This is a genomic window from Kitasatospora sp. NPDC097605, from assembly GCF_040302725.1.
Lineage (GTDB): Bacteria > Actinomycetota > Actinomycetes > Streptomycetales > Streptomycetaceae > Kitasatospora.
Window position 1 is genome coordinate 1 of the sequence record NZ_JBEOSF010000034.1, and the last position, 98,077, is coordinate 98,077.

76 protein-coding genes, 3 tRNA genes, 2 pseudogenes and 1 riboswitch are annotated in these 98,077 nt (G+C 74.3%); of the genes and pseudogenes, 24 read left to right on the forward strand and 57 right to left on the reverse strand.

The window, feature by feature from the left end; translation table 11 throughout:
• Both ABTX81_RS29450 and ABTX81_RS29455 read left to right on the forward strand, forming a co-directional pair.
• A partial coding sequence (locus ABTX81_RS29450) for an ABC transporter ATP-binding protein (protein ID WP_350551716.1) occupies positions 1-546 on the forward strand: 546 nt, incomplete at its 5' end.
• 54 nt (positions 547-600) lie between these two features.
• On the forward strand, positions 601-3,159 hold the full coding sequence (locus ABTX81_RS29455; RefSeq protein ID WP_350551718.1) for an ABC transporter permease: 2,559 nt from the start codon (positions 601-603) through the stop codon (positions 3,157-3,159).
• Positions 3,160-3,381: 222 nt separating this feature from the next.
• Here ABTX81_RS29455 and ABTX81_RS29460 read toward each other — a convergent pair whose 3' ends face one another.
• From ABTX81_RS29460 to ABTX81_RS29490, 7 genes are all read right to left on the reverse strand, one after another.
• Positions 3,382-4,755 carry an NAD(P)/FAD-dependent oxidoreductase gene (locus ABTX81_RS29460; protein ID WP_350551721.1) on the reverse strand — a complete coding sequence of 458 codons (1,374 nt, stop codon included), beginning with the start codon at positions 4,753-4,755 and terminating at the stop codon, positions 3,382-3,384.
• 428 nt (positions 4,756-5,183) lie between these two features.
• Positions 5,184-6,125 carry a Ppx/GppA phosphatase family protein gene (locus tag ABTX81_RS29465; RefSeq protein ID WP_350551723.1) on the reverse strand — a complete coding sequence of 314 codons (942 nt, stop codon included), beginning with the start codon at positions 6,123-6,125 and terminating at the stop codon, positions 5,184-5,186.
• On the reverse strand, positions 6,122-6,793 hold the full coding sequence (locus ABTX81_RS29470) for a DUF501 domain-containing protein (protein WP_502892890.1): 672 nt from the start codon (positions 6,791-6,793) through the stop codon (positions 6,122-6,124). The genes ABTX81_RS29465 and ABTX81_RS29470 overlap by 4 nt, the downstream gene beginning before the upstream one ends.
• The gene (locus ABTX81_RS29475) at positions 6,765-7,259 is read right to left on the reverse strand and encodes an FtsB family cell division protein (RefSeq protein WP_350551728.1); all 495 of its coding nucleotides are present in this window, start codon (positions 7,257-7,259) and stop codon (positions 6,765-6,767) included. Before ABTX81_RS29475 ends, ABTX81_RS29470 begins: the two co-directional genes overlap by 29 nt.
• Before the next feature lie 155 nt (positions 7,260-7,414).
• Positions 7,415-8,701, reverse strand: a complete 1,287-nt coding sequence (gene eno, locus ABTX81_RS29480; protein WP_350551731.1) for a phosphopyruvate hydratase — start codon at positions 8,699-8,701, stop codon at positions 7,415-7,417.
• A gap of 242 nt (positions 8,702-8,943) precedes the next feature.
• Positions 8,944-9,876 carry a LysM peptidoglycan-binding domain-containing protein gene (locus ABTX81_RS29485; protein WP_350551734.1) on the reverse strand — a complete coding sequence of 311 codons (933 nt, stop codon included), beginning with the start codon at positions 9,874-9,876 and terminating at the stop codon, positions 8,944-8,946.
• 5 nt (positions 9,877-9,881) lie between these two features.
• A riboswitch (cyclic di-AMP (ydaO/yuaA leader) is annotated at positions 9,882-10,025 on the reverse strand.
• A gap of 215 nt (positions 10,026-10,240) precedes the next feature.
• On the reverse strand, positions 10,241-11,548 hold the full coding sequence (locus tag ABTX81_RS29490) for a cytochrome P450 family protein (protein ID WP_350551736.1): 1,308 nt from the start codon (positions 11,546-11,548) through the stop codon (positions 10,241-10,243).
• A gap of 208 nt (positions 11,549-11,756) precedes the next feature.
• Here ABTX81_RS29490 and ABTX81_RS29495 point away from each other — a divergent pair, with 208 nt between their 5' ends.
• On the forward strand, positions 11,757-12,182 hold the full coding sequence (locus ABTX81_RS29495; protein WP_350551738.1) for an SDR family NAD(P)-dependent oxidoreductase: 426 nt from the start codon (positions 11,757-11,759) through the stop codon (positions 12,180-12,182).
• A gap of 16 nt (positions 12,183-12,198) precedes the next feature.
• On the opposite strand, the gene ABTX81_RS29500 is transcribed toward ABTX81_RS29495, so the two are convergent.
• Positions 12,199-13,236 (reverse strand): nucleoside triphosphate pyrophosphohydrolase, encoded by a 1,038-nt coding sequence (locus ABTX81_RS29500; RefSeq protein ID WP_350551740.1) that lies wholly within the window; start codon positions 13,234-13,236, stop codon positions 12,199-12,201.
• 178 nt (positions 13,237-13,414) lie between these two features.
• Here ABTX81_RS29500 and ABTX81_RS29505 point away from each other — a divergent pair.
• Positions 13,415-14,062: pseudogene (locus ABTX81_RS29505) on the forward strand (phosphatase PAP2 family protein); the annotation flags it as partial.
• A gap of 147 nt (positions 14,063-14,209) precedes the next feature.
• On the opposite strand, the gene ABTX81_RS29510 reads toward ABTX81_RS29505, so the two are convergent.
• From ABTX81_RS29510 to ABTX81_RS29530, 5 genes are all read right to left on the reverse strand, one after another.
• Positions 14,210-14,938 (reverse strand): response regulator, encoded by a 729-nt coding sequence (locus ABTX81_RS29510; RefSeq protein WP_350551743.1) that lies wholly within the window; start codon positions 14,936-14,938, stop codon positions 14,210-14,212.
• Positions 14,939-14,945: 7 nt separating this feature from the next.
• A complete protein-coding gene (locus tag ABTX81_RS29515) occupies positions 14,946-16,349 on the reverse strand; it encodes a sensor histidine kinase (RefSeq protein WP_350551746.1) in 1,404 nt (467 codons plus the stop codon).
• A gap of 480 nt (positions 16,350-16,829) precedes the next feature.
• Positions 16,830-18,437 (reverse strand): protein kinase domain-containing protein, encoded by a 1,608-nt coding sequence (locus ABTX81_RS29520; RefSeq protein WP_350551749.1) that lies wholly within the window; start codon positions 18,435-18,437, stop codon positions 16,830-16,832.
• On the reverse strand, positions 18,434-19,189 hold the full coding sequence (locus tag ABTX81_RS29525) for a hypothetical protein (RefSeq protein ID WP_350551752.1): 756 nt from the start codon (positions 19,187-19,189) through the stop codon (positions 18,434-18,436). Before ABTX81_RS29525 ends, ABTX81_RS29520 begins: the two co-directional genes overlap by 4 nt.
• Before the next feature lie 182 nt (positions 19,190-19,371).
• On the reverse strand, positions 19,372-21,537 hold the full coding sequence (locus ABTX81_RS29530; protein ID WP_350551754.1) for an N-6 DNA methylase: 2,166 nt from the start codon (positions 21,535-21,537) through the stop codon (positions 19,372-19,374).
• Between the two features lie 209 nt (positions 21,538-21,746).
• Between ABTX81_RS29530 and ABTX81_RS29535 the strand changes: the two genes are divergently transcribed.
• On the forward strand, positions 21,747-22,391 hold the full coding sequence (locus ABTX81_RS29535) for a DUF4352 domain-containing protein (protein ID WP_350551756.1): 645 nt from the start codon (positions 21,747-21,749) through the stop codon (positions 22,389-22,391).
• Between the two features lie 132 nt (positions 22,392-22,523).
• On the opposite strand, the gene mfd is transcribed toward ABTX81_RS29535, so the two are convergent.
• Positions 22,524-26,153 carry a transcription-repair coupling factor gene (gene mfd, locus ABTX81_RS29540; protein ID WP_350551758.1) on the reverse strand — a complete coding sequence of 1,210 codons (3,630 nt, stop codon included), beginning with the start codon at positions 26,151-26,153 and terminating at the stop codon, positions 22,524-22,526.
• Positions 26,154-26,773: 620 nt separating this feature from the next.
• On the opposite strand from mfd, the gene ABTX81_RS29545 reads away from it, so the two are divergent.
• Positions 26,774-28,045, forward strand: a complete 1,272-nt coding sequence (locus ABTX81_RS29545) for a nucleotide sugar dehydrogenase (RefSeq protein ID WP_350551760.1) — start codon at positions 26,774-26,776, stop codon at positions 28,043-28,045.
• Positions 28,046-28,143: 98 nt separating this feature from the next.
• Here ABTX81_RS29545 and ABTX81_RS29550 read toward each other — a convergent pair whose 3' ends face one another.
• A complete protein-coding gene (locus ABTX81_RS29550) occupies positions 28,144-28,545 on the reverse strand; it encodes a beta/gamma crystallin domain-containing protein (RefSeq protein ID WP_350551763.1) in 402 nt (133 codons plus the stop codon).
• 341 nt (positions 28,546-28,886) lie between these two features.
• Here ABTX81_RS29550 and ABTX81_RS29555 point away from each other — a divergent pair, with 341 nt between their 5' ends.
• A complete protein-coding gene (locus ABTX81_RS29555; protein WP_350551765.1) occupies positions 28,887-29,624 on the forward strand; it encodes a hypothetical protein in 738 nt (245 codons plus the stop codon).
• Between the two features lie 80 nt (positions 29,625-29,704).
• Here the strand turns inward: ABTX81_RS29555 and ABTX81_RS29560 are convergent, their stop codons facing one another.
• From ABTX81_RS29560 to ABTX81_RS29570, 3 genes are all read right to left on the reverse strand, one after another.
• Entirely contained in the window at positions 29,705-31,090 is a 1,386-nt protein-coding gene (locus tag ABTX81_RS29560) for a coiled-coil domain-containing protein (RefSeq protein WP_350551767.1), read from the reverse strand.
• Between the two features lie 267 nt (positions 31,091-31,357).
• Positions 31,358-34,261 carry an SUKH-4 family immunity protein gene (locus tag ABTX81_RS29565; protein WP_350551770.1) on the reverse strand — a complete coding sequence of 968 codons (2,904 nt, stop codon included), beginning with the start codon at positions 34,259-34,261 and terminating at the stop codon, positions 31,358-31,360.
• 114 nt (positions 34,262-34,375) lie between these two features.
• Positions 34,376-35,377, reverse strand: a complete 1,002-nt coding sequence (locus ABTX81_RS29570; protein ID WP_350551773.1) for an HNH endonuclease — start codon at positions 35,375-35,377, stop codon at positions 34,376-34,378.
• Positions 35,378-35,785: 408 nt separating this feature from the next.
• Here ABTX81_RS29570 and ABTX81_RS29575 point away from each other — a divergent pair, with 408 nt between their 5' ends.
• Both ABTX81_RS29575 and ABTX81_RS29580 read left to right on the forward strand, forming a co-directional pair.
• On the forward strand, positions 35,786-36,250 hold the full coding sequence (locus ABTX81_RS29575) for a YwqJ-related putative deaminase (RefSeq protein WP_350551776.1): 465 nt from the start codon (positions 35,786-35,788) through the stop codon (positions 36,248-36,250).
• Positions 36,251-36,378: 128 nt separating this feature from the next.
• Complete coding sequence (locus ABTX81_RS29580) at positions 36,379-36,870, forward strand: SUKH-3 domain-containing protein (RefSeq protein WP_350551887.1); 492 nt, start codon at positions 36,379-36,381, stop codon at positions 36,868-36,870.
• A 25-nt stretch (positions 36,871-36,895) separates the two neighbouring features.
• Here the strand turns inward: ABTX81_RS29580 and ABTX81_RS29585 are convergent, their stop codons facing one another.
• The gene (locus ABTX81_RS29585; protein WP_350551778.1) at positions 36,896-38,167 is read right to left on the reverse strand and encodes a sensor histidine kinase; all 1,272 of its coding nucleotides are present in this window, start codon (positions 38,165-38,167) and stop codon (positions 36,896-36,898) included.
• Positions 38,168-38,479: 312 nt separating this feature from the next.
• Between ABTX81_RS29585 and ppc the strand changes: the two genes are divergently transcribed.
• Positions 38,480-41,278 (forward strand): phosphoenolpyruvate carboxylase, encoded by a 2,799-nt coding sequence (gene ppc / locus ABTX81_RS29590; RefSeq protein ID WP_350551780.1) that lies wholly within the window; start codon positions 38,480-38,482, stop codon positions 41,276-41,278.
• Positions 41,279-41,647: 369 nt separating this feature from the next.
• On the opposite strand, the gene ABTX81_RS29595 is transcribed toward ppc, so the two are convergent.
• The 6 genes from ABTX81_RS29595 to ABTX81_RS29620 form a co-directional block, all read right to left on the reverse strand.
• The gene (locus ABTX81_RS29595) at positions 41,648-41,920 is read right to left on the reverse strand and encodes a hypothetical protein (RefSeq protein WP_350551782.1); all 273 of its coding nucleotides are present in this window, start codon (positions 41,918-41,920) and stop codon (positions 41,648-41,650) included.
• A 228-nt stretch (positions 41,921-42,148) separates the two neighbouring features.
• On the reverse strand, positions 42,149-42,751 hold the full coding sequence (gene pth / locus ABTX81_RS29600; protein WP_502892889.1) for an aminoacyl-tRNA hydrolase: 603 nt from the start codon (positions 42,749-42,751) through the stop codon (positions 42,149-42,151).
• 87 nt (positions 42,752-42,838) lie between these two features.
• Complete coding sequence (locus ABTX81_RS29605; RefSeq protein WP_350551787.1) at positions 42,839-43,429, reverse strand: 50S ribosomal protein L25/general stress protein Ctc; 591 nt, start codon at positions 43,427-43,429, stop codon at positions 42,839-42,841.
• Between the two features lie 287 nt (positions 43,430-43,716).
• Positions 43,717-44,694, reverse strand: coding sequence for a ribose-phosphate diphosphokinase (locus tag ABTX81_RS29610; RefSeq protein ID WP_350551789.1), 978 nt, complete (start codon positions 44,692-44,694; stop codon positions 43,717-43,719).
• 202 nt (positions 44,695-44,896) lie between these two features.
• Positions 44,897-46,366, reverse strand: a complete 1,470-nt coding sequence (gene glmU, locus ABTX81_RS29615) for a bifunctional UDP-N-acetylglucosamine diphosphorylase/glucosamine-1-phosphate N-acetyltransferase GlmU (RefSeq protein WP_350551792.1) — start codon at positions 46,364-46,366, stop codon at positions 44,897-44,899.
• Positions 46,367-46,538: 172 nt separating this feature from the next.
• Positions 46,539-46,612: transfer RNA gene (locus ABTX81_RS29620), tRNA-Gln, on the reverse strand.
• Positions 46,613-46,854: 242 nt separating this feature from the next.
• Here ABTX81_RS29620 and ABTX81_RS29625 point away from each other — a divergent pair.
• Together ABTX81_RS29625 and ABTX81_RS29630 are read left to right on the forward strand one after the other, a co-directional pair.
• The gene (locus ABTX81_RS29625; RefSeq protein WP_350551794.1) at positions 46,855-47,946 is read left to right on the forward strand and encodes an acyl-CoA desaturase; all 1,092 of its coding nucleotides are present in this window, start codon (positions 46,855-46,857) and stop codon (positions 47,944-47,946) included.
• A gap of 173 nt (positions 47,947-48,119) precedes the next feature.
• Entirely contained in the window at positions 48,120-48,722 is a 603-nt protein-coding gene (locus tag ABTX81_RS29630; protein ID WP_350551889.1) for a TetR family transcriptional regulator, read from the forward strand.
• Positions 48,723-48,760: 38 nt separating this feature from the next.
• Here the strand turns inward: ABTX81_RS29630 and ABTX81_RS29635 are convergent, their stop codons facing one another.
• Entirely contained in the window at positions 48,761-49,555 is a 795-nt protein-coding gene (locus ABTX81_RS29635) for a methyltransferase domain-containing protein (protein WP_350551797.1), read from the reverse strand.
• A gap of 110 nt (positions 49,556-49,665) precedes the next feature.
• Here ABTX81_RS29635 and ABTX81_RS29640 point away from each other — a divergent pair, with 110 nt between their 5' ends.
• Positions 49,666-50,160, forward strand: coding sequence for a MarR family winged helix-turn-helix transcriptional regulator (locus tag ABTX81_RS29640; protein ID WP_320435994.1), 495 nt, complete (start codon positions 49,666-49,668; stop codon positions 50,158-50,160).
• 41 nt (positions 50,161-50,201) lie between these two features.
• Here ABTX81_RS29640 and ABTX81_RS29645 read toward each other — a convergent pair whose 3' ends face one another.
• From ABTX81_RS29645 to ABTX81_RS29680, 8 genes are all read right to left on the reverse strand, one after another.
• On the reverse strand, positions 50,202-51,215 hold the full coding sequence (locus ABTX81_RS29645; RefSeq protein WP_350551799.1) for a LuxR C-terminal-related transcriptional regulator: 1,014 nt from the start codon (positions 51,213-51,215) through the stop codon (positions 50,202-50,204).
• A 308-nt stretch (positions 51,216-51,523) separates the two neighbouring features.
• Entirely contained in the window at positions 51,524-52,486 is a 963-nt protein-coding gene (galE, locus tag ABTX81_RS29650; protein WP_350551801.1) for a UDP-glucose 4-epimerase GalE, read from the reverse strand.
• 182 nt (positions 52,487-52,668) lie between these two features.
• Positions 52,669-53,337, reverse strand: coding sequence for a LuxR C-terminal-related transcriptional regulator (locus ABTX81_RS29655; RefSeq protein WP_350551803.1), 669 nt, complete (start codon positions 53,335-53,337; stop codon positions 52,669-52,671).
• 181 nt (positions 53,338-53,518) lie between these two features.
• Positions 53,519-53,591 (reverse strand) — tRNA-Thr (locus tag ABTX81_RS29660).
• A gap of 66 nt (positions 53,592-53,657) precedes the next feature.
• Positions 53,658-54,992 carry an MFS transporter gene (locus ABTX81_RS29665; protein WP_350551805.1) on the reverse strand — a complete coding sequence of 445 codons (1,335 nt, stop codon included), beginning with the start codon at positions 54,990-54,992 and terminating at the stop codon, positions 53,658-53,660.
• A 114-nt stretch (positions 54,993-55,106) separates the two neighbouring features.
• Positions 55,107-56,411, reverse strand: coding sequence for a type VII secretion-associated serine protease mycosin (mycP, locus tag ABTX81_RS29670; protein WP_350551807.1), 1,305 nt, complete (start codon positions 56,409-56,411; stop codon positions 55,107-55,109).
• A 167-nt stretch (positions 56,412-56,578) separates the two neighbouring features.
• Positions 56,579-58,261 carry a WXG100 family type VII secretion target gene (locus tag ABTX81_RS29675; RefSeq protein ID WP_350551809.1) on the reverse strand — a complete coding sequence of 561 codons (1,683 nt, stop codon included), beginning with the start codon at positions 58,259-58,261 and terminating at the stop codon, positions 56,579-56,581.
• A 43-nt stretch (positions 58,262-58,304) separates the two neighbouring features.
• Positions 58,305-58,838, reverse strand: coding sequence for a DUF2563 family protein (locus tag ABTX81_RS29680; protein ID WP_350551811.1), 534 nt, complete (start codon positions 58,836-58,838; stop codon positions 58,305-58,307).
• 406 nt (positions 58,839-59,244) lie between these two features.
• Between ABTX81_RS29680 and ABTX81_RS29685 the strand changes: the two genes are divergently transcribed.
• On the forward strand, positions 59,245-61,125 hold the full coding sequence (locus tag ABTX81_RS29685) for an FUSC family protein (RefSeq protein ID WP_350551814.1): 1,881 nt from the start codon (positions 59,245-59,247) through the stop codon (positions 61,123-61,125).
• 57 nt (positions 61,126-61,182) lie between these two features.
• Here the strand turns inward: ABTX81_RS29685 and ABTX81_RS29690 are convergent, their stop codons facing one another.
• From ABTX81_RS29690 to rsmI, 7 genes are all read right to left on the reverse strand, one after another.
• Positions 61,183-63,024, reverse strand: coding sequence for an ABC-F family ATP-binding cassette domain-containing protein (locus ABTX81_RS29690; protein ID WP_350551816.1), 1,842 nt, complete (start codon positions 63,022-63,024; stop codon positions 61,183-61,185).
• A gap of 114 nt (positions 63,025-63,138) precedes the next feature.
• On the reverse strand, positions 63,139-64,074 hold the full coding sequence (locus ABTX81_RS29695) for a 4-(cytidine 5'-diphospho)-2-C-methyl-D-erythritol kinase (RefSeq protein ID WP_350551818.1): 936 nt from the start codon (positions 64,072-64,074) through the stop codon (positions 63,139-63,141).
• Positions 64,075-64,084: 10 nt separating this feature from the next.
• A complete protein-coding gene (gene rsmA / locus ABTX81_RS29700) occupies positions 64,085-64,954 on the reverse strand; it encodes a 16S rRNA (adenine(1518)-N(6)/adenine(1519)-N(6))-dimethyltransferase RsmA (RefSeq protein WP_350551820.1) in 870 nt (289 codons plus the stop codon).
• An 88-nt stretch (positions 64,955-65,042) separates the two neighbouring features.
• Entirely contained in the window at positions 65,043-65,921 is an 879-nt protein-coding gene (locus tag ABTX81_RS29705) for a TatD family hydrolase (RefSeq protein WP_350551822.1), read from the reverse strand.
• Between the two features lie 67 nt (positions 65,922-65,988).
• Positions 65,989-67,608 carry a methionine--tRNA ligase gene (metG, locus tag ABTX81_RS29710; RefSeq protein WP_350551824.1) on the reverse strand — a complete coding sequence of 540 codons (1,620 nt, stop codon included), beginning with the start codon at positions 67,606-67,608 and terminating at the stop codon, positions 65,989-65,991.
• Between the two features lie 108 nt (positions 67,609-67,716).
• Positions 67,717-68,166, reverse strand: coding sequence for a hypothetical protein (locus tag ABTX81_RS29715; RefSeq protein WP_350551827.1), 450 nt, complete (start codon positions 68,164-68,166; stop codon positions 67,717-67,719).
• Positions 68,167-68,445: 279 nt separating this feature from the next.
• On the reverse strand, positions 68,446-69,327 hold the full coding sequence (rsmI, locus tag ABTX81_RS29720; protein WP_350551830.1) for a 16S rRNA (cytidine(1402)-2'-O)-methyltransferase: 882 nt from the start codon (positions 69,325-69,327) through the stop codon (positions 68,446-68,448).
• Between the two features lie 106 nt (positions 69,328-69,433).
• Here rsmI and ABTX81_RS29725 point away from each other — a divergent pair, with 106 nt between their 5' ends.
• Positions 69,434-71,314, forward strand: coding sequence for a dolichyl-phosphate-mannose--protein mannosyltransferase (locus ABTX81_RS29725; RefSeq protein ID WP_350551833.1), 1,881 nt, complete (start codon positions 69,434-69,436; stop codon positions 71,312-71,314).
• Between the two features lie 180 nt (positions 71,315-71,494).
• Positions 71,495-73,261: a penicillin-binding transpeptidase domain-containing protein gene (locus tag ABTX81_RS29730; protein WP_350551836.1), complete on the forward strand. Its 1,767-nt coding sequence runs from the start codon at positions 71,495-71,497 to the stop codon at positions 73,259-73,261.
• 70 nt (positions 73,262-73,331) lie between these two features.
• Here ABTX81_RS29730 and ABTX81_RS29735 read toward each other — a convergent pair whose 3' ends face one another.
• The 5 genes from ABTX81_RS29735 to ABTX81_RS29755 form a co-directional block, all read right to left on the reverse strand.
• Complete coding sequence (locus ABTX81_RS29735) at positions 73,332-74,801, reverse strand: glycosyltransferase 87 family protein (RefSeq protein ID WP_350551839.1); 1,470 nt, start codon at positions 74,799-74,801, stop codon at positions 73,332-73,334.
• Between the two features lie 125 nt (positions 74,802-74,926).
• The gene (locus tag ABTX81_RS29740) at positions 74,927-76,414 is read right to left on the reverse strand and encodes an amino acid permease (RefSeq protein WP_350551841.1); all 1,488 of its coding nucleotides are present in this window, start codon (positions 76,412-76,414) and stop codon (positions 74,927-74,929) included.
• A 248-nt stretch (positions 76,415-76,662) separates the two neighbouring features.
• Complete coding sequence (locus tag ABTX81_RS29745; RefSeq protein ID WP_350551892.1) at positions 76,663-78,123, reverse strand: penicillin-binding transpeptidase domain-containing protein; 1,461 nt, start codon at positions 78,121-78,123, stop codon at positions 76,663-76,665.
• Positions 78,124-78,176: 53 nt separating this feature from the next.
• Positions 78,177-79,508, reverse strand: a complete 1,332-nt coding sequence (locus ABTX81_RS29750; RefSeq protein WP_350551844.1) for an FtsW/RodA/SpoVE family cell cycle protein — start codon at positions 79,506-79,508, stop codon at positions 78,177-78,179.
• Between the two features lie 145 nt (positions 79,509-79,653).
• Positions 79,654-80,166, reverse strand: coding sequence for a DUF1269 domain-containing protein (locus ABTX81_RS29755; RefSeq protein WP_350551847.1), 513 nt, complete (start codon positions 80,164-80,166; stop codon positions 79,654-79,656).
• A gap of 296 nt (positions 80,167-80,462) precedes the next feature.
• Between ABTX81_RS29755 and ABTX81_RS29760 the strand changes: the two genes are divergently transcribed.
• Together ABTX81_RS29760 and ABTX81_RS29765 are read left to right on the forward strand one after the other, a co-directional pair.
• Positions 80,463-81,785 carry a VWA domain-containing protein gene (locus tag ABTX81_RS29760; RefSeq protein WP_350551849.1) on the forward strand — a complete coding sequence of 441 codons (1,323 nt, stop codon included), beginning with the start codon at positions 80,463-80,465 and terminating at the stop codon, positions 81,783-81,785.
• A 2-nt stretch (positions 81,786-81,787) separates the two neighbouring features.
• Positions 81,788-82,660: a peptidase gene (locus ABTX81_RS29765; RefSeq protein ID WP_350551852.1), complete on the forward strand. Its 873-nt coding sequence runs from the start codon at positions 81,788-81,790 to the stop codon at positions 82,658-82,660.
• A gap of 188 nt (positions 82,661-82,848) precedes the next feature.
• Here the strand turns inward: ABTX81_RS29765 and ABTX81_RS29770 are convergent.
• The 8 genes from ABTX81_RS29770 to ABTX81_RS29805 all read right to left on the reverse strand — a co-directional run bounded on the left by ABTX81_RS29770 (position 82,849) and on the right by ABTX81_RS29805 (position 89,258).
• A tRNA-Ala gene (locus ABTX81_RS29770) sits at positions 82,849-82,922 on the reverse strand.
• Positions 82,923-83,035: 113 nt separating this feature from the next.
• Positions 83,036-84,082, reverse strand: a complete 1,047-nt coding sequence (gene sepX / locus ABTX81_RS29775) for a divisome protein SepX/GlpR (protein WP_350551854.1) — start codon at positions 84,080-84,082, stop codon at positions 83,036-83,038.
• 150 nt (positions 84,083-84,232) lie between these two features.
• Positions 84,233-84,859, reverse strand: coding sequence for a GNAT family N-acetyltransferase (locus tag ABTX81_RS29780; RefSeq protein WP_350551895.1), 627 nt, complete (start codon positions 84,857-84,859; stop codon positions 84,233-84,235).
• Positions 84,856-85,359, reverse strand: coding sequence for a MogA/MoaB family molybdenum cofactor biosynthesis protein (locus ABTX81_RS29785; RefSeq protein ID WP_350551857.1), 504 nt, complete (start codon positions 85,357-85,359; stop codon positions 84,856-84,858). Before ABTX81_RS29785 ends, ABTX81_RS29780 begins: the two co-directional genes overlap by 4 nt.
• On the reverse strand, positions 85,356-85,796 hold the full coding sequence (moaC, locus tag ABTX81_RS29790) for a cyclic pyranopterin monophosphate synthase MoaC (protein WP_350551897.1): 441 nt from the start codon (positions 85,794-85,796) through the stop codon (positions 85,356-85,358). Before moaC ends, ABTX81_RS29785 begins: the two co-directional genes overlap by 4 nt.
• Positions 85,797-85,983: 187 nt before the next feature.
• Positions 85,984-87,339, reverse strand: coding sequence for a molybdotransferase-like divisome protein Glp (gene glp / locus ABTX81_RS29795; RefSeq protein ID WP_350551860.1), 1,356 nt, complete (start codon positions 87,337-87,339; stop codon positions 85,984-85,986).
• Between the two features lie 26 nt (positions 87,340-87,365).
• Positions 87,366-88,286 (reverse strand): UTP--glucose-1-phosphate uridylyltransferase GalU, encoded by a 921-nt coding sequence (gene galU / locus ABTX81_RS29800; RefSeq protein ID WP_350551863.1) that lies wholly within the window; start codon positions 88,284-88,286, stop codon positions 87,366-87,368.
• A gap of 12 nt (positions 88,287-88,298) precedes the next feature.
• Complete coding sequence (locus tag ABTX81_RS29805) at positions 88,299-89,258, reverse strand: GGDEF domain-containing protein (RefSeq protein WP_350551866.1); 960 nt, start codon at positions 89,256-89,258, stop codon at positions 88,299-88,301.
• Positions 89,259-89,377: 119 nt separating this feature from the next.
• Between ABTX81_RS29805 and ABTX81_RS29810 the strand changes: the two genes are divergently transcribed.
• Positions 89,378-89,953 (forward strand): 5-formyltetrahydrofolate cyclo-ligase, encoded by a 576-nt coding sequence (locus ABTX81_RS29810; protein ID WP_350551869.1) that lies wholly within the window; start codon positions 89,378-89,380, stop codon positions 89,951-89,953.
• A gap of 71 nt (positions 89,954-90,024) precedes the next feature.
• On the opposite strand, the gene ABTX81_RS29815 is transcribed toward ABTX81_RS29810, so the two are convergent.
• Positions 90,025-92,757: a penicillin acylase family protein gene (locus ABTX81_RS29815; RefSeq protein WP_350551872.1), complete on the reverse strand. Its 2,733-nt coding sequence runs from the start codon at positions 92,755-92,757 to the stop codon at positions 90,025-90,027.
• 287 nt (positions 92,758-93,044) lie between these two features.
• Here ABTX81_RS29815 and ABTX81_RS29820 point away from each other — a divergent pair, with 287 nt between their 5' ends.
• From ABTX81_RS29820 to mscL, 5 genes are all read left to right on the forward strand, one after another.
• Positions 93,045-94,535 carry a potassium/proton antiporter gene (locus ABTX81_RS29820; protein WP_350551875.1) on the forward strand — a complete coding sequence of 497 codons (1,491 nt, stop codon included), beginning with the start codon at positions 93,045-93,047 and terminating at the stop codon, positions 94,533-94,535.
• 415 nt (positions 94,536-94,950) lie between these two features.
• Positions 94,951-96,246 carry an MFS transporter gene (locus tag ABTX81_RS29825; RefSeq protein ID WP_350551900.1) on the forward strand — a complete coding sequence of 432 codons (1,296 nt, stop codon included), beginning with the start codon at positions 94,951-94,953 and terminating at the stop codon, positions 96,244-96,246.
• 128 nt (positions 96,247-96,374) lie between these two features.
• On the forward strand, positions 96,375-96,674 hold the full coding sequence (locus ABTX81_RS29830) for an FmdB family zinc ribbon protein (RefSeq protein ID WP_350551878.1): 300 nt from the start codon (positions 96,375-96,377) through the stop codon (positions 96,672-96,674).
• A gap of 188 nt (positions 96,675-96,862) precedes the next feature.
• A complete protein-coding gene (locus tag ABTX81_RS29835; RefSeq protein ID WP_350551880.1) occupies positions 96,863-97,204 on the forward strand; it encodes a hypothetical protein in 342 nt (113 codons plus the stop codon).
• A 29-nt stretch (positions 97,205-97,233) separates the two neighbouring features.
• Entirely contained in the window at positions 97,234-97,653 is a 420-nt protein-coding gene (gene mscL, locus ABTX81_RS29840; protein WP_350551882.1) for a large conductance mechanosensitive channel protein MscL, read from the forward strand.
• A gap of 28 nt (positions 97,654-97,681) precedes the next feature.
• On the opposite strand, the gene ABTX81_RS29845 is transcribed toward mscL, so the two are convergent.
• Positions 97,682-97,912, reverse strand: coding sequence for a hypothetical protein (locus tag ABTX81_RS29845; protein ID WP_350551884.1), 231 nt, complete (start codon positions 97,910-97,912; stop codon positions 97,682-97,684).
• Between the two features lie 71 nt (positions 97,913-97,983).
• Positions 97,984-98,077 (reverse strand): annotated as a pseudogene (locus tag ABTX81_RS29850) (iron-sulfur cluster insertion protein ErpA); the annotation flags it as partial.

The window sequence follows — 98,077 nt, forward strand, 5'->3', positions numbered from 1 at the left end:
ACCATCGGCGACACCGAACTCGTCGGCCTCAAGGACAAGCAGCTCACCCAGCTGCGCCGCGACCACATCGGCTTCATCTTCCAGGCCTTCAACCTCCTCCCCACCCTGACGGCCCTGGAGAACATCACCCTCCCGATGGACATCGCCGGCCGCAAGGCCGACAAGCAGTGGCTCGACCGGGTCGTCGAGACCGTCGGCCTCTCCGGCCGCCTCTCCCACCGCCCCAGCCAGCTCTCCGGCGGCCAGCAGCAGCGCGTCGCCTGCGCCCGCGCCCTCGCCGGCAAGCCCGACATCGTCTTCGCCGACGAACCCACCGGCAACCTCGACTCCCGCTCCGGCGCCGAGATCCTCGCCTTCCTGCGCAACTCCGTACGCGAACTCGGCCAGACCGTCGTCATGGTCACCCACGACCCCGTCGCCGCCTCCTACGCCGACCGCGTCGTCTTCCTCGCCGACGGCCGCATCGTCGACGAACTGACCCACCCGACCGCCGACACCGTCCTGGACCGCATGCGCCGCTTCGACGCCAAGGGCCGCACCAGCTGACGCACCGCGCCAGCCACCCGACCCTTCGCAGACCTCAGGACCCCAGGACACCCCATGTATCGCACCGCACTGCGCAATGTGCTGGCCCACAAGGGCCGACTGCTGATGACGGCGCTGGCCGTCATGCTGGGCACCGCCTTCGTGGCCGGCACCATGGTCTTCTCCGACACCTTCGGCAAGGCCATGCGGGACAACAACTCCAAGAGCTACTCCGATGTGTCGGTCCAGATCGTCGACACCGCCGCCGGTGCCACCGCGACCGCCCGGGAGAAGAGCGAGAAGAGCCCGGTCACCCTGACCGACGCCACTGTCCAGCAGCTCGCCGCGCTGCCCGGCACGGCGAGCGCCCGCGGCGTGGTCAGCGGCTTCACCGGCGTCGCCGACAAGAGCGGCGCCCTGATCGGCCAGCCCTGGACGGCCCGGGGCGCCAACTTCGCCCCCGGCCCGGACGGCAAGGACACCCGCTACCCGATGGCCGAGGGCCAGGGCCCGAAGACCGCCAAGGAGATCGCCCTCGACCGGAAGACCGCCGACAAGGGCGGCTACAAGGTCGGCGACACCGTCCGCGTCGCCATCAACGGCCCGGTCCTGGAGATGAAGCTCACCGGCATCTTCACCACCGACGACCCGGTGGCGAACTCCGGCGGCACGCTCACCCTGTTCGACCGCGCCACCGCCCAGCAGCTGCTGCTGGAGCCCGGCCGCTACAGCGGCATCGTGCTCGCCGCCAAGCCCGGCACCGGCCAGGACGCCCTGCTCTCCGAGGTGAACCAGAAGCTCCACCCGGAGCAGCAGATCGAGGCCCGCACCGGCGCCGACCTGAAGGCCGAGGACGAGCGGCTGATCACCAAGAGCAGCGAGAGCATCCGCACCATGCTGCTCGCCTTCGCCGCGATCTCGCTCTTCGTCGGCATCTTCATCATCGCCAACACCTTCACCATGCTGGTCGCCCAGCGCACCAAGGAGCTGGCCCTGCTCCGCGCGGTCGGCGCCAGCCGCAAGCAGGTCACCCGCTCGGTGCTGATCGAGGCGCTGGCCATCGGCACCGTCTCGGCCGCGGCCGGCCTGGTCGCCGGCCTCGGCGTCGGCGCCGGAATGCAGTCCCTGATCGCCTCGCTGGACGACGGCATGCCGACCGGGTCGCTGGTGATCAAGCCGCTGACCGTGGCGGTCACCCTGGTCGTCGGCATCCTGGTGACCGTGCTCTCCGCGCTGCTGCCGGCCGTCCGCGCCGCGCGGATCGCCCCGGTCGCCGCGATGAGCAGCGGCGACCAGCCGGTCAGCCAGAAGTCCCTGGTGGTCCGCAACGCGATCGGCTCGGTGCTGGCCGCCGCCGGCATCGCCCTGGTCTCCTTCGGCGCCTCGAAGGGCAACTCCGACGGCCGGCTGCCGGTCGCGCTCGGCGCGCTGCTCGCCGTCCTGGGCGTCTTCGTCCTGCTGCCGCTGCTCTCCCGCCCGGTGATCGCCCTGGTCGGCCCGGTGCTCGGCCGGCTGTTCGGCACGCCCGGCAAGCTGGCCCGGCAGAACGCGGTGCGCAACCCGCGCCGCACGGCCGCCACCGCCGCCGCGCTCACCATCGGCCTGACCCTGGTCAGCGGTCTGACCGTGATCGGCGCCTCGGTCGCCGACACCCTGGACCGGACCGTCACCAGCTCGATGAAGGCCGACTACCTGGTCTCCGCGGCCAACGGGATGAGCCTGTCCGACAAGGTCCCGGCCGAGATCGCCAAGGCGCCCGGGGTGGCCGCCTCCTCCCCGCTGACCACCGTCTACTGGGAGCTCGACGGCAAGGACCGGACGATCACCGGCCTGAACGCGGACAGCCTCGACAAGCTGGTCTCGGTGACCATGAAGAGCGGCTCCATGGGCGCCGCCGCCCAGGGGCAGCTGCTGATCGACGAGGACGTCGCCAAGAAGCTCGGCGCCACGACCGGCTCGGTCGTCGAGGTCACCTTCGGCGACGAGACCAAGGGCAACCTGACCGTCGGCGGCGTCTACGAGAAGGGCGGCCTGCTCGGCGGGGCGCTGCTGGCCAACAGCGAGATCGTCAAGCACGAGCCGCAGCCTTACCTGAACAACGTCCTGGTCAAGGGCGCCAACGGGGAGACCGAAGCGCTCAAGAAGGCGCTCAAGGACGCCACCGGCGCCAACCCGGTGATCGAGGTCAAGTCCCGCCAGGACGTCCGGGACGACTTCAGCCAGACCATCACCTTCGCGCTCAACCTGATGTACGGCCTGCTGGCGATGTCGGTGATCGTCGCGATCCTCGGCGTCATCAACACCCTGGCGATGTCGGTCTTCGAGCGCAAGCGCGAGATCGGCATGCTGCGGGCGATCGGCCTGGACCGCTCCGGCATCAAGCGGATGGTCCGTCTGGAGTCCGTGGTGATCTCGGTGTTCGGCGCCGGCATCGGGGTGCTGCTCGGCTGCTTCATGGCCTGGGCGATCAACGGCACCCTGAAGTCCAGCCTGCAGGGCCTGACCACGGTGGTCCCCTTCGGCCAGCTGCTGCTCTTCCTGGCCCTGGCCGGCCTGGTGGGCCTGGTCGCGGCCTTCTGGCCCGCCCGCCGCGCCTCCAAGCTGGACATCCTGGCCAGCATCAAGACGGACTGACCCCCCGTCCCCGCCCCGTCCCCGCCCCGCCCCGGAGGCGAGCGGGCGATCACACAGAAGGCCCCCGCCGGAGGGTTCGGCGGGGGCCTTCTCGTTCACTTCTGTACTCCGCCCGACTCGCACAGCCGGCTGAGCACCACGGAGGTCGTGGTCCGGCAGCACTGCCGGGCGGAGGGCCTCCGACTCATACCCCGGTGCTCCCACACCGGGGTCCGCAGTCGCTTACTTGCTGGCGAGCTCCTTGTCGGCGGCCGGCTTGGCGGCCTCGACGGCGGCGGGCTTGGTGGGGGCCGTGACCTCCTGGATCGGCTGGTACGGCTTCTCCATCTGCGACAGGCCGACCATCTCGCGCTTCAGGAACATGGCGAGGGTCCAGTCGGTGAAGACGCGGACCTTCCGGTTGAAGGTGGGGACCATGGCGCCGTGGTACAGGCGGTGGAACCACCAGGCCGGACGGCCCTTCAGCTTGTACTTGCCGAAGAGGATCGCGACACCCTTGTGCAGGCCGAGGCCGGCGACCGCACCCAGGTTCTTGTGCTTGTACTCCTGCTGCGGGAACCCGCGCATGCCGGAGATCACGTTGTCGCCGAGGACGGCGGCCTGGCGCACGGCGTGCTGCGCGTTCGGCGGGCACCAGGCGCCCTCACCGGCGGCGAGGTCCGGCACCTGGGCGTTGTCGCCGGCGGCCCAGACGTAGTCGAAGCCCTGGACCTGCAGGGTCGGCGCGGTGTCGACGTGGCCGCGCGGGCCCAGCGGCAGGCCGAACTGGGCCAGCACCGGGTTCGGCTTCACGCCGGCCGTCCACACGATGGTGGAGGCGTCCATCTCCATGCCGTTCTTCAGCACGACGTGGCCGTCGACGCAGGAGTCCATCGAGGTCTCGATGTAGACCTCGATGTTGCGCTCCTCGAGCTTCTCCTTGGTCCACAGACCGAGGTCCGGGCCCATCTCGGGGAGGATGCGGTTGGCGGCCTCGACCACGACGAAGCGCATGTCGTCACGGCTGACGGTCTTGTAGATCTTGGAGGCGTCGCGCGCCATGTCCTCGATCTCGGCGATCGTCTCGACGCCGGCGAAGCCGCCGCCGATGATGACGAAGGTCAGCGCCTTGCGGCGGATCGCCTCGTCCGTGGTGGACTCGGCCTTGTCCAGCTGCGCCATGACGTGGTTGCGGAGGGCGATGGCCTCCTCCACGGTCTTCATGCCGATGCCGTTCTCGGCCAGACCCGGGATCGGGAACGTGCGGGAGACCGAACCGGTCGCGACGACCAGGTAGTCGAAGGGCAGCTCGTACGAGTCGCCGGCCGCGGGCTGGATCGTGGCGATCTTGCGCTCGTGGTCCACACCGGTGACCGCACCGGTGAGCACCTCCGCGTTCTTCAGCGCGGTGCGCAGGGGCGCGACGAGGTTGCGGGGCGCGACGTTGCCGCCGGCCGCCTCGGGGAGGAAGGGCAGGTACGTCATGTACGACCGCGGGTCCACGACCGTGACGGTCGCTTCGCCGTAACGCATCTTCTTGAGGATGCGCATCGCGGCATACAGGCCGACGTAACCACCGCCGACAATGAGGATGCGAGGACGCTCCGTGGTGCTCATATCCGAAAGTATCCAGCACCGCTCGGAGCAGTCTTCGTGAGCCCGCTCACAAGCTTATGGACCCCCTCTGCTACACTGCGCGCCCCCGTTTCGACCCCCCACCCGACCCCTGACGGCCCCTGCGGCCCGCCGGTGGACGGGCCCATCGGGACGGCCCCGCTGAGCAGCAACGATCCATGGGGCGGCCCGGTTCCCGCACGGGATTTCGATTTTCAAACCTCAAGCGGGTCGAAACCTGCGATCCAGCGGCCATCACGCCCAGCGAGCCTTCGGTCCCACATATCGGACGGAGCGGGCCGCCCGACGCGACGAAAGGCTGGATCCTCATGTGAAGAAATTCACGAACATTCCCGCGCCGCCCCCGGCGCGCCCCGGCCCCGGAGCCCCAGGGGGGGCTTCCGGAGCCGGTCGGTAAGCCCCGCGCACGGTCAGCGGGCGATACTCCAGGCGATGCCGTCCAGGATGTCGTGCTCGCTGACGACCACCTCGGCGGCGCCCGTCCGCTCCATGATCTCCAGCAGCTCCAGCGCGCCGGCCGCGATCACGTCCACCCGGCCCGGGTGCATCGACGGGATCGCCGCCCGCTCCGCGTGGGTGGCGTGCAGCAGCCGGTCGGCGATCTCGGCGACCCGCTCGCGGGAGATCCGGGAATGGTGGATCGCCTCGGTGTCGTACCGGGGCAGGTCCTGGGCGATCGCCGAGATGGTGGTGACCGTGCCGGCCAGGCCCACCAGGGTGGCCGCGCCGGTCAGCGGGACGGCCTCCTCGGCCCGGTCCAGCTCCGCCCGCACGTGTGCCCGCGCCTCGGCGATCTGCGCGTCCGACGGCAGCTCGGCACCGTCGAAGTGCCGCTCGGTCAGCCGGACGCAGCCGATGTCCACCGAGCGCGCCGCCCGGACGTCCTCGTCCCCGAGCACGAACTCGGTCGAGCCGCCGCCCAGGTCGAAGACCAGGTACGGGGCGGGGAACTGACCACCGGTGAGCTCCTTGGTGGCGCCGACGAAGGACAGGTGCGCCTCCTCCTCGCCGCTGACCACCTCGGGCTCGACGCCCAGGGCCGCCCGCACGCCGTCGACGTACTCGGCGCTGTTCTCGGCGTCCCGGGAGGCACTGGTGGCGACGAAGCGGATCCGCTCGGGGCCCACCCCGAAACCGGAGATCACCCCGGCGTACTCCCGGCAGGCGGCGAAGGTGCGCTCCAGCGCGTCCGGGTGCAGCCGGCCGGTGCGGTCCACGCCCTGGCCCAGCCGGTTGATGATCATCCGCCGGTCGAGGTCGGTGATCTCCCCGGTCTCCGGGTCGAGGTCGGCGACCAGCAGCCGGATCGAGTTGGTGCCGCAGTCGATCGCGGCCACCCGGGTGGTGCTCACGCGTCGGCCTCCCCCGGCTCGTCCGCCTCCTGCGCGGCCCGCTTGGCGGCGCGGTCGGCGGTCTTCTGCTCCTTGGCCGCGATCACGGCCTCGTGGTCCTGCTCCTTGGCCCGGTTGCGGGCCACCCGCTCGCCGGCGGCCGCGACCTCGGCGGCGGAGACGCACGGGCCCTTGGCCCACCAGTCCTCCAGCATGCCGATCGCCTCGTCGCCGAGCGGGTTGACGCCCTCGCCTGCCGCCAGCGAGTGGCCGACCAGCACGTGCAGGCACTTGACCCGGTCCGGCATGCCGCCGGCGCTCGGGAAGCCCTCCAGCACCTCGATGGCGTCCCGGCGGGCGATGTAGTCCTCGTGCGCCTTCTGGTACGCCGCGGCCAGCTCCGGGTCCTCGGCGAGCCGGGCGGTCTGGTCCTTCATCACGCCGTCCGCCTCCAGGGTGCCGATCAGCGAGGCGGCCTTGGGGCAGGTCAGGTAGTACAGCGTCGGGAACGGCGTGCCGTCCGGCAGCCGGGGGGCCGTCTCCACGACGTCCGGGTTGCCGCACGGGCAGCGGTGGGCCACGCCGCGCAGGCCGCGCGGGACCCGGCCGAGCTGTGCGGCGATCGCCGCGACGTCCTCGTCGGAGACGGTGGGGTGGTTCTCAGTGGTCATGGGAGGAGCTGTCTCCAGCGGGGGCGGGGGCGGGTGGTGAGGAAGGGGCGGACTGCCCCGGGGCGGCGGGGGCCGCGGGAGCGGCGGCGGCGTCCACGGAGTCCCAGACGCTGGCGTACCAGGGCCGGGCCGCCTTGGCCGGAGCGGCCGCCGGGCCCGGTGCGGGTGGCGGGGCGCCCAGCGCGGACTTCGCCGCGTCCTGGGCCGCCGGATCCACCGCGATGTACGGGGTCTCCCCCGGCATCGCGTAGTGCAGCCGGGTGCGGGCCTGGGCCTTGACGTACTCCGGGTCCTGCCAGCGGGCCTTCTCCCGGCGCAGCTGCTCGACCTGCTGCCGGGCGTGCTCGGCCCGGGCGCGCTGTGCCGAGATCTCCGAGCGCTGGGAGACGAACTGCCGCGTCGGATAGGCCAGGATCGCCACCAGTGAGCAGAGCACCAGCACGAGGACGGTCGCCCGGCTCGTGAACCGGGGCCGGGCCGCCAAGCCCGGGATCCTCCAGCCTGCCATCTGCGGTGCCCTTCCCCTCCTGGTCGCGACGGTGCCCCGCCGTCCACCCTACGGGGTGAACGGCGGGGCACCTGTCAGGCGTGCGCTACCGGGCGTCCCGGCGATACCGGCCGGGGCGCCGCCGGGCGGGCTCAGCCCTCGTGCTTGAACCGCGGGAAGGCGCCGCGGCCGGCGTACTCGGCGGCGTCGTCGAGGATCTCCTCGATGCGCAGTAGCTGGTTGTACTTGGCGACGCGCTCGGAGCGGGCCGGGGCGCCGGTCTTGATCTGGCCGCAGTTGGTGGCGACGGCCAGGTCGGCGATGGTGACGTCCTCGGTCTCGCCGGAACGGTGCGACATCATGCAGCGGTAGCCGTTGCGCTGGGCCAGCTCGACGGCGTCCAGGGTCTCGGTCAGCGAGCCGATCTGGTTGACCTTCACCAGCAGCGCGTTGGCGGTGCCGGTCTCGATGCCGCGGGCCAGGCGGGCCGGGTTGGTGACGAACAGGTCGTCGCCGACCAGCTGGACCTTGTCGCCCAGCTTCTCGGTCATGGCCTTCCAGCCGTCCCAGTCCGACTCGTCCAGCGGGTCCTCGATGGAGACCAGCGGGTAGGCGGCGACCAGGCCGGCGTAGTACTCGATGAGCTCGGCGGAGGTGAGCGCCTTGCCCTCGAACTGGTAGGCGCCGTCCTCGTAGAACTCGGAGGAGGCGACGTCCAGGGCCAGCGCGACGTCCTTGCCCGGCACGTAGCCGGCCTTCTGGATGGCCTCGACGATGAGGTCCAGGGCCTCGCGGTTGGAGTCCAGGTTCGGGGCGAAGCCGCCCTCGTCGCCCAGGCCGGTCGACAGACCGCGCTCCTTCAGCACGCCCTTGAGGGTGTGGTAGACCTCGACGCCCCAGCGGACGGCCTCGGAGAAGGACTCCGCGCCGATCGGGGCGATCATGAACTCCTGGATGTCGACGTTGGAGTCCGCGTGCGAGCCGCCGTTGAGGATGTTCATCATCGGGACCGGCAGGACGTGCGCGTTCGGGCCGCCCAGGTAGCGGAACAGCGGCAGGTCGCTGGCCTCGGAGGCGGCGTGCGCGACGGCCAGCGAGACGCCCAGGATGGCGTTGGCGCCGAGCGAGGACTTGTCCGGGGTGGCGTCCAGGTCCAGCATGGCCTGGTCGATCAGGCGCTGCTCGGTGGCGTCGTAGCCGACCAGCTCGGGGCCGATCTGCTCGATGACGGCCAGGACGGCCTTCTCCACGCCCTTGCCGAAGTAGCGGTTCTTGTCACCGTCGCGGAGCTCCAGCGCCTCGAAGGCACCGGTGGAGGCACCCGACGGGACGGCGGCACGGCCGGTGCTGCCGTCGTCGAGGCCGACCTCGACCTCGACCGTGGGGTTGCCGCGCGAGTCGAGAATCTCACGGGCGACGACGACATCGATGGACGGCACGAGGCATCTCCTAGCGGAAGCAGGTTCGGCTGACGATGGGTGCTGTCGGCCGGACGATTGCGGAGTCGTTACGACCAGAGCCTAACCGCACGGGCTGTCCGGGCCACGTCGGCCTCGGCTCCGTCTCAGCGTGTGGCCCGGCTACCCACCGGTAGTTCACCTGGTTGCCCGACCGGAGGGGTCCGGATGCGGACGAAGGGGGACCGATCGGCCCCCCTTCGTCACCACGGTCGGACCGGCCGTCAGCCGAGGGTCAGGACCTGGCCCGGGACGATCAGGTTCGGGTCGCCGCCGACGGTGCCGCGGTTGCCGTCGTACAGCGCCTGCCAGCCGCCGGAGACGCCCTGGGCGGTGGCGATCTTGGCGAGCGTGTCACCGGATCGCACGGTGTAGCCCTGGCCGGACGACTGCTGCTGCGCGGCGGGGGCCTGGGCGGCCTGGCCGGCGTACTGCTGGTAGACGTCCTGGTGGCTGGTCCAGTACCAGGCGCCGTTGTTCTGGTACCAGAACACCTTGGCGCCGGCGTCCCAGCCGGCCTTGCCGGAGAAGGCCGGCGACTGCTGCTGCGCCTGCGGGGCCTCCGGCTTGGGGGCGGCGTGCTTCGGCGCGTACTGCTGGGCCTGCGGCTTGGCGGTCGGCTGCTGGGCCTGCGGGGCCTGCTGCTTGGGAGCGGCGTGCTTCGGCGCGGCCTTCGGGGCCTCCTGCTGCGGCTTGGCCTCCTGGGCGGCCTGCGGGGCCTGCGGCTTCGGGGCGGCCGGCTTGGCGGCCGTCGAGGTGTCGACCGCCGCCGGGGCGCCGCCCTTGGTCAGGCCGGCCTTCTTGGAGCAGACCGGCCAGGCGCCCGGGCCCTGCGAGGCGAGGACCTTCTCGGCGACCGATATCTGCTGGGCCTTGGAGGCCTGGTTGGCCTGCGGCGCGTAAGCGGTGCCGCCGTACGCCTTCCACGTGCTGGAGGTGAACTGGAGGCCGCCGTAGAAGCCGTTGCCGGTGTTGATGCTCCAGTTGCCGCCGCTCTCGCACTGGGCGACCGCGTCCCAGGTGGAGACCGGGGCGGCGGAGGCGCCGGTGGCGCTCAGGATCGGCATGGCCAGTCCGACGCCGGCGACACCGGCGACGGCGATGGCCTTCTCGGCCTGGGTACGGCGACGGTGACGACCGGTTCCAACGAACAGCATGAAGGGGTCCCTCTCCGCACGCCTGCGAGGTGAGCTGTCGGGTTCGGACCGGGAGGTGGCCCGGCCGCGCGGAGGCGGCTTCACCCCTAGCCGTGGGAGACGGCGCAAAACCTGGGTCCCCCGCCCCTGCCCAGGGTTCTGGTCGGTTTCCCGGGGCGCGGCGGGCAGGACTCGGCGTTCCGCGCACGGGGCCCGCAGCGGCGGGCTCCACGGAGAGTAGACAGATCTTCAGAGCAATCACAAGCTCATATCGTCGATATCACATGGACATCACGTCATGTGATGGATTGCCTACCAACCGAGGTGGTATGTCCGGATTGAGGGTGGTTCAGACCCCCGGTGAGCGCCGAACGGCGAGCATCCGTCAGCCTGTTGTGCTGGTCCGTCTGCCCTCGGCGCCGGTCTTCGGAGCCTCCCCGGCAGGCGTTTTCTCCGGCGTGAATTCCACCGGAAGTTCACGGAGTCCACGCATGATCAGACCACCGCGCCAGCGCAGCTCCCCGGGGTCCGCGGCGAGCCGCAGGTCCGGCAGCCGGCTCAGCAGGGTGGCCAGCGCGGCCCGCCCCTCCAGCCGCGCCAGCGGCGCGCCGATGCAGTAGTGGATGCCGTGCCCGAACCCCAGGTGCGGGTTGTCCGTCCGGGCCAGGTCCAGGGTGTTCTCGTCGGCGAACCGCGCCGGGTCCCGGTCCGCCGCCGCGAGCACCACCAGCACCGGGTCGCCGACCGGGATCTCCACCCCGCCGATGGTCAGCGGACTGGTCGCGAACCGCCAGGTGGCCAGCTCCACCGGCCCGTCGTAGCGCAGCAGTTCCTCGATCCCGGTCTCCAGCAGCGCGCTCTCGCCGCGCCCGACGGACTCCTGGAGCAGGGCGCGCTGGCCCGGGTTGCGCAGCAGCGCGTAGACGCCGTTGCCGATCAGGTTGACCGTCGTCTCGAAGCCGGCGAACAGGAGGATGAAGGCCATCGCCGCGGCCTCGTTCTCGGTCAGGTGCTCGCCGTGGTCGCCGGCCCGGATCAGCCCCGAGATCAGGTCGTCGCCGAGGTCGGCCCGCTTGCGGTGGATCAGCTCCGCCAGATAGGCCCGCATCCGCTTCACCGCGCGCCCCACGCCGCCGCGCTGCCCGCCGCCGTGGCGGATCATCATCCCGGCCCAGTCCCGGAAGTCGTCCTGGTCCTCGGCCGGCACCCCGAGCAGGTCGCAGATCGCGTAGATGGGGAGCGGGAAGGCGAACTCGTGGATGAGGTCGGCGGACCCGCGCGCCGCGAAGCCGTCGATCAGCCGGTCGGTCAGCTGCTGCACCCGCGGCTCGAAGGCGGCCACCCGGCGCGGCGTGAACGCCTTCGACACCAGGCGGCGCAGCCGGGTGTGGTCCGGCGGGTCGATGTTCAGCAGGTGCGTCATGAGGTCGGCCTGGCGCTCGCCCGGGATGCCGACCCGGCCGGTGCGGTGGGCCTGCGCGCTGTGGTGCACCGGGTTCTTGGAGAGCCGGCCGTCCGCGAGCGCCTGCCGGGCGTCCGCGTACCGGGTGACCAGCCACGCCTCCACCCCGCTCGGCAGGGTGGTCCGGTGCACCGGCTGGTGCTCGCGCAGCCAGGCGTACGCGGGGTACGGATCGGCGGCGAACTCCCAGGTGAACAGGGGCGGACGGGGGGAGGCGGGCTGAGCTGGCATGGGTCGACGGTATCCCGGGCGTGTCCCGGCCACCGCACGGCGTGCGCCCGGGCGGCGGGTCCCCGGGCGACGTCCGTTCCGCACGGCAGGCGTGAGCCTGGTCACCTGAGGGGTAATTCCTGTTGCGGAGGGTCAGGACCTGCCTACGATCCTCCGCAAGATGTCCGTGGGCGCCGGTGCGGAGCCGCCCACAGGGAGGAGCAAGGCCATGCGGGTCAACGGTTCGGTCGTCGTGATCGCCGTCCTCGACGGCGGGTCGGGGGCGGACCTCGCCCGCCGGCTCACCGCGGCGGGAGCCGCCGGCATGCTGATCGCCGACCAGCGGGTCGGGATCGCCGAGGACCTCGCCACCGAGCTCGACCGGCCGGGCTGCCCGGTGGTCGGCGTCTGCGGCGACGTCCGCCGTCCCAGTGACGTCGCCGCGCTGGTCGACACCGCCGAGAAGCACCTGGGCCCGATCGACCTGTTCTGCGTGGCCGGGCCGGACGGGGAGCGGATCGTCTCCCTCGCCGACCTGCCCGACCACCTGGACCTGGAGCGGCTCGCCGAGCTCGTCGCGCTGGTCGGCGAGGCGATCGGCGAGGTCGTCGTGCCGGCGCCGCGCCGTCCGGTGGAGGACATCGCCGCGGTCTGAGATCCGCCCGGCGGGCCTACTCGGCGGGCTTCAGGCCCTCGGCGGCGCGCACCGCGTCCCGGTAGCCGCGGGCCGCGGACCGCAGCGCGGCGTCCACGTCGACCCCGGCGTCGTGCGCGCGCTGCGCCACCGCGAGCAGCAGCCGGCCCGCCGACTCCGCGGTGAGCTCGGCGGGCAGCTCGTACGGCTCGTCGGGCACACCGGTGAAGCCCGCCCGGCGCACCCGCGACACCAGCTTCGCCGCGTACGCGAGCGAGGGCAGCCCGGCCGGCACGCCGTCCAGCACCGACTCGCGCTCCGACTTCTCGGCCGCCTTGAGCGCCTCCCAGCTGGCCTCCACCTCCGCCGCGCCGCTCGCCTCGGCGTCGCCGAACACATGCGGGTGGCGGTACATCAGCTTGTCCACGATGTCGCCCGCGACGTCGTCGATCGAGAAGGCGCCGGTGGGGTGCTCCTCGGCGATCCGGGAGTGGAAGAAGACCTGGAGCAGCACGTCGCCCAGCTCCTCGCGGAGCATGTCGCGGTCGCCCTCCTCGATCGCCTCGACCAGCTCGTAGGCCTCCTCGACCAGGTACTTCACCAGGCTGGCGTGGGTCTGCTCGGCGTCCCACGGGCAGCCGCCCGGCGAGCGGAGCCGGTCCATCACCGAGACCAGGTCCAGCAGCCGCGCGCCCGGCAGGTCGTAGGAGCCGGGGAGCACCTCGATCTCCGGTACCTCGCCGGCGTGCTCGACCGCGAGGCGGGCCAGCGCGTCGGTCAGCCCGGGGTCACCGTCCGGGCTGCCCAGCCAGACCGTCGGGCCGGCGTCGGCGGGCAGGCCGGCCGGGGCCTCGGTCAGCAGCCGGGCCAGCGCGGGGGCGGAACCGGGCGCCACGATCCGGACCTCGACTCCGGCCTGCGCCACGGCGGGCAGCTGCGGGTGGGCGGGGTCGGCGGCGAGCACCCGGCCGGCCGAGCGCAGCGCCTCCCAGGCGGGCCAGGACAGCAGGCCGGGGGCCACCCGGTGGGTGGTGATGAGGAGGATCAGCTTCGCGGCCGGGGTATTCGTCGTCACACCCCCGAACCTACCCGTCCGGTCCGCGTCCCCGCCCCCGGATTCCGGGGCGGGGGCGGGCCGCGCCCGAGGCGTCCGGCACAGCCCGGGCACGGGCGTCAACCCTGACGATCGTCCAGGTCGGCCCCTGTCTTTCGGGTCGGGTGGACCGCCGGCCCCGAGGCCTACCTTCCGTGGCATGACGAACACGCTCAGGAACCGAACGGCCCTCGCGGTGGTGCTGCTGGGGGCGGGAACCGGCGCGGTCGGGTGGCTGGCACCGGGGCGCGCGGGCGGGGACGGGCCGGTCCTGGTGGCCACCGGCTGGTCCGCCGCCGGCTACCGCCGGGTGGCCGACGCCGTCGCCGACGCCCCGTCCCGGCTCGCCGCCCTGCTGGAGCCCGCCACTGAGGCCGGGCTGCTGGTACTGGGCCTGCTGCTGGTGCTGCGCTGGTGGACGGCGCGCGGGCGGCGGGCCGTCGAGACAGTCGCGGGCGTCGCGCTCACCGGCCTCGGCACGGTGCTCGCGTACGGGGCGAGCGAGCTGCTGAAGCTCGTGCTCGACGAGGAGCGGCCCTGCCGGGCCCTGCCCGCCCTGCCGGCCACCGCGCTCGCCGACTGCCCGCCGCCGGGCGACTGGTCGTTCCCCAGCAACCACGCGACGCTGGCCGTCGCGCTGGCCACCGGGCTGGTGCTGCTGCGGCCGCGCCGGGCGGCGTGGGAGGCCTGGGCCTCGTGGGCGGCCATACCCGTCGGCCTGGGGACGGCCGGGCTGCGGGTCGCGGCCGGGGTGCACTACCCGCACGACGTGCTCGCCGGGGCGGTCCTCGGCGGGACGGTCACGGCGGCGGTGGTCGTCGCGCTGCTGCCGTCCGCGACGGCGGCGGTCGGCGCGCTGGGCGGGGTGCGGCTGGTCGGCCCGCTGCTGCTCCGTCCGCTGCCCGTGCCGGTCGCGGCTCGCGTCGCGGCGCCCGTCGGGGTGCCCGCACCGGGGTCAGGCCGACGGGCCCGCCACCAGGCCGGCCTCATGGGCGAGCACGGCGGCGGCCGCCCGGTTGGCCACCCCCAGCCGCGCCAGGACGTTGCTGACGTGCGCCTTCACGGTGCCCTCCACCACCCCGATCCGGCGGGCGATCTGGCCGTTGGACAGCCCCGCGGCGACCAGCGCCAGCACGTCCCGTTCACGGGCGGTCAGCCCGGCCACCCGCTGCTGGGCGGCGGCCCGGCGGTCGGCCGGACCGCCGGCCCCGGTGGCGGCGAGATGGGCCACCACCCGGGCGGCCACCCGGGGTGAGAGGTAGGCCGCGCCGTCCGCCACCGACCGGACCCCGGCGATCAGCTCCTCCGGCTCGCCGGACTTGATCAGGAACCCGTTGGCGCCCCCGCCGAGGGCGCGCAGGATGTAGTCGTCCTCACCGAAGGTGGTCAGCATGACGATCCCAGTCGCCGCCCCGGTCCGGGTGGTCACGGCGCCCCGCCGGATCTCGGCGGCGGCGGCGATGCCGTCCGTGCCGGGCATCCGGATGTCCAGCACGGCGACGTCCGGGCGGTGGCGCCGGACCAGGTCCACCGCCTCCCGCCCGTCCCCGGTCTCGGCGACGATCTCGATCCCCGGGTCGGTGGCGAGCACGGCGCGCACCCCCGCCCGCACCATCGGCTCGTCGTCCGCGATCACCACCCGGATCGGCGTGCGGGTGCCGTGCTGCGGCCCGACGCCGGTCATCGGGCGCTCACTGGATCAGGGCGTCCAGGGAGATCAGCACGTCGTCCCGGAAGCAGAGCCGGTACGCGTCCCCGGACCGGTCGTTGGTGAACGCCTCGGCCGTCATCGCGTAGTACTCGCACGTCACTCCCTCTCCGCCGGGCGGTGAATTGCCCACGGACGGATGGTACGGAAACCGGTGTTCCGGCAGAAATCGCTGCACGGTGGCCCGGTCCTGACCGACCTTCAGCGACGCGTAGTCGGCGGGGTCGAGGACGGAGCGGCCGGCCGCCTGGATCGTCCAGCCCCGCAGCACCGCGGTCAGGACCAGGGCGACGGACAGCGGCGCCAGCACCACCGCCACCATCATCCGGCCCACCCGGCGGCGGGCACGGCGCAGTTCACCGGCGGGCGAGACCGCGACCGGCACCGGCTCGGGGCCGGTCGCCGGCGCACCGGTGCGCGGCAGGTGGGCGCGGACCTCGAAGCCCCCGTCGTCGCCGGGCCCGTGCCGGAAGGTGCCGCCGGCCAGCCGGACCCGCTCGGCCAGGCCGATGAGGCCGCGGCCGCCGGTCACCGGACCGGGTGAGCCTTCCGCGGACGGCCCGTTGACCACCCGGACCCGGGCGCCGTCCGGGGAGTACGCGATCCGCACCTCGACCCGCGCGCCCGGGGCGTGCTTGGCGGCGTTGGTCAACGCCTCCTGGACCACCCGGTACGCGGCGTGCTCGGCCGCCCTCGGCATCCCGTCCGGCTCGCCGGTGACGGTCAGCCGGACGTCCAGGCCCGCCGAGGCCGCCTGCGCCACCAGCTGCGGGACGCCCGCGTCGGCGGGGCCCCGGTCGGCGTGCGCGTCCGCTTCGTCCCGCAGGACGCCGATCACCTCGCCGAGGCGCTCGACGGCGGCCGCCGCACCCGCCCGGATCTCCTGGGCCGCCTCCCGGTGCGGCGGGGCGAGGCCGGGCGCCAGCTTCAGCGCGCCGGCCCGCAGGGCGATCAGACTCAGATCGTGGCCGAGGGCGTCGTGCATGTCCTGGGCGATCCGGGCCCGCTCGCGCAACCGCGCCTGCTCCGCCACCAGCCGCTGCTCACGCTCGGCCCGCTCCGCACGCTCCCAGCCGGCCCGCACCAGCTCCTGCGACTGCCGCCAGAACCGGCCCACCATCCAGGGGGCCATCCCGGCACACACCAGCACCGAGACCACGGACGTCGCCCGCACCGACCAGGCCGGCACCAGCACGGCCACCAGCGCCGTGGCCGTCACCAGGACCGCCAGCAGCACGGCCGCCGCCCGCACCCGCGCCATCCGCACCCCGGCCGCGAACGCCGCCGCGACCCCCGGCAGCACCCACCAGAGGGACACCACACTCAACCCGAGCCCCGCGGCCGCCACCGCCAGCAGCCCCCACTCCACCCACCGCTGTCTCCACACCCACCCGACCCTACGGACCCCACCCATCCACCGGATCTGCCGAAAGTCATACCCGCCACACCCAACCCCCGCCCACCGGTCGGCCCGCCGACGTCCCGACACCGGCGCCAGCCGGCGGGCGGCGACGGTGCGGAGTGGGAAGTCGGACCCGCCGACGTCCCACTCCCCCCACCCAGCCCGCCGGCTCTGCCCCGCCGAGGGAAAGTCGAACCCGCCGGCCTCCCGATGCCCGGGTCCGGGCGCCGGCCGAGGGGTGGTGATGGTGGTGCGGCGGGGTAGTCGAACCCGCCGATTTCCCGGAACCGGGCTCCGGCCCCCCCAATCGGACCCGCCGACGTCCCGGTGCCCGGATGCGGGCCGAGCCGGGTGTCACGGCGTGGGAAGTCGGATCCGCCGACCTTCAGGGCCCGGGTGCGGGCGCGGCGTGGGAGTCGGGGCCGCGGACTGTCCGGGGGCCGGGCCGGGCGGGAGTGGTGGGTTTCAGGGGTAGGGGGTGGAGCTGGTGCGGTGGGGTTGGAGGGTGTCGAGGGTGTGGCGCAGGCGGCGGACGGCGGGGTGGTGGGGGCCCTCGCGGCGTTCGCGGTCGAAGAGGAGCTGGAGCAGCCACGACCAGGCCGCCTCGGTCTCGCCGAGCGCGGCCAGCAGCACGCCGATCCGCTCGCGGAGGTCCAGCAGGCGTTCCGGTTCGGTCTCCGGCCACACCGCGAGCAGGGCCTGGTACTCGGCCAGCGCCTCCGCGCCCCGCCCCAGCTGTTCGAGGCACTCGGCGACCCGGTACCGCGGTTCCAGGGCCCGCCGGCCGTGCGGTCCGCCCTCGGCGGTGGCCGCGAGCAGCCGGTACTCCGCCAGGGCATCGTGGTGGCGCCGCTCCTGGAGCAGGGTGCGGGCGTAGATGGTCCGGACGGTGCGGACCATCGCCGCCCCGTCGCCGAGTTCGGACCGGCCGCGCGCCAGCAGCCGGGCGGCGAGGTCGAGCACCTCGGCGCGCCGGCCCGCGTCGACCAGGTCGGAGAGCCGGGCACACGCCGCCGCGAAGTCCTCCGCCGCCGCCGGCACGGCGACGGGCACGGCGGCCGGCAGGAACGGCGGCGGCTCGGCCCGCGCCGGCGCCACCGGGGCGGCGCCCGCCGGACGGGGCTGCGGCTGGAGCGGGTGCCGGTACGGCCGGGCCGGGTCGGGCAGCGGCCCGTACCGGGGCTGCGGCACCGGAACGGCGGCGGGCAGCAGCGGCAGCAGCCGCCCGTACACCTCCTGGGCGTCGGCCGGGCGGTCCTCGGGCCGCTTGGCGAGCAGGTCGAGCACCAGCCGCTCCAGCTGCGCCGGCACCTCGGGACGCAGGTCGCGCAGCGGCACCGGCGGGTCGTCGACGTGGCGGCGCAGCAGCCCCAGGGCGGTGGGCGCGCGGAACGGCCCCTCGCCGGTCAGCATCTCGTGCAGCAGGCAGCCGAGTGCGTAGAGGTCGCTGCGCGGGTCGACGGTGGCGGAGAGCGCCTGTTCCGGCGCCATGTAGGAGGGGCTGCCGATCGGGACGCCGGTGAGCGTGAGCCGGGTGGCGGCGGGGTCGATCGCGGTGGCGATGCCGAGGTCGAGCAGGACGGTCCGGCCGTCCTCGCGGACCATCACATTGCTGGGCTTGAGGTCCCGGTGGACGACCGGCACCGCGTGGACGGCGGCCAGCGCGGCGCAGAGCTGGGCGGCCACCGAGACCGCGCGCTCGACCGGGAACGGCGCGTCCTCGGCGATGAGGTCGGCCAGGCTGACACCGGACACCCGCTGCATGACGAGGTACAGCTCGCCGCCGTCCTCGCCCGCGTCGAAGACGGTGACCAGCCCCGGGTGGTCGAGCGCGGCGGTGGTGCGGCACTCGCGCAGGAAGCGGTGGCGCAGCTCGTCACCGGGCCGCGGGTGTCCGGCGGTGGCGGGGTCGGCGGCGCCGGTGGCGGCGAGGAGGTGGTCGGTGCGCAGCAGCTTGACCGCGACCGGGCGGGCGAGCCGTTCGTCGCGGCCGGCCCAGACCTGGCCCATGCCGCCGTGGCCGATCTTCTCGGTGAGGTGGTAGCGGCCGCCGATCACCCGGGCGACGGTCACGGGCGGTCCTCGCGGGCCTGCCGGCGCAGCAGTTCGCCGAGTTCGCGCAGTTCGTCGGAGGTGGCGGGACCTGCGGCGGCGGCCCCGGGACCCGCGGCGCGCACGGGCGGGTGGGAGATGGCCGACGGGTGGGAGTCGACGGCCGGGTAGGGCCGGGCGGCCTGCGGGTGGGGGGCGGCGGCCCCGTACGGCTGGGCGGCCGGGTACGGCTGCGCGGGCTGCTGGTACGGCGGGACCGGCGCGGTGGGCGCCGGGTAGCCGTACCCGGCGGGCGGCGGGTAGGCGCCGGCCGGCACGGGCGGCCGCGCCGGCCGGCCCGCCGACCAGACCACCCGTCGGTCCATCAGCAGGAAGTGCACCGGCGGGGTGAACCACAGCACCACCATCATCGTGGTGCCGACCGCGTCGGCGGCCGGGGCCTCGCCCTTGGGGTAGCTGCCGGCGATCCCCATGCAGATGAAGAAGGTGAGGAAGAGCCCGGCGTAGACGACCGCGCCCAGGATGTCGTACGCCCGGCGGCGGCGAACGGCCAGCAGCAGCGAGGGGACCATGCCGAGCAGGCCCACGGTGAGCAGCGGGGCGAGGACCACCAGGACCCGGCCGAGCACGCCGTACGGTCCGGCCTGCCGCCCGGCGCCCTGCGGGGGAACGGCCATGGTCGGGGCGTAGGCCTGCGGCCCGGCGCCGGGTATGCCGCCGGTCGGCGCGCCACCGGGCGGTGGGCCGAACTGCCCGGGGTACTGCCCTGACATGCGCGCTCCTGAGCGGGTGAGGACGACGGCGGTCCCGATCACGGAACCGGCTCCGCACACCGTACCGCCCGTACCCGTCCCGCCGGAGCCCTTCCACCGCACCCCGGCCGCGGGCCGGTCGCCCCGGCTGCCCCGGTCGCCCCGGAGCAGGACGTCGGCGGGGCCGACGTCCTGCTCCGGCGTCAGGGCGCCTGCGGGGGCTCGGCGGTGCCGGCGGCGAGGGCGTCGGTGACGGCCTGGGTGAGGGTGCGGCCGAGGACGGCGGCGCGTTGCAGGGTGGCGTCGAAGGCGGCCAGCCGGGCGAAGGCCGCGCCGATACGGCGCTGTTCGGTGATCGGCAGACGCGGCAGCTCCACCCGGCGGATGTCGAGGCGGGTGGTGGTGGAGGCGTGGCTGGCGGCCCGGCGGGCGGCGGCCGTGGAGCGCAGGTGGCCGGCCAGGAAGTCCGGGTCGAGGGCGGCCGGGTCGGGGCGGAGCAGGTGGAGCTGGCGGCCGAGGGCGGCGCCGGCGGGCGGGCCGTCCGGGCCGACGACGCGGGCGGTGGCGCCACCGAGCGCGGGGACCAGGACGTCGCCGGGCCGGGTCAGCGGCAGGGCGTCGGCCCCGGCGGCGGACCGGTCGAGGACGGCGCCGGGCACGCTGCCGGCGAGCAGGTCCTGGTCGGTGAGGACGGGGGTGCCGGCCGGGTCGGTGCCGGCCGGCCGGGAGGGAGCGCCGGCGCCGGAGGAGTGCACCTCCAGCAGTCCGGAGCGGACCAGCTCGCCCAGCGTGACGACCGCGCCGCCACCGCCGACGCCACCGGCACCACCGCCGCCGGCCCCCGCCTCGCCGACCGGCTCGGGCAGCAGCGCCCCGGGGTCGGCGAGCCCGGCCAGCAGCTCGGTCAGCCGGCCGCTGAGGTGGGACAGCCCGGCCGCGCCGCCGAGCGGGGCGGCCGGCGGGACGTGGCGGGCGGGCGAGAGGTCGGTCTCGTCGTCGAGCAGGTCGATCGCCGCCACGGTCCGGTGCTGGCCGGGGCGGTCCGGAGGCAGCGGCAGGCCCTCGCGGGCGGCGAGGTCGAAGGCGCGCCAGGCGTCCAGGACGGTACGGCGCAGTTCGGGCCAGCGGACCTTGTCGCGGCCGCCCTCGGCAACCTCGGCCGAGGTGGGCGAGGCGGAGGCGGCGTCCAGCATCAGGACCTGGCGGAAGTCGTCGCCGGGGCGGGGGGCGCGCAGCACCCAGAGGTGGAGCGGCACCCCGTACGGGGGCGCGGCGCCGGCCGGGAGCGCGACGACGGCCCGCAGCGCGCCGGAGCGCAGCAGTTCGGCACGGATCCGGCGGCCGGCCCGGCGGGCGGCGACGGTCGGCGGGAGCAGCAGGGCGGCGAGCCCGCCGGGGCGGGTGTGGGCGAGGCAGTGCAGCACCCAGGCGAGCTCGGACTCCCCGCGCGGCGGGACGAGGCCGCCGGGCCAGCGCCGGTCGAACTGCAGCTCGTCGTGACCCCAGTCCCGCTCGTTGTAGGGGGGCTGGCAGAGCACCGCGTCGAAGGTGTGACCGGTGTAGGCGTCGGCGCGCAGGGCGTCGCCGGGGCGCAGGTCGACCGGGAGCGGGAGCGGGTCGGCGGCGGGCGCGTGCAGGGCGAGCCGGAGCCCGGCGAGCGCGGCGGTGACCGGGTCGGCGTCCTGGCCGTAGCGGTCGGTGGTGGACGGCAGGGCGAGCAGCAGCGCGCCGAGGCCGGTGGCGGGGTCGAGCACGGTGGCGGGGACGCCGGCGACGGCGGCGAGCAGGTCGGCGGCCTCCGGCGGGGTGGGGCTGAGCTGGCGGGTGTTGGCCTCGGCGTAGCGGGTGAGCAGCTGTTCGAAGGCGCTGGCCGGGCCGGCCGCGGCGGCGAGTTCGGCGAGCAGGCGGGCGAGGTCCAGCTCGGTGGAGCCGAGCAGGCCGGGCTGGCGCAGGCCGGCGGCGCCGTCCGGGCCGAGCACGGCGCGGGCGGTGTCGGCGAGGGCGCGCGGCAGGCCGGTGGCGAGCCTGGTGTCCGGCTGGTCGGCGAGCGCGGTCCAGCGCTCCGGCGCGCGGTGGTGCAACAGCAGGAGGGTGCCGGCCCGGACCAGGGGGACGGCCGGATGGCCGGCCGGGTCGCGCAGGGTCTCGACGAGCCGCCAGACCCGTTCGAGCAGCGGCAGTTCGGCGATCTTGCCCTGGGCCCGGAGCCAGGACTCCACCTCGGCGAGCGCGAAGGCCGGGCTGCTGTCGGTGCCGCCGACCGGGCGGGGGAAGTCGGGGTGGCGGCGGCGCCAGTTGCTGACGGCGGCGCGACCCACTCCGGCGAGGCGGGCGATCTCGACGGCGGTCACCTCGGGACGGTCCGGCATGGGGGCTCCTTCGGCGGCGGTCGACGGCTGCGGCATCAGTGGGGTGTGACCACACAGCATAGTCAGCACCTCCGGCCAGCACGTTCACACGTGAACGGAGAGGTTCGGCGAATTCCTGTTGACACGGTTCACAGCCCATGGTGTGATCTCTCCTGTCGACAGCGGGTCGACGCAGCAGAGCAGAAGAAGCAAGGAAAGAGGAGACAGCCATGTCCGCCACCCCCCTCCGCACCCGCCGCACCGCCGTCCTGCTGGCCGGCGCCGCGCTCGTCGCCCTCACCGCGACGGCCTGCGACTCCACCGGCGGCCCGTCCGTCTCCACCGAGGCCAAGCAGACCGCCGCCTCGGCCCCGGCGGCCGGCGACTCCGCCGCCCCGGCCGAGCCGGCCGGCACCAAGCCGGCCGACAGCAAGCCCGCCGAGGCGGCCAAGGCCCCGGCCAAGGTCGGCGACACCATCGCCCTCAAGGGCACCCTGGAGAAGGGCAACACGGCGGATGTCACCGCCCTCAAGGTGGTCGACCCGGCGGAGAGCACCAACGAGTACCTCACCGCGGCGGCCGGCAAGCACTACGTCGCCGTGCAGTTCCAGATCAAGGCGACCGGCTCCAAGGCGTACAGCGAGATGCCGTCGAGCAGCGCCAAGGTGATCGACGACCAGGGCCAGGCGTACGGCCCGACGTTCGCCGACACCAAGGCCGGCCCGTCCTTCCAGACCCCGACCAACATCGCCGCCGGTGACACCGGCAAGGGCTTCGTGGTCTTCGAGGTCCCCAACGGCACCAAGCTCGACAAGGTCCAGTTCTCCCTGGACAACGGCTTCGCCGACCAGGTCGGCCAGTGGAAGATCGGCTGACGGCCCTGTTCACAGCCCGCCCACCGGTCCGCCCACCGGTCTGCCTACCCGTCCGCCCACGACGAACGGCGGCCCCGGGCGCCACTGCCCGAGACCGCCGTTCCGCTCTGTCACTCCCCCTGCCGGGGTCCGCTACTTCCTGGCCCCCGCCAGGTCGTCGAACATCGCCGACAGGAACTCCCGGCTCCAGGCCAGCAGCTCCCGCCCGACCAGCGGCTTGCCGCCGATCCGCCCAGTGGACGGCCGCGGCACCAGCAGCTGCTGGGTCGCCGCCTTCACCTGGCTGCGCGGGTAGAGCCGGTTCAGCCGCAGCTGCTGCGACTCCCGCAGCTCGACCGGCCCGAACCGCACATTGGAGCCCTGCAGGGTGATGTCCGAGATGCCGCAGCGCCGCGCGTACAGCCGCAGCGCGGCCACCAGCAGCAGGTTCTCCACCGGCTCGGGCAGCTTGCCGTAGCGGTCGACCAGCTCGTCCCGGACCTGCGTGATGTCCTCCTCCGAGTTGACCGCCGCGATCGAGCGGTAGGCCTGGAGCCGCAGCCGCTCCCCCGGCGCGTAGTCGTGCGGCACATGGGCGTCGACCGGCAGCTCGATCTTCACCTCCAGCGGCTCCTCCTCCGGCTCGCCGCCGCCCGCCAGCGACTCCCGGAACTCGGCCACCGCCTCGCCGACCATCCGCATGTAGAGGTCGAAGCCGACGCCCGCGATGTGCCCGGACTGCTCGCCGCCGAGCAGGTTGCCGGCGCCGCGGATCTCCAGGTCCTTCATCGCCACGTACATGCCGGCGCCCATCTCGGTGTGCTGGGCGATGGTCGCCAGCCGCTCGTGCGCCGTCTCGGTCAGCGGCTTCTCCGGCGGGTACAGCATGTACGCGTACCCGCGCTCCCGCCCGCGGCCGACCCGGCCGCGCAGCTGGTGCAGCTGGGAGAGGCCGAAGGTGTCGCCGCGCTCGACGATGAGGGTGTTGGCGTTGGAGATGTCGATGCCGGACTCCACGATCGTGGTCGACACCAGGACGTCGAACTCCTTCTCCCAGAAGTCGACGACCACCTTCTCCAGCTGGGTCTCGCCCATCTGCCCGTGCGCGGTGGCGATCCGCGCCTCGGGCACCAGGTCCTTCAGCCGGGCGGCCGCCTTGTCGATCGACTCGACCCGGTTGTGGATGTAGAACACCTGGCCCTCGCGCAGGAGTTCACGCCGGATCGCCGCCGAGATCTGCTTCTCGTCGTACGGTCCGACGAAGGTCAGCACCGGGTGCCGCTCCTCCGGCGGGGTGGTGATGGTCGACATCTCGCGGATGCCGGTGACGGCCATCTCCAGGGTGCGCGGGATCGGGGTCGCGGACATGGTGAGCACGTCCACGTTGGCCCGCAGCTTCTTCAGCTGCTCCTTGTGCTCGACGCCGAACCGCTGCTCCTCGTCGACGATGACCAGCCCGAGGTCCTTGAAGCGGGTCTCCGAGGAGAACAGCCGGTGGGTGCCGATGACGACGTCCACCGAGCCCTCGAACAGCCCCTCCAGCACGGCCTTGGCCTCGCTGTCGGTCTGGAACCGGGAGAGCGCCTTCACGGTCACCGGGAAGTTGGCGTACCGCTCGGCGAAGGTCGAGAAGTGCTGCTGCACCAGCAGCGTGGTCGGCACCAGCACCGCCACCTGCTTGCCGTCCTGCACCGCCTTGAAGGCCGCCCGCACCGCGATCTCGGTCTTGCCGTAGCCGACGTCGCCGCAGATCAGCCGGTCCATCGGCACGGACTTCTCCATGTCCGACTTGACCTCGGCGATGGTGGTCAGCTGGTCCGGCGTCTCCGCATAGGGGAAGGCGTCCTCCAGCTCGCGCTGCCACGGGGTGTCCGGGCCGAAGGTGTGGCCGGGCGCGGCCATCCGGGCCGAGTACAGCTTGATGAGGTCGGCGGCGATCTCCTTGACCGCCCTCTTGGCCCGCTGCTTGGTCTTCGCCCAGTCCGCGCCACCGAGCCGGTGCAGCGTCGGGGCCTCGCCGCCGACGTACTTGGTGACCTGGTCGAGCTGGTCGGTCGGCACGAACAGCCGGTCGCCGGGGTGGCCGCGCTTGGCCGGCGCGTACTCCAGTACCAGGTACTCGCGGGTGGCGCCCTGCACGGTGCGCTGCACCATCTCCACGTACCGGCCGACGCCGTGCGCCTCGTGCACCACGTAGTCGCCGGCCACCAGCGCCAGCGGGTCGATCGCGTTGCGGCGCCGGGACGGCATCCGCCGCATGTCCTTGGTGGAGGACTTCTGGCCGGACAGGTCGGTCTCGGTGACCACGGTCAGCTTGAGCGCCTCGTCGACGAAGCCGTGCTCGATCGAGCCGCAGGAGACGTGCACGACGTCCCGGGTCGGCGCCTCGGACAGGTCGGCGACCAGCCGGGCCGGGATGCCCTCGTTGCCGAGCACCTCGGCCAGCCGCGAGGCCGGGCCGTGCCCCTCGGTCACCATGACGACCCGCCAGTCGGCGGCCAGCCGCTCCTTGGCGTCGGCGATCGCCCGCGCGGTGTCGCCCCGGTACGCCTCGACCGCGTGCATGCCGAGGGTCAGCGTGTTGGCGTCGAACTCCAGCAGGCCGTCGACCGAGGCGTCACTGGTCGCGAACGGGCTGACCGACCACCACGGCAGGCCGATCTCGGCGGCGTGCTCGCGCACCTCGGCGAGCGAGCGCAGCGAGGCGGCCGAGACGTCGATCGCCTCCAGGTCGATCGGCCGGTCGCCACCGGCCGCGGCCGCCACCCAGGAGGCGTGCAGGAACTCCTGGCTGGTCGCCACCAGGTCGGCGGCGCGGGTGCGGACCCGCTCGGGGTCGCAGACCACTGCGACCGAGCCGAGCGGCAGCACGTCCAGCAGCAGCTCCATGTCGTCGACCAGGACCGGCGCCAGCGACTCCATGCCCTCGACCGCGATGCCCTCGGCGATCCTGTCCAGGATCTCGGCCAGCCCCGGGTGCTCGGCGGACAGCTCGGCGGCCCGGGCCCGTACCTCGTCGGTCAGCAGCAGCTCGCGACAGGGCGGCGCCCACAGGCCGTGCTCGGCGATCTCCAGCGACCGCTGGTCGGCCACCTTGAAGTACCGGATCTCCTCGACGTCGTCGCCCCAGAACTCCACCCGCAGGGGGTGCTCCTCGGTCGGCGGGAAGACGTCCAGGATGCCGCCGCGCACCGCGAACTCACCGCGCTTCTCGACCAGTTCGACCCGGGAGTAGGCGGCCGCGGCGAGCCGCCGGGCGATCTCCTCCAGGTCGTGCGACTCGCCCCGCCGGACGGCCACCGGCTCCAGCTCGGCCAGCCCCTTCACCTGCGGCTGGAGCACCGAGCGCACCGGCGCCACGATGACCTGCACCGGCCCGGCCGCCGGGTCGTCGGCACGCGGGTGGACGATCCGGCGCAGCACGGCGAGCCGCCGGCCGACCGTGTCGGAGCGCGGCGAGAGCCGCTCGTGCGGCAGGGTCTCCCAGGCCGGGAACTCGGCGACCGCGTCCGGCGGCAGCAGCGAGCGGAGCGAGGCGGCGAGGTCCTCGGCCTCCCGGCCGGTGGCGGTGACGGCCAGCACCGGACGGCCCCGCTCCCCGGCCGCCTGCCCGGCGAGCGCGCGGGCGAGCGCGGCGATCGCGAACGGCCGGGCGGCGGGCGGCCCGACCAGGTCGAGGTGCCGGCGGCCGCCGGCCGCGGCACCGGTGGCGGTCGCGGCCTCGATCGCCTCGGCGAGGGCCGCGTCCCGCGCGACGACATCGAGCAGTCCGGTCAGGCTCATCTGGAGTCTCTTCTTCGTCCCGTGGCTGGTGCTGCCCTGGGGGCCGGAGGCCCGTCCGGGCAACGCGAACGGCCCGGCACGCCGAGCGGCCGGGGGTCTCCAGCCTACGCCGCGAGGCTGACCCGCACCCGGTGCACGGCCGGGGGTGGGACGGGGTGCGATCCGGCGCGGACGAACCACCGGCCGGACGCTTCCGCTCCTCCCGTTGTACGGACTGTTTCCCGGCCGTCGCGATCCGCCACGAACTGGACATACTCCTGTCACTGCCCGTCCATGGAGATCGCGCACCATGGTGAATGTGCCCGCCGCACCCAACCGTGGGGGATGGCTGCGGGGGCACGGTCGCACACCCGATGGGGGTCGGGCGTGCGAGGCCGGGCGGCCCTGGGTGGGGGCGCCCGCCCACGCGCCGGGAACCGTGGCGTCCTTTCCTGGAGGACGCCACGGGTCTCGGCCTCACTCTTCTCCGGCCCGTTTCCGCTCCGCTCCGGGCCGCTGCCGCTTCCGGCGCGATCCCGGGAAAGCCCGCGCGGGTGGTCGCCGCTCCCTACCCTGAGGTGAGAACGGTGGGGGGACGCCCCGAGGGGCCTGGGGGCGTCGCGACGGAGGGGTTCCTCGGCATGCGCGTTGTCATCGTGGGCCAGGGCCGCGTGGGGCTGCCGCTGGCGGTGCGCGCGGCCGAGGTCGGGCACCGGGTGGTCGGCTACGACGCGGACGAGCGCCGGATCAAGCGGCTGACCGTCGGCGAGCCGGACGCCGGGGACGTCCCGGCCGGGCGGCTGCGGCCGCTGCTGGCGGACGGGAGCTACCTGCCGTCCGCCGAGCCGTCCGACCTGACGGGCTTCGACATCGCGGTGATCACCGTGCCGGCGCCGCTGCGCGACGGCGTGCCCGACCTGTCGTCCGTCGAGGCCTCGGCCACCCTGCTCGGCCGGCACCTGCGGCCCGGGGCGAGCGTCGTCCTGGAGTCGACCGGCTACCCCGGCACCACCGAGGAAGTGCTCGCGCCACTGCTGGAGGCGGGGTCCGGGCTGACCGCCGGGCGGGACTTCCACCTCGGCTGCAGCCCCGAGCGGACCGACCCGGGCCACCCGACCTGGCGGCTGGAGAACACCCCGAAGGTGGTCGCCGGGATCGACCCGGCGTCGCTGGCGGCGGTCGAGGGCTTCTACGGCGGGCTGGTCGAGCGGACCGTCCCGGTCTCCTCCTGCAAGGAGGCCGAGCTGGCCAAGCTGCTGGAGAACGCCTTCCGGCAGGTGAACACCGCGCTGGTCAACGAGCTGGCGATGTTCGCGCACGACCTCGGCGTCGACGTCTGGAAGGCCATCGACGCGGCCTCCACCAAGCCGTTCGGCCATCTGCGGTTCACCCCCGGCCCGGGGGTGGGCGGGCCGTGCCCGCCGCTCGACCCGTCCTGCCTGCCCTGGCCGGTGGAGCGGGCGCTCGGCCACTCCTTCCGGCTGGTCGGGCTGGCCAACGAGGTCAACGGCCGGATGCCCGACTACGTGGTCCGCCGGCTCGGCGAGGCGCTGAACGCGCGGCGGCGCCCGGTCAGGGGCTCGCGGGTGCTGCTGCTCGGACCGGCGGACGGGGGGAGTGCCGGGGACGCCCCGGAGAAGCCGGCCGCCCGGGTCGCCGAGCTGCTGGTCCGGATGGGCGCCGAGGTCAGGGCCGCCGGGAACGACCCGCACGGGGACCCGTTCGACCCGTTCGACCCGTTCGACGCGGTCCGCCGGGTGGAGGCCAGTCCGGAGGAGCTGGCGGCGGCGGACGCGGTGGTGCTGCTCGCCGACCACGACGGCTTCGACTACCAGGCGGTCACCACCCACGCCCGGTACGTGCTGGACTGCCGGCGCCGGCCGGCCAGGGGCGCCGCGGTCGAACTGCTCTGACCCGTCGGAGACGGTTGCCGGGCGACCGCACCCGCCCGGCACCGCGGATCAGCGGGCCTGCTCGCCCGCGCGGGCCCGCGGGGCCCGTCCCCCGCGCTCTACCAGCGGGAGAGGTTGATGTCGTACATCATCACCTCGTGGCCGACGTGGCCGTTGAAGTCGTACTGCTCCCAGTTGAAGACGGTCCAGGAGCCCATGCCGCCACCGAGGTACGTGATGACCTTGTTGTTCCCGGCGTCGATCCGGTCGACGTTGTAGATGCGCACCGACATCCACCCGTCGTTCGCGAAACAGAGCGTGCTGCCGTAGCCGTAGTTGTAGACCTTCGCGAAATCGTTGCGGTTTCCGCAGTCGATCCGGTTGACGGCCTCGGCATTCGCGGCCGGCAGCAAGGTGGCGGCCGCCGCGGTGAGCACGGCGAGTGCGCCGATCCGGCGGCTCCGGACATTTCCGGAACGGCGCCCGGAAGAGCGTTCCGAATGATTTGTGCGGCGAATCATATGAACCCTCCGAAGGGGTAGCGGCTGCGACTCCAGAGGCTGACATGACGCCGCACGGCCGAACAGTTCTTTTCCGGCCAAGCCGAATCACCCCGACGCCCGGCGGGCCGCCCCGCACAGGCATGCGCTAGGGTCCGAACAGTCCTGCCGTTCCCGAGGATCGGAGCTTCCGCTTGGCCCGCCCGCCGCATTTCGGACGATTCACCGCCACCGCTGCAGCGGTCGTTTTATCGGCCTTTTTCACAGGCTGCTCCGGACCTTCCGGAGGAGGTTCCGCGGATTCCGCGCTGACCCCGCCGGCGATCGACGCGCCGAAAGCCCCGGAATCCGGCCGGGCCGGAATGACCGGACTTCCGCTTTCCGCTTATCAGGCCGACGACCGGGCCGCCGTCCAGGAGATTCAGGCGCGCAATGCGCTGGTCGTCTCGTGCATGCGCCGGGCCGGTTACACCGGATTCACCGGGGACGGCCTGCAGCAGGCGCGGCCGCCGGACAACGCCACCGCCCTGCCGGCCGGCGCCTGGGGTTATCTCGGGGCCGAGGTCGCGGGCGTCCAGGGGTTCCACCCACCCCGGCGGCCCGCTCCCGGGGCGGTCGGCGGGGCCGCGCCGGCGGCCGGAGCCGGTGAGGCCTACGACACCGCCCGGGTGGACTGCGACCGGCAGGCCGCCGACCGGATCGGCGCGCCGCCGGGGCCGGGGGCCGATCTCCTCGGGCGGCTCTTCGCGGACTCGCTGGCCGCCACCGGGCGGGACGGCCGGGTCACGGCGGCGACCGCGCGGTGGACCGACTGCATGACGGCAGCCGGGTTCCGGGCCGACGACCCGGCGTCCTTCCCGGACCGCTTCCGCGCCGCGCCGGAGACCACCCCGGCCGAACTGGCCGCCGCCCGGGCCGACGCCGACTGCACCACCCGCACCAACCTGGCCGGGATCTGGTTCACCGTGCTGGCGGGCTACCAGCGCCAGCAGATCGACCGCAACGGCCCGGCCCTGAACGCCCACCGCGAGGCCGTCCGGGCCCAGGACGCCAAGCTCGCCCGGCTGCTCGCCGAAGGGGACGCCGGGCCGACCCCGTGAACGCGCCGGGCGACGGCGCGGGAACGCGTCGGACCCCGGACGCCGGAGGGCGTCCGGGGCCCGACGGGGGCCGGAGCGGATCAGCGGCGGTGGTAGCCGACCGTGTTCGGGGTGGCGTAGTCGCTGCCGTCGTCGATGATCACGATCTTCGGGATGATCCGGGTCTCCTCCTCGGCCGGCCGCTCGGCCGGGGCGGGCGCACCCTCGCCGGCGTCCGTCGCCCCCGCCGGCGGGGCGGCCGGCCTCGGCGGCACCGGTCCGGTGGCGACCGCCGCGGCCGGGGCCGGGGCGACCCGCCCCGGGGTGACCCGCAGCACCGCCGTGGCCGCCTCGCCGGCGGGGGCCGGGACGGAGTCCTTGCGCAGATCGGCCCGCGGGTCCGCGACGACGGGCAGCGGGATCTCCCCGGTGTCCGCCTCCGAGTCCACCACCGGCACCGGCGCCCGGCCCACCACCGGCGCCCGGTCCACCGGGGCGCCGTCGGCCGGCCCCGCGCCGGCGGTGCCGGAAGTGCCGGAATCACCCGAGCTGCCGGACGCCAGCGCCACGGCCTCCCGGGCCGCGGACTCCAGCGCCGCGGGCTCGATCGCGCCGACCGCCGCGCCGGTGAGCGAGGCCAGCGTCGCCTTGATGTGGTCCAGGTGCTGCTGCACCGTCTCCAGCTTGGTCGCGTACTCGCGCTGCTCGCGCTCGCTCGCCGCGCCGATCCGCTCGGCCTCGCGCCGGGCCTGCTCGATCAGCTGGTCCGCCCGGGCCTGCGCCTCGGCGTCGCTCTGCTTGATCTGGCCGAGCACCGTCTCGCGGAACTGCTCGGCCTCCTTGACCCGCCGCTCGGCGGTGGCGGAGACCGCCGCGTCCTCGGCGTCCGCCTCGGCCTGCGCCTCGGCGAACATCTCGTCGGCCTTGCGGCGCAGCTCGGCCAGCTTGGCCTCGGCCCGCTCGGAGGCCTCGGCGGCCGCGACCCGGACCTTGGCCGCGTGCGCGGTGGCGGCGTCCCGGACCGCCCGGACCTCGCGGTCGGTCTCGGCCCGGATCGTCTCCGCCTCGGCCCGGGTGCGCTCGTCGGTGCGGCGGGCGGCGGCGTCGGCCTCGGTGCGGGTGGTGGTCGCGTACTCCTTGGCGGCGCGGTCGAGCGCCTGGCCGGCCTCGTACACCTCGTCGCGGAGGTCCTCGGCGAACCGCTCGGCCTTGTCACGGACGGCGCGGGCCTCGGTCTCCGCCATCCGGGCCAGGCCGGCGGCCTCGTCGCTGAGCACCTGGTAGTCGGGCTCGGGGGCGTCGGCGGCGGCCTGCCTGATCTCGGCCAGCCGGCGCTCCATCTCCCGGAGTCCGGCACCGAGCACGCTCAGCCGTTCCCACCCCTCGTCGCGCTGCGCGGTGAGCGCGGTCAGGGCTCGGTCGACCTGCTCCGGCGCGTAACCGCGCCGGGCAACGGTGAAGCCGTACTGGGGGACGGCGTCGCTCATGGGCTCTTCCCCTCGTGTCGCGGGCTGCGGAGCCCATGATCGGACGGATCGGTCTGCTCGGTGGCCAGGTCGGGGAACCCGGTCGGGATCAGGACATCGGGCGGATCGAAACATGTCGAGGATGGACGCTTGCGACCATCCTCTTGACCTATTTTGCGCGGATGTGGACGAAACCCCAACGAGGCACCGCCGCGCCGGTACGCCGAAGGGGCCGTTCCGGGCACCGGAACGACCCCCTGCCACCTGCGCGGTTCCGGCACGGCCTGCTCAGAGCAGGCCGTCCCAGAACTGCTCCAGCAGCACGGCCCACCAGGTGTCCGCGGACTGCAGCGCAGCCGGGTCGATCGCGGCCAGCTGGGCCTGGAAGTCGGTCGTCCAGCGACCGGCCTGGTCCGGGGTCAGCCCGTACCGCAGCCGCCACATCCGGCCCAGCAGGGCCAGGGAGCGGACGAACTCCGGTACACCCGTGTTGACGAACCGGGGGGGCTCGCCGGTTCCTTCCAGGTCCACCGCGACCACGTGCGCGGTGCCGTACTGCACGCAGAGCTGGCGGCCGTAGTCGTTGCCGAGCACCAGGTAGCCGCCGAAGTCCGGGCCGCCCGGCAGGCCGCGCTCGGCGGCCAGCTCGGCGAGCGTCGGGATCGGCCGGCCCTCCTGGGCCTGCGCCCAGAAGAACGGTCCGAACTCGCGCGGCAGGCCCGACCACATCAGCGTCTGCGCCACCGGCTCGGGCACGCCCTGGCGGGCCACCGCGCGCTGCTCGAAGCGGAACACGTTCGGCCCGAAGGCCTGGCCGAGCTCCTGGGCGAGCTGCTGCGGCGCGAGCGGCGGCAGCGGCGGGACGGTGCCCGGGGCGGGCAGCGGCACCCGGAACGGGCGGACCCGCTGCGGGCCGGAGGCCAGCTGGTGCAGCTCGTCCAGGTGGTCGAGCAGCTGGGCCATGCCGGCCTGCCGGGAGTGGTGGTCGCGGCCGTAGTCGGCGGTGTGGGTGAGCCGGACGTTCGGCCAGGAGGCCGCGATCATCCGGTTGCAGTACCCGCCGGGCAGGTCGCAGGACTCCAGCTCGGTGTAGAGCTCCAGCACCTGCTCCGGCGGCACGTTGAGCCGCCGCAGGTCCTGGAGGATCTTCCACTCCGGGTGCGGGGTGCCGGGCTCGCTGCGGTGCAGCAGCTTCTGCTCGGAGCCGTCCGGGCCCCGGTAGCTGAGCGCGGCGAAGTAGCCCGGGCCGACGGCGGGCACGCCGGGCGGCACCGGGGCGGCCTGCGGCGGCCCGGGGACCGGCGGGGCGGACGGGGCCTGGACCGGCGGGGCCTGGACGGGCTCGGGGCCGGCGACGGGAACGGGACCGCCCGGGTAGCCGTAACCGGCCGGCGGCGGGACGGCCGGGCCGCCGGACGGCGGGGTGCCCGGATCGGCGGGGGCGCCGCCGAGCAGCGCCGGGTCGATCGCGCCCGCGAGCTGGGTGCGCTCGTACGCCACCCCGCCGCCCGGCGCGGGCGCGGCGGGCGGCGCGGCCGGGGCGTCGCCGGACCGCAGACCCGCCGGGGGCGGGGGCGGCGGGACGCTGGCGGCGTTGCGGCCGCCGGACCCGGCGGGGGCAGGGCCGGAGCCACCGCGCAGCGCGGCCGGCGGGGGCGGCGGCGGGGCGGACGCGGGGTTGCGGCCGAGACCGACGGGGGCGGAGCCGGCAGCGGGGCCGGACGGGCCGCCGCGCAGCCCGGCGGGCGGGGGCGGCGGCGGCGCGGAGGCCGGGTTGCGGCCGAGCCCGCCAGGGGCGGAGCCGGCCAGCGCGTCGGCGGACGGCGGACCGGCGGGCGGCGGCACCGGGGCACCGGGCGCGGGCGCGCCGGGCAGGCCCGCCAGGCCGGGCAGACCGTCGGGCGAGGCCAGCATGGTCGGGGCGTGCTCGACGGGGGCGGAGCCGGCAGCGGGGCCGGACGGGCCGCCGCGCAGCCCGGCGGGCGGGGGCGGCGGCGGCGCGGAGGCCGGGTTGCGGCCGAGCCCGCCAGGGGCGGAGCCGGCCAGCGCGTCGGCGGACGGCGGACCGGCGGGCGGCGGCACCGGGGCACCGGGCGCGGGCGCGCCGGGCAGGCCCGCCAGGCCGGGCAGACCGTCGGGCGAGGCCAGCATGGTCGGGGCGTGCTCGACGGAGGCGCCCGGCGGCGGCACCGGCGTCCCGGGCGCGGGCGTGCCCGGGCCGACAGGCGCGCCGGGTGCACCGGGTGCAGCGGGAGCGCCGGGCAGGCCCGCCAACCCCGGCAGGCCGTCCGGCGGCGCCAGCAGCGTCGGCGCGGGCTCCACGGCGGCACCCGGCGGCGGCACCGGCGTCCCCGGCGCGGGCGTGCCCGGACCGTCGGGCGTGCCCGGACCGTCGGGCGCGCCCGGCAGGCCCGCCAGCCCCGGCAGGCCGCCCTCGGGCAGCAGCACGGTGGCGGCCTCGGACCCGGCCCGCGGCTCGCCGGGCAGCCCGGCGCCGTTGGTGCGCAGCCCCTCCGGCAGCAGCACGGTCGCCGCCTCGACCCCCGCCTGCGGCGCGGGCGGACCGGCCGGCTCGTCGTGGCCGGGCGGCGGGGCGAGCATGGTCGGCGCGTCCCCGGCCGGCCGCTCGGAGACCGGCGGCGTGGTCAGGACGGCGGGCGCGGGGGTGTCCCCGGCCCGCGCCGCGACCGGCGGCGCGGCGGGCTCCACCACGGCCGGGGCGGGCGTCGCGGGCGGGGCGGGCGGAGCGAGCGGCGGCACGGCCGGGGCGGCCGGCGGCGCGGCGGGCGCCCCCGCCCCCAGCCGCTCCGCCTCCGCGGCGAGCGCCGCCTCGCCGGCCTCCTGCAGCCACTGCGGCGGACTGAGCAGGAAGGACGTCGCCTCGACCGGCCCCGGCGCGGGCCGCGCCGCACCGGCCGGGTTGGCCGCGACCGGCCGCCCGTAGGCCTCCTCGTACTGCCGGACCACCTCGTTGACGGGCAGGGCGGGCCACAGCGTGCTCGCGCCGGAGTCCCGGGCGATCACCAGCCGGGCCTCGCCCTCGGCGGCGGCCGCGCCGTCACCGGGCTGCACCGCCCAGCAGACGAAGCCCAGGTCGAACTCCCGGACCCGCACCTCGCGCTGCCGCTCCGGCGGTACCCCGGCGTTGATCCACTCCTCGGCGAGCTGCTGCGCCTGCGCGTACGTCACCACGCCCGGTTCACCCCTGTCCCCATCGTCCCCGCTCGTTCCACACCCTCGACGCCCACCCGGACCGCCGGCCGGACCACTGACCGGGCCACTGACCGGACCACCGCGGACGCCACCTCAGCCCACCGGGACGGCGCGGGCGAAGCCGCCGTCCACCATCAGCCCGGCGACCGTCTCCAGCTCCACCGGACTGCCCGCCAGCCGCAGCAGGAAGGCGTCGAAGTCCTCCCCGCAGGGCAGCAGCAGCCGCCCGACCCGGTCCTCGGCCGGCTCGGGCGCCCCGGTGTCGCGGGCGTCGTCGTAGAGGCAGAACCAGACCGAGCCGGTCCGCTCGCCGCGCACCTTCAGCGCCACGATGCCGCCCTGGGCGTAGGCGATGCCCAGGTAGTCCTTGGTGAGGTGGTCACGCAGGCACTTGTTGGCGTAGACGAGGTCCTCGGTGCCGTACTCCTCGGTGAGCGTCAGGAACGGCTGGTCGAGCAGCAGTCCGAGCTCCGGGTCGAGCGCCACCCCGACCGGGGCGCGGCCGCCGCCGAGCTTGAGGAAGGTGCGGTAGGCGCCGGGCAGTCGCTGGCCGAGCCGCTCCTCGGCGCGCTGCACCAGGTCCTCGGTGACGCCGATCGGGTCGCCGCCGTCCTTGGCCAGCGAGAAGTGCACCGGCCGCTTCTCCTGCAGCGGCCGGGTACCGCGCCGCGTGTGGTCGGCGGAGGAGGTGGCCAGGCCGCCGTGGTGCCGCAGCAGCGCCTTGACCTCGACCGGGACCAGCTCCATCCGCCGCCAGCCGGGCGCGGCACGGCCGACCGCGTGGTGCCAGGTCCAGCCGGGCGGGGTGGCGACGGCGGTCTCCAGGTCGGCCCAGAGCGGGTGGCCCTGGGTGAACAGCGCGGCGTTGGCCGAGACGTAGTCGGTCAGCCGCAGTTCGTCGACGCCGAAGCCGGCCGGCGGGTCGGCGACCTCGGCCGCCGCGGCGGCGTACGGGCCGAAGTCCGGGTAGCCGTGCTCGTCCACCCGGACCCCGGCGGGGTGCCGCTCCGCGCGGACCGGGTCCGGGAACTGCACCACCTGACCTGCGTACGCCGCGTTCGGTGCGGCGGCGACGCCGGGCCGACCTGTCGTCATCTGGGAGCCCCCACTGGCTGCTGCATGTACTCGGTGCGCTTGTCGGCAACCAGCGTAGGGGGTGGGCCCGCGGCCCGGTCCCCCGCCCGCCGCGCCCGTGCGCGGCCCGCGGGGGCGTCCGGGGGCGCGTCCGTCCGGGAGCCGGGGCCGAACCGCTCGCGCACGGCTCCGGGCGATGACGGATCCGGGGAATCCGGGGACGAGTCGTGACGACGAAGTGCGGATCCGGCCGAAGTCGCGTGCCCGACCGCCGGTCGGCGAGGCGCCGCGCACCCCGGATGTGCGGTTGTCAGTGTCGTTTGACAGGCTGGCCCCTGACAGCCGTGCCACCACCGGGCCGGGCGGGAGGGCCGGGCGGGAGGCGGGCGGAGGAACGACGAGCGGGACGACGAGGAGGAGGGCGACGCCATGACCACCGGGGAACCGGCCGGGACGCCGGTGCTGCGCCACCACCGCGACAGCCTGCTGCCCGCCGTCGCCGCCGCGCTGTCGCTGAAGGGCGGCGAGGTGCACACCCTGGCCGGCGACAAGGCGGACCGCCGCCCCGTGCTGCACCCGCTGGTCGGCGACTTCCTCGACGCGCTGCCGCCGGAGCACCGCGAGCGCTTCACCGGCCGCTGCCCGGAGGCGGTCCTGCTCTCCCGGTACCTGACCACGGTGGACGGCCGGCGCTCCAAACGCGCCGCCCGCAAGCCGATGAGCCTGCACGAGGCACGCAAGGCGCTCAAGGGCGCCCGGCTGACGACGGTGCGGATCCGCGAGGAGCACGATCCCGCGCACGGCACCCATGCTCCGCCCTGCCGCTCCTGCGTGCCGCTGCTGGAGCACTTCACCGTCCAGAGCGTCATGGTCGGCCCGGCCGCCGCCGGCTGACCGGTGCGCAGCACGGCCGCCCCGCCGGCCGCCCGGCGCACCCCCCGTCCCCCGTCCCCGAGCCACCGGAGCCCGTCCTGAATCCGCCGGCCCCCTCCCCGTCCCCGACCGCGCCCGGTGGTCCCGCGCTGCGGACCCGACCGCGCTTCCCGGCCGACGTCGCCGCCGAGCTCAAGGCGGCCGGCTGGCACCCCGGACGCTGGCAGATCCGGCAGGCCGAGGAGTGGGCCGACACCCTGGTCGGGCACGGCAGCCCGGCCGGCGTCCAGCACGCGGTGTTCCCGGCGGCGGTGGAGGCCTGGGCCGAGTTCGGCGGCCTCGCCTTCGACCTGGCCGGGCCCGGCCGGCAGCTGGCCCGCACCCCGTTCCTGATCGACCCGCTGTGCGGGCTGCACCAGCCGCGCACCCTGGCCGACCTGGGCCGCGCCCTGGGCGCCCGGATCGCCCCGCTGGGCGAGGAGGCGTACGGGCAGGCGCTGCTGGCGATCGACGAGGAGGGCCGGGTCTACAGCCTGGACCACACCGGCGAGTGGTTCCTCGGCCACGGCGTCGACCAGGCGATCACCGCGCTGGTCCTGGGCACCGCCCCGGAACGGCTGCGCACCGCGGACGACGCCTGAGCGGTCCGGGGGACGTCCAGGGGCCCTAGACCAGCCGGTCCTGGCGGACCGCCAGCCGGGACGGCAGCACCGCCTCCACCCGGAACCCGCCGTCCCGCTCCGGCCCCGAGGAGAAGGTGCCGCCGAGCGCGACCACCCGCTCGCGCATCCCGACCAGCCCGTTGCCGCCGCTGGGCAGCGCGGCGGCGGCCCGCTCGCCGCCCGGGCAGGCGTTCACCACGCTCACCCGCACACCGTTCGGCGCGTACGCGAGCAGCACCGACACCTGCGCGCCGCCGGCGTGCTTGTGCGCGTTGGTCAGCCCCTCCTGCACCACCCGGTAGGCGGTCTGCTCGGCCTCGCCGGTGAACTCCTGCCGGCTGCCGCTGACGGTCAGGGTGACGACCATCCCGGCCGCCCTGGACTGGTCGACCAGCCGCGGCAGCCCGGCCAGCGAGTCCGGCTCCGGCCCGCGCTCGTCGGACATCCGCAGCACGCCGAGGATCTCCCGCAGCTCGTTGAGCGCCTGCCGGCCGACCTCGCCCATCAGCTTGGCGCTCTGCGCCGCCTTCTCCGGGTCCTTGGCGGCGATCCGCTCCAGCGCCCCGGCGTGCACCACCATCAGCGAGACCCGGTGCGCCACCACGTCGTGCATCTCCCGGGCGATCCGGGTGCGCTCCTCCAGCCGGGCCCGGCGGGCGCGCTCGCGGGCCTGCTCGGCCAGCAGGTCCAGTTCGGTCTCCAGGCCGTGCGCGCGGTCCTGGAGCGACTCGATCAGCCGGCGCCGGGCGCCGACGTACAGGCCGGTCACCACCGGCACCGCGGTCGCGCCGGCGGCCACCAGCAGCGACAGCACCACCTGGCCCCAGAACGGCGGCTGCTCGGCCGCCGGCTCGCCGGGGTTGAGCATCGACATCAGGATCACCCCGGCCGTCTCGGCGTAGGCGAGCGCGGAGAGCGCCACCACCCGCCGGCGGCGCGAGGGCCACTCCCAGGTCTCGGCCAGCGTGTAGAGCGCCACCAGCAGCAGCGCCATGCTGGGCACGGCCGGCATCACGATCAGCGAGACCACCACCGGGACGGCCGGCCAGCGCCGCCGCACCACCAGGGTGGCGCCGGCCAGCGCGGCGAACATCCCGACCGCGATCTGGGCCGCCGCGCCGAGGTGGACCCGGCTGCCGATGTAGGCGATCGAGCTGCCCGCGCACTCCAGTGCCGCCAGGGCGGCGAGCCCGGCGTCCAGGAAGGCGCTGCGCCGCCGCGGCCACCACAAGAACGACGACCGGTCCCGCGCGCGCTCCCCAGGCGACTTGCTCATGCGACACAGACTACGGCGCCGCCCCCGCCCGGCCCCACCGGGTCGCGCCGGGAACCCGCGCGGCCGCCCGCCGGGTGCCCCGCCGGACGCCCCGCCGGACGGCCCGCTGGACGCCTTCAAGTGGTCCAGACCACATACGGTCCCGGGGCATACCTGTCCGCCATCCGGCCACTTCGCGGACAGCGCGACGGCCGACACCTATGCTGGTCGCGTCGGACAGCGCGGTCCGCACGCGTCACACCCGCCACACGCGGGGCAGCCCTGTGACGATGAGCCGTTGCCGAACACCCCACCACCCCGAGGGAGCCAGCCGTGACCGCTCCGGTCCCCAGCCAGGCGGACAATCCGACCCCCGTGGTCGCCGACAACGCCGCGTTGCGCGCGGACATCCGTCGCCTCGGCGACCTGCTCGGCGAGACGCTGGTCCGCCAGGAAGGCCCCCAGCTGCTCGGCCTGGTCGAACAGGTCCGGCTGCTCAGCCGCACCAACGGCGAGGCCACCGCCGAACTGCTCTCCGACATCGACCTGGAGACCGCCGCCAAGCTGGTGCGCGCCTTCTCCACGTACTTCCACCTCGCCAACGTCACCGAGCAGGTGCACCGCGGCCGCGAGTTCGCCACCCGCCGCGCCCGCGAGGGCTCGCTGCTCGCGCAGACCGCCGACCAGCTGGCCGAGGCCGACCCCAAGCACCTCGAGGACACCCTGGCCCACCTCGCCGTGCGCCCGGTCTTCACCGCGCACCCGACCGAGGCGGCCCGCCGCAGCGTCCTCAACAAGCTCCGCCGGATCGGCGAGCTGCTCGACCGCATCCACCGCGAGGAGATCGCCGCCGGCCTCTCCCAGGCCGACCCGGCGCGCACCTCCTCCGCCCGCCGCCAGGCCGACCGCCGCCTCGCCGAGGTCATCGACCTGCTCTGGCAGACCGACGAGCTGCGCATCGCCCGCCCGGAGCCCACCGACGAGGCCCGCAACGCCGTCTACTACCTCGACGAGCTCTACCGCGACGCCGTCCCGCAGGTCCTGGAGGAGCTGCAGGAGGAGCTCGCCCGGGTCGGGCTGGAGCTGCCCGAGGGCGTGCGCCCGCTCACCTTCGGCACCTGGATCGGCGGCGACCGCGACGGCAACCCCAACGTCACCCCGCAGGTCACCTGGGACGTCCTCAACCTCCAGCACGAGTACGGCATCAAGGACGCCCTCGCCGCCATCGACGACCTGCGCAGCACCCTCTCCACCTCGGAGCGGCTGGCCGGCGCCTCCGTCGAGCTGCTCGCCTCACTCAACACCGACCTCCACCTGCTCCCCGAGCTGAGCCCGCGCTACAAGCGGATGAACGCCGAGGAGCCGTACCGCCTCAAGGCCACCTGCATCCGGCTCAAGCTGGAGAACACCCGCGAGCGGCTGGCCGGCGGCACCCCGCACGTCGAGGGCCGCGACTACCTCGGCACCCGCGAGCTGGTCGCCGACCTGCGGATGATCCAGGACTCGCTGCGCGCCCACCGCGGCGAGCTGATCGCCGACGGCCGGCTCGCCCGCGCCATCCGCACCATCGAGGCGTTCGGCCTGCAGCTGGCCACCATGGACGTGCGCGAGCACGCCGAGGCCCACCACCACGCCCTCGGCCAGCTCTTCGACCGGCTCGGCGAGGAGGCCTGGCGCTACGCCGACATGCCGCGCGAGTACCGCCAGAAGCTGCTCGCCAAGGAGCTGCGCTCGCGCCGCCCGCTCGCCCCCACCCCGGCCCCGCTGGACGCCGCCGGCACCAAGACCCTCGGTGTCTTCAACACCATCCGCGAGGGCTTCGAGCGGTTCGGCGACGAGATCGTCGAGTCGTACATCATCTCGATGTGCCAGGGCGCCGACGACGTCTTCGCCGCCACCGTGCTGGCCCGCGAGGCCGGCCTGATCGACCTGCACGCCGGGATCGCCAAGATCGGCATCGTGCCGCTGCTGGAGACCACCGACGAGCTCCAGCAGGCCGACCGGATCCTCGACGAGATGCTCTCCGACCCCTCCTACCGGCTGCTCGTCTCGCTGCGCGGCGACGTCCAGGAGGTCATGCTCGGCTACTCCGACTCCTCGAAGTTCGGCGGCATCACCACCTCCCAGTGGGAGATCCACCGCGCCCAGCGCCGGCTGCGCGACGTCGCCCACCGCTACGGCATCCGGCTGCGGCTCTTCCACGGCCGCGGCGGCACCGTCGGCCGCGGCGGCGGCCCCTCGCACGAGGCCATCCTGGCCCAGCCGTGGGGCACCCTGGAGGGCGAGATCAAGGTCACCGAGCAGGGCGAGGTCATCTCCGACAAGTACCTGCTGCCCTCGCTGGCCCGGGAGAACCTCGAACTGACCCTCTCCGCCACGCTGGCCGCCTCCGCGCTGCACACCGCCCCGCGCCAGGCCCCCGAGGAGCTGGCCCGCTGGGACGCCGCCATGGACCGGGTCTCCGAGGCCGCGCACACCTCCTACCGGGCCCTGGTCGAGCAGGACGACCTGCCGAAGTACTTCTTCGCCGCCACCCCGGTCGACCAGCTCGCCTCGCTGCACCTGGGCTCCCGCCCGTCCCGCCGCCCCGACTCCGGCGCCGGTCTGGACGGCCTGCGGGCCATCCCGTGGGTGTTCGGCTGGACCCAGTCCCGCCAGATCGTCCCCGGCTGGTACGGCGTCGGCGCCGGCCTGGCCGCCGCCCGCGAGGCGGGCCTGGGCGACGTGCTCGACGAGATGTACGGCCAGTGGCACTTCTTCCGCAACTTCCTGTCCAACGTCGCCATGACGCTGGCCAAGACCGACCTGCGGATCGCCCGCCACTACGTCGAGCAGCTGGTGCCCGCCGAGCTGCACCACGTCTTCGAGCAGATCCAGGCCGAGCACGACCTCACCCTGCGCGAGGTGCTCCGCCTCACCGGGGAGAACGAGCTGCTGGAGCACAACCCGGTGCTCAAGCAGACCTTCGCGGTCCGCGACGCCTACCTCGACCCGATCTCCTACCTGCAGGTCGCGCTGCTGCGCCGGCAGCGCGAGGAGGTCGCCACCGGCCGCCACGAGGACCCGCTGCGGGCCCGCGCGCTGCTGCTGACCGTCAACGGCATCGCGGCCGGTCTGCGCAACACCGGCTGACCGTCCCGCCGGACGCCGAAGGGCCCCGTGACGCGTGCCCACGCACGCGTCACGGGGCCCTTCGGCCGTTGACGGGCCGGCACCCCGGGACAGGGGGTCGTGCAGCAGGTCCCGGGCGTCGTGGACGTCCCCCGTGATCAGGAACGCGCTGCGGAGCAGGGCCTGGTGCCGCGCCGGGGCGAACTCGTCGGACGGGTCGTCCTGCCGGGCGCCCTCGGTGAGGCCCTCCGACCGCCTGGATCCGCGCTTCATGCCCACCAGACGCACGGGAGGCCGGGGACGGGTGACGCGCCGGGTGAGAAGAACGGCGGAGGGGCCGGAACCCGATCAGCTCGGTCCCCGGCCCCTCCCACGCGTGCCCTCCGTCAGTCACTCTCCCGCTTCGCCCGCACGGTGGCGCTTGACCCACAGGGCCGCGCCGCCGGCCGCCACGACCAGCCCGCCGCCGACGGCCAGCAGGCCGGCGTCACCGCCGACCGAGCTGCCCAGCACTGGGCCGAACTGCGCCGAGACGGGCTCCGGGGACACCACACCCGGATCGGGTTCCGCGATCGGGTCGGCCTGCGCCGCACCGGCCGCGCCCAGCAGCACCCCGGCAGCGCCGAGCGCGCCCGCGGTGCCCAGCGCACCCGCCGTGCCCACCCGCCGTCCGAGCTTCCTCAGCCGAACCACCCGGATCCGCCGAAGGCGCCGGACCGGCCGCAAATTCCGCATCGAGAACTCCCCAACCCGTTCGCGTACTGGTCCGACGCTATCCGATCCGCACAGATTTCTCACAGGGATTCAGGTTTGGTCGCTCAAGAGTTGTACGACTGTTGCCCGTACGGACGACCGCCCTTTCCCGGGAGGCGGGCGGCCCTTGAACGCGGGTCAGGTGTTGTAGGTCGACTGGGCCCGCTCCAGGCCCTCGGAGAGCAGCGCCTCCACCGCGTCCGCCGAGCGGTCCACGAACCACTCCAGGTCCTTGCGCTCGGTGGCGGAGAAGTCCTTCAGCACGAAGTCCGCGACCTCCATGCGGCCCGGCGGGCGGCCGATCCCGCAGCGCACCCGGTAGTAGTCCTGGCCGAGCGACTTGGTGATGGACTTCAGCCCGTTGTGCCCGTTGTCGCCGCCGCCCAGCTTCAGCCGCAGGGTCGCGTAGTCGATGTCCAGCTCGTCGTGGACGGCCACCAGCGCGGAGACCGGCACCTTGTAGAAGTCGCGCAGCGCGGTGACCGGCCCGCCGGAGAGGTTCATGAACGACATCGGCTTGGCCAGCACCACGCGCCGGCCCGCCAGCCGCCCCTCGGCGACCTGGGCCCGGCTCTTGTGCGCCTTGAACTTCGCGCCCATCCGCTGGGCCAGCAGGTCCACCACCATGAACCCGATGTTGTGCCGGTTCCGGGCGTACTGCTCCCCCGGGTTGCCCAGCCCCGCCACCAGCCAGGGGCCCTCGTACGACTCGTCGTTCATCCCACCGCTCCTCGTGGTCATGTTCACCGCCATCATCCCGGACACGCCGCTGCCCCGGCCGCTCCAGCGGGAGCGACCGGGGCAGCGGTCTCAGACTGTGCGAGAGGCTCAGGCCTCGGCGCCGGCCTCGGCCTCGGCGGCCTCCTCCTCGGCCGGGGCGGCCTGGGCGGCGATGACCTGCAGCACGACGGCGTCGCCCTCGACGGCCAGCGAGACGCCGTTCGGCAGGGCGATGTCCTGGGCGTGGATCGAGGCACCGGCCTCCAGGCCCTCCACCGAGACGGTGACGGACTCGGGCAGGTGGGTGGCCTCGGCCTCGATCGGCAGGGCCTGCAGGACGTGCTCCAGCAGGTTGCCGCCCGGGGCCAGCTCGCCCTCGGTGTGGACCGGGATCTCGACGGTGACCTTCTCGCCGCGCTTGACCAGCAGCAGGTCGACGTGCTCGATGGTGCGCTTGATGGCCTCGCGCTGGACGGCCTTCGGCAGCACGTACTCGTCCTTGCCCTCGATCGGCACGACCAGCAGGGCGTTCGGGGTCTTCAGGGCCATCATCAGGTCGTGGCCGGGCAGGTTCAGGTGAACCGGCGCGTGGCCGTGGCCGTAGACGACACCGGGGACGAAGCCGGCACGGCGGGCGCGACGGGCGGCACCCTTGCCGAACTCGGTACGGGTCTCGGCGGCAAGGCGGATCTCGGACACGACTGCACTCCTCGTAAAAGCTGGCGCGGGGGTGCAGGCAACGCGAAAAACCGCCGGGACCACACCCTCATAACGTTCGGGGGTCACTCGGCGGCGCAACGACCTCTGCCGGAAGCCCGGGGGTTCCGGAGCCGGCAGCGCGTCGATCACGGAGCGGGCACCCGCGGTGCGGGCACACGGCATCCCTCGCCGAGCAGTTTCACGAGTCTAACCGGAGCGGCGGCCTCTCGCGAAATCGGCGGCGGCCCCGGTCCGTACGGAACCGGGGCCGCGCGCACGGGGCTTCGTCAGTGCACGCCCTCGAAGAGGCTGGTGACCGAGCCCTCCTCGAACACCTCGCGGATCGCGGCGGCGATGGACGGGGCGATCGACAGCGTGGTGATCTTGTCCAGCTGCAGCGAGGCCGGGGTCGGCAGGGTGTTGGTGAACACGAACTCGCTGACCCGGGAGTTCTTCAGACGGTCCGCGGCCGGGCCGGAGAGCACGCCGTGGGTGGCGGCCACCAGGACGTCCGCGGCGCCGGCCTCGAACAGCGCGTCGGCGGCGGCGCAGATCGTGCCGGCGGTGTCGATCATGTCGTCGACCAGGACGCAGACCCGGTCCTTGACGTCACCGACGACCTCGGCCGACAGGATGGTGTTGGCCTGGGTCATGTCGCGGCGCTTGTGGATGATCGCCAGCGGGGCGTCCAGCCGGTCGCACCACTGGTCGGCCACCTTGACCCGGCCGGCGTCCGGGGAGACCACGGTGAGCTTGCCGCGGTCGACCCGCTCGCCCACGTAGTCGGCCAGCAGCGGCAGCGCGAACAGGTGGTCCACCGGGCCGTCGAAGAAGCCCTGGATCTGCGCGGTGTGCAGGTCCACGGCCATCAGCCGGTCGGCGCCGGCCTGGCGCAGCAGGTCGGCGACCAGCCGGGCGGAGATGGGCTCGCGGCCCAGGTGCTTCTTGTCCTGACGGGCGTACCCGTAGAACGGCAGGATCGCCGTGATGCTCCGGGCGGAGGCCCGCTTCAGAGCATCGATCATGATCAGCTGCTCCATGATCCACTGGTTGATGGGAGCCGTGTGGCTCTGCATCACGAAGCAGTCGGCACCGCGGGCCGACTCCAGGAAGCGGACGTAGATCTCACCGTTGGCGAAGTCCAGGGCCTTGGTCGGAACCAGCTCGGTCCCCAGCGCCTCGGCCACCTCCTTCGCCAGCTCCGGGTGGGCACGGCCGGAGAAGAGCTTCAGCTTCTTCTCGCCCGACGTCGTGATCCCGCTCACTGCCACCGTCTCCTCGCGTTGCTGACGCCGATCCCGTCCGCACCGCGCGCAGGCGCCCGCCAGCCGGCGAGAGGGGTCGGGGGAATTGTCGGTACGCCTGGACACGGGCGGTAGGCCCAATGGCGCACGTATGACCCCAAGGTTACGCGCCCGCTCGCGAACCGTCCGCCCCGGGACTGTCCGCCGGCCCCCGCCCGCCCGCTCAGGCCTCGGTCGGGGTCTGCTCGTCGCGCTCCGTCGCGGCCGCCGCGGCCTGCGCGGACGCGGTCCCGGGCCGCTTGCGCTGGACCCAGCCGGCGATGTTCCGCTGCTGGGCGCGGGCGACCCCGAGCGAACCGGCCGGCACGTCGCTGGCGATCACCGAACCCGCCGCGGTGTAGGCGCCGTCGCCCACCGTGACCGGCGCGATGAACATGTTGTCGGATCCGGTACGGCAGTGCGCACCGATCACCGTGCGGTGCTTGTTGACGCCGTCGTAGTTCACGGTGACCGAGGCGGCGCCGACGTTGGTCCCCTCGCCGATCGTGGCGTCGCCGATGTACGAGAGGTGCGGCACCTTGGCGCCCTCGCCCAGCTCGGAGTTCTTCACCTCGACGTAGGTGCCGACCTTGGCCTTGCGGGCCAGCCGGGCGCCCGGGCGCAGGTAGGCGTACGGGCCGGCGGCGGCGTGGTCGCCGATCTCGGCGCGGTCCGCCGTGGTGTTGCTCACATTCGCCCAGGCGCCGATCCGGGTGTCCTTGATCGTCGAGTTCGGGCCGACCTCGCAGCCCTCGCCGAGGTGGGTGGCGCCCTGCAGCTGGGTGTTGGGCAGCACCACCGCGTCCGGCTCGTAGGAGACCTGGACGTCGAACCAGGTGGTGGCCGGGTCCACCACGGTCACACCGGCCCGCATCGCCCGCTCCAGCAGCCGGTCGTTCAGCAGCCGGCGGGCGTGCGCGAGCTGCACCCGGTCGTTGATGCCGAGGATGTCCCGGTAGTCGGCGGCGACCACGGCGCCCACCCGGTGCCCGGCCCGGCGCAGGATCTCCAGGGTGTCGGTGAGGTACTCCTCGCCCTGCGCGTTGTCCGTGGTGACCTCGGCGAGCGCGTCCACCAGCAGCTTGGCGTCGAAGGCGAACACACCGGAGTTGATCTCGTCGATCGCGCGCTGGACGTCCGAGGCGTCCTTCTCCTCGACGATCGCGGCGACCGCGCCGTCCGCCTCGTCGCGCAGGATCCGCCCGTAGCCGAACGGGTCCGGCACCACCGCGGTCAGCACGGTGACACCGTTGCCCTGCCCGGCGTGCGCCGCGGCCAGCGCGCTCAGCGTCCCACCGGTCAGCAGCGGCGCGTCGCCGGTGGTGACGATGACCGTGCCGTCCAGCTCGATCCCGTCGGCCGCCAGCGCCTCCAGCGCGGTGCGCACCGCGTGCCCGGTGCCGTTCTGCTCCGCCTGGACCACGGCGCGGGCGCCCGGGTGGTGCGCGACCAGGTGCTCGGCCACCTTCTCCCGCATGTGCCCGATCACCACGACCAGCTGGTCCGGCGTCAGCTCCTCCGCCGCCGCCACCGCGTGGCCGACCAGCGACCGCCCGCACACCTCGTGCAGCACCTTCGGGAGGCTGTTCGACTTCATCCTGGTCCCGCCGCCGGCGGCGAGGACGACAACGGCGGCAGGCGAATTGGCACTCACGGGGGGAGGCTCCTCATTCGGTTACACGGGGAGGGCAGAGCAGCCGGCGGCGGGACCCGCACGTCAGCGCCCTGGCCGCTTCGAGGATAGTGCGCGGAGCATGACCGCTCCTCCGGCCCCGGGGGCCGTCGCACGGCCGCCGCGCACCGGACCGGGCCGACCGGCCCGAAGATGGCTCCCGGAGGAGGATTCGAACCCCCATAAGCTGGACCAAAACCAGCTGTCCTGCCCTTAGACGATCCGGGACCGGCGCGTCCGCTCCCGTTCCCGGCGACGCGCTCCGCCAAGACTACGGGGTATGGGCCGTCACATCTACCTCCTCGGCCCGCCCTGGCGGGGGCCCCGCCGGGATCCGGATGTCATCCATCCAGTCGGGTGAATTCACTCAAGCGCCGCCCGGCGGCGTATTCCCTCGGTGGCCGAGCGCAACCTACGATTCCGTAGGTTACGCCAACGTAGGCTCCGTCCTCCCCCCTCAAGGGACGCCCATGACCATCCAGGCCGGCGAGGCGCACGCCGATTCCGCGCGCCCCCTCGACTCCTCCGCCCCCGGACCCGACGCCCCCGACCCGTCCGCCGCCGCGACCCCCGCCGCCGCTGCCCTCGCTGGTGACGCCCAGGCTGCTGATGCCCCCTCCGCCGACGGCCCGGACGCCGGGGCCGGGCCGCGGGCGCTCTCCGCCACCCGCGGCGGGGAGCGGCAGGGCGCCGCCGAGCGGATCGCCCTCGCGCTGTTCATCGCGGTCCCCTTCGCCGCCCTGGTCGCCGCCGTCCCGGTGGCCTGGGGGTGGGGGCTCGGCTGGACCGACGTCGCGATCGCCACCGTGATGTACTTCCTCACCTGCCACGGCATCACCGTCGGCTACCACCGCTACTTCACCCACGGCGCCTTCAAGGCCAACCGCCCGCTGCGGCTCGCCCTCGCGGTGGCCGGCTCGCTGGCGATCGAGGGCCCGCTGGTGCGCTGGGTGGCCGACCACCGCAAGCACCACCGGTTCAGCGACAAGGACGGCGACCCGCACTCGCCCTGGCGCTACGGCGAGACCGTGCCCGCGCTGCTCAAGGGCCTCTGGTGGGCCCACATGGGCTGGCTCTTCGACGAGGAGCAGACCCCGCAGCTCAAGTACGCCCCGGACCTCGTCCGCGACCCGGCCATAAGGCGGATCTCCCGGCTGTTCTGGCTCTGGACCGCCCTGTCGATGCTGGTGCCGCCGCTGGTCGGCGGGCTGGTCACGCTCTCCTGGCAGGGCGCGCTGTCCGCCTTCTTCTGGGGCTCGCTGGTCCGGGTGGCGCTGCTGCACCACGTCACCTGGTCGATCAACTCGATCTGCCACGCGGTCGGCCGCCGGCCCTTCCGCTCCCGGGACCGCTCCGGCAACGTCTGGTGGCTGGCCGTGCTCTCCTGCGGCGAGTCCTGGCACAACCTGCACCACGCCGACCCCACCTCGGCCCGGCACGGCGTCCTGCCCGGCCAGATCGACTCCTCGGCCCGGCTGATCCGCTGGTTCGAGCTGGCGGGCTGGGTCCGGGACGTCCGCTGGCCGGACGCGCAGCGGATCGCCGCCCGCCGCGCCGCATGAGGGCGCACCTGCAGCATGATGTAGGGGTGAACGGGAGCAGCGCAGACAGCACAGGCGGCCACCAGAGCACGCGGACGGACGCCGCGCCCGGTCCGGCGCAGGCCCGTCCGCGTGCCGCCGCCGGGCCGGACGCCGCCGCGCCCGCGCAGCGCCGACGGGGCGGCCGGGTGCGGATGACCGGCAAGCAGCGCCGGGAGCAGCTGCTGGAGATCGGCCGCACGGTGTTCGCCGAGCGCGGCTACGACGGCACCTCGGTGGAGGAGATCGCCGAGCGGGCCGGGGTGTCCAAGCCGGTGGTGTACGAGCACTTCGGCGGCAAGGAGGGGCTGTACGCGGTGGTGGTCGACCGCGAGATGCAGCTGCTGCTCGACATGGTGACCGGGGCGCTGACCGGGGGGCACTCGCGCGAGCTGCTGGAGCAGGCGGCGTTCGCGCTGATGGACTACATCGACACCTCGACGGACGGCTTCCGGATCCTGGTCCGGGACTCCCCGGTGGCCCAGTCCACGGGCACCTTCGCCTCGCTGATCAGCGACATCGCGACGCAGGTGGAGGACATCCTGGGCCTGGAGTTCAAGGCGCGCGGCTTCGACGCCCGGCTGGCCCCGATGTACTCGCAGATGCTGGTGGGGATGGTCGCGCTGACCGGCCAGTGGTGGCTGGAGGTGCGCAAGCCGGAGAAGGCCGAGGTGGCCGCCCACCTGGTGAACCTGGCCTGGCACGGCCTGGAGGGGATGGAGCGGCACCCCAAGCTGGTCGGCGAGCGCAAGGCCTGAGCGGACCGGGATCCGGGCGGGTCAGGGCCCTGAGCGGGTCAGGCCCGCTTCACGCCGACGGCGAAGATCCGGCGGAACGGGAAGACCGTCCCGTGCGGCCCGGCCGGGTAGGCCTCGCGCAGCAGCGCGCCGTACTCGGCGAGGAAGGCGGCCCGCTCGGGCCCGTCGCCGAGCCGGGTCAGGACGGGCCGCAGGGCGGTGCCCTTGACCCACTCCAGCACCGGGTCCGGTCCGGTGAGCAGGGTGCTGTAGGTGGTCTCCCAGACGTCGGCGGCGCAGCCCGCGCCGGCGAGCGCGTCGAGGTACGCGCCGGGCTCGTGGACGCCGGCCCGGGTGGCGTCCGCACCGAGGACGGCCCGCCAGCGGGGGCTGCGACGCAGTTCGGCGAGCGCGGTGTGGCTGGGCGAGCCGAAGTTCCCGGGCACCTGGAAGGCGATCACCCCGCCGGGCTTCAGCGCCTGTGCCCAGCGCGGCAGCAGTCCGATGTGCCCCTCGATCCACTGGAGCGTCGCGTTGGAGACGATCGCGTCGGGCGCGGCCGGCGCCGGGTCGTAGCCGGCGGCGTCCGCGAGCAGGTACTCGGCGGTGGGCTCGCCCTCGGTGCGGGCGGCGGCGAGCATCTCGGCGGAGTTGTCGATCCCGGTGATCCTGGCGGCGGGCCAGCGCTCGCGCAGGACGGCGGTGGAGTTGCCGGGGCCGCAGCCGATGTCGAGGACGGTCGGGGCGTGCTCGTGCGGGAGGGTGGGCACCCGGGCGAGCAGATCGCGCAGCGGCCGGGTCCGTTCGCCGGCGAAGCGCAGGTACTGCCCGGGGTCCCAGACGGGGGTGGTCATGATCGGCCTCGCAAGTATCTCGACATCAAGATATCCATCTCAGCTTCGGGACTGGATTTCTCGATGTCAAGAGACTTCACATCGACACATCCCCCGATACACTGATCGTCATGGAGGACGAGGTCGATCGGCTGGTCGCAGCATGGCGCAGGGAGCGCCCCGATCTCGACGTGGAACCGCTCGAAGTGCTCAGCCGGGTCAGCCGGCTCGCCCGCCACCTCGACCGCGCCCGCCGGACCGCCTTCGCCGAGCACGGCCTGGAGCCCTGGGAGTTCGACGTGCTGACCGCGCTGCGGCGGGCCGGCTCCCCGTACCAGCTCTCCCCCGGCCAGCTGCTCACCCAGACCCTGGTCACCTCCGGCACCATGACCAACCGGATCGACCGGCTCACCGGCAAGGGCCTGGTCAAGCGGCTGCCCGACCCGGACGACCGGCGCGGCGTCCTGGTCCGGCTCACCGACGACGGCCGCGACCGCGCCGACCAGGCGCTCGCCGGACTGCTGGCGCACGAGCGCGAGCTGCTCGCCCAGCTGACCTCCGCCCAGCAGGGCGAGCTCGCCGGACTGCTGCGGCAGCTGGTCGCCCCCTTCGACAACATCCCGTAGCGCCCGCGACCCGGAGCCCGCCCCGGTGCGGGACGGGCGGATCAGCCGGTGCCCGGAGCGGTGGACGTGGCGACGGACTGCGGGCCGCCGGCGGCCGCGAGTTCGGACGGGCTGACGCCCGCCCGGCGGGCCACCGCGACGGCGGCCAGGGTGGAGTGCACCCCGAGCTTGCCGAGGACGTTCTGCATGTGCGTACGGACGGTGTGCGGGGAGAGGTAGAGCCGTTCGGCGACGGCCTGCCGGCCCAGCCCCGCGACCATGCAGCGCAGGATCTGCTTCTCCCGCGGGGTGAGCGTGTCGACCAGGCGCTCGCTCTCGGTGCGGTCCCGGCGGGCCGTGGTGAGCTCGCGGATCACCCCGGTGAGCAGCGCGGGCGGCAGATGGGTCTCGTCCCGCAGCACGCCTCGGATCACCGCCAGCAGCCGGGCCAGCGAACTCTCCTTGGCCACCCAGCCGGTGGCGCCGGCGTGCAGGGCGCGGGCGGCCCGCTGCGGGTCGTCGGCGGTGGCCAGCACGATCGCCCGCAGACCGGGGTGGTGGCGGCGGATCCGGCCGAGCAGGGTGATCCCGTCGGCCACCGGGGCGGTGGGCGGCAGGGCCGCCGGGGGCCCGGGAGCGGCGGACGGGGCCGCGGGGTGCGGTTCCGCCGGGTACGGGCCGGACGGGCGCGCGACGGCCGGGTAGCGGACCGCGCCGCCGGACGACCCGGCCGGGCCGGCCCCCGCGGGCGGGCCGACGGCCGGGAGCCCCGGCTGGCGCCGGGAGGAGGGCACGGCCGGGGCCGGGCGGCGGCGCAGCGCGTCGGGCGGATCGGCGCCCGGCTGGCGGGACTTGCGGACGGCCGCGGACCCGCCCTCGGCCACCCCGAGATCGGCGTCCACCAGGACGACGTCGAACGCCCGCCCCTCGGCGCCGGCCCGCTCCAGCGCGCGCTCCGCGGCGGCCGCGCTGCCCGCCGCGCTGACCTCGACGTCGGGCTCGGCGGCGAGCGCCGCGGCCAGCGCCTCGGCGAAGATCCGGTGGTCGTCGACCACCAGGACGCGGATCCGCCCCATCGTCACTTCCCCCCTGCTCAGCTCCGGCCCGCGTCCGGGACGGCGCTCCACGTCCCGCCGCCGCCGTCCGGGCGCGTCCTGCGCCGACCGTCTCCCGGATGCCCGGAAGACCGCGGCACCGGCCCCCACCGGTACCGGAATCAGCGTACGGGGTGGGCACCGACCCGGTGGGGATTTGGTGAAGTTTCGTCAGGGGGTGCGAAATCAAAGCCACTTGGCTCGAACGTCCGCTCCGGCGGCCGCGGCGACGGCGGAGCGCCGCCCCCTCATCCGGTCGAGGGAACGGCGCTCCGGTGGAGTCGACGGGCCTACAGGCCGTTCTTCTCCAGGGTGAACTTCCAGGCGTCGGCGACGATGTCGTCCAGGTTCGGGCGGCGCGGGGTCCAGCCCAGCTCCTGGTGGGCGCGCTCGGCGGAGGCCACCAGCACGGCCGGGTCGCCGGCGCGGCGGCCGGAGACCACCACCGGGATCTCCCGGCCGGTGACGCGCTTGACCGACTCGATCACCTCGCGGACCGAGAAGCCGCTGCCGTTGCCCAGGTTGCAGATCAGGTGCTCGCCCGGCTTGGCGGCGTCCAGCGCCAGCAGGTGCGCGTCGGCCAGGTCGGCGACGTGGATGTAGTCGCGGATGCAGGTGCCGTCCGGGGTCGGGTAGTCGTCGCCGTACACCGCGATGTGCTCGCGCTGGCCGAGGGCGGCCTGGAACACCAGCGGGATCAGGTGCGACTCGGGGTCGTGCCGCTCGCCGTACGCGCCGTACGCGCCCGCCACGTTGAAGTAGCGCAGCGAGACGGCGGCCAGACCGTGGGCGACGGCCTCGCTGGTGATCAGGTGGTCCACGGCGAGCTTGGTGGCGCCGTAGGTGTTGGTCGGCGCGGTGCGGGCCGTCTCGGCGATCGGCACCGACTCCGGCTCGCCGTAGGTGGCGGCGGTCGACGAGAACACCAGCGTGCGCACGCCCGCCGCGCGCATCGCGCTGATCAGCTCCAGCGAGCCGGCGACGTTGTTGCGCCAGTACTTCTCCGGGTCCGCGACGGACTCGCCGACCTGCGAGGAGGCGGCGAAGTGCAGCACACCGTCGAAGGAGGCGTCCAGGACCTTGCCGGCCTCCTGGATCCGGCCCTCGACGAACTCGGCACCGGCCGGCACGCCCTCGCGGAAGCCGGTCGAGAGGTCGTCCAGGACGGTCACCTGGTGCCCCGCCTCCAGCAGGTGGGCGGCGACCACACTGCCGACATAGCCGGCGCCACCCGTGACCAGGTACTTACTCATGATGCGACCTCCAGCGGGCGATGGACCGCCGTCGGCGGACCATCGGGGACGTACGTACGACTGCGGCCTATTCTCCCTGGCCGCCGGGAGTGCTCAGGACCATCCCGGAGCCCCTTTCCCGGCTCGTCCGACGCCCGTTCCCGGCGGCGTCCACCACCGGCCGCCCGTCCGTCGCCCGTCCGTCAGCCGCGCGCCATCCGCTCCAGCAGTCCGGTGCGTGCCGCGACCGCCGCCGCCTCCAGCCGGGTCCGCGCGCCGAGCTTCATCAGCACCCGCTGGACGTGCGTCCGGGCCGTGCTCGCCGCGATCCGCATGCCCGCCGCGATCGCCGCGGTGTCCTCGCCGTCCGCGATCCGGGCCAGCACCTGGACCTCCCGCCGGGTCAGCAGCCGCAGCAGCCGCAGCGCCTCGTCGTCCGGCTCGGCGGCCGGTCTCAGCAGCTGGTCGAACGCGCCGCGCAGCACCTCCACCGCGACCGCGGCCTCCCCGGCCCGGGCCCGCGCGATCGCCCGCTCGACCACCTCGATCCGCTCGTCGCTCGGCACGTACCCGGCCGCACCCGACGCGAACGCCCCCGCCACGCCCCGCAGTTCGCCGACCGGGCCGAGCACGATCACGGCCACCTCGGGCCGCTCCCGGCGGATCCGCCGCAGACCGTCGAACGCCCCCGGCTCGCCCGGCGCGGCCACCCCCAGCAGGCACACCTCCGGCCGCCGGCCCGCCACCAGCTCGGCCGCCGACGCGGCCGGCGACCCCACCGCGAGCACCCGGTGACCGCGCAGCTGGAGCGCGGTGGCCAGCGCCTCCGCCAACAGCCGGTGGTCGTCCACCACGACGAGGCGAACACCCATGAGACCCCTCCAGGTCGGCGTCCCGCCCACAGCCCCGCCCGGCTGGGGAACGCGGCCGATGACGCACCATCAGAGCGCATTCCGTACCCGACCTGCCAGACCGTCTCAGCGGACCGTCTCACCACCCGGCCGTGCGGGCACAACGAAAAGGACCCCCGCCCGTAGGCGGAGGTCCCGACCGAGCCCCCATGCGGAATCGAACCGCAGACCTTCTCCTTACCATGGAGACGCTCTACCGACTGAGCTATAGGGGCCTGTTCCCTGTCCGTGCTCCCCGGCTTCGCTTTCTGCTCCGCCCGCTCGCTCGAACAAGGAAGACATTACACGGCCGGGGGGCCGATTGGGAAATCGGTCACGGGGGTCCGGCCGAGCGGTGTTCCGGCCGTCGCCAGGTCCGTTCCGCTGGTCTCCGGCAGCATCCGCAGGCAGATCAGCGCCACCACCCCCCACACCGCCAGGTACCAGCCGACCGGCTCCGCCGTCCCGTACGCCTCGGTCAGCCGGGTCGCGATCAGCGGCGTCGTCGCACCGCCCACCACCCCGCCCAGGTTGTACGTCAGCGCCGCCCCCGTGTACCGCACCCGGGTCGGGAACAGCTCCGGCAGGAACGCCGCCAGCGGCCCCAGCAGGCCGCCCAGCACCACCATCGCCCCCGCCAGCGCCACGAACATCAGCTCCCGCCGCTCGGTCTCCAGCAGCGGGAACAGCACCAGCCCCCACACCAGCGCCAGCCCGGTCGCCCCCTGCAGCGTCCGCCGCCGCCCCCACCCGTCACTGCGGCGCGCGCTCAGCCACACCGTCACCGCCTTGCCCGCCGCGCCGGCCAGCAGCATCGACAGCACCACCGTGCTCGGCACCCCGAGCCCGGTCGTCGCGTACGCCAACGCGTAGGTGGTGGTCAGGTAGAACAGCGCGTACCCCACCGTGATCGCCCCGCAGCCCACCAGCACCGTCCGCCAGTGCCCGCGCAGCACCTCCACCACCGGCGCCCGCTCGGCCCCGGTCCGCGCCTCGCCCCGGAACAGCGGCGTCTCCTCCAACCGCAGCCGCACGAACAGCCCCACCGCCACCAGCGCCAACGACGCCAGGAACGGCACCCGCCAGCCCCAGGACCTGAACGCCCCTTCGTCCAGCCCGAGTTGCAGCGCCAGGAACACCCCGTTGGCCAGCACGAACCCGGTCGTCGGCCCCAACTGCAGATACGCCCCGTACCGCCCCCGCCGCCCGGCCGGCGCGTTCTCCGCCACCAGCAGCGCCGCACCGCCCCACTCCCCGCCCAGCCCCACCCCCTGGCAGACCCGCAGCACCACCAGCACCACCGGCGCCCACCACCCCCACGCTCCGAACCCCGGCAGCACCCCCACCGCCGCCGTCGACAGCCCCATCAGCAGCAGCGACACCACCAGCGTCGTCTTCCGCCCCAGCCGGTCCCCGAAGTGCCCGAACACCACCGCCCCCAGCGGCCGCGCCAGGAACGCCACCGCGTACACCGAGAACGCCGCCAACAGCGACCCCACCGTGCCCAGTTCGGGAAAGAACACCTCACCGAAGACGAGCGCCGCCGCCGTCCCGTAGATGAAGAAGTCGTAGAACTCGATCGCCGTACCGATCAACGCCGCCGCAGCGGCCCGCCGCATCTGCCCCGTCGCACCCATACCCCCAACCCTGGCGACCCCACCCCACCCCCGACAGCACCCACCCGAGTGACACCCGCGCCCCACCCCACCCCCACGCCCCCCACCAGCGCCCCCACGCCGGGACCGGGCGGACTACCTCGCGTACGGGTTGTCGCTCGGCGGAGGCGGCGGCTCGTACGCCGGCGGAGGCGGCACAGCGCCCGCCACCGCCTGCTGCGGCCTCGCGGCCCGCCGCCGCGCGACCACCACGACCACCGCGGCCACCACCAGCACCCCCACCCCCACTGCCACTCCAACAACCAGCCCGTTTCCTGCCTCTTCCGCTTTCTCCCCCGCCCCCGGCTCCGTCACCGGCGCGGCAGCAGCGGAGGCGGGTTCGGAGGAGGTGGGAGCTGCGGGAGCCGCTGACGGCAACACCGGGCTCGGCGATTCAGCAGGTGCCGACGGCGTTGCGCTGCCCACCGGTTCCGCCAGGGGGCTGACATCGGCCGGCCCCGGATCGCCCGGCGTGGTCAGCGCGATGCGCGGACGGACGATTCCGTACCCGATGAAGTCGGTACGACTCGAACCGTCCTTGGGCTTTCCAGCCGTATTGATCAGCACCCTGGCGATCTGGTTCGGAGCCCAATCGGGATGAACCGACCAGAGAAGCGCCGCCGAGGCGGAGACAAGGGCGGTCGCGTCGGAAGTGCCGTGCTTCTTGCAGTAGCCGGACTCCGCGGTACACGACGTGAAGATGTCCACCCCGGGGGCGGCGATGTCGATCTGTGGACCGTGCTCGGACTCTTCGGTGGCCGTTCCGGCCCGGTCGGCCGCCGCCACCGCGATGATGCTCGGGAGGGCGGCGGGGTACAGGACGGGATTCCCCTCCTGCCCGCTGTTTCCGGCACCCGCGACGACCAGTGCGCCCTTCCCATTGGCGTACTTGACGGACTTCTCGAGTTCGGCGATGTCTCCGGCGGAGACCCCGGAGGAACCGGCGACCGACGAGACGTTGATGACCTTGGCACCCTGATCTGCCGCAAACGTGATCCCCTGGCTCACCTGCTTGAGGTAGCCGGACGCATCGATCGGCTGTGCCGGGTCGTCATTGATGTTTATCTTGATCGGAAGAATCTTGGCGTCGGGGGCCAGGCCATACGCGCCCTTCCCGCCCAATCCCTTCCCGGACCCCGCGATGAGACCGGCGATTCCCGTGCCGTGACCACTCTTGTCGACACTGACGCCACCGGACAGCCCGCTCATGTCCTTCCCTGGCAACAACTGACCCGCCAGGTCCGGGTGGTCGAGCCGAAAGCCGCCGTCGATCACCGCCACGGTGATTCCCCGGCCCTTGCTGGTCTGCCAGATCTCGGGCGCCTTCATGGTGTCCAGGTGCCACTGCTGGTCTCGGATCGAATCCACCGCGGCCGCCGGTCCGACGGCCGGCCCGGTCACGATTCCTGCCGCCAACAGCGCTGCGGCGAACCCCCGCCCACGCACACGTACGTCCGTTCGCCGCATCACTGCTCCCTCGTCACTTTCCCCGTCGGGCACGGTCGCCACCCCGCGCAGGACTGCCCGGCCACCGGGCGTGGGCCCAGTGGCCGGGCAGTCGTTCCGGACTACTCAATCACGCCCGGGTTGCTCTTCGGAGTACCGCTGGTCCAGGTCTCCTCGTCCTCGTGCAGGTAGTCGGCCCGCTGGCGGCGCTCACGCTCGCGCCGCTCCCCCGAGCCGCCCATCATGCCTGGGCCCATCATGCCGTTCTGGCCCGGACGCGCCGCGCCCTCGGCGGCCGCCGCCCCGCCCGCGGCCGCCCGGTTGCGCAGACCGCTGCCGCCCGGGGTGAACTCCCCGCCGGCCGACGAGCCCTTGGCGCCACCGACCACACCGCCGACCACACCGCCGCCGGTCGCGCTGTAGCCCCGCCCGCGCGAACCACCGACCGCGCCACCGCCGTGGCCGCCGCCACCCGGGTGCATCCCGCCGGCCGGACCGCCGAAGCCGCCCCCGCCGCCGGGCCCACCGGCCGCCCGCCCCTGGGCCGCCTCACGCGCGCCGAAGACGGTCCCACCGTTGGTCGCCCCCGGACCGCCGCTCTTCGCCGGCAGGTTCCCGCCGCCGAAGGTGCTGGCCCGGTTCGGGGGAACGGAGCCGGGGCCGCCACCCTTCAGCGGCACGGTTCCACCGGTGAACGGCCCGGTACCGCCCATCGAAATCGGCCCGCCGCCGGGAAAGGGGCCGGGTCCCCCGCCCGGAAGGCCCGGGTGCCCGGGGCCGCCGCCCTGGGGGTACGGCGACACGGGGCCGCCACCGTTCGGACCCACCGGACCGGTCTGCCCGGGCAGGGTCGGCACCGTCGGCAGGCTGTCCAGCCCGGTGCTGGGGCGGTCCGTGGGGAACGTGGACGGCGGAGTCACCGCCCCCGGCGTGTTCGGGTCGCTCGGCAGCGGCACCGAACCACCACGCGGCGGGATCGGCGTGCTGTGCCCCGGAGCCTTCGGCCCGTCGGGCACCGGCACCGGCGGACGCGGCGTCACGGAGCCGCCGCTGATGACGTAACCGCCGCCACCGGTCCGGGTGTCTGATCCGACGACGTATCCGCCCCGGCCGGTCGGCCGGTAGGTCCCGCCAACGGAACCACCACCGGATCCCACCGGCACCTCTGATCCACCGTCGACCGCCTTCGGTCCGTCACCAGGGGCGCCCGGCAGCTCGGGCAGCTTGAGCCCGTTCAGCTTCGCGGTCGCCGCCTCGTACGCCTGCCCCAGCTTCTCCATCTGGTGGATGGCTTCCTGGTGCGCGGTGTCCACCCGCTTCTGCGCCGCCGCGGCCTCCGCGTAGGAGACCCAGGTCGGGTCCTCCTTCTTCATGATCGCGTCGGTCATCGCCGTCGGGTTGCCGAATCCGGCGATGCTCACCGGCGAAGGCTTGAGGCACGGCTGCGCGGCGTGCCGCTTCACCATGTCGACGTCCTTGGTGGGCACCTCCGGCACGCCGGTCTTCGCGCCGCCCAGGGCCTCACCGGCCTGGACCATGGCGTCGCCGGCCCCCTTGGAGTACTCGCTGATCATGGCGGCCGACTTGTTCAGGTCGCCGGCCCACTTCTTGAAGTTCTCGGCGGCCGGCCCCTCCCACTGGATCTGGCCGACGTGGGCGGCCAGCGCGCGGCTGAGGTCGTCCAGTACACGCCCGGCGTCCTTGAGCTGGTTGCCGCGGCTGGTCACCTTGGCCGGATCGCTACCGGCGACCATCGACTTGAGCTGCGGATGGTTAATGCCCTCGAAGTTCGTTCCGCCTGCCATCAGTTACCCCCCGTTCCGGTCGATCCCGCGTACCCGCGCGCCATCAGTAGTCACCACTCTTCGCCGCAGGTCCGTTGGGCCCGCCGGACCCGCCGTCCACGTTCTTCGCGACCGCGTTGACCGCCGTCGTCTGGTGCTCCTCGTTGCTGCCGTAGCTGCCCGCCGTCTGCGCGACCGCCTGGCTCATCTTGTCGATCTGGTCCGCGAACGCCTTCGAGAGCTGCGAGATCGCCGCATGGGTCCGGTCGTACGCGGCCATCAGGTCCGTGGACTCGTGGAAGCCGGTGCCGAGGTTGCCGGCGGTCAGCTTCTGTTCCTTGATCTTGTGCTGCGCCGCCTCCGAGCCCTCCAGCGAGGCCAGGAGCGCGTCGACCTTCTTCTTGAACGTGGTCAGCGTGTCGAGCTCGATCTTGACGTCCTGGGAGCCGAACGCCGCCACCAGCGCGGTGGCACTGACGTCGACCTGGACCTGGCCGACCACACGACCGACCCAACTGTTGTCGAGCGTCCACGGCTTCACCTCGCCGTTGGGGCCTTCCGCCCAGCCCGCGCCACCCGGTCCAGCCTCGCCTGCCACAGCAATCCACCTCTCCCCCGTGCACGGCGCGACCCGCAGGTCGCCGCACCGCGACGCACCGTCAACTACTCGGTCCTACAGCCTGTTCGAACCGACCGGACGGATTCGGGGTGTGGGCCCCGGGTCGTCCCGCCCGGCCGGACCGTCCACCCCTCGGGACGGACGGCGCCTCGTTCATCGTAGCCACCGCCTCCGTCGGACCGGCAGGGCCTATGGCCCGCCTGTACGCGATCGGTACGAACTTGACACGTGCGCCCCCGTCCCGTGGACGCCGTAGACTGGCCGGGTCCGGTGCTTCCGGACGCGACCTCATCTGCCGCGCAACGTCGCACAGCAGCGACTTCGGCCGCCTGCGCCCCGCCCCGCCGCCGGGCCCGGCGGCCCCGCCGCGGATCGGACGGTCCACGTGAGCCGCAATCCCGCCGTAGAGGCGCCCTGGTGGGCGCGGGCCGTACGTCCGGCGCGGCCGGTGGCGCCGGTCGCGCCGATGGTGCGGGCCGCGCTCGGCATGGCGGTGGCGCTGGCCGCCGGGGTGCTGGCGCACCGGGTGGACCTGGGGGTGTTCGCCGGGCTCGGCGCGATGCACGCCACCATGAACGACCGGGTCGAGCCGGCGCGGCTGCGGGCCCGACGGATCGTCACCGCCGTCTCCGCCTCGACGCTGGGGATGCTGGTGGGCGCCTGCCTCCAGCACGCGCGGGCCGACGCGCTCGCCCTGGGTGCGGCGCTCACCGTGACGGCGTTCGTCTCCGGGGCGCTGAGCGCGACCGGGCCGCGCGGCTCCGCGGCGGGACTGCTGCTGCTCGTCTCCGCCGCGCTCGGCAGCGGCATGCCGCTGCCGCACCCGTGGTGGGCGGCGGCCGCGATGGTGCCGGCGGGCGCCGTGCTGGTCCTGCTGCTCGGCCTGCCGCTGCCCGGCCGCCGGACGCCCGGCGCCGACCCCGCCACCCGGGCGCTCGCCGCCGCGTACGACGCGCTCGGCCGGATGCTCGCCGATCTCGGGACACCGCGCGGCGCGGCCTCCCGTCAAGTGCTGACCGCCCGTCTGAACCGGCTCCAGGACGTGCTCCCGCCGACCGGCAACGAGATGTACCGGGCCGCGCTGGCCGCGACCGAGGCCGCCACCGGCCTGCTCTGGGCCCGGCGGCCGGTGCCGCCCGGGGTCGCCGCCGTCCCCGGCCTGCTGGCCCGGGCGGTGGAGCGCGGCGGCGGCGAGGTGGCGGTACCCGACTGGGCGCCGGACACGCCGTCCCGGCAGGCCCTGGACGCGGCGCTGCGCGCGGCCGCCGGGACGGTGGCGGGCCGGGCGACGGAGCTCGGGACGGCGCCGCTCCCGCCGCCGGACCCGTGGCGGCTGCGGGTGCGGCTGGCGTCGCCCGGCGCGGCCCGGTACGGGGCGCGGCTCGCGCTGTGCATCGCGGTCGGCGCGGCGGTGACGGCCGCCCTGCCGCTGAGCAAGGGCTACTGGGTGCCGATGACGATCGCCTTCGTGCTGAAGCCTGACCTCGGTTCGGTGTTCCTGCGCGCGGTGAGCCGTGCGGTCGGCACGGTGCTGGGGGTGGCGGTGACGGCGGCGGTGCTGGCCCTGGCCGTCGACCCGTGCGCGCTGGTGGCGATCGCCGCGCTCTGCGTCGCCCTGCTGCCGTACGCGACGGCGGCGCACTACGGGCTGAACACCGTGGTGATGACGCCGATGGCGCTGGTCCTGCTGCAACTGGGCGGGCAGGACGGGGCGGCCGAGACCTGGCCGCGGGTCCTGGACACCACGCTGGCCAGCGCGGTCGTGCTGCTGTTCGGCTACCTGCTCTGGCCCGAGCGACCGCGGCACCGGATCGAGCCGCGGCTGGTGACCGCGACGACGGCGCTCAAGGCCTACCTGCGCTCGGTCGCGCAGCGGGACGATCCGCGCCCCGAGGCCGAGGTGTGGCTGCGCCGCACCGCCTACCGGGCGCTGGCCGACGCCCGCGCCGAGGTGGAGCAGGGGCTCGCCGAGCCGCCCCCGACCGGCCGGCTCGCCGCCGAGTGGCTGCCGGCCACCGCCGCCCTGGAGCGGCTGAGCGGTGCGGTGGCGGCGTTCGCGGCGCAGCGCCGGTACGGCGGGCGGGTGCCGGATCCGGTGGAGGTGGAGCGGGTCGGCCGGGCGCTCGACGAGCTGACGGCCTCGGCCCGCGCGCACCGTCCGCCGACCCGGGCGGCGGCGCGTCCGACCCGCCCGCACGACCCGGCGCGCAGTGCGCTGGGCCGTGCGGCGGACGAGCTGGACGCCCTGCTCACCGGCGGCCCCTGAGCGAACGGACGGCCCCTGAGCGAACCGGCGGCCCCTGAGCGAACGGACGGACCGGCCTCAGACCTGCTCGGCCAGCTCCAGCCAGCTCATCTCCAGCTCCTCCTTCTCGTCCCGGACGGCCCGCAGCTGCCCGTCCAGCTCGGCGACCTTGGAGAAGTCGGCGGCGTGCTCGGCGAGCTGGGCGTGCAGCTTGGACTCCTTCTCGTCCAGCTTGGCGATCTGCCGCTCCAGCTTCTGCATCTCCTTCTTGGCCGCCCGCAGGTCCCCGCCGGACAGCGCGGGCGCCCCGGCCTCCGCGCCGGCCGCCTGGGCGGAGGCACCGGAACCGGCGACCGCGGCCGAAGCGGCGGCGGCCGCGGCGGCGGCCATCGCGGTGCGCCGCTCCAGGTACTCGTCGACGCCGTTCGGCAGCATCCGCATCCGCCGGTCGCCGAGCAGCGCGTACGTCACGTCCGTGGTGCGCTCGATGAAGAAGCGGTCGTGGCTGATGACGACCATCGAGCCGGGCCAGCCGTCGAGGAGGTCCTCCAGCTGGTTGAGCGTCTCGATGTCGAGGTCGTTGGTGGGCTCGTCGAGGAACAGCACATTGGGCTCGTCCATCAGCAGCCGCAGCAGCTGGAGCCGGCGCCGCTCGCCGCCGGACAGGTCGCCGACCGGCGTCCACTGCTTGTCCTTGCCGAAGCCGAACTGCTCGCAGAGCTGGCCGGCGCTCATCTCCCGGCCCTTGCCGAGGTCGACCCGGGAGCGGACCTGCTCGACGGCCTGGAGCACCCGGGTGGCCGGGTCCAGCTCGGCGACCTCCTGGGAGAGGTACGCCAGCCGCACCGTCTTGCCGGCCTTGATGACGCCGGACGTGGGCTGGACATCGCCCTCCGAGGCGTAGGCGTCGCGCATCGCGCGCAGCAGCGAGGTCTTGCCGGCGCCGTTGACGCCGAGCAGGCCGATCCGGTCGCCGGGGCCGAGCTGCCAGGTGAGGTTCTCCAGCAGCAGCTTGGGACCGGCCTTGACCGTCACGCCCTCCAGGTCGAAGACCGTCCGCCCGAGGCGCGCGTTGGCGAACTTCATCAGCTCGCTCTTGTCGCGCGGCTCGGGGACGTCGGCGATCAGCGCGTTGGCGGCCTCGATGCGGTAGCGGGGCTTGGAGGTGCGGGCGGGGGCGCCGCGGCGCAGCCAGGCGAGCTCCTTGCGGGCGAGGTTCTGGCGCTTCTGCTCCTCGACGGCCTCGATCCGGGAGCGCTCGGCGCGCGCGAAGACGTAGTCGGAGTAGCCGCCCTCGTACTCGTGGACGGCGCCGTGCTGGACGTCCCACATCCGGGTGCAGACCTGGTCGAGGAACCAGCGGTCGTGGGTGACGCAGACCAGTCCGGAGCGGCGGTTCTGGAGGTGCCGGGCGAGCCAGGCGATGCCCTCGACGTCGAGGTGGTTGGTGGGCTCGTCGAGGACGATGAGGTCCGGCGAGCCCAGCAGCAGCTTGGCGAGCGCGATCCGGCGGCGCTCGCCGCCGGAGAGCGGGCCGATGACGGTGTCCAGGCCGTCGGGGAACCCGGGCAGGTCGAGGCCGCCGAAGAGGCCCTCGACGATGTCGCGGATGCGGGCGTCGCCGAGCCACTCGTGGTCGGCGCGGTCGGCGATGACCTCGTGCCGGATGGTGGCCGTCGGGTCCAGCGAGTCGTGCTGGGTGAGGACGGCCAGCTGGAGGCCGCCGGACCAGGTGATCCGGCCGCCGTCGGGCTCCTCCAGCTTGGCGAGCATCCGGATCAGGGTGGTCTTGCCGTCGCCGTTGCGTCCGACGACACCGATCCGGTCGCCCTCGCTGACGCCGAGGCTGACCCCGTCCAGAAGGGCCCGGGTGCCGTAGACCTTCGTGACGGACTCGATGGTGGCGAGGTTGACGGCCACGTGTGCTGCGCTCCTGGGTTCGACGGTCCGGGTTCGGGAGGAACCCGGAGTCTCCCAGCCTAGTGGGCCCGCCCGAGGTCCCCGCGCGTTGCGCCGACCGGCCGCCGCACCCGCTTACGCCTCGACGACCACGGCCGCCCCGGGCACCGGCCCGTGGGTGGCGTGCGCGGCCCGGCAGCTGCCGGAGGCGCGCAGCGCGGCGGCGACGGCCTCGGCGGCGTCCGCGTCCTTGGCCAGGAAGGCGCAGGTCGGCCCGGAGCCGGAGACCAGGGCCCCGAGCGCGCCGGCCTCGGTGCCGGCCCGGAGGGTGTCGGCGAGGGCCGGGCGCAGCGACAGGGCGGCCGGCTGGAGGTCGTTGGCCAGGGCGGCCGCCAGGGCGACGGGGTCGCCGTCGGCGAGGGCGGCGAGCAGCGCGGGGTCGGCGTCGGGGGTGGGGACCTCGGTGTCGCTGGAGCCGGTGCCGGCCTCCTCGCGCAGGCGGTCGCACTCGCGGAAGACGGCGGGGGTGGAGAGCCCGCCGTCGGCGACCGCGAAGACCCAGTGGAAGCCGCCGGTGACCGGCAGCGGCTCCAGGATCTCGCCCCGGCCGCGGCCCAGGGCGACGCCGCCGACCAGGGCGAACGGCACGTCCGAGCCGAGTTCGGCGGCCAGCTCCAGCAGCACGTCGGACGGCGTGCCGAGCCCCCACAGGGCGTCGCAGGCGACCAGCGCCGCCGCGCCGTCGGCGCTGCCGCCGGCCATCCCGCCGGCCACCGGGATGGCCTTGGCGATGTGCAGCCGGACGTCGGGCCCGGCGAGGCCGTGGCGGGCGGCGAGCAGCCGGGCGGCGCGGGCCGCGAGGTTGCTGTCGTCCAGCGGGACGGCGTCGGCGTCCGGTCCGGTGCAGCTGAGGGTGACGCCCGTGCCGGGCTCGCCCGCCGCGGCCGTCACCTCGTCGCCGAGGGCGACCGCGAAGAAGACGTTGGCCAGGTCGTGGAAGCCGTCGGCGCGCAGTCCGCCGACCCCGAGCTGGACGTTGACCTTGGCGGGTACGCGGACCGTGACGCTCACTGGAAGACCCTTACTCCGGCTTGTGCTCGGCGATGGCGGCGAACTGCTCGACGGTGAGCATCTCACCGCGCAGCTTGTGGTCGATCCCGGCGGCGGCGAGCGCCTGCTCGGCCCCGGCGGCGGAGCCGGCCCAGCCGGCCAGCGCGGCCCGCAGGGTCTTGCGGCGCTGGGCGAACGCGGCGTCGACGACCGCGAACACCTCCTCGCGGCTCGCGGTGGTCCTCGGCGGCTCGCGGCGGATCAGCGAGACCAGCCCGGAGTCGACGTTGGGGGCGGGCCAGAAGACGTTGCGGCCGATCGCCCCGGCCCGCTTCACGTCGGCGTACCAGTTGGCCTTGACCGAGGGGACGCCGTAGACCTTGTTGCCGGGCTTGGCGGCGAGCCGGTCGGCGACCTCGCTCTGCACCATGACCAGGGTGCGCTCGATGCTGGGGAAGGTGGCGAGCATGTGCAGCAGCACCGGCACGGCCACGTTGTACGGCAGGTTGGCGACCAGCGCGGTCGGCGCCGGCCCGGGCAGCTCGGTGACCAGCATGGCGTCGCTGAACACCAGGTCGAACGCGTCGGCCTTGGCCGGCATCCGGGCGGCGACGGTGTCCGGCAGGTGGCGCGCCAGCACCGGGTCGATCTCCACGGCGGTGACGTGCCGGGCGGTCTCCAGCAGCGCGAGCGTCAGCGACCCGAGGCCGGGCCCGACCTCGACCACCGCGTCCTGATCGGTCACCTCCGCGGCCCGGACGATCCGCCGCACGGTGTTGCCGTCGATGACGAAGTTCTGCCCGCGCTGCTTGGTCGGCTTCACGCCGAACGCGTCCGCCAGCGCCCGGATGTCCGCGGCGCCCAGCAGATGGGTGTCAGAGGTGGGGTCGGTGGTGCTCACCCGCCAAGGATACGGGCGCGCGGCCGGCGGGGCCGACGCCCGACCGGCCCGGTGCCCGACCGGCCCGGTGCCCGCCCGGGCCGGCGGCTCAGTACCCGAACGCCCGCGCCGTGTTCTCCGCGATGGCGGTGGCCAGCTCGTCCTCGGGCAGGCCCAGGGTGTCGGCCATCGAGCGCACCGTGACCGGGATGAGGTACGGGGCGTTGGGGCGGCCGCGGTAGGGGTGCGGGGTGAGGAAGGGGGCGTCGGTCTCGACCAGCACCCGGTCCAGCGGGGTGACGGCCAGGGCGTCGCGCAGCGGCTGGTTGGCCTTGAAGGTGACCGGGCCGGCGAAGGAGAGGTACCAGCCGTGCTCGGCGCAGACCTTGGCCATCCCGGCGTCGCCGGAGTAGCAGTGGAAGACGGTCCGCTCGGGGGCGCCCTCCTCCAGCAGGACGGCGATGACGTCCTCGTGGGCGTCCCGGTCGTGGATCACCAGCGCCTTGCCGTGCCGCTTGGCCATCGCGATGTGGCGGCGGAACGACTCCTTCTGGATCTCCACGCCCTCCGGGCCGGTGCGGAAGTAGTCGAGGCCGGTCTCGCCGACCGCGCGGACCTGCGGCAGCGCCGCGAGCGCGTCGATCTCGGCCAGCGCCGCGTCCAGCGCGGCCTGCCCGCCCGGCTCGCGCCGCTGCCCGGACCACCCGTCGGGGTCGCCGAGGAAGATCCGCGGCGCCTCGTTGGGGTGCAGGGCGACGGCGGCGTGCACCTGCTCGAACCGGGCCGCCAGATCGGCGGCCCAGCGCGAGCCCGGCACGTCGCAGCCGACCTGGACGACGGCGGTCACCCCGACCGAGGCGGCCTTGGCCAGGCCCTCCTCGGGGCTGCCGGACTGCATGTCCAGATGGGTGTGCGAGTCGGCGACCGCCACCGCCAGCGGGGCGGGCAGCGGCGGCGGGGTGGACCGGTCGTCGTCCTTCTTCGGCATCAGTCGTCCCTCTCCGGGCTCTCCGGGCTCTCCGGGCTCTCCGGCGTACGGTCGTCGCTCGCCGGCCTCAGGAGGCCGGCTTCTCCTCAAGGCGGGGGAAGAGGATCTCGCCCTTGGTCACGGTGGCACCGGCGGGCAGCCGGCCCCACCGCGCGGCCTCGGCGACGGTCTGCGCGGCGAGCGCGCCCAGGCTCTCGGCCGCGCCCAGCGAGGCCCAGAGCTTCTCGGCGGTGGCCGGCATCACCGGGTTGAGCAGCACGGCGGTGCCCCGCAGCGACTCGGCCGCGGTGTAGAGGATGGTGGCCAGCCGGGCCCGGCCCTCGGCCGAGTCGTCCTTGGCGACCTTCCACGGCTCCTGCTCGGTGAGGTAGCCGTTGACCTGCTTGACGAAGTCGAAGACCGCCGCAAGCCCGCCGGCGAAGTCCAGCTCCTCGCCGATCTTCCGGTCGGCGGTCGCGACCGCCGCCGCCAGGCCCTGCGCGACGGCCCGCTCGGCCTCGCCCGGCGCCGCCTCGGCCGGCAGCACGCCGTCGAAGTACTTGCCGACCATGGCCGCCACCCGGGAGGCGAGGTTGCCGAAGTCGTTGGCCAGCTCCGAGGTGTACCGGGCGGTGAAGTCCTCCCAGGAGAACGAGCCGTCGGTGCCGAACGGGATCGCCCGCAGGAAGTAGTAGCGGTACGCGTCCACGCCGAAGTGCGAGGTCAGGTCGGTGGGGGCGATGCCGGTCAGGTTGGACTTGGACATCTTCTCGCCGCCGACCATCAGCCAGCCGTTGGCGACGACCCGCTTCGGCAGCGGCAGGCCCGCCGCCATCAGCATCGCGGGCCAGATCACCGCGTGGAAGCGCAGGATGTCCTTGCCGACGAGGTGCACCGAGGCCGGCCACAGCTCGGCGAACCGCTCCGGGTCGGCGCCGTAGCCGGCCGCGGTGAGGTAGTTCTGCAGCGCGTCCACCCACACGTAGAGGACGTGCTTCTCGTCCCAGGGCAGCGGGACGCCCCAGTTGAAGGTGGAGCGGGAGATGGAGAGGTCCTGCAGGCCCTGCTCGACGAAGCGCAGCACCTCGTTGCGGGCCGACTCCGGGGCGATGAAGCCGGGGTTCTCGGCGTAGAACTCCAGCAGCTTCGGGCCGTACGCGGAGAGGCGGAAGAAGTAGTTCTCCTCCTCCAGCCACTCGACCGGCTTCTTGTGGATCGGGCAGAGCTTCTCGTCCGCGGTGGCGCCGTCGAGCAGCTCGGCGGGGAGCTTGTACTCCTCGCAGCCGACGCAGTAGGGGCCGGAGTAGCCGCCCTTGTAGATCTCGCCCTTGTCGTACAGGTCCTGGACGAACTCCTGCACCCGGGCGGTGTGCCGCTCCTGGGTGGTGCGGATGAAGTCGTCGTTGGCGATCTCCAGGTGCTGCCAGAGTGGCTTCCAGGCCTCCTCGACCAGCTTGTCGCACCACTCCTGCGGCGTGACGCCGTTGGCCTCGGCGGTGCGCAGGATCTTCTGACCGTGCTCGTCGGTGCCGGTCAGGTACCACACCTTCTCGCCGCGCTGGCGGTGCCAGCGGGTCAGCACGTCGCCCGCCACGGTGGTGTACGCGTGGCCGAGGTGGGGGCGGTCGTTGACGTAGTAGATCGGGGTGGTGACGTAGTACGCGGGGGTGGTGCCCCCGGTGGTGCTGTGCTCTGCAGTGGCGGCCATGGTCCGCAAGCTTAGTCGGGCCCGCGCCCGCCCCCCGACCGCGAGGTCCGGCGGCCCGGGGGTGTGCCCGGACCGCCGGACCGCCGTCGCGGCCCGCCCGCGGAACCCTCAGCCCCGCAGCCGGGCCCAGAACCGCGCCCAGCGCCCGCCCGAGGGCGCGGCCGGAACCGGCCGGGCCATCGCCGGCGCCCCGGCCGGCTCGGGGTGCCCCGCGAACCCGGGGGCGTGCTGCCAGGACTGGTCGGCGGCGCCCACCCGGCCCTCGCGCATGATCCGCACGGTGTGACCGCCACAGCCCGGGCAGGTCGGCTTCAGCAGCGGCGACGGCACCCGGACTCCGTTGGCGTGGTACTCGACGACGACGTGCCCGTCCCGGGCCACGTGGTGCTCGATGTCGTACGCCTGCTCCCAGCCGTACCCGCAGCTCAGGCACGCGAAGGAGTAGGCCTCCCGGACGGTCTCGGCGGGAGTGTGCGTCCGGCCGCTCGGGCCGGTGCCGCTCGGGCCGGGGTCGCTCAGGGCGTTGCCACCGCGGGGGCTACCGATCGTCTCGCTCATAGCCGTCTCCCAGCGCCCGCCGGGCGCTCGCCCGGCTGGGTCTTTCCATCCCAGGAAATGCCCGGAACACCCCGGGCGATGCCCGTCTTGTGAAGACTTGGAGGCAGGTTGGGAATCCCTATACGAAAGGGTGGGTCCTGTCCGGGAACCTCGACCGAAGCTTCAGCTCGACGGGTGTTTAACCCGGGGCCTTCTCTCCACGGTACGCGCCCGCGCGCGCTGCGGCACATCGTCGGCGAACAGTGCGTACCCGCAGCTCAGCGGCTTGTCGCGGGCACTTCAGGACGGTTCGCCGGCCGCCCTGCCGGGGGCGGACGCGGCCGCGTTCTTGGCCGCCACGACCGCGTCGAACACCTCCCGCTTGGGCACCGAAAGTTCGGACGCGACCGCCGCGATCGCCTCCTTGCGGCGCTCGCCGGCCTCCTCCCGCACGGCCACCAGCCGGGCCAGCTCGGCCAGGGTCAGCTCCTGCGGCGCGGCCGGCGGCGCGCCCGCCACGACCACGGTGATCTCGCCCTTGACGCCCTCGGCCGCCCAGGCCGCCAGCTCGCCGATCGGCCCGCGCCTGACCTCCTCGTAGGTCTTGGTCAGCTCGCGGCAGACCGCCGCGGGCCGCTCGGGGCCGAACGCCTCCGCCATCGCGGCGAGCGCCTCGGCGATCCGGTGCGGGGCCTCGAAGAACACCATGGTGCGCGGCTCGGCGGCGATCGAGGCCAGCTGCCGGGCCCGGTCGCCGCTCTTGCGCGGCAGGAAGCCCTCGAAGGTGAACCGGTCGACCGGCAGCCCGGACAGCGCCAGCGCGGTGAGCACCGCGGACGGCCCGGGCACCGCGGTCACCTTGACGTCGGCGGCGACCGCGGCGGCCACCAGCCGGTAGCCGGGGTCGGAGACGGACGGCATCCCGGCGTCGGTCACCAGCAGCACCCGGGCACCGCCGAGCAGCGCCTCGACCAGCTCGGGGGTGCGCCCGACCTCGTTGCCCTCGAAGTAGGAGACCACCCGCCCGGCCGGGGTCACCCCGAGCGCCTGGGTGAGCCGGCGCAGCCGCCGGGTGTCCTCCGCCGCGATGACGTCCGCCGCCGCCAGCTCGGTGAGCAGCCGGGGCGGGGCGTCCGCGACGTCGCCGATGGGGGTGCCTGCCAGTACGAGTACTCCTGTCACGGACCCCATCCTTCCAGTAACCGGCCGCCGGGCGCTTTTGGTGACGATTCGGGCAGCTTCGGAGGGAGCCGCCGCAGGGTCACGATGCGCCCCTACGATGTGGCGGATGAACGGCGACACGGCGGCGCAGACGCCCACTGGTACAGACCACACCGCGCGGGGTGACGTCGGCGTGCCGGTCCTGACGGACCAGCCGTCACCCGTCCTGCCCGGCCCCCGCGACCCGGACGGCCACGGCGCCCCCGGCGACGCGCCCGCGGACCCCGGCGGCGACGGCTCCATATCCGCGCCGCCGCGCCCCGCCTGGCTGCGCGGCCTGGCCCGCTTCGGCTACACGCCGGCGCCGGCCGCGACCCTGGCCGAGCGCCTGGTCCCGCCGATGCCGGACGGCCCGGGCGTCACCCCGAAGCGGGTGCCGCCCTCCCCGCTGCTGCTCCGGCTGGGCCTCGCCCTGCCGGAGCCGCTCTGGTCCTGGCTGGTCCGCTGGTCCGGCTGGCTCGGCCCGCTCGCGGTGGCGCTGTTCGCCGGGGTGCTGCGGTTCAGCGACCTCGGCTCGCCGAACGCGATCATCTTCGACGAGACGTACTACGCCAAGGACGCCTACGCGCTCTGGCACGGCGGCTACGAGATCAGCTGGCCGGACGGCGCCAACGAGCGGATCATGGCGGGCGACCCGGTCCCGTACCGGACCAACCCCTCGTACGTGGTGCACCCGCCGGTCGGCAAGTGGATCATCGGCGCCGGCATCCAGCTGTTCGGGATGAACCCCTTCGGCTGGCGCTTCGCGGTGGCCCTGCTCGGCACCCTCTCGGTGCTGATGGTGGCCCGGATCGCCCGCCGGCTCTTCCGCTCGACCCTGCTGGGCTGCGTGGCGGGCCTGCTGCTCGCGGTGGACGGCCTGCACTTCGTGATGAGCCGCTCCGCGCTGCTGGACCTGGTGGTGATGTTCTGGATCCTCGCCGCCTTCGGCTGCCTGCTGCTGGACCGCGACCGCACCAGGGCCCGGATCGCCGCCCGGCTGGAGGAGCGCGGCGGCGGGCCGGACCCGGAGTTCGCCCGCCGGATGAACCTGGGCTGGCGCCCGTACCGGATCGCGGCCGGCGTCTGCGTCGGCCTGACCTGCGCGACCAAGTGGAGCGGCCTGTACGTGGCGGCCGCCTTCGGCCTGCTGACCGTGCTGTGGGACGTCGGCTCGCGCCGGCTGGCCGGCGCCGACCGCCCCTACCTGTGGACGCTGGCCCGGGACGCGGTGCCCGCCTTCGTCTCGATCGTGGTGACCTCGGTGGTCGTCTACATCACCTCCTGGTGGGGCTGGTTCGCCAGCAGCACCGTGCCGAACCAGGGCGGCTACGGCCGTGACTGGGCGGTCGGCCGCTCCACCGACTACCCGTGGATCCCGGAGGGCCTGCGCGCGCTCTGGCACTATCACTCGACGGTCTACGACTTCCACACCCACCTGAGCGACCCGCACACCTACCAGTCGAATCCGTGGAGCTGGCTGGTGCTGGGCCGGCCGGTGTCCTTCTTCTACGAGTCCCCGAAGCAGGGGACGGCCGGCTGCACGGTGAACGAGTGCGCCCGCGAGGTGCTGGGCATCGGCACCCCGCTGCTCTGGTGGACCGGGGTGATCGCCCTGGTCTACTGCCTGTGGCGGTGGGCGGCCCGGCGCGACTGGCGGGCCGGCGCGGTGCTCTGCGGCCTGGCCGCCGGCTACCTGCCGTGGTTCGCCTACCAGCAGCGGACCATCTTCCTCTTCTACGCGGTCTGCTTCGTGCCGTTCCTGGTGCTCGCGGTGACCATGCTGGTGGGCGCCCTCATCGGGCCCCCCGGGGCCTCCCGGGACCGGCGGATCATCGGCGCCGCGGCGGGCGGCCTGGTGGTCCTGCTGATCATGTGGAACTTCCTCTTCTTCCACCCCCTGTACACCGGGGAGACGATCCCGATGGAGGACTGGCGCCGGCGGATGTGGTTCAACACCTGGATCTGACGGCCGCCGCCACGGGGCGGCGAAGCGTACCGGAGTGGTGTGCGGCACGTACCAGAACCGTCACAAGACCCGGTCCCTTCGTCGGTGCACGGAGCCCGGCTGCCTAGGCTGGGCTCCGAACGCGCATCCGGCCACCCTCCGGCTGCGGCCCGATCGCCTGACCCTTGGGGGAACCTCACCATGCGCAATGGCGCGAAGACCGGCATCATCACCGGCGTGGCCGTCGCCATGCTCGCCGCCGGCGGCTACGGGGCGTACAGCCTCGTCGGCGGCGGGGACGACAAGGACGCCCCGGCCGCCAAGAAGCAGCGCACGGTGGTCGCCGAGCCGCCGAGCGCGGAGCAGGCCGCGGCCGGGGCCAAGGCGTTCCTGGAGGCCTGGGCGGCCGGCGACATCGCCAAGGCGGCCTCGCTGACCGACGACGCGGCGGCCGCGACCACCGCGCTGAGCGCGTTCCGGGACCAGGTGAAGCCGAGCGGGCTCACCCTGGCCCCGTCCGGCCCGGCCACCCCGGCGGCCTTCGCCTCGGCGACCGGTACCCCCTCCCCCGCCAAGACCACGGCCCCCGCCACCACCCCCGCCACCCCGGGCGACGCCACCACCGACCCCGCGGCCGCCACCGCCTCCGCCGCCCCGACCGGGACGCTGATGGGCTTCAAGGCCCGCGCCGAGTTCGAGGGCACCAACCGGGTCTGGGACTACAACGGCTTCCTCGGCGTCGTGAAGATGAGCGACGACACCCCGGCCGTGCACTGGGCCCCCTCGGTGATCCACCCGCACCTGGCCGCGGGCGAGACGATCTCCGTCCAGCCGCTGCCCCCGCTGGCCGGCAACGTGGTGGACCGCAACAACAAGGCGCTGAACAGCCCCTCGATCACCCCGCTGATCCCCACCCTGCAGGCCAAGGTCGCCAAGCTGCTCGCGGACCAGAACAAGGACCAGAGTGACAACGGCACCGGCGTGGTGATCACCAACCCGGCCGACCAGAACAGCGTCCCCGACCGCCTGTTCACCATCGTCGACCCCAAGCCCCCGAAGCCGTTCAAGCTGACCATCGACGCCAACCTGCAGGCCGCCGCCGAGAAGGCGATGACCGACCTGGGCGGCAAGAAGGGCTCGATCGTCGCCATCGAGCCGAGCACCGGCCAGGTCCTGGCCTTCGCCAACGCGCCGGTGACCGGTCTGAACCGGGCCTTCCAGGGCCAGCTCGCCCCGGGCTCCACGCTGAAGATCCTCACCTCCACCGCCCTGCTGGAGGCCGGGATCAACCCGGACACCCCGGTGCCCTGCCCGACCCTGAGCAGCAACCCGAAGAAGATCCCGAACTCGTTCCCCGACCCGTACCCGAACAACACCCTCCAGCAGGACTTCATGATCTCCTGCAACACCGCCTTCATCGACCAGGGCCTGACCAGCCTCAAGCCGGGCGCGCTGACCACCACCGCCAAGGACGTCTACGGCATCGGCCTGAACTGGCAGACCGGCCTGCCCAGCTTCGACGCCGTGGTGCCGGACGCCGGCACCAACAAGGACGAGCAGGCCATGCAGTCGATCGGCCAGGGCAAGGTCCAGATGAACCCGCTGGCCATCGCCTCGATCACGGCCACCGTGCAGAGCGGCTCCTTCAAGCAGCCGGTCCTGGTCGCCGAGCTGCCGCAGCAGAAGGCCGCCCGCGACATGACCCCCGATGTCGCCGGCAAGCTGCGCCAGATGATGGCCGCCACCGCCACCGGCGGCACCGCCCAGGGCGTGATGGCCGGGATCACCGACAACGCGGGCGCCAAGACCGGCTCCGCCGAGGCCACCGGCATCGCCACCACCAACAGCTGGTTCACCGCCTACCGGGGCAACCTCGCGGTCGCCGCCGAGGTCGAGGGCGGCGGCCACGGCGTGGACGCCGCCGGCCCCGCCGTCGCCTCGATCATCAAGACCGCCGGCAACCGCTGAGAGGCAGCTGCTCGCCGCTCACCCGGATCCCGCTCGGGGCGGGGTCGCCCGCTCGCCTCCGGAGCCCGTCCTACCGTCTCGGCAGGGCGGGCTCCGCGTGTGCCAGCAGGCAGGCCGACGGAACGGGCGGGCGGGAGCTCCACCGCCGGGCCGCCAGCCGGGGCCAGATCACCAGCACGGCCGGCAGCGCCAGATAGCCGAACCGCCCGGCCGGCGCCAGCATGAAGGCGATCGCCAGCCCGGCGGCCAGCAGGTCGGCGGCGGCGATCGCGGAGACCGGCGGCCGGGCCAGCAGCCAGACCGTCACCCCGAGCCCGCCGACGGTGAGCAGCACCAGCGAGGCGATGTGCCCGGTGGGCCCGAACCCGGCCAGCACCTTGCCGGGCAGCGGGCTGCCGGCCGGCGTCTGGATCGCGGTCAGTCCGAGCGGGAAGCGCACCACCTGCTCGCGCAGCTCCTCGGCCCGCGCCAGGGCGTACGGCACCAGGACGGCCGACGCCGCGCCGAGCGCGGTCAGCCCGGCCCGGGCGGCCGGGCGCCGTCCGTAGAGCCGCCAGAGCAGCAGCACGGCCACCGGCAGCGCCGGCCAGACCGTCCACTTCAGGATCCCGGCCAGCGCCAGCACCAGCCCGGCGGCGACGGTCCGGTCGCGTTCGGCCAGCGCCATGGCCAGGCAGCAGAGCCCGATCAGCGGCAGGTCCACCCCGCCGCCGACCAGCGCCAGCGCGACCAGCGGCGAGGCGGTGAGCACGGCCAGCGGCAGCAGCGGCGCGCGGTCCCGGGTGGGCCGCAGCAGCCGCCAGCTCGCCAGCAGGCAGGCGACGAAGGCCAGCGCGAACCAGATCCGGGCGTCCCCGGCCAGCCGCGCGAAGGTGTTCCCCTCACCGAGGAGGGCGCGCGGCACCCCGAACAGCGACATCGCCGGCAGGTACGGGTTGTAGTCGGTGACCACCACCGGATGCGGCAGGTAGGGGCTGCCGGTGCTGAACAGCAGGTGCGCGGAGCGCTCGACCACCATCACCTCGGACTGGTGGCGGCCCTGCAGCACCAGGGCCACCAGCGGCACCAGTACGGCGCCCAGCAGGGCGGCCGCCGCCCCGGCCCGGGCGGCGAGACGGCGCGGCAGGACCACGCAGAGCAGCCCGGCGAGCAGATAGGCGGGGGCGGCGAGGGTCCCCCACAGGCGCTGGTTGGGCAGGTCGGAGACCAGCGGGAAGCCGGCCGCCCAGCCGGCGGCGGCCAGACAGCCGAGCAGCTGGACGCCGCGGTGCGCGGCGAGGCCGCCCGGGTCCAGCCGGTCGGCGGGGAGCGGCGGGCGGCTCCCGCTCCGCTGGCGGGGGAACGGCCGACGGGCCGGACCGCCGCGCAGCCGGGCGCGCCGGGGGGCCGGAACGGTGGCGGGAGCGGTGGGGGCGACAGCGGGGGAAGCAGCGGAGGGAAGCGCCGCGGGAACGCCCGGGGCGGAGGTCGTCGGGGTCGCGCCCCGGCCGGTGAAGCGGCCGCGCGGGCGGGAGTGGCCGGGCGTGCGGGTGCTCACCATGGTGGAAGGTTATGGCCGGGGGCGGTGCGCTGTCGCCATGTCGGCGGAGCGAGTGTCCGCCGGAACGGACGGGGCCGCCCGGGGGTGCGGTCCCCCGGGCGGCCCCGTCGACGGCGCACCGCCGCTCAGCCGACCTTGGTGCCGGCGTCGGCCTGCCGGTCCGCCCGCTCCAGCTTGGAGTGGTTGATGCTGTAGCCGAAGTACACCGCCACCGCGAGCACCAGGGCGATCCCGCCGGCCGCGAAGGTGTCCGCGTGCAGGCCCCTGATCAGGTAGGCGCAGAAGCCGACGCTGAGCAGCGGGACGACCGGGTAGCCCGGCACCTTGAAGCCGCGCGGCAGGTCGGGCTGGGTGCGGCGCAGCACGATCACGCCGATCGAGACCACCGAGAAGGCGATCAGGGTGCCCAGGCTGGTGATGTCGGCCAGCACCCGCAGCGGGACGAAGGCCGCCAGCGTGCCGACCCCGAGGCCGACCACGATGGTGTTCCAGACCGGGGTGCCGGAGCGCGGCGAGAGCTCGGCGAAGCGCTTGGGCAGCATGCCGTCGCGGCCCATCGAGTACAGGATGCGGGTCTGGCCGTAGATGACCACCAGGGTGATCGAGAAGATCGAGACGATCGCGCCGACCGCGAAGAGCATGGCCGGCCAGCTCTCCCCGGTGATGTCCTGGAGGATCTGGGCGAGGCCGGCCTCCTGGCCCTCGAACTTCTGCCAGGGCTGGGCGCCGATGCCGGCCAGGGCCACCAGGATGTACAGCAGGGTGACCACCACCAGCGAGATGATGATCGCCATCGGCAGGGTGCGCCGGGGGTTCTTGACCTCCTCACCGGCGGTGGACACGGCGTCCAGGCCGATGAAGGAGAAGAAGATGCTGGACGCGGCGACCTGGACGCCGCCGATGCCCAGCGGCATGAACGGGGTCAGGTTGCCGGACTTGAAGCCGGTCAGCGCGACGCAGACGAAGAGCACCAGGATGAGGAGCTTGATGGCCACCATGGCCGCGTTAACCTTGACCGACTCGCTGACGCCGCGGATCAGCAGGAAGCAGACCATGGCGACCAGCAGCAGCGCCGGCAGGTTGAACCAGTGGCCCCCGCCGGGCGCGCCGGTGAGCGCCTCGGGGAGCTGGAACCCGAAGGCCAGGTCGAAGAACTTGTTGAGGTACTCGGCCCAGCTGACCGCGATGGCGGAGGCGGAGACGCCGTACTCCATCAGCAGGCAGATGCCGACGGCGAAGGCGACGCCCTCGCCGAGGGTGGCGTAGGCGTAGGAGTACGAGGACCCGGAGACCGGGATCGCGGAGGCCATCTCGGCGTAGCAGAGCGCGGTGAGGCCGGCGGTGACCGCGGCGATCACGAACGACAGGATGACGGCCGGTCCTGCCGACGGCACGGCGCTGGTCAGCACGAAGAAGATGCCGGTGCCGATGGTGGCGCCGATGCCGATCGCGGACAGCTGCCACAGGCCGATCGAGCGGCGCAGGTGGATGCCGGAACGTCCGCCCTCCTCGGGCGCACCGGCGGGCAGGCCCTCGCGGCCCTCGCTCTCGGCGATCAGGGTGATGACGGGCTTGCGCCTCAGGAGGCGCGAGCCGAGCGTGTTGCTGGCCAAAACGGGGGTCTTTCTGGGCGGGAGAGGGTGTGGAGCGGCCGGTCACTCGACGCGCCCACGGGTGCCATCGGGGACCAACCGAACAAAGATGGGCAGTACCCCGCGAAAACACCAGTGTCGCAAACGAACAGTCCCGTCGCGCGCATTGTACGAACCGTCGCATCGGCATGCACAAACCGGACACTTCGCAGACGGCGGATCTCTTCCCGACCGGCTAACACGGCAGGTCAGAGCCGCCTGTAAGGGGCTCATCCGGCCAGCACCGCCTGCATCACCGCGCGGGCGACCGGGGCCGCCAGCCCGCCGCCCGTCACCTCCGCCGCGTCGCTGTCCGCGATCACCACGGCGACCGCCACCGGCGGCACCGCGTCCGGGCCGGCCGGACCGGCCCAGCCGATGAACCAGGCGTACGGCGTCCCGCTGTTGTCCACCCCGTGCTCGGCGGTGCCGGTCTTCCCGCCGACCACCGCGCCGGCGATCCGGGCGGCGCGGCCGGTGCCGTTCTCCACCGCGTCGATCATCAGCCGCCGCACCTGGGCGGCGGTGCCCGGGCTCATCGCCTGCCGGAACACCTCGGGCCGCATCGACTGGACGGTGGCGCCGTCGCTCCCGGTCAAGCCGTCCACAAGCTGTGGACGCATCACCGTCCCGTTGTTGGCCGCCCCCGCCGCGACCATCGCCATCACCAGCGGGGTGGCGGCGGTGTCGTACTGGCCGATCGAGGAGAGCGCCAGCTGCGCCTCGTCCATCCGGGTGTCGAAGACCGAGCGGGCCGCCCGCACCGGGGTGTCCAGCCGGGGCTCGTTGAAGCCGAACGCCTCCGCCGTCGCCACCATCCGCGCCAGGCCCACCCGGACCCCGAGGTAGCCGAGCACGCTGTTGCAGCTGAGCGTCATCGCGGTGTCCAGCGACTGGCCGGGCTCGTCGCAGGCCGGACTGTCGTTGACCAGCGGCACGGTGGTGCCCGGCAGGACGTACGGGTACGGGGCGTCGGTCGGCGCCTCGATGTCGACGACCACGCCGCTCTCCAGCGCCGCCGCCGCGGTGACCACCTTGAAGGCCGAGCCGGGCGGGTACGTCTGGCGCAGCGCCCGGTTGAGCATCGGCTGGTCGGCGTCGGCCTGCAGCCGGTTCCAGGCCTCCTGGTCCGCCGGGGAGGTCCCGGCGAAGCTCCCGGGGTCGTAGGTGGGGGTGGAGGCCAGCGCCAGGATCCGGCCGGTGGCCGGTTCGATCGCGACGACCGCGCCCCGCTGCCGGCCGAGGCCGCGCACCGCCGCCTCCTGGGCGGCCCGGTCGACGGTGGTGCGGACGTTCCCGCCGGGGCTGCGCCGCCGGGCCACCGCGTCCCACACCGCGAAGTCCGCCAGCCGGCCGTCGGTGCCGGAGAGCAGCGCGTCCTCGGTGCCCTCCAGCTGGGTGTTGCCGTAGGTCTGCGAGGAGTAGCCGGTGACCGCGGCGAACAGCGGCCCGTCGGTGTAGGTGCGCTTGTAGTCGAACCGCCCGCCGGTGGCCTCGGAGCCGGTGACCGTCTCGCCGCCCACCAGGATGTCTCCGCGCGGCTGGGAGTAGCGCTCGATGACCGGCCGCTGGTTGGCGCCGTTGTGGTTCAGCTCCTCGGCCCGGAACACCTGCACCCGGGTCGCCTGGGCGCAGAGCGCCACGATCAGCAGCAGGCAGAAGGTACCGGCCCGGCGCCCGGTGAGGGAGATCCCCGCCGGCCCCCGCGGCCCGCCGCCCGGCCGCCCGCCCGCGCGCCGCCGGCTCACCGCACCGCCCCGGAGACCGGCCGCCGGGCGAGATCGCTCATCCGCACCAGCAGCGCGACGATGATCCAGTTGGTCACCACCGAGGAGCCTCCCTGGGCCACGAACGGCAGGGTCATCCCGGTCAGCGGGATGAGGGCCAGCACCCCGCCGGCCACCACGAACACCTGGAGGCCGACCAGCGCCGCCAGCCCGATCGCCAGCAGCCGGCCGAACGGGTCGCGCAGCGCGATCCCGGTCCTGAACCCCCGCGAGACCAGCAGCGCGTACAGCAGGAGGACCGCGATCAGCCCGGTCAGCCCGAGCTCCTCGCCGATGGTGGCGAGGATGAAGTCCGACTTGGCGGCGAAGCCGATCAGCGCCGAGTGCCCGTTGCCCAGCCCGGCGCCCAGCTCGCCGCCCCAGGCGAAGGCGAACAGCGACTGGGCGATCTGGTTGGCCCCGTGCCCGTCGGCGATCGAGCCGAGCGGGTCCAGCCAGTCCTCGACCCGGCTGTGCACGTGCGGCGAGAGCCACCCCACCCCGACCGCCGCCACCGCGGCCAGGAACAGCCCGATGACGATCCAGCCGGTCCGCGCGGTGGCCACGTACAGCATCACCACGAAGAGGCCGAAGAACAGCAGCGAGGTGCCGAGGTCGGTCTCCAGCACCAGCACCCCGACGAAGGCCGCCCAGATCACCAGCACCGGCGCGAGCACCCGCCCCGGCGGCAGCCGGAACCGCCACACCCGCCGCCCGGTGAGCGCCAGCGCGTCCCGGTGCACCGCCAGGTAGGCGGCGAAGAACACCGCCAGCAGCACCTTGGCGAACTCCCCCGGCTGGAGCGAGAACGGGCCGACGGTGATCCAGATCCGCGAGCCGTACACCGGCGGGAAGAAGATCGGCAGCACCAGCAGGACGAGGGCCGCCAGCGCGCCGATGTGGGCGTACCGCTGCAGCCGCTTGTGGTCCCGCAGCAGGAGCAGCACCAGGATGAACAGGCCCACCCCGAGGGCGGACCAGAGCAGCTGGGCGGGCGCCGCGTTCCCCGGGGTGGCCCGGTCGAGCCGGTAGATGACGACCAGTCCGACGCCGTTCAGCAGCAGGGCGATCGGCAGCGGAAGCGGGTCCGCGTACGGCGCCTTCCAGCGGACCGTGCCGTGCGCCGCCAGCGCGAGCACGCCGAGCGCGGCCCCGTACCGGCCCGCGTCGGCGGGCACCGTGCCGTCGATCCGCAGGCCCACCGCGGCGTAGCCGAGCACCGCGATCAGCACGGCGGCCAGGACCAGCGCGAGTTCGGTGTCGCGCCGGGTCGGCGGGGTCCGGCGCGGCCGGCCGGCGGTTCTCGTCACGGCGGGGGGTGTCGCCACGGACCGTCCAGGAAGTCGGGGCTGCGGGGCGTCGCGGGTGACGACCGGGGCGGACGGGCGGTGGCCCGTCCGCCCCGGCGTGAGCGGCTCGTTCTTCCGGCGGGAACCGGGGTCGGGCCGGGGTGTGTCAGGCGGAGGCCGGGGCGGCGTGCGCCCGGGCGGCCTCGACGGTCGCCTTCAGCTCGGCCTCGGCGGCGGCGGAGAGCGAGGTCTGGATGATCTGGCCGCCGTAGCGGGCCAGCGCCGGGACCACCTTGTCCGCGGTGGCCGTGCGGACCAGCAGGAACACCGCGGCGGTACCGGGCTGGAGGTGCTGGCCGACCTGGCGCATGAAGTCGTCGTCCACCCCGATGTCGGTGGTGGCGCCGACCGCGGCCCCGGCCGCGCCGCCGACCGCCGCGCCGAGGAACGGCATGAAGAACAGCAGGCCGATCACCCCGCCCCAGACGGCGCCCGAGGCGGCCCCGGCCCCGGTGGTGCTGACCTGCTGGTGCAGCTTGATCTTCCCGTCCTCGCGGCGCTCGACGACGACCGCGTCCTCCAGCTCGATCAGCCGCTGCTTCTGCAGCCCCACCGCCTCGTTGCGCACCGTCTGGGCGGTGGCCAGATCCGGATAGGCGATCGCGAAGAGGTTGCTCACGTACGGGTCCTTCCCCTGAAGCGGACGTACCGGCCGGGGCGGGCGCCGGTCCGGCGCCCTCTCCCCGCTCGTCACCCTAACGAGCAAATCCCTATCAATCGACTTTTCACCCGGTGTGTCCCCTATTGCCCGACGCTCCGTCGGCACCGGCCCGCGCGACCGGCGCACCCCCGGGCACCCTGGCGCACCGCGACCCCGATCACCCACCGGCGTCCATGAGTTCGCGCCGGAGCCCTGCCCGTTCGCGCACCATCGCGCGTTGGCCACGGCGAACTGATGCTCCCTAGGATCGGCGGGTGAATACCGGACGACGACCGAAGGCCAGGCTCGGCAGCCTGCTGGCCGCCCTGGCGATAACGGGCGGGGCGCTGCTCAGCGGCCTGCCCGCCCATGCCGACGAACCATCAGCCGGCAGCGCCGGCAAGGAAGCCCCCCGGGTCGACCTCGTCCTGGACGTCAGCGGCTCCATGCGGGCCACCGACATCCAGGGCAAGAGCCGCATCGCGGTGGCCCAGCAGTCCCTGAACGACGTCATCGACGCCCTGCCGTCGGAGACCGAGTTCGGCATCCGCACCCTGGGCGCCACCTACGACGGCAACGACAAGGCCCAGGGCTGCCTGGACACCAAGCAGCTCTTCCCGGTCGGGAAGACCAACAAGGTCGAGGCGAAGACCGCCGTCGCCACCCTGCGCCCGACCGGCTGGACCCCGATCGGCCTGGCCCTGCGCGGCGCCGCCGAGGACCTCGGCAAGGGCGAGACCACCCGCCGGGTGGTGCTGATCACCGACGGCGAGGACTCCTGCGCCCCGCCCGACCCCTGCGACGTGGCCCGTGAGCTGGCCTCCCAGGGCATCCACCTGGTGGTCGACACCCTGGGCCTGGCGCACGACGACAAGACCCGCCAGCAGCTGCTCTGCATCGCCAACGCCACCGGCGGCACCTACACCGACGTGCGCACCCAGGAGCAGCTCACCGAGAAGGTCAAGCAGCTGGTCGACCGCTCCAACGACACCTACGCGGTGGCGCCGGTCAAGACCGCCGGCACCGACAAGTGCGAGTCCGCCCCGGTGCTCGCCCCCGGCGTCTACAGCGACCGCGAGAAGTTCTCCGAGCACCGCGCCTACCGCGTCCCGGTGAAGGCCGGCCAGGAGCTGCGCGCCTCGGTCAGCGTCGCGCTGGACCGCGCGGTGGCCCGTGACTACGGCGTCCTGCTGCAGGCCACCAGCACCGCCGGCCAGGAGCTGGTCCGCGGCACCGACGCCGGCAGCGGCCGCACCGACGTCGTCTCCACCGGCCTGCGCTGGTCCGCCGACGCCTCCAAGGGCTACGCCACCGCGACCGCGACCGCGTCCGCCTCGCCGAGCGGCAAGCCGGAGACCGTCGTCTGCCTGGTGGTCTCCAACTCGCTGGCCGCGCAGCCCGGCGTCGCGGCCGACCCCGGCCTGCCGCTGGAGCTGACGGTCGACCTGACCGCCGCCTCCCCCGCCCCCGACGGCCCGGCGATGGGCCTGGGCCGCGGCTGGATCCTGCTGCTCGTGCTGACCCTGGCCGGCCTGGTGACCGGCCTGCTGTTCGGCTGGATCGCGCGCTGGCGCATCGCTGTCTGGCAGGAGAACTGACCATGCGTACGTCCTTCCTCCGCACCGCCGCGGCGGCGCTGGCCCTGCTCCCGGCGCTCGCCCTGACGGCCCCGGCCGCCACCGCCGCCTCGCCCTCGCCGAGCGCGAGCGGCACCCCGGCCCCGGCCAACAAGGCCGGCACCTCCTTCCTGACCGCCGTCAACCTGGCCCCCGGCCAGGACGCCGCGGTCGCCGTCTCCACCGGTGACTACCTCTACTGGGCGTTCGGCGCCGCCGAGGGCCAGACCGCCACGGTGGACCTGACGGTCACCCTGGCCCCGTCCGCCGACCGGCACGGCCCGCAGACCTGGAGCGTCGAGGTGTTCGACGGGCTGCGCCGCCGGCAGTCCTGCACCGCCGGCACCCAGAACGCGACCGCCGAGCAGGCCACCGGCTCGCTGGCGCTCAACTGCACCCTGCGCGAGGTCCGCTCCTGGGCCGAGCCGTGGTCCGGCGACCCGCTGCCGGGCAGCTACTACGTCCGGCTCTCGGTCGCCGACGCCCCGCAGCCCGACCTCGGCCTGGCCGCCTCGGTGAAACTGACCGTGGACGCGAAGGGCGACGCCGACAACGCCCAGCCGGAGGGCGGCGAGCTCAAGGCCCCGCTGGTCCCGCCGGCCGGCGGCGGCGCCGCGACCGCCAAGGCGGCGGCCCCGGAAGAGCCCGAGGAGCACTGGTACACCGGCTGGTTCTCCGGCTGGAACAGCCGCTGGTTCTGGACCCTGGCCGGCGGTGTCCTGGCCGCCCTGGCGGGCGTCGCGGGCTACACCCTCACCCGGCACCCGCGCGGCCGCCGTCCGGCCCACTACGGCGCCGTCCCGCCGCAGTCCGGCGCCCCGCAGCCCGGCCCGTACGCGGGCTCCGGCCAGCCCTGACCCGCCCGACCCCGAGGGCCGGCCCGGAGACCCCTCCGGACCGGCCCTCGGCCGTTCCCGCAGGTGATCCGTCTCACACGACCCCCGAAGCACCCCCGCGCCACCCGGCCTGACCCCCCGTCGGCCGACGCACCCCCACAACGCGGAAGTCCCGCCCGATCAACCGATCGGGCGGGACTTCCGTTGGGTGGAGCTGAGGGGATTCGAACCCCTGACCCCCTCGATGCGAACGAGGTGCGCTACCGGACTGCGCCACAGCCCCAACGAGAAGAAACTCTAGCACCTTTCGGAGGGGGTCCGTGACCACCCCCCTGGTGAGGGCCCCGGAGGCGGACCCCGGGAAGCGAAGAGGCCCCCGGGGAGGGGACCTCGAAGCTACTCGTTGGCGGCGCGGGGGCGGGGTTCCGGAGCGGGCGGCTCGGCGTACTGGTCGAACAGCGGGGTCTTCCGGGACTCGGCCGGGCGCCCGGCGGTCCAGGTGCCGGGGGCCGAGAGGTCGAGCCCGCGGTTGACCCGGGGGGCCACCGGGGCCGTCACGTAGGTCGGCAGCGGGACGGGCACCGGCTCCCAGGAGTCCGGGCCGGCCGCGCCGCGCTCCCGCATGCCGTCGACCCACTCCTCGTGCTCGGTGGCCTCCGCCACGGCCGAGGCCGAGACGGCGGCGGCGGCGCCCTCGGAGGCCGCCCGGGCCGCGTCGGCCTCGGTGGCGAGCCGCAGGTGCGGGCGGCCGCGCCCGGCGGGCGCCTCGGCCACCGGTTCGGCGGGCGCCGGGGCGGGGTCGGCGGCGGCCTTCTCCCGGCCGGCCTCGGCACGCTGCTGCTCGCGCTTGCGCAGCCGCTCGGCGGCCTGGGCGGCGCGGACCCGGTCCAGCTTCACCGCGTACCGCTGGCGCTCCAGCCGGCGCAGGTGGCCGATGTAGAGGGTGAGCAGGAGCGCCGGGAGCGCGGGCACCCAGAGGAAGGCCAGCCCGGCCACCGCCGCGACCACCGCGCCCAGCGCGAAGGCCAGGAAGAGGACGGTGACCATCCGGCGCCGGCGGGCCAGCAGCCGCGCCCGGCGCTCGCCGCCACCGCCCTCGCGCCCCGGCCGCGCCTCGGCCCGGACCGCCGGGCGGGGGGCCGCCGGGCCGTCCGCGGGGTCGTCGGCCGGGCCACCGGGGGTGGCCGCGGGGTCGTCGGAGGCGGCCGCGTCCCGCTCGGGGGGGCCGTCCTCGGTCTGCTCGTCGTCACGCGGTTCGTCGCCCAGGGCCCGGGACGCCCGCCGCTCCAGCGCCGAACGCCCGGCCAGCAGGCGGATGGCGGTGCTGAAGCGTTCCGTCGGGCGCGCCTCGTTGAGCTCGTCCTGCCTGCGGAGCCACATCGGCACCAGATAGGCGGCCCAGGCCCCTACGATGACGGCGTAGATAAGGCCGCTACTGCTCACGAATCACACCGTACGGGCGTGGAGGAAGGGCCGGTAGCAATTTCGCACGGCGTGTCGTGTGATCAAGCTGATTCTCCGACTATTTTGCCGGTATTTGTGCCCGTCCGTCGCCACGCCGATGCCATATCGATATTTTATTCGAACATGCATTCAATTCCGCGGATGCCGCCCCGAGCTGAGCGAGCGCCAGCGTTCCAGCATCCCCTCGGGGACCTCCTCGGCGGTGAGCGCGAACACCAGGTGGTCCCGCCAGTCGCCGTCGATGTGCAGATAGCGCGGGCGCATTCCCTCGGAACGGAAGCCGAGCTTTTCCACCACCCGCCGGCTGGGACCGTTCTCCGGCCGGATGCACACCTCGATCCGGTGCAGCCCGAGGGTGCGGAAGCAGTGGTCCACCGAGAGCGCCACGGCGGTCGGCATGATGCCCCGGCCGGCCACCCCCTCGTCGATCCAGTAGCCGACGTTGGCCGAGCACATCGAGCCCCAGGTGATCCCGCCGACGGTCAGCTGTCCGACCAGCCGGCCCCGGTAGAGCACCACGAAGGGCAGCATCCGGCCGGCCGAGGCCTCGCCGCGCAGGTAACGCACCATCTGCCGGTAGGTCGGGCGCGGGCCCGCCGCCAGGCCGGCCGGGCCGGGCGGCACGGTGGCCTCCCAGCGCCGCAGCCAGTCCCGGTTGCGGCGGCTGACCTCCTGCCACTCGCGCTGGTCGCGGGCCCGGATCGGGCGCAGCACGACGTCCCCCTCGTGGAGTTCTACCGGCCAGCCGGCGTTCAGTGCGCGCTCCCGGAAGCTGGTGCGTCGGGCCGGGGGTGGTCCCCGCCGCCGAGCTGGTCGACGGCGTGGGCGAGCAGCGGGGCCAGTACGGCCAGACCGTCCCGGACGCCGCCGGTCGAGCCCGGCAGGTTGACGACCAGGGTACGTCCGGCGACCCCGGCCAGCCCCCGGGAGAGCGCGGCGGCCGGCACCTGCTCCCGGCCGTACGCGCGGATCGCCTCGGGGATGCCGGGGATCTCCCGCTCCAGGACCCGGGCGGTCATCTCGGGGGTGAGGTCGGTCGGCGAGATCCCGGTCCCGCCGGTGGTCAGCACCACGTCGTAGCCGGCCGCCACGGCCTCGCGCAGCACCTCCTCGACCGGTTCGCCGTCCGGGACGACCCGGGGGCCGTCGACCGTGAAGCCCATCGCGCGCAGGCCCTCGACCAGCAGCGGGCCGCCCTTGTCGGCGTAGACCCCGGCCGAGGCGCGGTTGGAGACGGTGACCGCCAGCGCCTTCATGCGGAGGCCTCCGGGGCGGTCCAGTCGCCGCTCTTGCCGCCGGTCTTGGCGAGCACCCGGACGGACTCGACGGTGGCGCCCTTGTCGACCGCCTTGACCATGTCGATCACGGTCAGCCCGGCCACCGCGACGGCGGTCAGCGCCTCCATCTCGACGCCGGTGCGGTCGGTGGTCCGCACGGTGGCGGTGATCTCCACCGCGTCGTCGGCGACGGTCAGCTCGACCTGGACGCCGGAGACCGCGATCGGGTGGCAGAGCGGGATCAGCTCGGGCGTCTTCTTGGCGCCCATGATCCCGGCGATCCGGGCCACCGCCAGCGCGTCGCCCTTGGGCAGTCCCTCGCCGCGCAGCAGCTCGACCACCCGCGGGGAGACCCTGACCCGGCCGGCCGCGACGGCGGTCCGGGCGGTCACGGCCTTCTCGGAGACGTCGACCATCCGGGCCGCGCCCTGCTCGTCGACGTGGGTGAGGCGGTCGCCGGGGGGTGAGGTGGTCACGGGTGGCTCCAGGGGCGCGCAGGTCGAATACCGCGCTACCGTACCCCCCGGCCGACCCGGGCGTGGGACGGGCCGCGTCGGTGGGACGGCCCGCCCGGGACGGGAGTTCGCCCCGGCGGCCCGGTGCTCAGTCGCCGAGCAGCACCACGTCGACCTCGCTGCCGGCGGGCAGCTCGGTGACCTCCTCGGGCACGGTGATCAGGCAGTCCGCCCTGGCCAGCGCGCCGACCAGGTGCGAGCCCGCGCCGCCGACCGGCTCGACCAGGCCGTCCCGCGCCGAGTACCGGCCGCGCAGGAACTGCCGGCGCCCGGCGGGCGAGCGCAGCGCCACCGGGCAGTGCGCCCGGACCACCGGGCGGTGGACGTCCTCGGCGCCGAGCATGGTGCGGATCGCCGGGCGGACGAACAGCTCGAAGGAGATGTACGCGCTGACCGGGTTGCCCGGCAGGGCCATCAGCGGCACGCCCTCGCCGGGGCCGATCCGGCCGAAGCCCTGCGGCTTGCCGGGCTGCATCCGCAGCCGCCGGAAGTCGACCCCGCCGTACTCGGCGAAGACCTCCTTGACCACGTCGTACGCGCCGACGCTGACGCCGCCGCTGGTGACGATCAGGTCGGCCCGGCCGAGCTGGTCCTCCAGCACGGCGCGCAGCCGGGCCGCGTCGTCGGGGACGCCGCCGACCCGGTAGGCGATCGCGCCGGCGTCCCGGGCGGCGGCGGTGAGGGTGAAGCTGTTGGAGTCGGCGATCTGCCCGGGGCCGACCGGCTCGCCGGGCTGGACCAGCTCGCTGCCGGTGGAGAGCACCACGACCCGCGGGCGCGGGCGGACCGTGGCGGTGGCCCGGCCGATCGCGGCGAGCAGGCCGAGCTGGGCGGGGCCGAGCCGGGTGCCGGCGGCCAGCACCCGGGTGCCGGCGGCGACGTCGCTGCCGCGGCGGCGGATGTGGGCGCCCTCGGAGACCGGGCGCAGCACCCGGACCTCCTCGTCCCCGACCGGGGCGGTCATCGCGTCGGCGGGCAGTCCGGTCCCGGTGCCGCCGTCGGTCCACTCGACCGGGGCGACGGCCTGGGCGCCGGGCGGGACGGGGGCGCCGGTCATGATCCGGGCGGCCTGGCCGGGGCCCACCGGGGGGAGGTCATCGGCGCCGGCGGCGATCTCGCCGACCACCGAGAGCACCGAGGGGTAGGTGTCGCCGGCGCCGACGGTGTCGGCGGTGCGCAGCGCGTAGCCGTCCATCGAGCTGTTGTCGAAGGGCGGCAGGTCCCCCTCGGCGAGGACGTCCTCGGCCAGCCGGCAGCCCTGCGCGTCGAGCAGCTGGAGCTCGATCGCGGGCAGCGGGCCGACGGCGGCCAGGATGTCGGCGAGGTGCTCGTCCACGGTCCACAGACCGTCCGGACGGGCGGCGGGGCGGGCGGCCGGGGCCGGGTCCGCGGAGTCGTCGCAGCAGGCTGCGGGGCTGGTACCGCTCTCCGTGGACCCGGTCATCGGCGCACTCGCTCTCTGTCGGTGTGTCAGTCCTGCAGCTCGGAGGCGACGAACTCGCGCAGCCAGGTGCGGAAGTCCGGGCCGAGGTCCTCGCGCTCGGAGGCCAGCCGGACGATGGCGCGCAGGTAGTCCGCGCGGTCGCCGGTGTCGTAGCGGCGGCCCTTGAAGAGCACGCCGTGGACCTGGCCGCCGGTGTCGGCGGGACGGTTGGTCAGCTCGCGCAGGGCGTCGGTGAGCTGGATCTCGCCGCCGCGGCCCGGCTCGGTCTCGCGCAGCACGTCGAAGACCGACGGGTCGAGCACGTAGCGGCCGATGACGGCGTAGTTCGACGGGGCGTCGGCGGTGTCCGGCTTCTCGACCAGGTCGGTCACCTGGAAGACGTCGTCGCCGAAGCCGTTCGGCTTGACCGCGGCGCAGCCGTACAGGTGGATCTGGGAGGGGTCGACCTCCATCAGGGCGACGACCGAGCCGCCGAGCTCCTGCTGGACCTCGATCATGCGGGCCAGCAGCGGGTCGCGCGGGTCGATCAGGTCGTCACCGAGGAGGACGGCGAAGGGCTGGCCGGCGACGTGCTGCTCGGCGACCGAGACGGCGTGGCCGAGGCCCTTGGGGTCGCCCTGGCGGACGTAGTGCATGTTGGCGAGCTCGACGGACTCGCGGACCCGGCGCAGGCGGTCCTCGTCGCCCTTGCGGGCGAGCAGCTCCTCCAGCTCGTAGGCGCGGTCGAAGTGGTCCTCCAGCGCGCGCTTGTTGCGGCCGGTGACCATCAGTATGTCGGACAGGCCGGCGGAGGCCGCCTCCTCGACGACGTACTGGATCGCCGGCTTGTCGACGACGGGCAGCATCTCCTTCGGAGTGGCCTTGGTGGCCGGCAGGAATCGGGTACCCAGACCGGCCGCGGGGACCACTGCCTTGGTTACCGGGGTACGGGAGTTCGTCGTCGTCATGCGTTTACCTTACTAAGGCACGTATTTCGCCTGACCGGGCGCAGTTGACCGATGCTTCGGCAGCACGTCGCCTGACCCGGCCGCGTTGGCAGGCATAGGGGACGTGGCGGGCGGGGCGAGGGGGTCCCCTCCGACACAGGGCGACAGACTACCCGCCTTTTCCGAACGGTCATGTTCGGCTGCGAAGACTCCCCCCGGCACCGCGGGAACAGCCGCCGGGGCGGCCGCCGGAAAGGCCGCAGGACCGGCTTGCGGACCGGCCGGGCGCCAGCAGTCCCCGCCGGCCGCGCGGGCGGCCGCGAGCGCCCGGTCGGCGGCCCGCAGCAGCACCGCGGCGTGGGCGCCGTCCTCGGGCAGCACCGCCAGGCCGGCCGCGGCGGTGAGCCCGTTGCCGTACGGGCGGCGGCCCTCGCGGTCGCCGGAGGACCAGTCCAGCAGCAGGTGGCGGCGGACCGACCAGACCAGCCGGTCGGCCACCTGGGCCGCGCCCTCGGCGCCGGTGTCCGGCAGCACCACCAGGAACTCCTCGCCGCTGTACCGGCCCAGGGTGTCGGAGCGGCGGATCTCCATGCCCAGCCGCTGGGCGAGGTCGCGCAGCACCGTCCCGGCCCGGGCCCGGCCGTGCTCGGCGACCACCGCGTCGAAGCCGCTGATCTCCAGCAGCAGGACGGCCAGCGGGCGCGGACCGTCCTGCTGCTCGTGGCGCTCGGCCCGGCGGGCCCGGTCGATCTCCCGGTCCAGGGTGAGCTGGAGGTGCCGGTAGTTCCAGACGCCGGTGACCGGGTCGCAGGAGGCGGTGCGCTCCAGCTCGGCGCAGCGGGACTCCAGCTCGGCGAGGCGCTCGCGCAGGGCGGCCTCGCGCCGGGCCGCGCGGGCCGAGCCGCGGCGCAGCCGGCCGCCGAGGACGGCGGCGCCGGCCAGCGCGGGGGCGCTCAGCGCGGCCAGGGCCTGGACCAGCAGCGGGGTGGACATCGGGGAGGTGCCTTCCGCGTGTCAGGCTCTGGGCGTCCCGGTCGCACGGCGTCGGGGTTCCAGAGCGGTCGTGGTCGGAACGGTCGAGGTCGAGCGGTGGAGGAGCGGTGGACCATCCCATGCACAACGAGAAGAGCGCGCTGAGGACACGGCTGCTGTCCGAGCGGCGGGCACTGCCGCCGGAGGACCGGGAGCGGGCCGCCGAGGCGCTGGCCGGGCACGCCGGCGAGCTGGCGGCCGAGGCGGCCACGGTGGCGGCGTACGTCTCGGTGGGCGCCGAGCCGGGCACCCGGCCGCTGCTGGACGCGCTGCGGGCGCGCGGGGTGCGGGTGCTGCTGCCGGTGCTGATGGCCGACAACGACCTGGACTGGGCCCCGTACGAGGGCCCGCGGGCGCTGGCCCCGGCCGGGCGCGGGCTGCTGGAGCCGGTCGGCGGGCGGCTCGGGCCGCAGGCGGTGACCGAGGCGGGCCTGGTGCTGCTGCCGGGGCTGGCGGTGGACCGCCGGGGGCTGCGGCTGGGGCGCGGCGGCGGCTCCTACGACCGGGTGCTGGCCCGGCTGGAGCGGGCCGGGGCGCGGCCGGTGCTGGCGGTGCTGCTGTACGAGCACGAGCTGCTGGAGCGGGTGCCGGCGGAGCCGCACGACCGGCCGGTGGACCTCGCGCTGACCCCTTCGGGCACCCACCGGCTGGGGTGAGCCGGCGGGGGGGACGCCGACGGCCCCGCACCCCGGGATCCGGGGGGCGGGGCCGTCGGGACCGGCCGGCGTCAGCCGTTGGTCAGCGTCAGCTTGTGCTTGGTCGCCTTCTCGACCGCGTCCGGCGAGTAGGCCCAGGTCAGCAGCTTGCCCTTGAGCCAGACGTCGGTCTGGTCGTTGTAGTTCTCGTGGAACGCGTGCCCCGAGGCGCCGCCGACGTTGACCCAGCGGGAGGCGTCGAGGTCGTTCAGGTCGACCACCATCCGCATCGACGGGATCCAGTCGACCTGGTACCCGGCCGCCGCGTTCCAGCCGGCCGCGTCGACCGCCGCCGAACCGCCGGAGAGCCGGTACGGGCCGCGGTTGAGCAGCTTGTGGACGGCGCCCGAGGCGATCGAGGAGTCGTCCGAGCCGAGGGTGCGCTCGCGCAGCTCCAGCTTGTGCAGCCGGCCCCAGCTCCAGGTGGTGACGTCCTTGGTGAGCAGCGAGGTGAGCTCCTGGCGGGCGTTGGTCATCGCCTCGCGCAGCAGGTTGTCCAGGCCCTTCTGCTCCTTGTGCTGGGAGTCGATGTACGTCCACCAGGTGCTGTCGGGCTTCTCCAGCTGCTGGCGGACCACCTCGGTCCAGCGGTCGCCGCCGTCCGGCTGGGCGCGGCCCGGGTCACGGGTGCCGCACTCGGTGACGATCCTCGACTTGCTGTCCGGCTTGGTCGGGTCGGCCTGCTCGCGGACCAGCAGGCAGTTGTCCTCGGCCCGCAGGTCGGCCGGGAACTTCTGGCCGAAGGCGAGGGTGAGCAGCTGGCGCCAGACGCCGTTGTAGTAGGCGGCGGCGGCCGAGTCGGCGTCCTGGTGGTAGTTCCAGTCCTTCAGCAGGTCCTGGGCCTCGCGCACGTAGGGGTCGTCGATCTCGACCTTGAGCAGCATCGGGACCAGGGTCTTGGCCAGGATGCTGGTGTTGTCGAGCTGCATCTCCTGCATGTCGTCCGGCGAGATCTTGCCGTTGTTCTTCAGCCGGGCCTCGATCTGGTCGGTGATCTCCTTGGCCCGGGTGCCGTACTCCCAGTCCTGGGTCAGCGCGTACTTGTACGAGGCGTCGACCACGGCCTGGTTGGCGGTGACGATGTAGCCGCTGGACGGGTTGAGGCTCCACGGCAGGGCGCTGAACGGGACCGGGTCCTTCTTCCACCGGTAGGCGGAGTCCCAGCCCGGCGCCGGGTAGCGGCCGTCGCCCTTGCCGCGCACCGGGATGTAGCCGGGGGCCTGGTAGCCGATGTTCTTGGCGTCGGCGTAGATGAGGTTCTGGGCCGGGACGGCGAAGTCCGCGGCGGCCTTCTGGAAGTCCTCCCAGCCCTTCGCGCGGTCGAGCGCGAAGACCGCGTCCATGGTCTTGCCCGGGATCAGCGCGGTCCACTGCAGGGCGACGCCGTAGCCGCCGGTGCCGCGGTCCGGGGCGGAGGTGCCGTTGGGCGCGTACTTGCCGACGTTCTGCTGCTCGGTGCTCGGGTCGGAGATCAGCGGGGCGCCGGTGGTCGTGGTGCGCACGGTGATGGTGCGGTCCTCGCCCCCGGCGACCTTGATGGTCTCCTTGCGGAGCTCGAACTTCTCCTCCTTGCCGTCCACCAGGTAGGTCTCCGGGCCGGTCACCTTCTCCAGGAAGAGGTCGGTGACGTCGGCGCCGAGGTTGGTGAGGCCCCAGGCGATGTCCTTGTTGTGGCCGATGACCACGCCGGGCATGCCGGCGAACGTGAAGCCGGAGACGTCGTACTGGCAGGTCGGCGAGACCGTGCGGCAGTGCAGGCCCATCTGGTACCAGACCGAGGGCAGGCCGGGGCCGAGGTGCGGGTCGTTGGCCAGCAGCGGCTTGCCGGTGGTGGTGTGGCTGCCGGCGACCACCCAGGAGTTGGAGCCGATGCCCTGGCCGTTGCGGCCGAGCAGCTCGGGCAGCGCGTCGATCCGGTCGGTGACGTCCTTGAGCACCGCCTTGGTGGCGGCGGCGCCCTGGGCGGTGCCGGTGCCGGCGGCCGTACCGGTGCCGCCGCCCGCCGGGGTGGAGCCGTCGGCCGGCTTGTAGGCGGTGCCGTTGACGGTGCCGGTCTTCACGATCGTGCCGTTGCGGGCGAACGGGTAGTCCGGGTACAGCTCGTCGATCTTGTCCGGGCCGAAGTCCTGGGCGAGCAGCGAGCGGTCGATCTCCTCCTGGAGGTTCCCGGAGAGGTCCCAGGCCATCGCCTTGAGCCAGGACACCGAGTCGACCGGGGTCCACTGCTCGGGCTCGTAGTCGCCGTTGACGACGCCGAGCAGGCTGTACTCCAGCGAGGCGGAGGCACCGCCCGGGTGCTCGGCGAGCCAGGCGTTGACGCCGTCCGCGTACGCCTGGAGGTTCTTCTTGGTGTCGGCGCCGAGGACGGTGTCGAACTCCTTCTGCGCGACCTGGCGCCAGCCCATGGTGCGGATCATGGAGTCGGTCTCGACCTGGCTGTCGCCGAACATCTCGGAGAGCCGGCCCGCGGTGATGTGCCGCCGGACGTCCATCTCCCAGAAGCGGTCCTGCGCCTGGACGTAGCCCTGGGCGCGGAAGAGGTCCTCGGAGGTGTCGGCGTAGAGCTGCGGGATGCCGTTGGCGTCGCGCTTGACGTCGACCGGCGCGCTCAGGCCCGCCAGCTTGACGGTGCCGTCGACCTCCGGGAAGGACGCCCGGACCGCGGCCACCCCCCGGTAGCCGCCGTAGCCGGCGCCGGCCACCAGCAGGACGACCAGCACGATCACGATCAGACGGGCGCGCCGGAACTTCTTGGAGCGGGGCATCTGGGTCCTTGCGGTCCTCACTGGGGGGCGGGCGGACATGTCAAGAGCACGTGGCCGTGACAGAGCACCACATTAGGCCGCCCCGGCTGGCGGCCGTGCACGGGGGACGCTCACGGTGGGATCGGAGGAGGTCGGAAGCGCGAGGTGATGGAGCCGGTGAAGCGTGAACTTAAAGATATGGCAAAATGTTAGACTGAGTAACGATCCGCAAGGGGAGTAATCGGCGCGTCCCCCCGCCGCCCCTGTCGGTGCCCCGTCCGCCCCTGCCACGTCCGAGGTGCCCCTGCGTGAATGTCGACCACCTGAACCAGCTGCTCCTCGAGTTCTCCGTGATCCTGCTGGTCGCGGTGGTCGCCGTGCGGGTGTCCACAAAATCGGGCCTGCCCAGTCTGCTGATCTACCTCGGCATCGGCGTGGCGCTCGGCCAGAACGGCCTGGGCATCTCGTTCAACAACGCCGAGCTCACCCAGGTGCTCGGCTACGCGGCGCTGGTGGTGATCCTGGCCGAGGGCGGCCTCAAGACCAACTGGCGTGAAGCCAGACCGGTGATGCCGGCCGCCACGGTGCTGGCCACCGTCGGCGTCGGGATCAGCGTCGCCGTCACCGCGGCCGGCGCGCACTTCCTGGTCGGCCTGGACTGGCGGACCTCGCTGCTGCTCGGCGCGATCGTCTCCTCCACCGACGCCGCGGCCGTCTTCTCGGTGCTGCGGACGGTACCGCTGCCCCGCCGGCTGACCAGCCTGCTGGAGGCCGAGTCCGGCTTCAACGACGCGCCCGTGGTCATCCTGGTCGTCTCCTTCGCCACCGTCGGCGCGCACGACTCCTGGTACGTGCTGCTCGCCACGATCGCCGCCGAGCTGGCGGTCGGCCTGGCCATCGGCCTGGTCGTCGGCAAGCTGGGCGCGTTCGGCGTCAAGCGCGTCGCGCTGCCCTCCTCCGGCCTCTACCCGATCGCCGTGATGGCGCTCACCGTGCTCGCCTACGCCGGCGGCGCGCTGCTGCACGGCTCCGGCTTCCTCGCCGTCTACGTCAGCGCGGTGGTCCTCGGCAACGCCAAGCTGCCGCACGGCCCCGCCGTGCGCGGCTTCGCCGACGGACTGGCCTGGATCGGGCAGATCGGCATGTTCGTGCTGCTCGGCCTGCTCTGCACCCCCGAGTCGATGGGCTCGGCGGTGGTCCCCGCCCTGGTGATCGGCGCGGTGCTGGTCTTCCTCGCCCGGCCGCTGTCGGTGGTGCTGACCCTCACGCCGTTCAAGCTGCCGGCCGGCGAGCAGGCCCTCCTCAGCTGGGCCGGGCTGCGCGGCGCGGTGCCCATCGTGCTGGCCACCATCCCGCTGGTCTCCGGCGCGCCGATGGCCCAGGAAGTCTTCAACATCGTCTTCATCCTGGTCGTGGTCTTCACCCTGCTCCAGGGCCCGACGCTGCCCTGGGTGGCCAAGGCCCTGCGGATCGGCGAGGGCTCGATGGGCCAGGACCTCGACATCGAGTCCGCGCCGCTGGAGAAGCTGCACGGGCACCTGATGTCGGTCGCGCTGGCGCCGGGCTCGAAGATGTCCGGCGTCGAGGTCGGCGAGCTGCGGCTGCCGACCGGCGCGGCGGTGACCCTGGTGGTGCGCGAGGGGAACAGCTTCGTGCCGGACAAGACCACCGTGCTGCGCGGCGGGGACGAGCTGCTGGTGGTGACCACGGACGAGGTCGGCGAGGCGGCCGAGCGGCGGCTGCGGGCCGTGGACAAGGGCGGCAAGCTGGCCGACTGGCTGAACGGGCGCGGGCGCTGAGGGCCCCGAAGACCTCGCCGGGCGTTCACCCCGACGTCATGGGACACCTTTGGGCCGGTCCTGTAAAGTCGGGGTGAGCGCGCCGTCTACGCGCGTAAAACACACCACGCTGATACACCAACCCCAGCATCTGCCTGATGCAGAGTTGGCGCGACCGCTCGGCGGCCGCGGCCCGGACCCGGCCCCTCGCCGGACCGGCCCGGTATCTACCCCGGTCGACGCGCGAGAGGACGACTCTCGGCGCCGTCGGGGCCACCCCATGCCCTGCCGCGCTACCAGGCAGCAGGAAGGACCGACCGTGACGGCCCGCCGAACGGTCGAGAGCGTCGAGGACGCCCGGAGCACCACCCCCGCGACCACCGCGACCACCTCGGTCGCGCCCGCCGCGACCACCGCCGAGTCCGCTGCGGCCGCCGTGCCCGCCGCGCCCGCCCGCGTCGGCTACGGGGCGCTGCTGCGCACGCCCGGCGCCTGGACCTTCCTGGCCCCCGCGTTCGTCGCGCGGCTGCCCTACGCGATGCTCGGCATGGGCATCCTGCTGCTCGTCAAGGACACCCACGGCTCCTACGGCACCGCCAGCACCGTCGCGGCGGTGGCCGCCGTCGCCCAGGCGCTGATCGGCCCGCAGACCGGGCGGCTCGCCGACCGGTACGGCCAGGCACCGGTGCTCGTCCCGACCGTCCTGGTGCACGCGGTCTCGGTCGGCGCGCTGATCGCGCTCGCGCTCGGGCACGCGCCGGCCTGGAGCCTGTTCCTGGCCGCCGCCCCCGCCGGGGCGAGCGTCCCGCAGATCGGCGCCATGGTGCGGGCCCGCTGGATCGCCACCTTCTCCGCCGAGGGCGCGTCCGCCGGCTCGGCCGCCAAGGTGAGCACCGCCTTCGCCTTCGAGTCCGTGACGGACGAGTTCACCTTCGTGATCGGCCCGATCCTGGCCGCCGCCGTCGCCACCTCGGTCAGCCCCTCGACGGGGCTGGTCGCCGAGGCCGCGCTGACCCTGGTCGGCGGTCTGGCCTTCGCCGCCCAGCGGCGCACCGCGCCCGCCCGGGTGGTGCGCGAGCCGGGAGTCCGGCAGGCCTCCGCGCTCGGCTCGCCCGGCGTCCGGCTGCTGGCCGGCACCTTCCTCGGTGTGGGCGCCGTCTTCGGCGGCCTGCAGGTCTCGGTGAACGCCTTCGCCGACTCGGTCGGGCAGCACGGCGCGGCCGGCACCGTGTACGGCGTCTTCGCCGGCGGCTCGATGGTCGCCGGTGTGCTGTACGGCATGGTCGCCTGGCGGCGCTCCGTCCAGCAGCGGATGGTCATCGGTTACGGCCTGCTGGTGCTGGGCTGCTCGACCCTGTGGGCGATGCCGAACCTGGTCGCGCTCTCGGTCGCCGGGCTGGTCTGCGGCCTGGCCATCGCGCCGACCCTGATCAGCGGCTACACCCTGGTCGAGACGCTGGTCGAGGACGGCGCCAAGACCGAGGCCTTCACCTGGCTGACCGGCGCCATCGGCCTGGGACTGGCGACCGGCGCGATGGCGGCCGGGCGGCTGATCGACGCGCACGGGCCGTCGGTCGGGTTCCTGGTCCCGGTGGCCGGGGCCGGGCTGGGCCTGGTCGCGCTGGTGACGCTGCGGGGGCTGCTGACCCCGCAGGACCGGCGCTCCGCGGTGGTCGCGGGCTCCGCCGGGCGGGGTGCGCCGGCCCGGCCGGCGGCCGCGACCGAGGGCTGAGCGCGGTGGCCGGATCGGACACCACGCCGGACTCATCTCACATTCGAGTCGCTGGACTGATCCACCGGAATGCCGCATCATTGACCATCGTTAGCACTCATCAGGCGAGAGTGCCAGGAGGAAGACAAGTGCCCACGTACCAGTACCAGTGCACCGAGTGCGGCAACGGCCTGGAGGCGGTGCAGAAGTTCACCGACGAGCCGCTGACCACGTGCCCCGACTGCCAGGGACGGCTCCGCAAGATCTTCTCTGCGGTGGGCGTGGTCTTCAAGGGCTCCGGCTTCTACCGGACCGACAGCCGCTCCTCCTCCAGCAGCTCGGTGGGCGGGGGTTCGTCCTCGTCCTCCTCGACGTCGACGTCCTCCTCGTCGTCCTCGTCGTCGAGCTCGTCGACCCCCGCCGCGAGCCCCGCTCCGGCGGCCGGCTGACCTTCGGCCGGGCACCGGCACCAGCTTTCCGAACGGCCCGCCGTTCCCGCTTCCGAGCGGGTGCGGCGGGCCGTTCGTCGTCTCCGGGACGTTCGGCTCACTCGTCGGGGTGAAGGAGCCCGTCCACAGCCCCGGGTTGTCCACAGGCTGGGGAAAGCGGCTCACGGCGGGGGCGCGGGCGGCCCAGAGTGGCGGTCACCGGAACCCCGAAGCCGATCCTGGAGGTGCCCGTGCGCACCGGTTCGCCCGTCCTGTCCCCCCGCCCGCTGCCGATCCCGCCGCTGCCCGCGTCCAGCGTCCCGCCCCGGCAGCCGGTGCCGCCGTTCCCGCCGATCGGCGGCCGGGCCGGCCCGCGCTGCCGGCTGCGACAGGTGCTGCGCTACCGCGCCCCGGTCCCGGCCGTGCTGCTGTTCGCGGCGGCGGCCGTGCTCACCCTCGGCCCGGCCTGGGCGGGCCCGCCCGCGCCCGGGACGCCGCCGCCGGTGGGCCGAACGGGTTGTCCGTCGGAGGGGGCGGAAAATCACCCGTGACCGGCGGGGGACTTCGTCGTTCACGCGGCATGAAAGGCTTCAAGGAATTCCTGCTGCGCGGAAACGTCGTCGAGCTGGCGGTCGCCGTGGTCATCGGCGCGGCCTTCACCAACATCGTCAACGCCTTCGTCAAGGGCGTGATCAACCCGATCGTCGGCGCCTTCGGAGCCAAGGACCTCGCGTCCTACAGCTCCTGCCTCAAGGGGCCCTGCGAGCTGTCCGCCACCGGCGAGGTCACCAGCGGCATCCTCATCCTCTGGGGCAACGTGCTGAGCGCGGCCCTGCAGTTCCTGATCACCGCCGCCGTCGTCTACTTCTGCCTGATCCTGCCGATGACCCGGTTCACCGCCCGGCGCAAGACGCTGGCCGAGATCCAGGCCGAGGCCGAGGCCAAGGAGGTGCTGCTGCTCACCGAGATCCGCGACGCCCTGGTCACCCGGGCCGGCTGAGGCCCGGCCGGACCGGCGACGCCTTCGCTCAGTCCCCGTGGTGCGGCGGGCGCTGGCTCAGGTACCAGTCCAGCCCACGGCCGCCGCTCCCGCCCGTCCCGGGGCGGTCGCCCCAGCCCGCGTCGGTGTCGTCCCGGGACTGCCGCTCCAGCGGGTCGCCGAAGACCAGCCGCGCCTTCGCCGCCCTGCGCGACGCGTCCACCATCTCTCCGGCCGCCCGCTGCTCGGCCGCCTTCTCCTCCGCCACCTTCTCCTCCACCGCTCTCGACCTTCCCCCGCCGCCGTTCCCGCCCACTGCCACCAGCCTAGAAGGCCGCCCGGCACGCCGGCGCCGTCGAGCGAACGCTCGTCGAAGAACAGCTGGTAACGCAGGCCGGAGCAGCCACCGGGCTGGACGGCGACCCGCAGCGCGAGGTCGTCCCGG

Bases quoted from the DNA above. Each gene is read 5' to 3' on its own strand.
- ABTX81_RS29455 (WP_350551718.1), top strand. From the start codon at position 601: ATGTATCGCACCGCACTGCGCAATGTGCTGGCCCACAAGGGCCGACTG.
- ABTX81_RS29460 (WP_350551721.1), bottom strand. From the start codon at position 4,755: ATGAGCACCACGGAGCGTCCTCGCATCCTCATTGTCGGCGGTGGTTAC.
- ABTX81_RS29485 (WP_350551734.1), bottom strand. From the start codon at position 9,876: ATGCTGTTCGTTGGAACCGGTCGTCACCGTCGCCGTACCCAGGCCGAG.
- ABTX81_RS29490 (WP_350551736.1), bottom strand. From the start codon at position 11,548: ATGCCAGCTCAGCCCGCCTCCCCCCGTCCGCCCCTGTTCACCTGGGAG.
- ABTX81_RS29495 (WP_350551738.1), top strand. From the start codon at position 11,757: ATGCGGGTCAACGGTTCGGTCGTCGTGATCGCCGTCCTCGACGGCGGG.
- ABTX81_RS29510 (WP_350551743.1), bottom strand. From the start codon at position 14,938: ATGACCGGCGTCGGGCCGCAGCACGGCACCCGCACGCCGATCCGGGTG.
- ABTX81_RS29525 (WP_350551752.1), bottom strand. From the start codon at position 19,189: ATGTCAGGGCAGTACCCCGGGCAGTTCGGCCCACCGCCCGGTGGCGCG.
- ABTX81_RS29530 (WP_350551754.1), bottom strand. From the start codon at position 21,537: ATGCCGGACCGTCCCGAGGTGACCGCCGTCGAGATCGCCCGCCTCGCC.
- ABTX81_RS29535 (WP_350551756.1), top strand. From the start codon at position 21,747: ATGTCCGCCACCCCCCTCCGCACCCGCCGCACCGCCGTCCTGCTGGCC.
- mfd (WP_350551758.1), bottom strand. From the start codon at position 26,153: ATGAGCCTGACCGGACTGCTCGATGTCGTCGCGCGGGACGCGGCCCTC.
- ABTX81_RS29545 (WP_350551760.1), top strand. From the start codon at position 26,774: ATGCGCGTTGTCATCGTGGGCCAGGGCCGCGTGGGGCTGCCGCTGGCG.
- ABTX81_RS29550 (WP_350551763.1), bottom strand. From the start codon at position 28,545: ATGATTCGCCGCACAAATCATTCGGAACGCTCTTCCGGGCGCCGTTCC.
- ABTX81_RS29555 (WP_350551765.1), top strand. From the start codon at position 28,887: ATGACCGGACTTCCGCTTTCCGCTTATCAGGCCGACGACCGGGCCGCC.
- ABTX81_RS29560 (WP_350551767.1), bottom strand. From the start codon at position 31,090: ATGAGCGACGCCGTCCCCCAGTACGGCTTCACCGTTGCCCGGCGCGGT.
- ABTX81_RS29570 (WP_350551773.1), bottom strand. From the start codon at position 35,377: ATGACGACAGGTCGGCCCGGCGTCGCCGCCGCACCGAACGCGGCGTAC.
- ABTX81_RS29575 (WP_350551776.1), top strand. From the start codon at position 35,786: ATGACCACCGGGGAACCGGCCGGGACGCCGGTGCTGCGCCACCACCGC.
- ABTX81_RS29585 (WP_350551778.1), bottom strand. From the start codon at position 38,167: ATGAGCAAGTCGCCTGGGGAGCGCGCGCGGGACCGGTCGTCGTTCTTG.
- pth (WP_502892889.1), bottom strand. From the start codon at position 42,751: ATGACCACGAGGAGCGGTGGGATGAACGACGAGTCGTACGAGGGCCCC.
- ABTX81_RS29625 (WP_350551794.1), top strand. From the start codon at position 46,855: ATGACCATCCAGGCCGGCGAGGCGCACGCCGATTCCGCGCGCCCCCTC.
- ABTX81_RS29630 (WP_350551889.1), top strand. From the start codon at position 48,120: ATGACCGGCAAGCAGCGCCGGGAGCAGCTGCTGGAGATCGGCCGCACG.
- ABTX81_RS29635 (WP_350551797.1), bottom strand. From the start codon at position 49,555: ATGACCACCCCCGTCTGGGACCCCGGGCAGTACCTGCGCTTCGCCGGC.
- ABTX81_RS29640 (WP_320435994.1), top strand. From the start codon at position 49,666: ATGGAGGACGAGGTCGATCGGCTGGTCGCAGCATGGCGCAGGGAGCGC.
- ABTX81_RS29645 (WP_350551799.1), bottom strand. From the start codon at position 51,215: ATGGGGCGGATCCGCGTCCTGGTGGTCGACGACCACCGGATCTTCGCC.
- galE (WP_350551801.1), bottom strand. From the start codon at position 52,486: ATGAGTAAGTACCTGGTCACGGGTGGCGCCGGCTATGTCGGCAGTGTG.
- ABTX81_RS29655 (WP_350551803.1), bottom strand. From the start codon at position 53,337: ATGGGTGTTCGCCTCGTCGTGGTGGACGACCACCGGCTGTTGGCGGAG.
- ABTX81_RS29665 (WP_350551805.1), bottom strand. From the start codon at position 54,992: ATGGGTGCGACGGGGCAGATGCGGCGGGCCGCTGCGGCGGCGTTGATC.
- ABTX81_RS29675 (WP_350551809.1), bottom strand. From the start codon at position 58,261: ATGGCAGGCGGAACGAACTTCGAGGGCATTAACCATCCGCAGCTCAAG.
- ABTX81_RS29705 (WP_350551822.1), bottom strand. From the start codon at position 65,921: ATGCCGAAGAAGGACGACGACCGGTCCACCCCGCCGCCGCTGCCCGCC.
- metG (WP_350551824.1), bottom strand. From the start codon at position 67,608: ATGGCCGCCACTGCAGAGCACAGCACCACCGGGGGCACCACCCCCGCG.
- ABTX81_RS29715 (WP_350551827.1), bottom strand. From the start codon at position 68,166: ATGAGCGAGACGATCGGTAGCCCCCGCGGTGGCAACGCCCTGAGCGAC.
- ABTX81_RS29725 (WP_350551833.1), top strand. From the start codon at position 69,434: ATGAACGGCGACACGGCGGCGCAGACGCCCACTGGTACAGACCACACC.
- ABTX81_RS29730 (WP_350551836.1), top strand. From the start codon at position 71,495: ATGCGCAATGGCGCGAAGACCGGCATCATCACCGGCGTGGCCGTCGCC.
- ABTX81_RS29735 (WP_350551839.1), bottom strand. From the start codon at position 74,801: ATGGTGAGCACCCGCACGCCCGGCCACTCCCGCCCGCGCGGCCGCTTC.
- ABTX81_RS29765 (WP_350551852.1), top strand. From the start codon at position 81,788: ATGCGTACGTCCTTCCTCCGCACCGCCGCGGCGGCGCTGGCCCTGCTC.
- ABTX81_RS29785 (WP_350551857.1), bottom strand. From the start codon at position 85,359: ATGAAGGCGCTGGCGGTCACCGTCTCCAACCGCGCCTCGGCCGGGGTC.
- moaC (WP_350551897.1), bottom strand. From the start codon at position 85,796: ATGGTCGACGTCTCCGAGAAGGCCGTGACCGCCCGGACCGCCGTCGCG.
- glp (WP_350551860.1), bottom strand. From the start codon at position 87,339: ATGACCGGGTCCACGGAGAGCGGTACCAGCCCCGCAGCCTGCTGCGAC.
- galU (WP_350551863.1), bottom strand. From the start codon at position 88,286: ATGACGACGACGAACTCCCGTACCCCGGTAACCAAGGCAGTGGTCCCC.
- ABTX81_RS29805 (WP_350551866.1), bottom strand. From the start codon at position 89,258: ATGTCCACCCCGCTGCTGGTCCAGGCCCTGGCCGCGCTGAGCGCCCCC.
- ABTX81_RS29810 (WP_350551869.1), top strand. From the start codon at position 89,378: ATGCACAACGAGAAGAGCGCGCTGAGGACACGGCTGCTGTCCGAGCGG.
- ABTX81_RS29815 (WP_350551872.1), bottom strand. From the start codon at position 92,757: ATGCCCCGCTCCAAGAAGTTCCGGCGCGCCCGTCTGATCGTGATCGTG.
- mscL (WP_350551882.1), top strand. From the start codon at position 97,234: ATGAAAGGCTTCAAGGAATTCCTGCTGCGCGGAAACGTCGTCGAGCTG.